General features: G+C 73.4%; 109 protein-coding genes and 4 tRNA genes (1 of these 113 only partly in view). 52 read left to right on the top strand and 61 right to left on the bottom strand.

Features of this window, described 5'->3' with window-relative positions:
• Window positions 1-96: 96 nt before the first annotated feature.
• Together hemG and hemQ are read left to right on the top strand one after the other, a co-directional pair.
• Entirely contained in the window at window positions 97-1530 is a 1434-nt protein-coding gene (gene hemG / locus ACW62_RS03910; protein ID WP_205629123.1) for a protoporphyrinogen oxidase, read from the top strand.
• The gene (gene hemQ, locus ACW62_RS03905) at window positions 1527-2231 is read left to right on the top strand and encodes a hydrogen peroxide-dependent heme synthase (RefSeq protein WP_053202774.1); all 705 of its coding nucleotides are present in this window, start codon (window positions 1527-1529) and stop codon (window positions 2229-2231) included. Before hemG ends, hemQ begins: the two co-directional genes overlap by 4 nt.
• Here hemQ and ACW62_RS03900 read toward each other — a convergent pair.
• The 8 genes from ACW62_RS03900 to ACW62_RS03865 form a co-directional block, all read right to left on the bottom strand.
• Entirely contained in the window at window positions 2228-2938 is a 711-nt protein-coding gene (locus ACW62_RS03900) for a hypothetical protein (RefSeq protein ID WP_053202773.1), read from the bottom strand. The two genes, hemQ and ACW62_RS03900, sit on opposite strands and share 4 nt — an antisense overlap.
• On the bottom strand, window positions 2935-3270 hold the full coding sequence (locus ACW62_RS03895; protein ID WP_053202772.1) for an RNA polymerase sigma factor: 336 nt from the start codon (window positions 3268-3270) through the stop codon (window positions 2935-2937). The genes ACW62_RS03900 and ACW62_RS03895 overlap by 4 nt, the downstream gene beginning before the upstream one ends.
• 270 nt (window positions 3271-3540) lie before the next feature.
• A complete protein-coding gene (locus ACW62_RS03890) occupies window positions 3541-3984 on the bottom strand; it encodes a GNAT family N-acetyltransferase (RefSeq protein ID WP_053202771.1) in 444 nt (147 codons plus the stop codon).
• A 4-nt stretch (window positions 3985-3988) separates the two neighbouring features.
• Window positions 3989-4405, bottom strand: coding sequence for a peptide-methionine (R)-S-oxide reductase MsrB (gene msrB, locus ACW62_RS03885; RefSeq protein ID WP_053202770.1), 417 nt, complete (start codon window positions 4403-4405; stop codon window positions 3989-3991).
• Window positions 4406-4443: 38 nt separating this feature from the next.
• Window positions 4444-5490 carry a non-homologous end-joining DNA ligase gene (gene ligD / locus ACW62_RS03880; protein ID WP_053202769.1) on the bottom strand — a complete coding sequence of 349 codons (1047 nt, stop codon included), beginning with the start codon at window positions 5488-5490 and terminating at the stop codon, window positions 4444-4446.
• A complete protein-coding gene (locus tag ACW62_RS03875) occupies window positions 5487-6092 on the bottom strand; it encodes a hypothetical protein (protein WP_053202768.1) in 606 nt (201 codons plus the stop codon). The genes ligD and ACW62_RS03875 overlap by 4 nt, the downstream gene beginning before the upstream one ends.
• A gap of 79 nt (window positions 6093-6171) precedes the next feature.
• The gene (locus tag ACW62_RS03870; RefSeq protein WP_053202767.1) at window positions 6172-7236 is read right to left on the bottom strand and encodes an ATP-dependent DNA ligase; all 1065 of its coding nucleotides are present in this window, start codon (window positions 7234-7236) and stop codon (window positions 6172-6174) included.
• Between the two features lie 32 nt (window positions 7237-7268).
• Entirely contained in the window at window positions 7269-7955 is a 687-nt protein-coding gene (locus ACW62_RS03865; protein WP_053202766.1) for a pyrimidine reductase family protein, read from the bottom strand.
• A gap of 24 nt (window positions 7956-7979) precedes the next feature.
• Between ACW62_RS03865 and zapE the strand changes: the two genes are divergently transcribed.
• From zapE to ACW62_RS03840, 5 genes are all read left to right on the top strand, one after another.
• A complete protein-coding gene (gene zapE / locus ACW62_RS03860) occupies window positions 7980-9023 on the top strand; it encodes a cell division protein ZapE (protein ID WP_053202765.1) in 1044 nt (347 codons plus the stop codon).
• 61 nt (window positions 9024-9084) lie between these two features.
• Complete coding sequence (locus tag ACW62_RS03855; RefSeq protein WP_053202764.1) at window positions 9085-9645, top strand: DJ-1/PfpI family protein; 561 nt, start codon at window positions 9085-9087, stop codon at window positions 9643-9645.
• A 56-nt stretch (window positions 9646-9701) separates the two neighbouring features.
• Window positions 9702-9989, top strand: coding sequence for a CopG family ribbon-helix-helix protein (locus tag ACW62_RS03850; RefSeq protein WP_083459170.1), 288 nt, complete (start codon window positions 9702-9704; stop codon window positions 9987-9989).
• Window positions 9982-10407 carry a type II toxin-antitoxin system VapC family toxin gene (locus tag ACW62_RS03845; protein ID WP_205629122.1) on the top strand — a complete coding sequence of 142 codons (426 nt, stop codon included), beginning with the start codon at window positions 9982-9984 and terminating at the stop codon, window positions 10405-10407. Before ACW62_RS03850 ends, ACW62_RS03845 begins: the two co-directional genes overlap by 8 nt.
• A 9-nt stretch (window positions 10408-10416) precedes the next feature.
• Window positions 10417-11232: a class I SAM-dependent methyltransferase gene (locus ACW62_RS03840; RefSeq protein ID WP_053202761.1), complete on the top strand. Its 816-nt coding sequence runs from the start codon at window positions 10417-10419 to the stop codon at window positions 11230-11232.
• Here the strand turns inward: ACW62_RS03840 and ACW62_RS03835 are convergent.
• Complete coding sequence (locus ACW62_RS03835) at window positions 11225-13459, bottom strand: HelD family protein (protein WP_053203113.1); 2235 nt, start codon at window positions 13457-13459, stop codon at window positions 11225-11227. The two genes, ACW62_RS03840 and ACW62_RS03835, sit on opposite strands and share 8 nt — an antisense overlap.
• 118 nt (window positions 13460-13577) lie before the next feature.
• On the opposite strand from ACW62_RS03835, the gene ACW62_RS03830 reads away from it, so the two are divergent.
• The 4 genes from ACW62_RS03830 (at window position 13578) to ACW62_RS03815 (ending at window position 17141) form a co-directional block, all read left to right on the top strand.
• The gene (locus ACW62_RS03830; RefSeq protein WP_053202760.1) at window positions 13578-14420 is read left to right on the top strand and encodes a PPK2 family polyphosphate kinase; all 843 of its coding nucleotides are present in this window, start codon (window positions 13578-13580) and stop codon (window positions 14418-14420) included.
• Between the two features lie 150 nt (window positions 14421-14570).
• Window positions 14571-14993, top strand: a complete 423-nt coding sequence (locus tag ACW62_RS03825; protein WP_053202759.1) for a DUF6220 domain-containing protein — start codon at window positions 14571-14573, stop codon at window positions 14991-14993.
• Window positions 14990-16882 carry a multicopper oxidase family protein gene (locus ACW62_RS03820; RefSeq protein ID WP_053202758.1) on the top strand — a complete coding sequence of 631 codons (1893 nt, stop codon included), beginning with the start codon at window positions 14990-14992 and terminating at the stop codon, window positions 16880-16882. Before ACW62_RS03825 ends, ACW62_RS03820 begins: the two co-directional genes overlap by 4 nt.
• Complete coding sequence (locus ACW62_RS03815) at window positions 16869-17141, top strand: hypothetical protein (protein ID WP_053202757.1); 273 nt, start codon at window positions 16869-16871, stop codon at window positions 17139-17141. The genes ACW62_RS03820 and ACW62_RS03815 overlap by 14 nt, the downstream gene beginning before the upstream one ends.
• A gap of 111 nt (window positions 17142-17252) precedes the next feature.
• On the opposite strand, the gene cobA is transcribed toward ACW62_RS03815, so the two are convergent.
• The 4 genes from cobA to ACW62_RS03800 are packed head-to-tail and all read right to left on the bottom strand — an operon-like array spanning window position 17253 to window position 20945.
• Window positions 17253-18431: a uroporphyrinogen-III C-methyltransferase gene (cobA, locus tag ACW62_RS03810; RefSeq protein WP_053202756.1), complete on the bottom strand. Its 1179-nt coding sequence runs from the start codon at window positions 18429-18431 to the stop codon at window positions 17253-17255.
• Window positions 18431-19126 carry a phosphoadenylyl-sulfate reductase gene (locus ACW62_RS03805; RefSeq protein WP_053202755.1) on the bottom strand — a complete coding sequence of 232 codons (696 nt, stop codon included), beginning with the start codon at window positions 19124-19126 and terminating at the stop codon, window positions 18431-18433. The genes cobA and ACW62_RS03805 overlap by 1 nt, the downstream gene beginning before the upstream one ends.
• Window positions 19123-19281, bottom strand: a complete 159-nt coding sequence (locus tag ACW62_RS34650; RefSeq protein ID WP_169791986.1) for a hypothetical protein — start codon at window positions 19279-19281, stop codon at window positions 19123-19125. Before ACW62_RS34650 ends, ACW62_RS03805 begins: the two co-directional genes overlap by 4 nt.
• The gene (locus ACW62_RS03800; protein ID WP_053202754.1) at window positions 19281-20945 is read right to left on the bottom strand and encodes a nitrite/sulfite reductase; all 1665 of its coding nucleotides are present in this window, start codon (window positions 20943-20945) and stop codon (window positions 19281-19283) included. Before ACW62_RS03800 ends, ACW62_RS34650 begins: the two co-directional genes overlap by 1 nt.
• Window positions 20946-21274: 329 nt before the next feature.
• Here ACW62_RS03800 and ACW62_RS03795 point away from each other — a divergent pair, with 329 nt between their 5' ends.
• Window positions 21275-21655 (top strand): LPS-assembly lipoprotein LptE, encoded by a 381-nt coding sequence (locus ACW62_RS03795; RefSeq protein ID WP_053202753.1) that lies wholly within the window; start codon window positions 21275-21277, stop codon window positions 21653-21655.
• Window positions 21656-22545: 890 nt separating this feature from the next.
• Here ACW62_RS03795 and ACW62_RS03790 read toward each other — a convergent pair.
• Window positions 22546-24213 carry an acyl-CoA dehydrogenase family protein gene (locus tag ACW62_RS03790; RefSeq protein ID WP_053202752.1) on the bottom strand — a complete coding sequence of 556 codons (1668 nt, stop codon included), beginning with the start codon at window positions 24211-24213 and terminating at the stop codon, window positions 22546-22548.
• A gap of 205 nt (window positions 24214-24418) precedes the next feature.
• On the opposite strand from ACW62_RS03790, the gene rsgA reads away from it, so the two are divergent.
• Window positions 24419-25474, top strand: coding sequence for a ribosome small subunit-dependent GTPase A (gene rsgA, locus ACW62_RS03785; protein WP_053202751.1), 1056 nt, complete (start codon window positions 24419-24421; stop codon window positions 25472-25474).
• Between the two features lie 5 nt (window positions 25475-25479).
• On the opposite strand, the gene ACW62_RS03780 is transcribed toward rsgA, so the two are convergent.
• A complete protein-coding gene (locus tag ACW62_RS03780) occupies window positions 25480-25854 on the bottom strand; it encodes an SdpI family protein (protein ID WP_053202750.1) in 375 nt (124 codons plus the stop codon).
• Between the two features lie 123 nt (window positions 25855-25977).
• On the opposite strand from ACW62_RS03780, the gene ACW62_RS03775 reads away from it, so the two are divergent.
• On the top strand, window positions 25978-26628 hold the full coding sequence (locus ACW62_RS03775) for a class I SAM-dependent methyltransferase (RefSeq protein WP_053202749.1): 651 nt from the start codon (window positions 25978-25980) through the stop codon (window positions 26626-26628).
• A 65-nt stretch (window positions 26629-26693) separates the two neighbouring features.
• Here the strand turns inward: ACW62_RS03775 and ACW62_RS03770 are convergent, their stop codons facing one another.
• Window positions 26694-27035: a winged helix-turn-helix transcriptional regulator gene (locus tag ACW62_RS03770; RefSeq protein WP_053202748.1), complete on the bottom strand. Its 342-nt coding sequence runs from the start codon at window positions 27033-27035 to the stop codon at window positions 26694-26696.
• Between the two features lie 118 nt (window positions 27036-27153).
• Between ACW62_RS03770 and ACW62_RS03765 the strand changes: the two genes are divergently transcribed.
• The gene (locus tag ACW62_RS03765; RefSeq protein ID WP_053203112.1) at window positions 27154-27729 is read left to right on the top strand and encodes a hypothetical protein; all 576 of its coding nucleotides are present in this window, start codon (window positions 27154-27156) and stop codon (window positions 27727-27729) included.
• A 51-nt stretch (window positions 27730-27780) separates the two neighbouring features.
• On the opposite strand, the gene ACW62_RS03760 is transcribed toward ACW62_RS03765, so the two are convergent.
• From ACW62_RS03760 to ACW62_RS03750, 3 genes are all read right to left on the bottom strand, one after another.
• Window positions 27781-27855 (bottom strand) — tRNA-Val (locus tag ACW62_RS03760).
• Between the two features lie 14 nt (window positions 27856-27869).
• Window positions 27870-27940: transfer RNA gene (locus ACW62_RS03755), tRNA-Cys, on the bottom strand.
• A 27-nt stretch (window positions 27941-27967) separates the two neighbouring features.
• Window positions 27968-28040, bottom strand: a tRNA-Gly gene (locus ACW62_RS03750).
• Window positions 28041-28095: 55 nt separating this feature from the next.
• Here ACW62_RS03750 and ACW62_RS03745 point away from each other — a divergent pair.
• The 3 genes from ACW62_RS03745 (at window position 28096) to ACW62_RS36120 (ending at window position 30193) form a co-directional block, all read left to right on the top strand.
• Entirely contained in the window at window positions 28096-29136 is a 1041-nt protein-coding gene (locus ACW62_RS03745; protein WP_053202747.1) for a chorismate-binding protein, read from the top strand.
• Window positions 29130-29966, top strand: a complete 837-nt coding sequence (locus tag ACW62_RS03740; protein WP_053202746.1) for an aminotransferase class IV — start codon at window positions 29130-29132, stop codon at window positions 29964-29966. The genes ACW62_RS03745 and ACW62_RS03740 overlap by 7 nt, the downstream gene beginning before the upstream one ends.
• Before the next feature lie 95 nt (window positions 29967-30061).
• Window positions 30062-30193: a hypothetical protein gene (locus ACW62_RS36120; RefSeq protein ID WP_276202927.1), complete on the top strand. Its 132-nt coding sequence runs from the start codon at window positions 30062-30064 to the stop codon at window positions 30191-30193.
• Window positions 30194-30310: 117 nt separating this feature from the next.
• Here the strand turns inward: ACW62_RS36120 and ACW62_RS03730 are convergent, their stop codons facing one another.
• Window positions 30311-31348, bottom strand: coding sequence for a DUF4037 domain-containing protein (locus ACW62_RS03730; RefSeq protein WP_053202744.1), 1038 nt, complete (start codon window positions 31346-31348; stop codon window positions 30311-30313).
• Between the two features lie 114 nt (window positions 31349-31462).
• Window positions 31463-31537, bottom strand: a tRNA-Val gene (locus ACW62_RS03725).
• 98 nt (window positions 31538-31635) lie between these two features.
• Here ACW62_RS03725 and ACW62_RS03720 point away from each other — a divergent pair.
• The 3 genes from ACW62_RS03720 (at window position 31636) to ACW62_RS03710 (ending at window position 36231) form a co-directional block, all read left to right on the top strand.
• Window positions 31636-32055 (top strand): SsgA family sporulation/cell division regulator, encoded by a 420-nt coding sequence (locus ACW62_RS03720; protein WP_053202743.1) that lies wholly within the window; start codon window positions 31636-31638, stop codon window positions 32053-32055.
• Window positions 32056-32150: 95 nt separating this feature from the next.
• Window positions 32151-32708, top strand: a complete 558-nt coding sequence (locus tag ACW62_RS03715) for a CGNR zinc finger domain-containing protein (RefSeq protein WP_053202742.1) — start codon at window positions 32151-32153, stop codon at window positions 32706-32708.
• 148 nt (window positions 32709-32856) lie between these two features.
• Window positions 32857-36231 (top strand): pyruvate carboxylase, encoded by a 3375-nt coding sequence (locus ACW62_RS03710; protein WP_053203111.1) that lies wholly within the window; start codon window positions 32857-32859, stop codon window positions 36229-36231.
• 573 nt (window positions 36232-36804) lie between these two features.
• On the opposite strand, the gene ACW62_RS03705 is transcribed toward ACW62_RS03710, so the two are convergent.
• A complete protein-coding gene (locus tag ACW62_RS03705) occupies window positions 36805-37188 on the bottom strand; it encodes a hypothetical protein (RefSeq protein WP_053202741.1) in 384 nt (127 codons plus the stop codon).
• Between the two features lie 90 nt (window positions 37189-37278).
• On the opposite strand from ACW62_RS03705, the gene ACW62_RS03700 reads away from it, so the two are divergent.
• On the top strand, window positions 37279-38277 hold the full coding sequence (locus ACW62_RS03700) for a helix-turn-helix transcriptional regulator (protein ID WP_053202740.1): 999 nt from the start codon (window positions 37279-37281) through the stop codon (window positions 38275-38277).
• On the opposite strand, the gene ACW62_RS03695 is transcribed toward ACW62_RS03700, so the two are convergent.
• Window positions 38235-39068 carry a helix-turn-helix transcriptional regulator gene (locus ACW62_RS03695; protein ID WP_240477225.1) on the bottom strand — a complete coding sequence of 278 codons (834 nt, stop codon included), beginning with the start codon at window positions 39066-39068 and terminating at the stop codon, window positions 38235-38237. The genes ACW62_RS03700 and ACW62_RS03695 overlap by 43 nt on opposite strands.
• A 109-nt stretch (window positions 39069-39177) precedes the next feature.
• On the opposite strand from ACW62_RS03695, the gene ACW62_RS03690 reads away from it, so the two are divergent.
• Entirely contained in the window at window positions 39178-40113 is a 936-nt protein-coding gene (locus ACW62_RS03690) for an SDR family oxidoreductase (RefSeq protein WP_053202739.1), read from the top strand.
• Window positions 40114-40156: 43 nt separating this feature from the next.
• Complete coding sequence (locus tag ACW62_RS03685; protein ID WP_053202738.1) at window positions 40157-40795, top strand: DUF1707 SHOCT-like domain-containing protein; 639 nt, start codon at window positions 40157-40159, stop codon at window positions 40793-40795.
• 7 nt (window positions 40796-40802) lie between these two features.
• On the opposite strand, the gene ACW62_RS03680 is transcribed toward ACW62_RS03685, so the two are convergent.
• The 3 genes from ACW62_RS03680 to ACW62_RS03670 are packed head-to-tail and all read right to left on the bottom strand — an operon-like array spanning window position 40803 to window position 42083.
• Window positions 40803-41264: an SRPBCC family protein gene (locus ACW62_RS03680; RefSeq protein WP_053202737.1), complete on the bottom strand. Its 462-nt coding sequence runs from the start codon at window positions 41262-41264 to the stop codon at window positions 40803-40805.
• A complete protein-coding gene (locus ACW62_RS03675) occupies window positions 41264-41752 on the bottom strand; it encodes an SRPBCC domain-containing protein (RefSeq protein ID WP_053202736.1) in 489 nt (162 codons plus the stop codon). The genes ACW62_RS03680 and ACW62_RS03675 overlap by 1 nt, the downstream gene beginning before the upstream one ends.
• Complete coding sequence (locus tag ACW62_RS03670) at window positions 41736-42083, bottom strand: ArsR/SmtB family transcription factor (RefSeq protein ID WP_053202735.1); 348 nt, start codon at window positions 42081-42083, stop codon at window positions 41736-41738. The genes ACW62_RS03675 and ACW62_RS03670 overlap by 17 nt, the downstream gene beginning before the upstream one ends.
• Before the next feature lie 141 nt (window positions 42084-42224).
• On the opposite strand from ACW62_RS03670, the gene ACW62_RS03665 reads away from it, so the two are divergent.
• Window positions 42225-42875, top strand: a complete 651-nt coding sequence (locus ACW62_RS03665; protein ID WP_053203109.1) for a class I SAM-dependent methyltransferase — start codon at window positions 42225-42227, stop codon at window positions 42873-42875.
• 3 nt (window positions 42876-42878) lie between these two features.
• Here ACW62_RS03665 and ACW62_RS36115 read toward each other — a convergent pair whose 3' ends face one another.
• Both ACW62_RS36115 and ACW62_RS03660 read right to left on the bottom strand, forming a co-directional pair.
• Entirely contained in the window at window positions 42879-43004 is a 126-nt protein-coding gene (locus ACW62_RS36115) for a hypothetical protein (RefSeq protein ID WP_276202926.1), read from the bottom strand.
• On the bottom strand, window positions 43001-44257 hold the full coding sequence (locus tag ACW62_RS03660) for an NAD(P)/FAD-dependent oxidoreductase (RefSeq protein ID WP_053202734.1): 1257 nt from the start codon (window positions 44255-44257) through the stop codon (window positions 43001-43003). The genes ACW62_RS36115 and ACW62_RS03660 overlap by 4 nt, the downstream gene beginning before the upstream one ends.
• A gap of 152 nt (window positions 44258-44409) precedes the next feature.
• Between ACW62_RS03660 and ACW62_RS03655 the strand changes: the two genes are divergently transcribed.
• On the top strand, window positions 44410-45258 hold the full coding sequence (locus ACW62_RS03655; RefSeq protein ID WP_053202733.1) for a helix-turn-helix transcriptional regulator: 849 nt from the start codon (window positions 44410-44412) through the stop codon (window positions 45256-45258).
• Window positions 45259-45323: 65 nt separating this feature from the next.
• Here ACW62_RS03655 and ACW62_RS03650 read toward each other — a convergent pair whose 3' ends face one another.
• From ACW62_RS03650 to ACW62_RS03610, 9 genes are all read right to left on the bottom strand, one after another.
• Entirely contained in the window at window positions 45324-46091 is a 768-nt protein-coding gene (locus ACW62_RS03650) for an alpha/beta fold hydrolase (protein WP_205629118.1), read from the bottom strand.
• Window positions 46092-46122: 31 nt separating this feature from the next.
• Window positions 46123-46662 (bottom strand): dihydrofolate reductase family protein, encoded by a 540-nt coding sequence (locus tag ACW62_RS03645; RefSeq protein ID WP_083459165.1) that lies wholly within the window; start codon window positions 46660-46662, stop codon window positions 46123-46125.
• A 55-nt stretch (window positions 46663-46717) separates the two neighbouring features.
• Window positions 46718-47407: a helix-turn-helix domain-containing protein gene (locus ACW62_RS03640; RefSeq protein WP_053202731.1), complete on the bottom strand. Its 690-nt coding sequence runs from the start codon at window positions 47405-47407 to the stop codon at window positions 46718-46720.
• 91 nt (window positions 47408-47498) lie between these two features.
• A complete protein-coding gene (locus ACW62_RS03635) occupies window positions 47499-48962 on the bottom strand; it encodes a glycoside hydrolase family 3 protein (protein ID WP_053202730.1) in 1464 nt (487 codons plus the stop codon).
• Window positions 48959-49954 (bottom strand): Gfo/Idh/MocA family protein, encoded by a 996-nt coding sequence (locus tag ACW62_RS03630; protein ID WP_083459164.1) that lies wholly within the window; start codon window positions 49952-49954, stop codon window positions 48959-48961. The genes ACW62_RS03635 and ACW62_RS03630 overlap by 4 nt, the downstream gene beginning before the upstream one ends.
• Window positions 49942-51792: a dipeptide ABC transporter ATP-binding protein gene (locus tag ACW62_RS03625; protein ID WP_053202728.1), complete on the bottom strand. Its 1851-nt coding sequence runs from the start codon at window positions 51790-51792 to the stop codon at window positions 49942-49944. Before ACW62_RS03625 ends, ACW62_RS03630 begins: the two co-directional genes overlap by 13 nt.
• Window positions 51785-52657: an ABC transporter permease gene (locus ACW62_RS03620; RefSeq protein ID WP_053202727.1), complete on the bottom strand. Its 873-nt coding sequence runs from the start codon at window positions 52655-52657 to the stop codon at window positions 51785-51787. Before ACW62_RS03620 ends, ACW62_RS03625 begins: the two co-directional genes overlap by 8 nt.
• Window positions 52654-53607, bottom strand: coding sequence for an ABC transporter permease (locus ACW62_RS03615; RefSeq protein ID WP_053202726.1), 954 nt, complete (start codon window positions 53605-53607; stop codon window positions 52654-52656). The genes ACW62_RS03620 and ACW62_RS03615 overlap by 4 nt, the downstream gene beginning before the upstream one ends.
• A gap of 2 nt (window positions 53608-53609) precedes the next feature.
• Window positions 53610-55292, bottom strand: a complete 1683-nt coding sequence (locus tag ACW62_RS03610) for an ABC transporter substrate-binding protein (RefSeq protein WP_053202725.1) — start codon at window positions 55290-55292, stop codon at window positions 53610-53612.
• A 235-nt stretch (window positions 55293-55527) separates the two neighbouring features.
• On the opposite strand from ACW62_RS03610, the gene ACW62_RS03605 reads away from it, so the two are divergent.
• Both ACW62_RS03605 and ACW62_RS03600 read left to right on the top strand, forming a co-directional pair.
• Complete coding sequence (locus tag ACW62_RS03605) at window positions 55528-56532, top strand: zinc-dependent alcohol dehydrogenase (protein ID WP_053202724.1); 1005 nt, start codon at window positions 55528-55530, stop codon at window positions 56530-56532.
• Between the two features lie 92 nt (window positions 56533-56624).
• A complete protein-coding gene (locus tag ACW62_RS03600) occupies window positions 56625-57407 on the top strand; it encodes a GntR family transcriptional regulator (protein WP_053202723.1) in 783 nt (260 codons plus the stop codon).
• Between the two features lie 129 nt (window positions 57408-57536).
• Here the strand turns inward: ACW62_RS03600 and ACW62_RS03595 are convergent, their stop codons facing one another.
• A complete protein-coding gene (locus ACW62_RS03595; protein ID WP_053202722.1) occupies window positions 57537-58211 on the bottom strand; it encodes a DsbA family protein in 675 nt (224 codons plus the stop codon).
• 71 nt (window positions 58212-58282) lie between these two features.
• Here ACW62_RS03595 and ACW62_RS03590 point away from each other — a divergent pair, with 71 nt between their 5' ends.
• From ACW62_RS03590 to ACW62_RS03570, 5 genes are read left to right on the top strand one after another with little or no spacing between them, the layout of a single operon-like run.
• Window positions 58283-58666 carry a BlaI/MecI/CopY family transcriptional regulator gene (locus ACW62_RS03590; protein ID WP_205629117.1) on the top strand — a complete coding sequence of 128 codons (384 nt, stop codon included), beginning with the start codon at window positions 58283-58285 and terminating at the stop codon, window positions 58664-58666.
• On the top strand, window positions 58663-59643 hold the full coding sequence (locus ACW62_RS03585; protein WP_053202721.1) for a M56 family metallopeptidase: 981 nt from the start codon (window positions 58663-58665) through the stop codon (window positions 59641-59643). Before ACW62_RS03590 ends, ACW62_RS03585 begins: the two co-directional genes overlap by 4 nt.
• The gene (gene lnt / locus ACW62_RS03580) at window positions 59637-61127 is read left to right on the top strand and encodes an apolipoprotein N-acyltransferase (protein ID WP_205629116.1); all 1491 of its coding nucleotides are present in this window, start codon (window positions 59637-59639) and stop codon (window positions 61125-61127) included. The genes ACW62_RS03585 and lnt overlap by 7 nt, the downstream gene beginning before the upstream one ends.
• 24 nt (window positions 61128-61151) lie before the next feature.
• Complete coding sequence (locus tag ACW62_RS03575) at window positions 61152-62087, top strand: NAD-dependent epimerase/dehydratase family protein (protein ID WP_053202720.1); 936 nt, start codon at window positions 61152-61154, stop codon at window positions 62085-62087.
• Window positions 62084-63001 (top strand): RNA polymerase sigma-70 factor, encoded by a 918-nt coding sequence (locus ACW62_RS03570; RefSeq protein WP_053202719.1) that lies wholly within the window; start codon window positions 62084-62086, stop codon window positions 62999-63001. The genes ACW62_RS03575 and ACW62_RS03570 overlap by 4 nt, the downstream gene beginning before the upstream one ends.
• Window positions 63002-63288: 287 nt before the next feature.
• Here ACW62_RS03570 and solA read toward each other — a convergent pair whose 3' ends face one another.
• From solA to ACW62_RS03535, 7 genes are all read right to left on the bottom strand, one after another.
• Window positions 63289-64482: an N-methyl-L-tryptophan oxidase gene (gene solA / locus ACW62_RS03565; protein ID WP_053202718.1), complete on the bottom strand. Its 1194-nt coding sequence runs from the start codon at window positions 64480-64482 to the stop codon at window positions 63289-63291.
• Between the two features lie 79 nt (window positions 64483-64561).
• Entirely contained in the window at window positions 64562-65617 is a 1056-nt protein-coding gene (locus tag ACW62_RS03560; protein WP_053202717.1) for a succinylglutamate desuccinylase/aspartoacylase family protein, read from the bottom strand.
• A complete protein-coding gene (locus tag ACW62_RS03555) occupies window positions 65614-66381 on the bottom strand; it encodes an amidohydrolase family protein (RefSeq protein WP_053202716.1) in 768 nt (255 codons plus the stop codon). The genes ACW62_RS03560 and ACW62_RS03555 overlap by 4 nt, the downstream gene beginning before the upstream one ends.
• 15 nt (window positions 66382-66396) lie before the next feature.
• The gene (locus tag ACW62_RS03550; protein WP_053202715.1) at window positions 66397-67482 is read right to left on the bottom strand and encodes an ABC transporter ATP-binding protein; all 1086 of its coding nucleotides are present in this window, start codon (window positions 67480-67482) and stop codon (window positions 66397-66399) included.
• A complete protein-coding gene (locus tag ACW62_RS03545; RefSeq protein WP_053202714.1) occupies window positions 67479-68285 on the bottom strand; it encodes an ABC transporter permease in 807 nt (268 codons plus the stop codon). The genes ACW62_RS03550 and ACW62_RS03545 overlap by 4 nt, the downstream gene beginning before the upstream one ends.
• Before the next feature lie 5 nt (window positions 68286-68290).
• Entirely contained in the window at window positions 68291-69157 is an 867-nt protein-coding gene (locus tag ACW62_RS03540; RefSeq protein ID WP_053202713.1) for an ABC transporter permease, read from the bottom strand.
• Entirely contained in the window at window positions 69154-70227 is a 1074-nt protein-coding gene (locus ACW62_RS03535; RefSeq protein ID WP_157574358.1) for an ABC transporter substrate-binding protein, read from the bottom strand. Before ACW62_RS03535 ends, ACW62_RS03540 begins: the two co-directional genes overlap by 4 nt.
• 332 nt (window positions 70228-70559) lie before the next feature.
• Between ACW62_RS03535 and ACW62_RS03530 the strand changes: the two genes are divergently transcribed.
• From ACW62_RS03530 to ACW62_RS03505, 6 genes are all read left to right on the top strand, one after another.
• A complete protein-coding gene (locus ACW62_RS03530; RefSeq protein WP_053202711.1) occupies window positions 70560-71267 on the top strand; it encodes a GntR family transcriptional regulator in 708 nt (235 codons plus the stop codon).
• Window positions 71268-71308: 41 nt separating this feature from the next.
• Window positions 71309-72817: a gluzincin family metallopeptidase gene (locus ACW62_RS03525; RefSeq protein ID WP_053202710.1), complete on the top strand. Its 1509-nt coding sequence runs from the start codon at window positions 71309-71311 to the stop codon at window positions 72815-72817.
• Entirely contained in the window at window positions 72814-73851 is a 1038-nt protein-coding gene (locus tag ACW62_RS03520) for a succinylglutamate desuccinylase/aspartoacylase family protein (RefSeq protein WP_053202709.1), read from the top strand. The genes ACW62_RS03525 and ACW62_RS03520 overlap by 4 nt, the downstream gene beginning before the upstream one ends.
• Entirely contained in the window at window positions 73848-75284 is a 1437-nt protein-coding gene (locus ACW62_RS03515) for an amidase (RefSeq protein WP_053202708.1), read from the top strand. The genes ACW62_RS03520 and ACW62_RS03515 overlap by 4 nt, the downstream gene beginning before the upstream one ends.
• A gap of 37 nt (window positions 75285-75321) precedes the next feature.
• A complete protein-coding gene (locus ACW62_RS03510; protein WP_053202707.1) occupies window positions 75322-76197 on the top strand; it encodes a siderophore-interacting protein in 876 nt (291 codons plus the stop codon).
• A 485-nt stretch (window positions 76198-76682) separates the two neighbouring features.
• A complete protein-coding gene (locus ACW62_RS03505) occupies window positions 76683-76892 on the top strand; it encodes a hypothetical protein (RefSeq protein ID WP_053202706.1) in 210 nt (69 codons plus the stop codon).
• Here ACW62_RS03505 and ACW62_RS03500 read toward each other — a convergent pair.
• Window positions 76868-77632: a helix-turn-helix transcriptional regulator gene (locus tag ACW62_RS03500; RefSeq protein WP_205629115.1), complete on the bottom strand. Its 765-nt coding sequence runs from the start codon at window positions 77630-77632 to the stop codon at window positions 76868-76870. The genes ACW62_RS03505 and ACW62_RS03500 overlap by 25 nt on opposite strands.
• Window positions 77633-77749: 117 nt before the next feature.
• Here ACW62_RS03500 and ACW62_RS03495 point away from each other — a divergent pair, with 117 nt between their 5' ends.
• Both ACW62_RS03495 and ACW62_RS03490 read left to right on the top strand, forming a co-directional pair.
• On the top strand, window positions 77750-79630 hold the full coding sequence (locus tag ACW62_RS03495) for an ABC transporter ATP-binding protein (protein ID WP_053202705.1): 1881 nt from the start codon (window positions 77750-77752) through the stop codon (window positions 79628-79630).
• Window positions 79623-81305: an ABC transporter ATP-binding protein gene (locus tag ACW62_RS03490; RefSeq protein ID WP_053202704.1), complete on the top strand. Its 1683-nt coding sequence runs from the start codon at window positions 79623-79625 to the stop codon at window positions 81303-81305. Before ACW62_RS03495 ends, ACW62_RS03490 begins: the two co-directional genes overlap by 8 nt.
• On the opposite strand, the gene ACW62_RS03485 is transcribed toward ACW62_RS03490, so the two are convergent.
• Window positions 81298-82032, bottom strand: coding sequence for a hypothetical protein (locus ACW62_RS03485; RefSeq protein ID WP_053202703.1), 735 nt, complete (start codon window positions 82030-82032; stop codon window positions 81298-81300). The genes ACW62_RS03490 and ACW62_RS03485 overlap by 8 nt on opposite strands.
• Before the next feature lie 177 nt (window positions 82033-82209).
• Window positions 82210-82485: a hypothetical protein gene (locus tag ACW62_RS03480; RefSeq protein WP_053202702.1), complete on the bottom strand. Its 276-nt coding sequence runs from the start codon at window positions 82483-82485 to the stop codon at window positions 82210-82212.
• A 398-nt stretch (window positions 82486-82883) separates the two neighbouring features.
• On the opposite strand from ACW62_RS03480, the gene ACW62_RS03475 reads away from it, so the two are divergent.
• Window positions 82884-84017: a glycosyltransferase family 4 protein gene (locus ACW62_RS03475; protein ID WP_053202701.1), complete on the top strand. Its 1134-nt coding sequence runs from the start codon at window positions 82884-82886 to the stop codon at window positions 84015-84017.
• On the opposite strand, the gene ACW62_RS03470 is transcribed toward ACW62_RS03475, so the two are convergent.
• On the bottom strand, window positions 83994-84872 hold the full coding sequence (locus ACW62_RS03470) for a LysR family transcriptional regulator (protein WP_053202700.1): 879 nt from the start codon (window positions 84870-84872) through the stop codon (window positions 83994-83996). The genes ACW62_RS03475 and ACW62_RS03470 overlap by 24 nt on opposite strands.
• Before the next feature lie 70 nt (window positions 84873-84942).
• Here ACW62_RS03470 and ACW62_RS03465 point away from each other — a divergent pair, with 70 nt between their 5' ends.
• Window positions 84943-85497: a class I SAM-dependent methyltransferase gene (locus ACW62_RS03465; RefSeq protein WP_053202699.1), complete on the top strand. Its 555-nt coding sequence runs from the start codon at window positions 84943-84945 to the stop codon at window positions 85495-85497.
• Here the strand turns inward: ACW62_RS03465 and ACW62_RS03460 are convergent.
• From ACW62_RS03460 to ACW62_RS03450, 3 genes are all read right to left on the bottom strand, one after another.
• Window positions 85475-86677, bottom strand: a complete 1203-nt coding sequence (locus ACW62_RS03460) for a cation:proton antiporter (protein WP_053203104.1) — start codon at window positions 86675-86677, stop codon at window positions 85475-85477. The genes ACW62_RS03465 and ACW62_RS03460 overlap by 23 nt on opposite strands.
• A gap of 68 nt (window positions 86678-86745) precedes the next feature.
• Window positions 86746-89619: an AfsR/SARP family transcriptional regulator gene (locus ACW62_RS03455; protein WP_053202698.1), complete on the bottom strand. Its 2874-nt coding sequence runs from the start codon at window positions 89617-89619 to the stop codon at window positions 86746-86748.
• 10 nt (window positions 89620-89629) lie between these two features.
• Window positions 89630-90304 (bottom strand): winged helix-turn-helix transcriptional regulator, encoded by a 675-nt coding sequence (locus ACW62_RS03450; protein ID WP_053202697.1) that lies wholly within the window; start codon window positions 90302-90304, stop codon window positions 89630-89632.
• Window positions 90305-90539: 235 nt separating this feature from the next.
• Here ACW62_RS03450 and chvE point away from each other — a divergent pair, with 235 nt between their 5' ends.
• Genes chvE through mmsB form a run of 3 tightly spaced genes read left to right on the top strand, consistent with a single transcriptional unit; the run spans window position 90540 to window position 94465 of the window.
• Complete coding sequence (gene chvE / locus ACW62_RS03445) at window positions 90540-91676, top strand: multiple monosaccharide ABC transporter substrate-binding protein (protein WP_157574356.1); 1137 nt, start codon at window positions 90540-90542, stop codon at window positions 91674-91676.
• A gap of 9 nt (window positions 91677-91685) precedes the next feature.
• On the top strand, window positions 91686-93218 hold the full coding sequence (gene mmsA / locus ACW62_RS03440) for a multiple monosaccharide ABC transporter ATP-binding protein (protein ID WP_053202695.1): 1533 nt from the start codon (window positions 91686-91688) through the stop codon (window positions 93216-93218).
• Complete coding sequence (mmsB, locus tag ACW62_RS03435; RefSeq protein ID WP_053202694.1) at window positions 93215-94465, top strand: multiple monosaccharide ABC transporter permease; 1251 nt, start codon at window positions 93215-93217, stop codon at window positions 94463-94465. Before mmsA ends, mmsB begins: the two co-directional genes overlap by 4 nt.
• 243 nt (window positions 94466-94708) lie before the next feature.
• Here the strand turns inward: mmsB and ACW62_RS03430 are convergent, their stop codons facing one another.
• Window positions 94709-95161 carry a hypothetical protein gene (locus ACW62_RS03430; RefSeq protein WP_053202693.1) on the bottom strand — a complete coding sequence of 151 codons (453 nt, stop codon included), beginning with the start codon at window positions 95159-95161 and terminating at the stop codon, window positions 94709-94711.
• Between the two features lie 40 nt (window positions 95162-95201).
• Window positions 95202-95555: a sensor histidine kinase gene (locus ACW62_RS35650; protein WP_053202692.1), complete on the bottom strand. Its 354-nt coding sequence runs from the start codon at window positions 95553-95555 to the stop codon at window positions 95202-95204.
• Between ACW62_RS35650 and secD the strand changes: the two genes are divergently transcribed.
• Both secD and ACW62_RS03415 read left to right on the top strand, forming a co-directional pair.
• Window positions 95484-97253, top strand: coding sequence for a protein translocase subunit SecD (secD, locus tag ACW62_RS03420; RefSeq protein WP_240477245.1), 1770 nt, complete (start codon window positions 95484-95486; stop codon window positions 97251-97253). The two genes, ACW62_RS35650 and secD, sit on opposite strands and share 72 nt — an antisense overlap.
• Window positions 97246-97974 carry an SOS response-associated peptidase gene (locus ACW62_RS03415; protein WP_157574354.1) on the top strand — a complete coding sequence of 243 codons (729 nt, stop codon included), beginning with the start codon at window positions 97246-97248 and terminating at the stop codon, window positions 97972-97974. The genes secD and ACW62_RS03415 overlap by 8 nt, the downstream gene beginning before the upstream one ends.
• A 993-nt stretch (window positions 97975-98967) precedes the next feature.
• Here ACW62_RS03415 and ACW62_RS03410 read toward each other — a convergent pair.
• Window positions 98968-100062 (bottom strand): DNA glycosylase AlkZ-like family protein, encoded by a 1095-nt coding sequence (locus tag ACW62_RS03410; protein WP_053203103.1) that lies wholly within the window; start codon window positions 100060-100062, stop codon window positions 98968-98970.
• Between the two features lie 97 nt (window positions 100063-100159).
• Here ACW62_RS03410 and ACW62_RS03405 point away from each other — a divergent pair, with 97 nt between their 5' ends.
• The 3 genes from ACW62_RS03405 to ACW62_RS03395 are packed head-to-tail and all read left to right on the top strand — an operon-like array spanning window position 100160 to window position 104198.
• Window positions 100160-100570 carry a DUF7144 family membrane protein gene (locus ACW62_RS03405; RefSeq protein ID WP_053202689.1) on the top strand — a complete coding sequence of 137 codons (411 nt, stop codon included), beginning with the start codon at window positions 100160-100162 and terminating at the stop codon, window positions 100568-100570.
• On the top strand, window positions 100567-103281 hold the full coding sequence (locus tag ACW62_RS03400) for a cation-translocating P-type ATPase (protein ID WP_053202688.1): 2715 nt from the start codon (window positions 100567-100569) through the stop codon (window positions 103279-103281). Before ACW62_RS03405 ends, ACW62_RS03400 begins: the two co-directional genes overlap by 4 nt.
• A 5-nt stretch (window positions 103282-103286) precedes the next feature.
• On the top strand, window positions 103287-104198 hold the full coding sequence (locus ACW62_RS03395; RefSeq protein ID WP_053202687.1) for a PPK2 family polyphosphate kinase: 912 nt from the start codon (window positions 103287-103289) through the stop codon (window positions 104196-104198).
• Here the strand turns inward: ACW62_RS03395 and ACW62_RS03390 are convergent, their stop codons facing one another.
• Complete coding sequence (locus ACW62_RS03390) at window positions 104199-104948, bottom strand: metallophosphoesterase (protein ID WP_053202686.1); 750 nt, start codon at window positions 104946-104948, stop codon at window positions 104199-104201. It lies immediately after the preceding gene.
• A gap of 12 nt (window positions 104949-104960) precedes the next feature.
• The gene (locus ACW62_RS03385) at window positions 104961-105677 is read right to left on the bottom strand and encodes an ANTAR domain-containing protein (protein WP_053202685.1); all 717 of its coding nucleotides are present in this window, start codon (window positions 105675-105677) and stop codon (window positions 104961-104963) included.
• 276 nt (window positions 105678-105953) lie between these two features.
• Here ACW62_RS03385 and ACW62_RS03380 point away from each other — a divergent pair, with 276 nt between their 5' ends.
• Complete coding sequence (locus tag ACW62_RS03380) at window positions 105954-107555, top strand: helix-turn-helix domain-containing protein (RefSeq protein ID WP_053202684.1); 1602 nt, start codon at window positions 105954-105956, stop codon at window positions 107553-107555.
• A gap of 69 nt (window positions 107556-107624) precedes the next feature.
• Here ACW62_RS03380 and ACW62_RS03375 read toward each other — a convergent pair whose 3' ends face one another.
• From ACW62_RS03375 to ACW62_RS03360, 4 genes are all read right to left on the bottom strand, one after another.
• Entirely contained in the window at window positions 107625-109013 is a 1389-nt protein-coding gene (locus ACW62_RS03375; protein ID WP_169791983.1) for a transglutaminase domain-containing protein, read from the bottom strand.
• 67 nt (window positions 109014-109080) lie between these two features.
• On the bottom strand, window positions 109081-109836 hold the full coding sequence (locus tag ACW62_RS03370) for a creatininase family protein (RefSeq protein WP_053202682.1): 756 nt from the start codon (window positions 109834-109836) through the stop codon (window positions 109081-109083).
• Window positions 109833-110510 carry a GntR family transcriptional regulator gene (locus tag ACW62_RS03365; protein WP_053202681.1) on the bottom strand — a complete coding sequence of 226 codons (678 nt, stop codon included), beginning with the start codon at window positions 110508-110510 and terminating at the stop codon, window positions 109833-109835. The genes ACW62_RS03370 and ACW62_RS03365 overlap by 4 nt, the downstream gene beginning before the upstream one ends.
• Window positions 110504-111356: the 3' portion of a Gfo/Idh/MocA family protein gene (locus ACW62_RS03360; RefSeq protein ID WP_157574352.1), read on the bottom strand. It continues 161 nt past the right edge of the window; only the last 853 of its 1014 coding nucleotides appear in the window; its start codon lies off the right edge, out of view; the stop codon is at window positions 110504-110506. Before ACW62_RS03360 ends, ACW62_RS03365 begins: the two co-directional genes overlap by 7 nt.

Below are 111356 nucleotides of genomic sequence, written 5' to 3'. Positions count from 1 at the left end.
ACGGGGCGGCCGGCGGCCGGGTTGCGGACCGGCTGGTCACGATCGGGGAACGACCTGGTCACGGGCGTGGGATGGGCACGTGCGATGCTGGGGCGCGTGAGCGGTGTGCGGGTGGCGGTCGTCGGTGGCGGGATCAGTGGACTGGCGGCGGCGTGGTTCCTGCGCCAGTCACTCGGGCCTTCGGCGTCCGTCGTGGTGCTGGAGAAGCAGCCGGTCGTGGGCGGGCACCTGCGGGTGTCCGAGGTGGCCGGCCTGCCGGTCGACGAGGGCGCGGAGTCGCTGCTGGCGCGGCGGCCCGAGGCGGTCGGCCTGGCCCGCGACGTCGGGCTCGGCGACGACATCGTGCACCCGGCGGCGGCCGGCGCCGGGCTGTGGAGCCGCGGGTCGATCGTCGCGCTGCCGGCCGGGACGGTCATGGGCGTTCCCGCCGACCCCGCGCAATTGGCCGGTGTGCTGACGGCGGCCGAGATGACCGCGGCGATCATCCGCGACGCCGCGGACCCGCTGAGCGTCGGCGAGGACGTCGCGATCGGGCGGCTGGTGCGGTCGCGGTACGGCGACGCGGTGGCCGACCGGCTGGTCGAGCCGCTGCTCGGCGGCGTCTACGCGGGGCGCGCGGACGAGTTGTCGCTGGACGCGACGGTGCCGGCGCTGGGCGCCGCGGTGCGGACGGCGGGGTCGCTCGGCGAGGCGGTCGCCGGGGCGTCGGCGCAGCAGGCGCCGGCGACCTCTTCGGCTGCGCCGGTGTTCGCCGGGCTGGCCGGCGGCGTCGGCCGGTTGCCGGGCGCGGTAGCGGCCGCGTCGGGCGCCGAGGTGCGGACCGGCGTGACCGTGCGTTCCATCGAGCGGACGGCGGACGGCTGGCGGCTGGTGACCGGACCGGTCCCGGCGCCGTCGGTGCTGGACGTCGACGCGCTCGTGGTGGCGACGCCGGCGGTGGCGGCGGCCCGGCTGCTGGCGTCGGCGGCCCCGGCGGCCGCGGCGGAACTGGGCGGTGTCGAGGCGGCCAGCATGGCGATCGTCACGCTCGCGCTGCCGGCGGACGGGTTCCCGGCGGCGCCGTCGACGTCGGGGTTCCTGGTGCCGCCGGTGGACGGGCGGACGGTCAAGGCAGTGACGTTCTCGTCGGTGAAGTGGCCGTGGCTGGGCGGGCGGGCCGGCGGGATGGTGCTGCTGCGCGCGTCCGTCGGCCGGCACGGTGAGGCCCGTGACCTGCAGCGCGACGACGACGACCTGGTCGCGGCCGCGCTGGCCGACGTCCGGGCGGCGACCGGCTACGCGGGCGGCGTCGTCGACTCGCGGGTGACCCGGTGGGGCGGGGCGCTGCCCCAGTACGCCGTCGGGCACCTGGACCGCGTCGCGCGCATCAGGGCCGCCGTCGAGGCCGTGCCCGGGCTGGCCGTGTGCGGCGCCGTGTACGACGGCGTCGGCGTCGCGGCCTGCGTCGGAGCCGCCCGCGACGCGGTCGCCAGGATCGTGACCGGGGTGGCCGCGGACCTGTCGGAGGGCCGTGCCAGGATCGAATCATGAACGAGGCAGAGCCGAAGCCCAAGGCGCGCGAGCTGAACCAGGTCATCCGGTACACCATGTGGTCGGTGTTCCGGCTGCGCGCGCCGCTCGGCGCCACGTCGCGGGCCGACCTCGCCGACGAGGTCACGTCGCTGTTCGCCGAACTCGCCGCCAAGGACGTCGTCGTCCGCGGCACCTACGACGTCGCCGGTCTACGCGCCGACGCCGACCTCCTCGTCTGGTGGCACGCGCCGGCCATCGAGGACCTCCAGACGGCCTACCACCGGTTCCGCGGCACCGCGTTCGGCCGCCAGCTCGACCCCGTCTGGTCGCAGGCCGCGCTGCACCGTCCGGCCGAGTTCAATAAGAGCCACGTCCCGGCCTTCCTCGCCGACGAGGAGGCGCGCGCATACGTGTCGGTGTACCCGTTCGTGCGGTCCTACGAGTGGTACCTGCTGCCCGACGCCGAGCGCCGCCAGATGCTCGCCGACCACGGCAAGATGGCCCGCGACTATCCCGACGTCCGCGCCAACACCGTCGCGTCGTTCTCCCTCGGCGACTACGAGTGGATCCTCGCCTTCGAGGCCGACGAGCTGCACCGCATCGTCGACCTCATGCGGCACCTGCGGGGGTCGGAGGCGCGGCGGCACGTCCGCGAGGAGGTCCCGTTCTACACCGGCCGCCGGCTGGAGCTGCCCGACCTGGTCGCGGCACTGCCCTAGCCGGTCACCTCGACCTCGACCGGCCCGCTGTAGAGCCAGACGAACGGGTCGTCGAAGTCCGCCACGCGGTTCGAGGTCACCTCGAGACCGACGTAGACCTCGTAGCTCCCCGGCGGGAACACCAGGTCCATCTCCTCGAACGGATCGGCCTGGTCGCAGGGCGCGTGGTGTACCGCGAAGCCGAGGTCGTCGCTCTCGCCGGGATCGACATCAATAGTCATGTTGATACCCGGGATCAGCGCCGGATGGCCGACGACCCGCCCGTTCTGGGTCACGATCAGGATCGGGCCGGCGCCCACGCTGCCCTCGACCCGGGTGTCGCTCACATTGGTGACGGTGACGTCGCCGATCTCGCCATCGAGGTTCGCCACCGGCGACGCCAGTTGAACGTCCATGGTGAGCGGCGCGTCGGGCATCGGCTCTCCTGGGTCGAACGGCACGTCGCACCCCACGAACGGGTAGTCCGGCAGCGGTGAGGTCGGCGTCGCCGACGGTTCGGCGGCCACCGGAGGATCGCTGTCGTCGCGGGGGAGGAGCGCGGCCGTCGCCGTGCCGACGGCAGCCACCGTCAGCACCACCGCGGCGCCGGCGGAGGCGACGCGGGTGCGCCGGCGGCGGGCGATGCGGCCGCGGAGTTGATCGACGTCGAGGGCGGCGGGAGCAGGGGCGTCCGCGGCGAGGTCGTCGAGGCGGGAGCGCAGGGTCATCGCAGTTCCTCCGGCGCGTCGGTGAGCAGGGGTTCGAGACGGGCGCGGGCGTCGCTGAGGTGCCGCTTCACGGCGCCGGGCGCGCAGCCCAGCACGTCGGCCACCTGCGCCACCGAGAGGTCCTCGTAGTAATGCAGCACCACGCAGGCGCGCTGCCGCGGCGACAGCGCCGCCAGCGCGGACCGCAGGTCGGCACCGTCGACGACGGCGTGCTCGGGCCCGTCGGAGGAGTCGCGGCCCACGACGAGGAGGTGCCGGACCCGCAGCCACCGGCCGAACCGGCGCCGCCCGTCGACGTGGATGGTGAGGGTCGGCCGCCTCGGCGGCGTCACCGGTCAGCAGGTACGCGTAGCGCAGCAGCGCCTGGCCGCGGGTCTCCGCCAGATCGGTGAAGACGTGCTCCCAGCTCGCCACCGGCCACCTCCGCCCTCTCACACCTAGGACGAACGACGGGCCGATCCGGTTGGGGGCGGGCCGCCTCCAACCGGATCGGCGGAGTGAGCATGGACGAATACGGAGTGTTGACCTGAGCGCCAACAGTTGGCGGCTGCGTCAACACGCCGGAATCGCACATACCGAGCGAGCGAGCCGATCGACGAGCATCAAACGGTGGCGGGGCGGGCCATGGGCAGGTGCGGGATGCTGCCGTCCAGGAACTCGGGGCCGGTGACGGTGAACCCGTAGCGGGCGTAGAAGCCGCCCAGCTGGATCTGGGCGGCCAGCACGCATCGACGCGCGCCGATGCGTTCGAGCGCGGCGTCCAGCAGCCGTCCGGCCAGGCCGGCGCCGCGGGCGGACGGCGCCACGACGACCCGGCCGATGCGGGCCGCGCCGTCGGGGTCGTCGAGGATGCGCAGGTAGCCGACCGGCTCGTCGCCGCGGGCCAGCCACAGGTGGACGGCGGACGGCTCGAGGTCGCGGCCGTCGAGGTCGAGGTAGGGGTCGCCCTGCTCGACGACGAACACGCCGGAGCGCAGGCGCAGCAGCCGGTACAGCGTCGTCGCGTCGAGCCGGTCGATGGTCGCGGAGTGCAGCGTGAGATCCACCGGCTCAGTGTGCCGGATCGCCCTCCCGCCGCCGCAGCGAGACGCCGTTGATGCAGTAGCGCAGGTCGGTCGGGGTGGCGAAGCCCTCGCCCCGGAAGACGTGGCCCAGGTGCGAGCCGCAGCGGGCGCAGCGGACCTCGGTGCGGACGGTGCCGAAGCCGCGGTCCTCGATGTACTCGACGCGGTCCTCGGCCAGCGGCTCGTAGAACGACGGCCAGCCGCACTGGGCGTCGAATTTGGTGGCGGACTCGAACAGCTCCGCGCCGCAGGCGCGACAGGAGTACACGAACGGCTGGTCGTCGGCGTGCTCGAGCAGGCTGGTGAAGGAGCGCTCGGTGCCGGCCTCGCGCAGGACGTGGTACTCCTCGGGCGTCAGCTCCGCCCGCCACTCGGCGTCGGTCTTCTCGATCTCGTAGCTCATATCCGAAGAACCCCCTGGAAGACGGCCGGATTCCCCGGTCAGTCGAAGGTGGCGCGGCGCGACGGCTGGACGCGCAGCGGCTCGCCGGGCATCTTCGGGTACTCCGGCGGGTACGGCAGGTCGCCGAGGTCGTGGTCCTTCTCGTCGCGGGCGGCGAGCTCGAGCAGCGGCTCCAGCGAGTACGCGACCTCGGCCACGCCGGCGTGGAGGTCGCCGACGGCGGCGAAGCGGGCCGGCATGGTGGTGATGTCGAAGTCCTCGGGCCGGGCATCGTCGACCTCGTCCCAGGTCAGCGGCGCCGACACGGTGGCCCGCGGGCGGGGCCGCACGGAGTAGGCGGAGGCGATGGTGCGGTCGCGGGCCATCTGGTTGAAGTCGATGAAGATGCGCTCGCCCCGCTCCTCCTTCCACCAGTCGACGGTCACCTGGTCGGGCATGCGCCGCGCGAGTTCGCGGCCGAACGCGATGACGGCGCGGCGGGCCTGGACGAAGTCCCACTCGGGCCGCACCGGGACGTAGAGGTGCATGCCGCGGCCGCCGGACGTCTTCGGGAAACCGTCCATGCCGAGCTCCTGCAGCAGCGCCCGGGCCTCGTGCGCGACGGGGACGGCGTCGGAGTAGTCGGTGCCCGGCTGCGGGTCGAGGTCGATGCGCAGCTGGTCGGGGTGCTCGGCGTCGGGACGGCGGACCGGCCACGGGTGGAACGTCAGCGTGCCGAGGTTCGCCGCCCACACGACGACGGCCAGCTCGGTGGGGCAGACCTCGTCGGCGGTGCGGCCGCTGGGGAACGCGACGGTGGCGGTCTCGACGTAGTCGGGGGCGCCCTTGGGGATGCGCTTCTGGTAGAACGCGTCGCCGCGGTTGTCCTGCCGCGTGGACAGCTTCGCGCCCTCGAAGACGCCGCCGGGCCAGCGTTCCAGCGTGGTGGGCCGCTCGCGCAGCGCGCCGAGGATGCCGTCGCCGACGGCGATGAAGTACTGCACGACGTCGAGCTTGGTGAGGCCGCGCTCGGGGAAGTAGACCTTGCTGGGGCTGGACACCCGGACCTGACGGTCGCCGACCTCCAGCTCGATGGCTTCCCTCATGCCGTCCCCGACGCCGTGCCGTTGTCGGCCGGACGCTCGGCGGGCGGATGCTCGGCCGCGCGGCGGTCGCGTTCCGCCGCGTGCTCGGCCTCGACCTCGGACTCCCAGTCGGGCTCGCCCTTGGCCAGCAGGTGCAGCACCGGCACCTTGAGCCGCCGGCGGGCGCGGGCGGTCCAGTCGACGTGGAACAGCTCGGCGACGACGTGCGGGCGGGTGAGGATGATGATCTCGGCCGCGCCGCACTCCTGCGACAGCGCGCAGAGGCGGTCCAGCGGGTCGGTGGCCGTGACCTCGCCGCCGGCCTGCGCGCCGGTCTTGGCGAACGCCTCCAGCGACTGCGCCAGCGACCGCTTGCTGGCCGCCCGGATCTCCTCGTGCACCCGCTCGAGGTCGGCCTCGTCGACGTACATGGCGGCGGTGCCCATGACCTCGCTGGCGGCGAGTGACCCGATGGTCGACTCGACCCGGCTGGCGGCGTCCTCGACCGGGATCAGCACGTGGTAGCGGACCGGTTCCGGTGTGTCGGCGTGTAGCGCCACGATCTGGCGCGCGTCCCAGTCGGCAACGGGCTCTTCGACGAGCACCACGATGTTGTACGACATGGCGACCTCCCAAGGGTCGGCACCGGCAGGGTTGCACACCATACCGGCCTCCGTTCCATTCTCGCTCAGGCGCGGCCGATCAGCCCAGCACGTCCGCGAGGTCGAACTTGACCGGTTCCTCCAGTTGCGCGTACGTGCACGATGCGGGCTCGCGGTCGGGCCGCCAGCGGACGAACTGCGCGGTGTGCCGGAACCGGACGCCCTCCATGTGGTCGTAGCGGACCTCGACGACGCGTTCGGGCCGCAGCGGGACGAACGAGAGGTCCTTGCCGCTGCTCCACCGGCTGTACTCGGCGTTGCGCGGCGTGCGGGTGCCCTCCTCCTGCTTGGCCCACGCCCACGGGTGGTCGTCGAAGGACGTGACCAGCGGCTGCAGCTCCTCGAACAGCTCTTCGCGCCGCTTCATCGGGAACGCCCCGATGACGCCGACGCTGGCCAGCACGCCGTCGCCGTCGTAGAGGCCGAGCAGCAGCGAGCCGATGCGGTCGGGCCCGCTCTTGTGGACGCGGTAGCCGGCGACGACGCAGTCGGCGGTGCGCTCGTGCTTGATCTTGAACATCACCCGCTTGTCGGGCTCGTAGGCGCCGTCCTGCGGCTTGGCGATGACGCCGTCGAGCCCGGCGCCCTCGAACTGGTGGAACCACTGCTCGGCCAGCGTCTTGTCGGTGGTGGCGGCGGTGACGTGGATGGGCGCCTTCGCGGCGGCGAATGCCTCGACGAGGGCGGCCCGGCGTTCGCGGAACGGCCGCTGGGTGTAGTCGTCGTCGCCGAGGGCGAGCAGGTCGAACGCGACGAACTTGGCCGGGACGGTCTCGGACAGCATCTTGACGCGGCTGGCGGCGGGGTGGATGCGCTGCTGCAGCATCTCGAAGTCGAGGCGGTCGCCGGACTCGCCGACCAGCACGATCTCGCCGTCGACCACGGCACGCTCCGGGAACTCCGCCTTCACCGCCTCGACCAGTTCGGGGAAGTACCGGGTCATCGGCTTCTCGTTGCGGCTGCCGATCTCGACGTCGTCGCCGTCGCGGAAGATGATGGACCGGAAGCCGTCCCACTTGGGCTCGAAGCTGAGGTCGCCGTCGGGGATGCCCTTGACGGGCTTGGCCAGCATCGGCGGCACGGGCGGCAGGACCGGGAGTCGCATGGCCCCAGTCTGTACCACGGGGCCGACAACGGTCAGGACCGGCGCGCCACCCAGCGCATCAGCAGCGTGCCCTCGTCCTCGAGGACGTGGCCGAGCGACCAGTCGCTGTGCAGCGACGACGGCGCCTCGAGCAGGCGGTGCGACTGGCCGCCGACCATCGACGGCGTCAGGGTGTAGCAGAGCTCGTCCAGCGCGCCGGCCGCGACGATGGCGGCCAGCAGGTGCGGGCCGCCCTCGCAGAGGATGCGGGTCAGGCCGCGCTCGGCCAGCGCCCGCACGGCGGCGGGGACGTCCAGCGACGTCTCGCCCGCGACGACGACGTCGGCGACCTCGCGGAGTGCCCCGAGCCGGTCGGGCGGTGCGGACGCGCAGGTCAGCACGATGGTCCGGTGCGTGGCGTCGGCGAACAGCGGCGCCGACGGGTCGAGGTCGAGGGAGCGGCTGGCGACCGCGATGGGCCGGTCGACCGGGCCGTAGTGCTCCGCGCGGACGGTGCCGGCGCCGGCCAGGACGACGTCGGCCAGTCGCCGCAGCAGCGCCAGCACAACGCGGTCGGGCGGGCTGGACACCGTCGCCGACCGCCCGTCGGGGCCCTGCACGGCGCCGTCGAGGCTGGTCACCATGTTCGCCCGCAGCCAGGTGGCGCCGCCGGACAGCGGCGGGTAGGCGTAGGCGGCGTCGAGGCCGGCGGTGTCGCCGGGCGGATAGAGCTGCTGCACGGGAAGAACCTTACGATTGCTGCCATGCCGGACCATCTCGCCGAACGTCGTCCGGACGTGCCGGCGGAACGGCTCGTCACGGACATGGTGCCACCGCCGCGGTTCCGCCACGTCGCATTCGACGGCTACCGCGCCGACCCCGCCGTCCCCAGCCAGGCCGAGGCGGTCGCGGCGGCGCGGGCCTTCGCCGCCACCGTGGGCGGCGGCGGGCGGCGGCGCGGCTGGTTCCGCAAGGCCGCCGACGCGGTTCCGGGCGCCGGGCTGTACCTCGACGGCGGCTTCGGCGTCGGCAAGACGCACCTGCTGGCGTCGCTGTGGCACGCCGCGCGGGTGCCGCCGGAGCGCAAGCTGTTCTGCACGTTCGTCGAGCTGACCAACCTCGCCGGGGCGCTCGGCTTCGCCACGGCCGTCGAGGCGCTGTCCGCCCACCAGCTGGTCTGCGTCGACGAGTTCGAGCTGGACGACCCCGGCGACACCGTGCTGGTGTCGACGCTGCTCGGCCGGCTGTCCGAGCGCGGCGTCCGGCTGGCCGCCACCAGCAACACGCTGCCCGGCCAACTCGGCGAGGGCCGGTTCGCGGCGTCCGACTTCCTGCGCGAGATCCAGGCGCTGGCCGCCCGGTTCGCCGTCGTCCGGGTCGACGGCGACGACTACCGGCACCGCGGGCTGCCATCGGCGCCCGAGCCGGTGCCCGACGCCCTGGTCGCCGCCAGCGCGACGGGGGAGGGCGTCACCCTCGACGACTTCGCCGCGCTGGCCGCGCACCTGGCCACCGTCCACCCATCCCGGTACGGACCACTGCTCGACGGCGTCCGGCGGGTGCACCTGCGCGGCGTGCGCACCGTCGACGACCAGTCGACGGCGCTGCGGCTGGTGGTCCTGGCCGACCGGCTCTACGACCGTGACCTGCCCGTCGTCGCCGGCGGCGTGCCGCTGGACCGGCTGTTCACGCCGGAGCTGCTGGCCGGCGGCTACCGGAAGAAGTACTTCCGCGCGGTGTCCCGGCTGACGGCGCTGGGCCGCGACGGCGCCGCCGTGCTCACGTCGCACCGGCCGCCCTGGCGGTGACCGACGGCGCGGCGGAGACTGGCGGTGTGCCCAGTCCGTCGTGTGACGAGGAGGTCCGCTCATGCCCAAGGTGCTCATCCTGACCGGTGACGCGGCCGAGGATCTGGAGTTCTTCTATCCCTACCAGCGGCTGCTCGAAGAGGGCTACGAGGTCGACGTCGCGGCGCCGTCGGTGAAGAAGCTGCAGTTCGTCGTGCACGACTTCGTCGACGGGTTCGACACGTACACCGAGAAGCCCGGCCACAGCTGGCCCGCCGACGTCGCATTCGCCGACGTGAACGTCGACGACTACGTGGCCGTCGTGGTGCCCGGCGGGCGGGCGCCGGAGTACATCCGCAACGACCCCGACGCCCAGCGCATCGTCAGGCACTTCATGGACGGTGGCCTGCCGACGGCGGCCCTGTGTCACGGCCCGCTGCTGCTGGCGGCCGCGAAGACCCTGGACGGACGCCGCTCGTCGGCCTACCCGGCGCTCGCCGTCGACGTCGAGACCGCCGGCGGCACCTTCGTCGACGGCGCCGGCGTGGTCGACGGCAACCTGGTGACCGGCCGCGCCTGGCCGGACCACCCGCAGTGGTTCGGCGCGTTCATGGAGCTGCTGCGCAAGACCGCCCCCGTCTGATCGAGGCCCGGCGATAACGCGGTGACATATTTATGTCGCCGCGTTAGTCTTGTGTCATGCGAACGACGATGCGCCTCGACGAGGACTTGATGCGCCAGGTCAAGGAGTACGCCGCCCGCAGCGACCGGACCATCACATCAGTTCTGGAGGACGCCTTGCGCCAGCTTCTCGAGCGAGAGCGCCGCGACTTCGGCGGCCCTCGCCCCGACATCGTCCAGCTCGCTGTCTTCGACGGCGACGGGCTGCAGGTCGGCATCGATCTGAACGACCGCTCCACCTGGGCCGACCTGGCCGATGCGGAGGACGCCGAGCACTTCCGGGCCATCGATCATGTTGATGCCTGATGTCAACATCCTCGTCTACGCCCACCGCGGTGAGCTGCCGCAGCACGCACAGCATCGCGACTGGCTGCAGGGTCTCGTCGACGGCATGGAGAGCTACGCGGTCAACGACGCGGTGATCAGCGGCTTCCTGCGGCTGGTGACGAACCGGCGCGTCTTCCGGACCCCGACCCCGCTCGACGTCGCGCTCCGGTTCGCAGACCTCGTCCGGCATCGGCCGCAGGCCATCGTCGTCGCACCGGGGCCGCGGCACTGGCCGATCTTCGAGTGGCTGTGCCGCGACGCCGGCGCCACGGGTCGCGACGTCCCCGACGCGCACCTCGCGGCGGTGGCCATCGAGCACGGGTGCGAGTTCGTCACCGCCGATCGCGGGTTCGCTCGCTTCAAGGGCCTGCGCCTGCAGCCGGTTCCGGCGGACTAGCATCCTGGTGTGTCGACTCGCCGAACGCTCGCGGCCGAAGCGTACGCCGACGACAGCGGCCTGGCCGCGCGCATCCCGATCTACGCTCACCAGGAGCCACGGCTCGACCTCGTGGCGTTCGCACTCGAGCGTCTCGGCACGGTCGCGGGTCCCGTCCTCGATCTCGGGTGGGGCACCGGCGCCTACACCCGCCGGCTTCGCGACGAGCGGCCACACCTGCGGGTCATTCCCATGGACCTCACACCGGGAATGCGGCCGGAGGTGGTGGGCGAGGTCGATCACCTCCCGTTCGCCGACGGCTCGGCCGGCGCCATCCTCGCGATGCACATGCTCTACTACGCGACCGATCAGCGGGCCGCGCTGGAGGAGGCACGACGCGTGCTGAGGTCCGGCGGCCGCCTGCTCGTCAGCACGAACGGCCGCGAAGCGGGCAAGGAGCTCCGCGAGCTGTGGACGTCCGCGCTGCACGACCTCGGCGCCGATCCGTCGCCGTACCCGCGCATCGACGAACCGTTCCTGCTCGACCGCGCGGCCGACCTGGTCCGGGACGTGTTCGGCTCCGCCAACACTGCAGAGCACCGCTCCCGCATCGTCGTTCCTCGGCCCGAACCGGTGCTCGCCTACGTCGCCAGCAGCCGACGCGAGCACGTCGGCCAGCTGCCACCCGGTGTCACGTGGGACGCCTACCTGGCGGCCGCCGACCGGCGGGTCCGCGCCGAGATCGCCCGGTCAGGGGCGTTCGTCATCACGGGCCACGTGGGGGTGGTGACCGCGGAGAGAGTGGACGAGCGCGGCCTCCAGCCGAGTCCGTCCCTCGTCAGGTGAGCATGGGTGGCAGCGGCTCGGCGTGCAGCAGGACCAGGCGCAGCGTGGGCCGGGTGACGGCGACGTAGAGGTCGGTGGCGCCGCGGACGGACTCGGCCAGCAGCTCGGCCGGCTCGACCACCACGACGGTGTCGAACTCGAGGCCCTTGGCCTGGACGGCCGTCAGCACCGCCACCGGCGCGTCCAGCGCGTCGGCCGTCGAGGCGCGCGAGACCGGCACCGGCAGCGCCGCGGCCAGCCCGCCGTGCACGTCGTCCAGCCGCGCCACCGGCACCAGCACCGCCAGCCGCCCGGAGCCGACGGCGGCCAGCTCGGCCGTCACCTCGGTGACCAGCGACTCGACGAGGTCCAGCGACGACCACACCGGCACCGTGCGCGGCTGCTCGCCGGTCGAGCGCACCGACGCCGGCGGCTCCAGCGCGGGGTCGATGGAGTGCAGCACCCGGGCCGCGAGGTCCATGACCTCGCTCGGCGTGCGGTAGTTGACGGAGAGCGTCTCCTGTCGCCACCGGCCCGGCACATGCGGCTCGAGCACGTCGGCCCACGACCGCGCGCCCGCCGCGGCCCCCGTCTGCGCGATGTCGCCGACGACGGTCATCGAGCGGCCCGGCACCCGGCGCATGACCATGCGCCACGCCATCGGCGACAACTCCTGGGCCTCGTCGACGATGACGTGCCCGAACGCCCACGTGCGGTCGAGTCCGGCCCGCTCGGCGACGCTGCGCCGGGCGGCGGCGCCGCGATAGCGCTGGGCCACCAGCGAGGGGTCGACCGGGATCTCCAGGTCCAGCTCGTTGAGCACCTCGCGGGCGTACTGGACCTCGGCCTCCTCGCGCTGCCGGGCCAGCCGGGCCGCCTCGTCGGGGTCGTCCAGCTCGCCGAGCAGCTCCGCGGCCTCGTCCAGCAGCGGCACGTCCGACGTCGTCCACGGGGCGTCCGGCGCGCGCGACAGCAGCGACCGCTCGGCCGCCGTCAGGTCGGCGCCGGCCGACGCCAGCAGCGACGGCGACGCGAACAGCTCGCCCAGCAGCCGCTCCGGCGTCAGCGCCGGCCACAGCTCGTCGATGACGGCGGCGACGGCGGGCTCGGCGGCGAGGTCGGCGCGGATCTCGGCGAGGTCATCGTCGTCCAGCGACTCGCCCAGCGCCCGGGCCTGCTCGTCGGCGAGGTGATCGAGCAGCTCGCGGACGAACACCCGGCGGGCGACGTTGTGCGGCTTGCGGGCGCGGCGGGCGCGGGTGCGGGCCGACCGGACGGCCGACGGCGCCAGCGTCAGCTCGACGCGGTCGACCTTCAGCTCCAGCGGGCCGCCGGGCAGCCGCTGCCGGTCGCGGACGGCGACGGCGACGACGGTGGCCATGCGGGGGTCGCCCTTGACGACGGCGACGTCGGCGGGGTCGTCGCCGTCGGCCTCGACGCCGGGCACCAGCTCGCCGACCGTCGCCAGCACGACGCCGGTCTCACCCAGCGACGGCAGCACCTGGTCGATGTAGTGCAGGAACGTGCGGTTCGGCCCGACCACCAGCACACCGCTGGAGCCCAGGCGGTCGCGGTGGGTGTAGAGCAGGTACGCCGCGCGGTGCAGCGCCGCGACCGTCTTGCCGGTGCCCGGGCCGCCCTGCACGACCAGCACGCCGTTCAGCGGCGACCGGATGATGCGGTCCTGCTCGGCCTGGATGGTCGCGACGATGTCGGACATGCGGCCGGTGCGGTGCTCCGTCAGCGCCGCCAGCAGCGCCGCCTCACCGCGCAGCGTGCCCTGGCCGCCGGACGGCATCGCCGCGAGGTCGAACACCTCGTCGTCGACGGCGAGCACCCGGCGCAGCCGGGTCTGGATGTGCCGGCGGCGGACCAGTTCGCCCGGGTCGGCGGCCGTGGCCCGGTAGAACGGCTCGGCCGCGGGCGCCCGCCAGTCGACCAGCAGCTGTTCGTAGTCGTCGTCGGTCAGCCCCATGCGGCCGATGTAACTGGTGTGCTGGTCGCGGAAGTCCAGCCGGCCGAAGCACAGCCCGCGGTCGACCGACCCGAGCCGCTCCAGCCGCTCGACGTCGCGGGCGACGAACGCCTCGCGGTCCCACACCGACGCGTGCGTGCCACCGTGCTCGCGGTACAGCGTCGCCAGCCGCTCCGAGAGCCGCTTCTTCAGCTCGTCGAGGCGGTCGTACAGGTGGGTGATGTACGGCTGCTCCTCGTCGACGGCGTCGTCGTGACCGGCCGCCGGCCGGATGGCCGCGTCGTCATTCTCGGCGTCGATGTTGTTCCCTTTCCGAAGCCGTCCGGTCCAGCCGGACCGAATCGTCAAGTGTACCGGCCCCCGCCCTGACCCCCTCCGTTACGCTGAATCGATGACTCAGCCGACGTGGTCGTCGCTCCTTCGTCTCCCGTCCGGGCCGGTCGACCTCGCGGCGCTCGACACCCGCGCCACGCCGGGCTTCGACGGCAAGAAGGCGGACGGCCAGGCGGCGCTGCAGGAGCTCCGCCCGGTCATCTCCGACCTGCAGGAACGGCTGTTCGCGGCCGGCCGCAGCGGCGGCGAGCAGCGGCTGCTGCTGGTGCTGCAGGGCATGGACACCTCCGGTAAGGGCGGCACCATGCGCCACGCCGTCGGGCTGATGGACCCGCAGGGCGTCAACATCCGGGCGTTCAAGGCGCCGACGCCGGACGAGCGGCGCCGCGGCTTCCTCTGGCGCATCCGCCAGGCGCTGCCCGACGCCGGCCAGATCGGCGTGTTCGACCGCAGCCACTACGAGGACGTGCTCGCCGTGCGGGTGCGCAAGCTGGCCCGGCCGTCCGTCGTCGAGTCCCGGTACGACGCCATCAACGACTTCGAGCGCGAGCTGACCGCGTCCGGCTGCGTCGTCGTCAAGGTCATGCTGCACATCTCCGCCGGCGAGCAGAAGGCCAGGCTGGCCGAGCGGCTGGAGAACCCGGCGAAGTACTGGAAGTACAACCCCAGCGACATCGACGACCGCAAGCTCTGGCCCGACTTCCAGCGCGCCTACGAGATCGCGCTGGAGCGCTGCGGCACCGACGCGGCGCCCTGGCACGTCGTGCCGGCCGACCGCAAGTGGTACCGCAACCTGGCGGTGACGCGGCTGCTCATCGAGCACCTGGCGGCGCTGGGCCTGGGCTGGCCACCGGCCGATTTCGACGTCGACGCCGAGCGGGCGCGGCTCGCGGCGTCCTGACCCGCGTACGCCACCGGGCGTAGCCGGCGGCTACCGGCGTACGCGGATCTGCGTACTCGGTGCCGTTCCGGAGCGGACGACCCGCACCCCCGCACAGGCGAATGATCGCTCCGGAGGTCCGGCGGTGTAGCCGGCCCGGAGGGAGCGATCATGCGGAAGGTCTTCCTCGGCTTCGCGGTGCTGGTGCTCGCGGCGGTCGTGGTGCAGTTCTATCTTGCGGCGGTCGGAGCGTTCGACACCGCGCCCAACGACGAGGCGTTCGACGCCCACGCCATCCTCGGCACGGTGATCCTGCTGCTCGCCGTGCTGGCGACGATCATGGCGGCGGTGGCCAAGCTCGGCGGGCGGCTGATCGGGATGACCGCCGGCATCGCCGGGCTGGTGCTACTGCAGAGCCTGATCCGGGTGCTCGCGGACGCGCTGAGCGACTCCGGCGACACGTCCTCGACGGCCGGCACGCTGGTGTTCGGGTTGCACGCCCTGAACGGGCTGGCGATCCTGGGCCTGAGCGCCCGGGTGCTCGCCGAGGCGCGCCGTCCGGTGGCGACCCAGCAGCCGCCCGTCGCGGCGTGAGCACCGGCCAGCTCGTCGTCCTCGATCACGTCGTCGCGGTCCTGACGGCGGGGCTCTGGCTGGCCGCCGGCGCGGTGGCGGCGGCCGGCCGGACGCGGGTGGCGCTGGGGCTGGCGGCCGGCGGCGTGCTGGCCGTCGCCGGGCGGCTGGCGCTGGTGGCGGTGCTGGCCGATCGGGGCTGGTGGTTCGTCCAGGAGAAGGTGCTGGTGGGCGTGCCGCTGCTGGTCGTGGCCGTGGCGGCTGCGGCGGTGCTGGCGGGACGGCCGCTGCTGCGCGGCGGCGACGTGCCGCCGGCCGGGGTGACCGCGCTGTTCGCGGTGGGCTACGCGGCGCTGGCCGGGTTCGTCGTGACGTACGTCGGCGGCTACCCGCTGACCTGGAGCGTCGCACTACTCGCGGTGGCCGGCGTGGCCGCCGCGGTGCTGGTGACGGCGCAGGCGGTGGCCCCGGGCGGCGGCGCCACGCCGGCCGTGGGGCCGCTGACCCGGCGCCGGTTCCTCGGCATCGCGGCCGCCGGCGCCGGAGCGGCCGGGATCGGGCTGGCGTTCGTCCGCGCGCCGTCCGCCGACGCGGGCGGGGGAGCGGCCGCCGTCCACCCGGCCGAGCACGGCACGCCCGTCACGGACCTGCGCGGCCCGACGACGCCGGCCGCGGGTGGCGCCGTCCAGACCTACAGCGTCACGGCGCAGCGCTCGACCGTCGCGCTGACGTCCGGGCGGGAGGTCGACGCGTGGACGTTCGACGGCAGTCTGCCCGGGCCGCCGCTGACCGCCGTGCAGGGCGACCTCGTCGAGGTGACGCTGCGCAACGAGGACATCGACGACGGCGTCACGATCCACTGGCACGGCTACGACGTCGCGTGCGGTGAGGACGGCGCGCCCGGCGCCACGCAGGACGCCGTCGCGGCCGGCGCCGAGTTCGGCTACCGGTTCCGGGCCGACCAGGCCGGCACGTTCTGGTACCACACGCATCAGGTGTCGCACATCGGCGTGCGCCGCGGGCTGTACGGCACGCTGGTCGTCACCCCGCGCGACGCCGTGCCGGACGACGTCGATCTCGTCCTGCCGGTGCACACCTTCGACGGCGTGCTGGCCATCGGCGACGACGACGGCGTGCTCGCGCCGGACGCGGCGCCGGGCGCGTCGGTGCGGCTGCGGCTGCTGAACACCGACTCCGAGCCGCACCGGTTCGGGCTGGCCGGGACGGCCTTCCGGCTGGCCGCGGTCGACGGGCGGGACGTGCGCGACCCCGGCGAGGTGACCGAGCGGGCGCTGCGGCTGCCCGCGGGCGGCCGGTACGACCTCACCTTCGCGATGCCGGACGGGCCGGTGGCGCTGACGGTGGACGGCGAGGTGCGGCTGCGCCTGGGCGGCGACTCCGACCCGGCGACCGGTGAGTGGCCGGAGCTGGACCCGCTGCACTACGGCGGGCCGGACGACGTCCCGTTCACGCTGGACACCGACTACGACCGGCACTTCACCCTGGTGCTGGACCGCGGCGCCGCGATGGTCGACGGCCGGCCGGCGTTCGCGCAGACGGTGAACGGCCGCGGCCACCCGTCCATCCCGGAACAGCTGGTGGCCGAGGGCGACCTCGTCCGGTTCACCGTCGTCAACCGCAGCCTGGAGACGCACCCGTGGCACCTGCACGGCCACGGCGTCCTCGTGCTCGCCCGCGACGGCCGCGCGGCGACCGGCAGCCCGCTGTGGGTCGACACCTTCGACGTCCGGCCGGGCGAGGTGTGGGACGTCGCGTTCGAGGCGAACAACCCGGGCGTGTGGATGAACCACTGCCACAACCTGCCGCACGCCGAGCAGGGCATGATGCTGCGGCTGCGCTACGACGGCATCACCGCGATGGCGGGCGGGCACGGCCATGGCGCGCACTGACCCGCCGGCGGTGGAGCGGCTGCGCCGCCGCGGCGACGCCATCATCGGGCGCGAGCTGGCCCGGCTGGCCGGGCGGGCCCGCGCCCTCGGCCCGCGCGACCTCGCTGTCGTCGAGGAGGCCCTGAACGACCTGGTGGAGCGGCTCGTGCTGGCCCGCCTGCGCGCCGTCCCGCACCGTGCGGCCGAGGTCGAGCGGCTCTTCGACGACGGTGTCGCCCGCACCGCCGCGGCCGGGCGCGGAGCACGCCCACCTGCCTGAATCGGCCGGTTGCGGGTGTCTCTGCTCAACCCGCAACCGGCCGTGTCGATCGAAGATACAGGATACAATCGCCGAGCGGAAGGGGTGGCGGCCGAGCGGGTGCGGCGGCCGTCAGGCGGTGGCGAGCGCCGCGACGTCGCCGACGACGATGACGGCCGGCGGCTGGGCGCCGGCCTCCCGTGCTGCCGCGGCGATGCCGGACAGCGGCGCGGTGGTGACCCGCTGACGGGGGCCGAAGCCGTCCTCGACGACGGCGGCGGGGGTGTCCGGGTCCATGCCGTGCGCGACGAGCTGGGCGGCGGTGTCCGCGAGCAGGCTCACCCCCATGAGGAACACGAGGGTGCCCTCGGTGCCGGCGAGGTGGGCCCAGTTCAGGCCCTCGTGCCCGGAGACGACGGTGAACTGCTTGGCCAGCCCGCGGTGCGTGACGGGGATGCCGGCGGCCGCGGGCACGGCGATGGCGCTGGTGACGCCCGGAATGACCTCGACGGGGACGCCGGCGGCCCGGCAGGCGGCCGCCTCCTCGCCGCCGCGGCCGAGCACGAACGGGTCGCCGCCCTTGAGCCGGACGACCTGCTTGCCGAGTTGCGCGTGCTCGACCAGCAGCCGGTTGATCTCGTGTTGCGGGACGGGGTGGTGGCCGGGGGTCTTGCCGACGTCGATGACCTCGACGTCGTCGTCCAGCTCGGCCAGCAGCGCGCGCGGCCCCAGCCGGTCGACGACGACGACGTCGGCGGCGGCCAGCAGCTGACGGCCGCGGGTGGTGATCAGGCCGGTGTGTCCCGGCCCGCCGCCCACGAGGGCGACGCTGCCCCGTCCGTCCCGTCGGGTCCGGCGTAGGGGGAGCTCGCCGGTCTCAAGGGCCGTCTGAACGGCGTTGCGCAGCCGGACGGCGCGCCGCGGGTCGCCGCCCGCCGTCACCGCCACCAGCACGTCGCCGACCCGCGCCACGGCCGGCGTCCAGGCGGCCGAGCGGGCGGCGTCGTCGGCGCGGACGCACCAGGTGCGCTGGGCGTCGGCGGCCGCGGCGACGGCGTCGTCGACCCGGGCGTCGCCGGTCGCGGTGTGCACCAGCCAGGCACCGTCGAGGTCGCCGCCGGTGTAGTCACGGGGCGACCACGTGACCCGTCCGGCCGCGACCAGCTCGGCCAGCGGCTCGCACAGGTACGGTGCGATGACCTGCACCTCGGCGCCGGCGTCCACCAGCGGCGTCGCGCGGCGGGCGGCGACCGGGCCGCCGCCGACCACGACCACCCGCCTGCCGGCGACGTCCAGCTGCAGCGGGTACATCAGATGTTGATCCCGCACTCGGTCTTCGACGAGCCGGACCAGCGGCCGGCCCGCGCGTCCTCGCCCGCGGCGACGGGGCGGGTGCACGGCTCGCAGCCGATGGACAGGAAGCCCAGCTCGCGCAGCGGGTTGATGAGGATGCCGTGCTGCTCGACGTACGCGTCGACCTGCTCGTCGGTCCAGGTGGCCAGCGGGTTCACCTTGACCTTGGCGCGCTTGGGGTCCCAGGCGACGACCGGCGTGGCGGCGCGGCTGGGCGACTCGGAGCGGCGCACGCCGCCGGCCCAGGCGTCGTACGGCTTGAGCGCGCGGTCCAGCGGCCACACCTTGCGGATGGCGCAGCACAGGTCGGAGTCGATCTCGTACAGCTTCCCGTACTCGGCCTCGTGCTCCGGGACGCGCAGCGGGTGCGTGATCGTCTCCACCTCGACGTCGTACGTCGCCGCGATGGCGTCGCGGGTGCCGATGGTCTCGGCGAAGTGGTAGCCGGTGTCGAGGAACAGCACCTTGATGCCCGGCACCGCCGTCGACGCCACGTGCGACAGCACGCCGTCGGCCATCGAGGCGGTGATGGCGAACCGGTCGCCGAAGGTCTCGTGCGCCCAGCGGACGATCTCGCCGGCCGGTGCGTCCTCCAGGTTGCGCGCGGCGTCCAGCGCGAGTGCCTCGAGGGAGTTCGTCGGGCAGAGGGTCATCCTGCGCTCCTTCTGGTCGAGAGGCCGAGCAGTTTCACCGCGAACACCCGCAGACAGGACCGGCACTCCCACGCACCGTGCGGCTCCTCCACCGGGTGGAGGTCCTCCTCCGCGCAGAACGGGCAGTGCATGATCGCGGCCCTGGTCTCGCTCATTACTGGAGCGCCTCCTCGTCGGCGCGGGCCACCCACTGGGCGAACCGCTCGCCGTCGGTCCGCTGGTCGGCGAAGCGCCGGACCACGCGCTCCACGTACTCGGGCAGCTCCGCCGTCGTCACCTTCAGGCCGCGCAGCTTCCGGCCGAAGCCGGCGTCCAGGCCGAGGCCGCCGCCCAGGTGCACCTGGAAGCCCTCCTCGCCCTTGACGATCTGGCCCTTGAGGCCGATGTCGGCGACCTGGATGCGGGCGCACGAGTTCGGGCAGCCGTTGAGGTGCAGCGAGATCGGCACGTCCAGCTGGTCGGTGAGGTCGGCCAGCCGCTGCTCCAGCTCGGCGATGGTGTCGACCGCCAGCTGCTTGGTCTCGACGATCGCCAGCTTGCAGTACTCGAGGCCGGTGCAGGCCATCGTGCCGCGGCGGAACACGCTCGGCCGGGCCTGCAGCCCGATCGCGTCGAGCGCCGTCACCAGCGACTCGACCTGGTCGCCCTCGACGTCGAGGATGACGAGCTTCTGGTGCGGCGTCGTGCGCAGCCGGCCCGACCCGTGCGCCTCGACGACGTCGGCCAGCTTGCTGAGCATGGTGCCGGACACCCGGCCGACCAGCGGCGCGACGCCGATGTAGAACCGGCCGTCCTTCTGCTCGTGGACGCCGACGTGGTCGACCGGCTCGACGTGCCCGGGCGGCGGCGGGCCGTCGATGAGGCGTCTTCCGAGGTATTCGTCGCTCTCCAGGACCTCCCGGAATTTCTCCGGGCCCCAGTCGTCGACGAGGAACTTCAGCCGCGCGCGATGCCGCAGCCGGCGGTAGCCGTAGTCGCGGAAGATGCCGACCACGCCCGCCCACACCTCGGGCGCCTCCTCCAGCGGGATCCAGGCGCCCAGCCGGACCGCCAGCTTCGGGTTCGTCGACAGCCCGCCGCCGACCCACAGGTCCAGGCCGGGGCCGTGCTCGGGGTGGTTCACGCCGACGTAGGCGATGTCGTTGGCCTCGTGCACGATGTCGGGCAGCCCGCTGATCGCCGACTTGAACTTGCGCGGCAGGTTCGAGAACTCGGGGGAGCCGATGTAGCGGCGCTGGATCTCCTCGACCGCCCACGTCGGGTCCAGCACCTCGGCGGCGCTGATGCCGGCGACGGGGGAGCCCAGGATGACCCGCGGCACGTCACCGCAGGCCTCCGTCGTGCTGAGCCCGACGGCCTCCAGCTTCTCCCAGATCACCGGCACGTCCTCGACCCGGATCCAGTGCAGCTGGATGTTCTGCCGGTCGGTGACGTCCGCGGTGTCGCGCGCGTACGTCGTCGAGATCTCCGCGACCGTGCGCAGTTGCTCCAGGCTGAGCGCGCCGCCGTCGATGCGCACCCGCAGCATGAAGTACTCGTCGTCCAGCTCGTGCGGCTCCAGGACCGCCGTCTTCCCGCCGGGGATGCCGGGGCGGCGCTGCGTGTACAGGCCCCACCAGCGGAACCGTCCGCGCAGGTCCTGCGGGTCGATGCTGGCGAACCCGCGCTTGCTGTAGATGGTCTCGATCCGCTTGCGGACGTTGAGGCCGTCGTCGTCCTTCTTGACCCGCTCGTTCGGGTTCAGCGGCTCCAGGTGGCCGAGGGCCCACTGCCCCTGGCCCTTGGGGCGCTTGGGGGCCGGCGTCTGCGTAGGAGACATGTGCAGTGCAGTCCTCGAGGGGTCGGGGACGCACGGTGCGTTTCGGCTCGGGACCGGGTGCCCGGGGTGCCTGCCGGCGCGACCGCGCGCCCGGCTGAAGAGTCCGGGGCGGTCAGAACGCCAGACAGAGCATGCTGTCCATGCGGCCGTAGTCGACGTGACGCCGACTCACGAGCAGCAGTGGAATGACGGACAACATGCAGAGCATCGTGCCATGCTCACGTTCCGGCCACGAATGGCATGTCCACCATTCGGGCATTGTTGTCTTGCATGGCGAGATTTCATAGTGATTGAGTAGGTTTTCATCCTGCGCCTGTAGGGTCGGCGCCGTGTCCCGACTCCTGCGCCCCTTCGTCCTGCTCGCCGCCGGTGTCCTGGCGCTGACGGCCTGCTCCGAACAACTCGACCAAGGCCTCAACGACCTCGCCGCCACCGCCCTGGAGGACGCCGTCACGCGGCAGCTGTCCGACGCCGGGGTGACGCTGTCGAGCGGTCCGGACTGCTCCACCGACCTCAACCGCGACGGCACGTCGCTGTCGGGGGACGCGAACTGCACGGGGACGGCGGTGGACGGCCGGTCCGTGCGGGCCGAGTTCGACGGGACGCTGTCCAGCTCCGGCTGCACCGGCTCCCTCGGAGTCTTCGTCGACGACGAGGCGATCGCCCAGCTGGACGAGATCCCCGACTGCTCGGTGAACGTCAGCCTCTGAGGCAGGCCGGGGCCGCGACGGGGAGTCCGGCTCGGCGAGCGCGGCGGGTCCTCGATGGCGGTGGTCGTCCTCGATCGCGGTGGTCGTCTTCGATATCGGGGGTCGTGCTCTGGGTGGGTCGAGGACGGTTTCTGCCATCGAGGACGACGTTCGCTGTTGAGGACGGCGGGGCGGGTCCTGGTCTGGTGTGACGTCCTGGTCTGTGGTTGCGTTCAATGGCGGTTTCGGGGCTGGTGGCGTGACTGGGGACCAGGACGTGACGGCAGACCAGGACGTCGGCGCTCACGAACCTGGGTGTGAGGCGGGTCCTGGGTGTGGGGCGCGCTTTTGGGCTCGATATGGGTGTTCGGCGCGCGTGAGACCCAGGACGCGCCTCACACCCAGGAGGCCCACGGCGCAGGATCCCGCGAACGGTGCATATCGGGCGCGGGCTGTGCCCGGTTGGCCCTCGACGGACTTGCCGAGCAGCGAGAGGTCGCGGCGCAGCGACCCGAGGTTCTTCCCCGTCCCCCTGGTAGCTGCCCGTTCTTAGGCCGCGGGGCCGCGGGGCAAGCGGTCATCGTCGCGCGAAGCGCCCAGCAGTCCGCTTGAGGCGCGGGTGCGCGGCTCAGACATGGGCAGCAGGGGGACGGCCAACAGCACGAAACGCTGCACGTCCGCCCTAGAACAAGGCGACGTCAACGGACGCTCACTCGGAGGCGTGGCCGGTGGCGGGCTCGACGCGCCGGTCGGTCGTCTGGTGCTGGCAGTCGCACCAGGAACGGCCCTTCTCGAGCGCCGGACAGTCCTGGTGTCGCTGCTCGCTGCATGCGGGGCAGATCATGGAGCCTCCGGGGTGGCGCGGTGGACGATCGCGGCGGTGTGGAGGTGGGCGGGGCGGCGAAGGGTGCTCATGGGGCCTCCGGGGTGGCGCGGTAGACGATCGCGGCGGTGTCGAGCCCGGCGGGCAGCGCGCCGTAGACGCCGTGGCGGGCGTCGAGGCGACTGGCGCAGAACGCGTCGGCGACGGCGGGCGGAGCGAACCGGACCAGCAGGCTGGCCTGCAGCAGCACCGCCAGCTGCCCGGCCAGCACACGTGCTTGCCCGACCCCGGCGGCGGCTGTGCTGCCGGCTGTGTGGGAGCCGGCCGTGCGGACGCCGTTCATCAGGGTGGCCGTGACCTCGGCCAGCGCGTCGTCGAGGCGGCGGTCGTGGCCCTTCGCGGCCTCGACCTCCGTGCGCCAGGCGGCGACGGCGTCGGGCTCGCGGGCCAGCACGCGCAGCAGATCGAGCGCCTGGATGTTGCCCGCGCCCTCCCAGATCGAGTTCAGCGGCGCCTCCCGATAGAGCCGCGGCATGCCGCTCTCCTCGACGTACCCGTTGCCGCCCAGACACTCCAACGCCTCGGCGACCGCGGCCGGCGTCCGCTTGCACACCCAGTACTTCGCCAGCGGCAGTCCGATGCGCCGTAGCGCCCGCTCGTGGGGGTCGCTGGCGGCGTCGACCGACGCGGCGAGGCGCATGGCGAGGGCCGTCGCGGCCTCGGACTCCAGGGCGAGGTCGGCGAGGACGGCGCGCATCAGCTCGGAGTCGGCCAGCCGGGAGCCGAACGCGGATCGGTGCGCCGCATGCCACGTGGCCTCGGCGACCGCGCGGCGCAGCAGCGCGGCCGACCCGAGCACGCAGTCGAGCCGGGTGGCGGCGACCATCTCGATGATCGTGGCCACGCCCCGCCCCTCGTCGCCCAGCCGCTGCGCCAGCGCGCCGCCGAGCTCGATCTCGGCCGACGCGTTCGCGCGGTTGCCCAGCTTGTCCTTGAGCCGCTGCAGCCGCACCGCGTTGCGGCCGCCGTCGTCGAGGACGCGGGGGAGGACGAAGCAGGTCAGCCCGCCCGGCGCCTGCGCGAGCACCAGGAACACGTCGTTCATGGGCGCCGAGCAGAACCACTTGTGCCCCGTGAGCCGGTACCACCCGCCGCCGGCCGGCTCGGCGCGCGTGGTGTTGGCGCGGACGTCGGAGCCGCCCTGCTTCTCCGTCATCGCCATGCCGGCCAGCGCGCCGGCCTTCGTCGCGGGCGGACGCAGGCCGGGGTCGTACGCCGACGACGTCAGCAGCGGCTCCCACCCGGCCGCGACGGCGGCGTCGGTGCGCAGCGCCGGGACCGCGGCGTACGTCATGGAGACCGGGCACAGGTGGGCGGCCTCGAGCTGGCTCCACACCAGGAACTTCGCGGCCCGGACGGCGTGCGCGGCCGGCCCGGGCGACGCCCACGGCGCCGCGTGCAGCCCGTGCTCGACGGCGGTGGCCATGAGCCGGTGCCAGGACGGGTGGAAGTCGACCTCGTCGACGCGGTGGCCGAAGCGGTCGTGCGTGCGCAGCACGGGACCCTGGCGGTCGGCCTCGACCGCCCACCGCTGCGCCTCGGCCGACCCGGCCAGCTGCCCGAGCGCGTGCAACTCGGCGCGCCCGGCGGCGGGCGCGTGGCGGCCGACCGCCTCGACGAGCGCGGCGTCGGCGCCGAACACGTCGTGGCCGGTGAGCGGCGGCGGCTGATTGGTGACCTCGTGTGTCGCTTCCACGAAACCCACGGTAGACCGGCCGGGCGGCTATTCGCTGGCTGCGAAGGCCCGCCTGTGGATAACGTGACGATCGTAGTCAGGCTGTGGACAACAGAGGAGGTGAGTGGCCATGCACGTGATCAGATCCGTTCGCTCCACTACTCTCCGGCCAGCACGCCGCGGCTGACACCGTCGCGCGTGAGGCCGCACCCGAAGAAGGTCTCACATGTCTGCTTCCCAGCAACGCCTGCTCGACCTGGGCTGGACGCCCGAGGTCGGCCGGGCCTTCCGTCCCTACCGGGGCGCCCACCGGCTGGCCCGGGTCTGCCGCGTCGACCGCGGCGGCGCCGAACTGGCCGGCGGCATGGGCGCCGTCCGCGCCACGTTCGGGGGCGACGTGCTGCGCTCCGTCGCCGCCGACCGCATGGCGTTGCCCGCGGTCGGCGACTGGACCGCGGTCCGCGACTGGTCGGACGACCGGGTCACGCTGGAGGTGGTGCTGCCGCGGCGGACGGCGATCGTGCGCGACAGCGCCGACCGGACGTCGCACGGCCAGGTCGTCGCGGCGAACGTGGACGTCGTCGTGATCGTCGAGCATCTCGATCCCGACCCCGATCTCGGCCGCATCGAACGGCTGCTGGTGCTGGCGTGGGGGAGCGGTGCGCAGCCGGTCGTCGTCCTCACCAAGCCCGATCTCGTGCCCGACCCGGACGGCATGCGCGCCGAGGTCGCCGAGGTGGCGCCCGGAGTCGAGATCATGCTGGTCAGTGCGGTGTCCGGGGCAGGGCTGGACGAGCTGGGCGGGCTGTTGCGGGGCGGCCGGACGCTGGCGCTGGTCGGGCCGTCCGGCGCGGGCAAGTCGACGCTCACGAACGTGCTCGCCGGCGTGCCGCTGCTGCCGACGGGCGCCGTGCGGGCCAGCGACGGCCGCGGCCGGCACACCACCACCCGTCGCGAGCTGGTCGCGCTGCCCGGGCGCGGCGTCCTGATCGACACGCCAGGGCTGCGCGCCGTCGGTCTGGTCGCCGACGACGCCGCCGTCGCCGGTGCGTTCGCGGACGTCGAGGAGCTGGCGGCGCGCTGCCGGTTCCGCGACTGCGCCCACCTGGCCGAGCCCGGCTGCGCCGTCCTGCTCGCGGTCGCCGACGGGGACCTGGACGAGGAGCGGCTGGCGCGGTGGCGCAAGCTACGTCGCGAGGCCGAGCTGAACGCGGCCCGCCGGACGCCCGGCCACCGGCGCGCCGTCATCGCCGACCTGGAGGCGAAGCGGCACCGGCGCTGACGCCGTCAGTGCGACGGCGGCTCGCTGACCGCGCGGGCGGCCAGGACGCCGCGCCGGGCGCCGATCAGCACGAACACCAGCAGCACGCCCGCCCCGGCCAGCACCGGGACCGCCAGCAGCCCTTCCGGATCGGACGGCACGACGAACACGACGAGGGCGGCGACGATCGCCGCCCAGCCGCCGGTCTCGGTGGCCCGCCGGGCTGCCCGGTGCGCCGCCAGCCAGGCGTCGTCGCTGGCCAGGGTCGCCGAGGTGCGGATGCCGGCCCAGTAGTTGCGCCGCAGCCGCCCGGACGCCGCCGCCCGGGCCATCCAGACGATCGCCGCGCCCGACGCGGCGATGATGACCGCCAGCAGCAGCCGGACCCCCACCAACTCCATACCGTGGATTCTCCCGGACGACGAGTTGGCGGCGCGCGCCCGGTGGCGTGCCGGGCGCGGGTGACGGAGCACTCGGTGCACGGGCATCGACGCGCGGCGCATCGTGCGCTATGAAGTGGTGTCATGAGCTGCTGTGATCCACGCGGCTGCGACCGCATGTTCACGTCCGGGTTCGCCCGCCACGCCGCGCGGCGCTACCGCAAGCGCGGCCTCGACCGCACGGCGGCGCGGATGGTCGCGTTCCTGCAGCAGCGCGGCATCGAGGGCGCGACGGTGCTGGAGATCGGCGGCGGGGTCGGCGAGATCCAGGTCGAGCTGCTGCGCCGCGGCGCAGCGTCCGCCGTCGGCCTCGAGCTGTCGCCGTCCTACCGTGACGAGGCCGCCCGGCTGCTCGCGGACGCGGGGCTGACCGGGCGCGCGCAGTACCGCGTCCACGACATCGCCGCCGACCCCGGCGGCGTGCCCGGCGCCGACGTCGTCGTGCTGCACCGGGTGGTGTGCTGCTACCCGGACTACGAGCGGCTGCTCGCGGCGGTGGCCGACCACGCGGGCCGGCTGGTGGTGTTCAGCCACCCGCCGCGCAACCTGGCCGGACGGGTCTTCGTCGGGGTGACGAACCTGGTGATGCGGCTGCGGCGGGAACAGTACCGCGCGTTCGTCCACCCGCCACGGGCCATGCTCGACGTGCTGAGGGAGCGGGGGCTGCGGCCGTCGTACGCGCATCGCGGGCTCACCTGGCAGATCACCGGCCTGGAGCGGGGCGATCCGGCCTGACCGACGCCCGGAGGACCCAGTCGGCGGCGTAGGCGTGCGGCCCGGGCTGGCCTGCTGGCGCGGGGTTACGCGACCGCGTCGGCGCAGGCCATGGCCGCACCGGGAGCGGTCTCGCCATGGGTGTGTTCCAGGTGGGCCTCGCCCCAGGCCCGGACGTGCTCGACGACTGGCAGAACGGTCTTTCCGTACGGGGTCAGCCGATAGATGACCGGAGCCGGGACGGGCCCCGTCTCGTCCCGCTCGACGAGGCCGTCGGCTTCGAGTTCGCGCAGCTGCTCGGCCAGCACCTTCGGCGTGATGGGCGCGCCCCGGCGGCGCAGGCCGGCGAAGTGGCACTCGCCGTGAGCAAGCCAGTACAACAAGGTCAGCTTCCATTTCCCGCCGATGGCGGCGAACGCCGCGGCCATCGGGCAGCCGGGGATGGGGTTGGGGCGCGACGGCGAGGGGTTACCTGAAGGTGCCTTCTTGTTCATGGACATGCTTCGCTCCGATATTCGCGTCATGAACATTCACACGAAGACGACCATGCCACAGAGGCGAGTCCTGATCGCGTGCCTGTCGCTCCTCGCGTTGACCGCGGGCGCGGCGCCGGGCGAGGCCGCGCCGATTCCGTCAACGGCTGAGGCCGCTGTGGCGGACGGGCAACGGAGCTTCGACTGGGAGATCGGCACCTGGCGCTCGCAGGTACGGGTACTCGCCGAGCCGCTCTCGGAGTCCCCGGACGAGTGGCTCAGCTTCGAGGGCACGAGCGTTGTTCGTCCGCTGATGGACCGGCGGGCGAACGTCGTCGAGTTCGACGTCGAGGGGCCGGCCGGGCGGATCGAGGCCCTCAACCTGCGGCTCTACGAGCCCCAGTCCGATCGCTGGAGCCTGACCTTCGCCAACCTGCGCGACGGGCTGCTCGCGCCGGCCGTGTACGGCGGGTTCCACGATGGAGTGGGCGAGTTCTACGGCGACGATCAGCTCGATGGACGCCCGATCAAGGTGCGTTTCCGCATCGTCCGGCAGGGACCGGACAAGGCGCGGTTCGAGCAGGCGTTCTCCGACGACGGCGGGGCGACCTGGGAGACGAACTGGATCGTCGTGGACCGGCGCAGCTGACACTCGTCCGGACATGCCAAGAGGCCCGCGAGCGGGCCTCTTGCGCTGGTGTGGTGGGCGATACTGGGATTGAACCAGTGACCTCTTCCGTGTCAGGGAAGCGCTCTCCCGCTGAGCTAATCGCCCGGGATTTCCTACCGAGGTGGAGACGGGATTTGAACCCGTGTAGACGGCTTTGCAGGCCGTTGCCTCGCCTCTCGGCCACTCCACCGTGATGAGGGCCATAAGCCCCGCTCCGAGCGGACGACGGGACTCGAACCCGCGACCCTCACCTTGGCAAGGTGATGCGCTACCAACTGCGCTACGTCCGCACTGCATCGGGCCGGTTTCCCGGAACCGCGGTGCGGGTGAAACATTAGCCCATCGATGCCGCCGCCGCCAAACGCGGTAGCGTCGCGTGTTGTGGACGGGCCCTTCAGACCCCTGGCGCACCTCGGCGGGAAGCTGGCCACGGGGCTGGCGGAGGTGTCGTCCGATCTGCGGGTCCTCGACGGGGCCGGGCGGTGGGCCGTGGTCGTCACGTTCGAGGGCGACGTCGTCTGCGCCCGGTTCGACCACTGGGAGGACGCGCCGCTGCCGCCGGCCGGGCGGCGCTGGAACGGGCCCGCGGCAGCCGCCTGGACGTCGTCGCTGGACCGCGACGGCTACCTCGGCGCCGTGCGTGACGTGCGGGAACGCATCGCGGCGGGGACGGTGTACCAGGTCAACGTGTGCCGGGTGCTCGAGGCGCCGCTGCCGGACGGGACGGATGATCTTCTGCCGCTGGCGAACATCCTGAGCGACCGGCACGACGCCCCGTTCGCGGGCACCGTCCTGCTGCCGGACCTGCAGGTCGTGACGGCGTCCCCGGAGCTGTTCCTGCGCCGCCGCGGCGACCACGTGGCGTCCTCGCCGATCAAGGGAACCGGACGGACCGCCGCCGACCTCACCGCCAAGGACGGCGCCGAGAACGTCATGATCGTCGACCTCGTCCGCAACGACCTGTCCCGCGTCTGCGTCACCGGCAGCATCGCCGTCGACGAGCTGCTCAGCGTCGAGAAGCACCCCGGCCTGGTGCACCTGGTGTCGACGGTCAGCGGGCGGCTGCTGCCCGGCGCCGGGTGGGCGGAGTTGTTCGCCGCGACGTTCCCGCCCGGGTCGGTGTCCGGTGCGCCGAAGTCGACGGCGCTGCGGGCGATCGCCGACCTCGAGCCGACGCCGCGCGGCCCGTACTGCGGCGCCGTCGGCTGGGTCGATGCCGGGACGGGGGAGGGCGAGCTGGCGGTCGGCATCCGGACGTTCTGGGCGCAGGACGGCGTGCTGCGGTTCGGGACCGGCGCCGGCATCACGTGGGGCTCCGACCCGGACCGGGAGTGGGCCGAGACGGAGCTGAAGGCGGAGCGCCTCGTAGGCTTGGCCTCGTGCTGACTTGGGTGAACGGTGAGCTGCTGAACGAGTCCGAGGCGACTGTCAGCGTGTTCGATCACGGTCTCACGGTGGGCGACGGCGTCTTCGAGACCGTGAAGGTCGTCGGCGGCGTGTCGTTCGCGCTGGGCCGCCACCTCGCCCGGCTGGGCCGCTCCGCCGCCGGGCTGGGGCTGCCGGCGCCCGACCCCGTCGAGGTCGCCAAGGCGTGCGAGCAGGTCGCGGCGCAGGCCACCGGCGACGCCGTCCACCGGCTGCGCATCACCTACACCGGCGGTTTCGGGCCGCTCGGCTCGCAGCGTGGGGACGCCGGCCCGACGCTCGTCGTCGCGCTGGCGCCGGCCGCGCCGCAGCCCGACGTCGCGACGGTGGCGGTGGTGCCGTGGCCGCGCAACGAGCGCGGCGCGCTGGCCGGGCTGAAGACCACGTCGTACGCCGAGAACGTCATCGCGCTCGACCGCGCGGCAGCGGCCGGGGCCAGCGAGGCGCTGTGCGCCGACACCCGCGGGCGGCTCTGCGAGGGCACCGGCAGCAACGTGTTCGTCGTCGTCGGCGGCCGGTTGCTGACGCCGTCGACCGCGACGGGGTGCCTCGCCGGTGTCACCCGCGACCTCGTCATCGAGTGGTGCGACGCAGCCGAGGCCGACCTCGACCTCGGCGTCCTCGACACCGCCGACGAGATCTTCCTCACGTCGACGACGCGCGACGTGCAGGCCGTGTCGGCCGTCGTCTGGGACGACGGGCGGCGGCGCGAGCTGCCCGCCCCCGGCCCCGTCACGGCTCGGGCGGCGGCGACGTTCGCCTCGCGGGCGGGTGCCGACCCGGAGCCGTGAGCCCGTGACCTGCTCCACTCCCCAACGCTCGGCGAGGTCACAAACCCGGGAGCTGTCTCGTCGAGGGTCTGACCGCCTCGACCAGGGAGTGGACCTTGAACGTCGCGTTGTGGATCTCCGCCGGGGTGCTGGCCGTCGTGTGCGTGGTCAGCAGCGCCAAGATGGTCGTGCCCCGGGAGAAGATGGCCGCGACGGGGACGGCCGCCCGGTGGGTCATGGTGCGGTGACCATGCGGCTGCGCCGGGGCGAAAGGGTAACGATCATCGGGGACCTGGTCTACCTCGCGCTGGCCGCCTTCGTCGCCGTGGGCCGCTTCGGTCCCGAGTCGTTCACCGGCTGAACAGTCAGCAGGTTGCAAGGCATCGCCGGGCGACGGGGTCAGCGAGGATCGCCACGTTGTCCGTCCGCTGCTCGACGCTCCCTCGACCACGCGGCAGCGCGCGGACCGCTGGACTGGCGACACCGTCCAACAACGATGCGGCGACGTTCTCGTTCGGCATCAGGTAGGGACGATCCCAGAACGGGACGGTTGCGGGCCCCGGCGCGGGTAGTCCAGCGGCACGTTGCGCTTCGAGCAGCCGGTCGAGGACCTCGCGCAGGGCACCTTGACGCGCCCGCCAGTCCGATGCCTCCAGCACGGCCGTCAACCGTGGCTGCACGCCGGCCGCACTCTTCAGCTCGCCGAAGAGCGTTCCACGCCACTTCGAGTACGGCGCCCATCGCCGCTCGAGGAGGAACGCGAGGTGGACGAGCACATCGACGAGGCGCGCTGCGATCACCCGCGATCCGAGGTCGTCGCCGCGTTCTCCGGCGCGACTCATCAGCGGCAACTCCTGCTCGACACGGAGCCAGTCGCACGCGACGACGTATCGCCAGAGATCGTCGGGATACCACTCCAGCAGGCGGTGGACGGCGCCGATCTCGCCGGTCGTGTCGGCGAACACCGGTCCGCCGGTCACCTCGAGCACAGCCTGGCCGGTCAGCGACAGCCAGTCGGTGTCGTTCATCCCCTGTCCCGGGTCGAATCCGAGCCGTGCTGTCGTGAAGCCTGAAACGGAGTCGACCTCGATGTGATGTACCTCGCGCGACTGGCCCGTGAACGCGAAACGCGTCGGCAGGCCCAGGAAGGTGTCGGGAAGCGCTCCGTCGAGGAAGGATCGGACCTCGTCGGTCATCGCCGCGTCGACGAAGAGACTCAGCCGCAGGCCCCAGTCATGGTCGCGCGAGGTCTCATCGTCGAGGCCGAGGACGTCTGAACCCTGGCCGAGCCGGCCCGCCGCATGCGGGAAGGCGGGCCACCGTGACGCGAGCAACGGCCACACGAGCTGCTCATAGTAGGCCCGCGCCAGTTCGCGTCCGTCAGGTCCTCGATCGGTCCCCATCACCGCATTCTCCCGCAGCAGCGGTGCGCCCGAGTGCCACGCGCCAGCCCAGCGCCTACTAGCCCGACAACGACGAAAGCCCTCCGAAGAGGGCTCCTGAGCTGCGGCGATACGTGGTGGGCGATACTGGGATCGAACCAGTGACCTCTTCGGTGTGAACGAAGCGCTCTCCCGCTGAGCTAATCGCCCGGGCGCGACCAGAACCATACCGCACCCCCGGGCCGCGACGGAAACGACGCCCGAGTTTCGCGTTGCGCGATGTCCGGAATGGGCTGACACTACTGGCCATGAGCGCGTCGACCATCTCGTACCCCCTGGCCCTGCGCCTGCTCGACGAAGGCGACGGCGAGCGGTACATCCAGGCGGAGTTGCGCTACTGCGCCACCGACCCGCTGGCGGTCACAGCGGTGTTCGACACGACGGCACGCGAGCCGGTGCCGTGGGTGTTCGCCCGCGATCTGCTCAGCGCCGGGCTCGACGAGCCGAGCGGGCGGGGCGACATCAACGTCTGGCCCGCCATGGACCCGCACGGCACGCCGACGGTGCGGCTGCGGCTGCGCTCACCCGACGGCGACGCGGTGCTGGAGGCGCCGGCGACGGCGGTCGAGGACTTCCTGGTCCAGACGTGGGCACTGGTGCCGACGGGGATCGAGGGACGGCTGCTCAGCATCGACGCCGTCCTGGACTCCCTGCTGGACCGTACCTGACCGCTCCACGTGTCGCTCGCCTGTTGTGCCCCGCGCAACGGTGGATTACGGTCGTCACCACTTGAGACCCCGGTATCCGAGGTAAGGGCAGGCACGTGACCTTCAGCCACGACGTCGAACACTCGCTCGAGGTTGTCGTCGATCTGGTGAACTCCGACCCCGCCGCGGGCGGCAGCGAAGGGCTGCCCGACGTCGGCTCGCTGCGGTCGTTCATCGATCTGTACAAGATCAGCGAGCTGCCCACCATCACCGAGACCGACCTGCGCGCCGTCCGCGCGCTGCGGTCACAGCTGCGTTCGATCTTCGAGGCCGACGACACCGCCGAGGCCGCCGAGCTGGTGAACGGGATGCTCGAGGGCTCGCGCGTATGCCCGCGGCTGACGAACCACGACGGCTACGACTGGCACACCCACTACTTCGCCCCCGGCGCGGCGCCGGCCGAGCACCTGCTCATCGACGCGGGCATGGCGCTGTCGTTCGTCGTGGTCGCGGGCGAGCAGGAGCGGCTGCAGGTCTGCTCGGCGCCCGACTGCGGACGCGTCCTGGTCGACCTCTCGCGCAACCGCTCGAAGCGCTACTGCGACAGCCGCACCTGCGGCAACCGCCTGCACGTCGCGGCGTACCGCGAGCGGCAGCGCGCCGCCGCCGTCTGAGCCGCGCCGCACCGGCGCCGCGGGTCTGAGGACCCCACGCGGCCGCCCCTCAGGGAGCCTCGGCGGCATCCGCCTGCGCCGCGGACGCCTCATCCGGCTGCTCGTCCGGCTCGGTACAGTGCGGCCAACCGACCGAGAAGGGGTGGGCATGATCCGGAAGGTACTCGTCGCCAATCGCGGCGAGATCGCGATCCGTGCGTTCCGTGCCGCGTACGAGCTGGGCGTGCGCACCGTCGCGGTGTTCCCGCACGAGGACCGCAACTCGCTGCACCGGCTGAAGGCCGACGAAGCGTACGAGATCGGCGAGCCGGGTCACCCGGTGCGGGCGTACCTGTCGGTGAGCGAGATCGTGCGGGCGGCGACGGAGTCCGGTGCCGACGCGGTGTACCCGGGCTACGGGTTCCTCTCCGAGAACGCCGGCCTGGCGCAGGCGTGCGCCGACGCGGGCATCACGTTCATCGGCCCGCCCGCCGAACTGCTCCGGCTGACGGGGAACAAGGCGCACGCGGTGGCGGCGGCCCGCGAGGCGGGCGTCCCGGTCCTGCGCTCGTCGGCGCCGTCGCCGGACCGCGACGAGCTGCTGGCGGCCGCGCAGGAGATCGGGTTCCCGCTGTTCGTCAAGGCGGTCGCCGGCGGCGGTGGCCGGGGCATGCGCCAGGTGGGCGACGCCGCGCAGCTGCCCGAGGCGCTGGACACCGCGGCCCGCGAGGCCGCGGCGGCGTTCGGCGACCGCACCCTCTTCCTCGAGCAGGCCGTGGTGAGCCCGCGGCACATCGAGGTGCAGATCCTCGCCGACGGGCAGGGCGACGTCATCCACCTGTTCGAGCGCGACTGCTCGGTGCAGCGGCGGCACCAGAAGGTGGTCGAGCTGGCGCCGGCGCCGAACCTCGACCCCGCCGTGCGGGACCAGATCTGCGCCGACGCCGTCCGGTTCGCCCGGCACATCGGCTACCGCAACGCCGGGACGGTGGAGTTCCTGCTCGATCCCGCGGGCCGGCACGTGTTCATCGAGATGAATCCGCGCATCCAGGTCGAGCACACGGTGACCGAGGAGGTCACCGACGTCGACCTGGTGCAGGCCCAGTTCCGTATCGCCGCGGGGGAGCGGCTGGCCGACCTCGGCCTCGCGCAGGACACCATCACCGTGCGGGGCGCGGCGCTGCAGTGCCGCATCACCACCGAGGACCCCTCCGACGGGTTCCAGCCCGACACCGGCACCATCAGCGCGTACCGCTCGCCGGGCGGCTCGGGCATCCGGCTCGACGGCGGCACCACCCACGCCGGCAGCGAGATCAGCCCGCACTTCGACTCGATGCTGGTGAAGCTGACCTGCCGCGGCCGCGACTTCGACGCCGCCGTGGCCCGCGCGCGCCGGGCGCTGGCCGAGTTCCGCATCCGCGGCGTCCGCACCAACATCCCGTTCCTGCAGGCCGTGCTCGACGATCCCGACTTCCGCGCCGGCGGGGTGACGACGTCGTTCATCGACGAGCATCCGCACCTGCTGGCCGGCCGGGTGTCGGCCGACCGCGGCACCCGGCTGCTCAGCTACCTCGCCGACGTCACCGTGAACCGGCCGCACGGCGAGCCGCCGCTCATCGCCGAGCCCGCCGCCAAGCTGCCCGCGGTCCCGAGCGGCCCGCCGCCGGACGGCTCCAAGCAGCGGCTGGACCAGCTGGGCCCGGACGGGTTCGCCGCCTGGCTGCGCTCGTCGCCGTCGCTGCAGGTCACCGACACCACGTTCCGCGACGCGCACCAGTCGCTGCTGGCCACCCGGGTCCGGACGAAGGACCTGGTCGCGGCGGCGCCCGTGGTCGCACACACCGTGCCGAAGCTGCTCTCGCTGGAGTGCTGGGGCGGCGCCACCTACGACGTCGCGCTGCGGTTCCTGGCCGAGGACCCGTGGGAGCGGCTGGCGGCGCTGCGCCGGGCGGTGCCGAACATCTGCCTGCAGATGCTGCTGCGCGGCCGCAACACCGTCGGCTACACGCCGTACCCGGTCGACGTCACGACGGCGTTCGTGCAGGAGGCCGCCGCCACCGGGGTGGACATCTTCCGGATCTTCGACGCGCTGAACAACGTCGAGCCGATGCGCCCGGCCATCGACGCGGTCCGCGAGACCGGGACGGCGGTCGCCGAGGTCGCGATGTGTTACACGGCCGACCTCAGCGACCCCGGCGAGACGCAGTACACGCTCGACTACTACCTGCGCCTGGCCGAGCAGATCGTCGCCGCCGGGGCGCACGTGCTGGCGATCAAGGACATGGCCGGGCTGCTCCGCCCGCCCGCCGCCGCCCGGCTGGTGACGGCCCTGCGCCGCGAGTTCGAGCTGCCGGTCCACCTGCACACCCACGACACCGCCGGCGGGCAGCTGGCCACGTACCTCGCCGCCGCCGAGGCCGGGGTCGACGCCGTCGACGGCGCCGTCGCGTCCATGGCCGGCACGACGTCGCAGCCCTCGCTGTCGGCGATCGTCGCCGCGACCGAGGCCTCCGACCGCCCGACGGAGCTGGACCTGCGCGCCGTCAGCGACCTCGAACCGTACTGGCAGGGCGTCCGCGCGCTGTACGCCCCGTTCGAGTCCGGCCTGGGCGCGCCCACGGGCCGCGTCTACCTCCACGAGATCCCCGGCGGGCAGCTGTCCAACCTGCGCACGCAGGCAGTCGCCCTCGGCCTGGGCGACCGGTTCGAGGCGATCGAGGGCATGTACGCCGCCGCCGACCGCATGCTCGGCCGCCTGGTCAAGGTGACGCCGTCGTCGAAGGTGGTCGGCGACCTCGCGCTGCACCTGGTCGGCGCGGGCGTGTCGCCCGAGGACTTCGCCGCGTCGCCCGACGCGTACGACATCCCCGACTCCGTCATCCGGTTCCTGCACGGCGAGCTCGGCGACCCGCCCGGCGGCTGGCCCGAGCCGTTCCGCACCAAGGCGCTGGCCGGCCGCCCGTACACCCCGGTCTCCGCCGAGCTGTCCGACGACGACCGCGCCGGGCTGGCCGGCGACCGGCGCGACACCCTGAACCGGCTGCTGTTCCCCGTCCCGGCGCGCGAGCACCAGGCGCACCGCGACGCCTACGGCGACACCAGCGTGCTGGCGACCCGCGAGTTCTTCTACGGCCTGCGCGCCAACCAGGAGTACCCCGTCGACCTCGAGCCCGGGGTGCGGCTGCTGATCGAGCTGCAGGCCATCGGCGAGGCCGACGAGCGCGGCGTGCGGACCGTCATGGCCACGCTCAACGGCCAGCTCCGCCCGCTGCAGATCCGGGACCGGTCGATCGTCTCGGACCACACCCCGGCCGAGAAGGCCGACCCGGCGAACCCGCGCCACGTCGCGGCGCCCTTCGCCGGTGTCGTCACCCTCACGGTCGCCGTGGGCGACGTCGTCGAGGCCGGCGGCACCGTCGCCACCATCGAGGCGATGAAGATGGAGGCGGCCATCACCGCGGGCCAGGCGGGCACCGTTCGCCGGCTGGCCGTCAGCGCCGTCCGGCGGGTCGAGGCGGGTGACCTCATCCTGGAGCTCACCTGAGCTGACACACCGACCGGCGCGCCGCTGGCCGGCGTCGATTCGGGTATCCGGCTCTGGGGCCGGCCGGAGATCTCTGGCCGGCCGGGGTCTGAGGACGGGGTGCGGCTCCTGGTCCGCTCGGTCGGGCCGGGCTTCTCGTTGGCTGGCCGGCCGTGCGCCCGGGTCCGCACGTTGGCCGTGGTCCGCACGTTGGTCGTCCCCCTGGCGCCCATTTTCTCAGCCGCGTGACCGCGCCTCAAGTTCGCCCAAGGGGGTCGCTTCGCGACGACAGCGGCGTACTTGACCCGCGGTCCCGCGGCCAAAGAACGGGCAGCTATCAGGGGGACGGCCCACGTGGCCATGACGGCCAACCGCCGCACGACGGCGAACCGTCCACTCACTGTGTGAGATCGCTGCGTCGAGTGGGGCGGATCACTGTTCCCCTGACAACAGCGACGCCACCCGGCAAACACAGTGATCTCACCCAGCGGCGCCCGCCCGAGGGGGCACAGTCGTCGCGCCGGGCCGGCGACGAGGTGCCGCCACCGGCTTCAAACTCGGTTCGAGTGTCGGAGTTTCGGAGACCAAGCGAAGCTAGCCGGCCGAGATCAGGTGCAGGACGCGTTCGGTGAGTTCGACCTCGTACGGAAGGCTCCGCAGCTGGTCGGCGGTGACGATGACGCCGCGGTCCCGAGCCAACTCGGCCAGCCAGTCCCACGGGTGGTCCTCTCCGCTCTCGTCCTCGTCGGGAAGGACGACGTTCAGGACGTCCCGCGTGAGGGATTCCTCCGTGTATGACTCCCGGACCGGGAACGGGGAGCTCCAGCCGGTCGTGAACCCGAGGTCGCCGCGCAGAACGACCCGTCGTGAGCCCTCGACCTCGACGAACTCGGTCACGGTGAAGCTCACGCTGCGGCCGTCGTCCGAGGTCTGGTGCAGGTCGCAGGTGGCGCCGAGGGCGACCGGCCGGTGTGTCATCAGGACTCCAGGGGTGGACGAGAGAGCTCCATTCTGCGGGCCGGGCGCCGAAACACGACAGCCGGTGTCGTGATTTGGTAGAACGTCCTTGTGCGCGCCGACCGGTTGGTGTCGCTGGTGCTGCTGCTGCGCCAGCGCGGCCGGCTGTCCGCGGCCACGCTGGCCCGCGAGCTGGAGGTGTCCACCCGCACCGTCCTGCGCGACATCGAGGCGCTGTCGGCGGCCGGGGTGCCGGTGTACGCCGAACGCGGCCGGCACGGTGGCTTCGCGCTGCTGCCGGGGTTCCGGACCGAGCTCACCGGGCTGAACCACGACGAGGCGCTGGCGCTGCTGGTCGCCGGGCTGGGGCGGGGCGAGCAGGTGTTCGGGCTCGGCTCGGCGCTCGCGTCGGCCATGCGCAAGGTGGTCGACGCGCTGCCGGAGGGGTCTCAGGCGACGGCGAGCGATGCGGCCCGGCGGATGCTGATCGAGCCGGAGACGGACCTGCTGGCGCGCCGGACGGTCGTCGAGGAGGTGCCCGGGGCCGTGGCGGCCGAGGTGCGGCGGGCGGTGTTCGCCGGGCACAAGCTGCGCATCCACTACGCGGCCGCGGGCCGGGCCCCGGAGTGGCGGACGGTGGACCCGATCGGGCTGGTGACCGTCCGCGACCGCGGGTATCTGCTGGCGACGAGGTCGGGCGCGGACCGCACCTACCGGCTGTCGCGGGTGCTGGCGGCCGAGGAGCTGCCCGAACCGGCGGAGCGTCCGGACCAGGTCGACCTCGACCGGATCTGGCGGGACCGCAGCACGCGGTTCCGGGCCGGCGGCGACCAGATCGCCGTCCTGCTGCGAGTGAAACCGTCACGACGGGAGGAACTGGCCGGCACCGCTCTGGCCGTCCGGTCGGAAGCGGCCGACGCGGACGGCTGGCTGCGGATGGACGTGACGTTCCAGGACGCGCGGCACGCCGTTTGGGCGCTGTGGCAGCTCGCGGCGGACGCCGAGGCGCTGGCGCCGCCGTCGCTGCGCACCGCGTTGCGCGACCGCGCCCTGGCGATCGCCGCCCGCTACGACGCGCCGACCACGGAGAGCAGCCGCAGCTTGTCGTAGCTCTCGCTGCCCGGGACGGCGGTGTAGACGAGCAGGCGGTGCGACTGGTCCGGATCGAGCAGCGTCTGGCAGTTCAGCTCCAGCAGGCCGACCTCGGGGTGGACGAAGCGCTTGACCTCGCTCGGGCGGACGCCGATCTCGTGCTCGTCCCAGCGAGCCCGGAACTCGTCGCTCCGCGCGAGCAGGAGATCGGCGAGGTGCGCCGCCCTGGACTCGGGGCCGCGCAGCGTGACGATGCCGCGCAGGCCGGAGGCGAACGCCCGGGAGAGCGGATCGTGGTCGCCGGGCGCGTAGCGGTCGCGGGTGGCGGGGTCGGTGAACCAGCGGTAGCCGAAGCTGCGGGCCGGCCCGGTGTACCGGGTCGCGTCGCCGGTGAGGGCGACGCCGAGCGGGGTCTGGCGCAGCGTCTCGGCCAGCTCGGTGATGATCTCCGCGGGGGTGTCGGCGAGGCGGTCGAGGGTGCGGAGCAGGCCGGGGCTGATGTGGTCGCTGGCCGAGCCCCGGACCGGCGGGTGGTGCCCGGCGAGCCGGAACAGGTGGTCGCGCTCGTCGAGGGAGAGGTGCAGGCCCTGCGCGATGGAGGCCATCATCTGCTCGGACGGGTGCGGGCCGCGCTCGCGCTCGAGCCGGGCGTAGTAGTCGGCCGACATGTGGCAGAGGGCGGCCACCTCCTCACGTCGCAGCCCGCTGGTCCGGCGGCGCCGTCCCCGCGGGAGGCCGACGTCCTCGGGCTGCAGCGCCTCGCGGCGGCTGCGGAGGAACGCCGCCAGTCCGGCCCGGTCGATCAGCATGCGACCTTTCTACCGCCCGCGCGACGCGGTAACCACGGATCGTCAGGCCGTGGATGCGATCGCGGCGGGCCCGCAGCATGAAGGGGACACCGACGAAGGAGACCCGCTCATGGCGCGCACGATCGACCTCGCGATTCCCGACCAGACCGGCCGGCTCGCCGTCGTCACCGGTGCGAGCGACGGCATCGGCCTCGTCATCGCGACCCGGCTGGCCCGGGCCGGTGCGGAGGTGATCATGCCGGTGCGCGACGCGGCGAAGGGCGAGCGGGCCGCCGGGCGCATCCGCGAGCTCGTGCCGGGCGCGAACGTCAGCACGCGGGCGCTCGACCTGTCGTCACTGGACTCGGTGACGGCGCTCGTGGACCGGCTCGTGGGGGAGGGCCGTCCGATCAACCTGTTGATCAACAACGCCGGTGTCATGACGCCGCCCAGCCGGCAGGTCACGGCCGACGGGTTCGAGCTGCAGTTCGGCACCAATCACCTCGGGCACTTCGCGCTCACGCTGGGGCTGCTGCCGCTGCTGCGGCCGGGCCGCGCCCGCGTCACGCACCAGACGAGCATCGCGGCCCGGAGCGGCGCGATCAACTGGGCCGACCTCAACTGGGAGCGCGACTACGACGTCCGCAGGGCCTACGGCCAGTCGAAGATCGCCGTCGGCCTGTTCGCCCGCGAGCTCGACCAGCGCAGTGCCGCCGCCGGGTGGGGCATCAGCAGCAACCTGTCCCATCCCGGGGTCTCGCCGACGAACCTGCTCGCCGCGCAGCCCGGCCTGGGACGGCGGCGCGACACCGGCTCGGTCCGCCTGATCCGGGTGCTGTCGCGGCTGGGCCTGGCCGGCACCGTCGAGAGCGCGGCGCTGCCGGCGCTGCTGGCCGCGACCGGGCCCGGCGCGCGGGGGAGCGAGTTCTACGGCCCCGGCGGGCGAAGCCACCTCAGCGGTGCGCCGGCGCGGCGGGACCTGTGGCCGCCGCTGCGTGACCTGGACGACGCCAGCCGGCTGTGGGACGTGTCCGAGGCCCTGGTCGGCGCGCGGTTCACCGTCTGAGCCGCGCCTCGACGCGCAGTGCCGCCTGCGTAGAGTTCAGGGTATGGGCGACGACGTGGCACGACGTGAGGACGGGGCGGGGTCGCTGGCGCTGGAACGGGTCTCCGACGCCGACCGCGAGCGGGCCGCCGAGTTCGTCCAGGCGGCCCTCGGCGACGGGCGCATCGGCCTCGACGAGATCGACGAGCGGCTCGGCGCGGTCCTGGCCGCACGCACCCGCGGCGACCTCGAGGCGGCGCTGGTGCACCTGCCCGGCGCCGACGCCGTCCTGACCACGGCCGGGTCCGTCGCGCCGGCGCCGAGGCCGGCCGGCGAGCCCGCGACGATCAACGGGACGCACGCCAGGATGCAGCGCACCGGCCGGTGGGAGGTGCCGGCCCACCTCGTCGTCACCCTGGTGCACTCGTCGCTCGTGCTCGACCTGACCGAGGCGGCCCTGCCCGGGCCGGAGCTGCGGGTCGACGCCGACCTCACGCACAGCCGGCTCCGGCTGATCGTCCCGGACGACATCCGGGTCGAGGCCACGGACCTGGAGGAGCACGGGTCGAAGGTCCGCGTCGAACCGGCCCACAGCGCCACCCCGCCCCGCGCCGTCGTCCGCGTGACCGGCCGGCTGCAGTGGAGCCGGGTCGCGGCCGTCGCGCCCGGACGGCGCCGCCGCCGGGAGCTGCGCCGGTCCTGACGCCGGGTCACAGCACGGCGGCGAGCTTGTCCAGCGTCTGCTCCAGTCCGAGCCGCGACAGCCGCACGGTGCCGGCCGTCCCGTAGCCGCGCTCGGTGACGGTGAGCCGCGTCCGGCCGGCCTCCGGGTCGAGCGTCAGCTCGTGCGGCACGCCGCCGGCGGGGATGTCGGCGGGCAGCCCGAGCGACGACGGCGGCACCGGCCGGCCGGCCGCGTCGCAGAAGCGCAGGACGTACTCGAGCCGCCGCGGCCGCTCGACCAGTCCGTACGTCCAGGTGTTGTACAGCTCGACGCCGTCGGGGGAGCGCATGGCCACCAGTGAGGCGCCGCCCGGGCGGACGTCCATGCGCGCGACCGGCGCGGTGAAGCCGTCCGGTCCCCACCAGCGCATGACCAGGCCGGGCTCGGTCAGGGCGGCCCACACCCGGGCGGGTGGCGCGTCGTACGTGCGGATCACGGTGAGGTCCATCAGTGCGGCGCCCCGATCAGCTCGTCGAGCAGGTCGTGCGACTCGCGGATGCCCGTCTCCATGCCGGTCGGGATCCAGCCGTCGCGGTCGGCCACCGACTGGAACAGCGCGACGTTGACGTAGCGGGTGCCGCCGTCGCCGTCCGGCTCGAACGTGTCGGTGACGAGCTGCAGGTGTCCCGGCCCGCCCATCTCGAACTGCAGCGTCGACACGATCAGCGAGCCGGGGACGACGTCGTGATAGACGCCGCGGAACGCATACGGCGTCACGGGGCCCTCGCGGTGCCGGGTGACGAACCGCCAGCTGCCGCCGAGCCGCACGTCCATCTCCTCGACGGTGGTGTCGAACCGGCGCGAGCCCCACCAGCGCGGGATCAGCGCCGGGTCGGTCATCGCCGTGAAGACGGTGTCGGGCGGCGCGGCGAAACCCCTGGTGACGACGATGTCCTGGCGTCCAGGCTCGAAGAGCACCTCAGTCGTGCGTGGCATCGTCCTGCCTCCCTTGGATCCGGTCGATCTCCTGCTCGAGGCGGCCCAGGGAGTCCTCCCAGACCGCGCGGTACTGCTCGATCCAGCCGCTCGCGCGCTCCAGTGGCGCGGCCTCCAGCCGGCAGGGACGCCACTGGCCCTGCCGGGTGCGGCTGATCAGCCCGGCCCGTTCCAGCACCTTGAGGTGCTTGGAGACCGCCTGGGCGCTGATGTCGAACGGCCGGCCGAGCTCGGTCACGGGCGCCGGTCCCTCGGCCAGCCGGGCGAGGATGGCCCGCCGGGTCGGGTCGGCGAGCGCCCCGAAGACCGGGCTCAGGCCGTCGTCGTCCATCCGTCCTCCGATATGCAACCACATGGTTGATAAGCCGATTGGTTGAGTATCGATCCCCGCAGCCGCGGTGTCAACCGGCCGACCTTGTCGGTGGCGGCGGCGATGATGGTCCGACCGACCTCGCGACACCGGGAGCCGCTCATGCAGCACGACACCTCGTCCATCCAGACGTTCTGGAACACGGCCGCCGCCGAGTTCGACGCCGAGGCCGACCACGGGCTCCGCGACCCGGCGACGCGGGCGGCGTGGGCGCGCCGGCTGGCGTCCTGGGCGCCGTCCACGCCGGGCGACGCGCTCGACGCCGGGTGCGGCACGGGGTCGCTGTCGCTGCTGCTGGCGGAGCTGGGGCATCGGGTCACCGGGGTCGACCTCGCGCCGGCCATGGTGCGGCTGGCCGAGGCGAAGCTGTCCGCGGCCGGGCTGCCCGGCCGGTTCCTGGCCGGCGACGCGGGCCGGCCGCCGCTGGGTGACGAGTCGTTCGACGTCGTGCTCGCCCGGCACGTCGTGTGGACGCTGCCCGACCCGGCCGCGGCGCTGCGCGACTGGACCGGGCGGCTGCGCGCGGGCGGCACGCTGATCCTCGTCGAGGGGCGGTGGGCGGCGGGCCCCGTCACCCCGTACGTCGACGGCGCCGGGCGGCTGCCCTGGGACGGCGGCGTGCGCGCGGCCGACCTCGTCGACGCCGTCCGGCCGCTGGTCACGGAGCTGCGGGTCGAGGACCTCTCCGGCGAGCCGGAGCTGTGGGGCCGCGCCGTCGACGACGAGCGGTACGCGCTGGTCGCGACGGTCTGAGGCTCAGCGGTCGACGAACTCGGGGGCGACGAGGTCCATGAGCAGCCCGTCTGGCCAGCTGCCGTCCGGGCCGCGCTCGCGGAGCAGCCGGCGACCGGAGTCCGCCCGCGCGGTGCGGCCGGGTGTCACACCAGCGTCTCCTGGTGGACGGCGGACATCGGCTGGTCACTCAGGGCGTGCCGGAGCGCGTCCGCGGGCCGGTCGGGATCGACCGGGCGGCGCGAGCGGATCAGCTCCTCGACCGGGGCGAGATCGTCGTTCCAGAGGTTGACCTGCATGGCGGCCACCACCCGGCGCCCGGCCAGCCAGTACGCCTGGAACTCCGGCCCGGCGACGTCGCCGTGGAGGACGAGCTGGTCGTAGCCGTCGATGCGGCCGGTGAACTCGACGCCGACGCCGTACTGGTCGGTGAACCGCGACGGCAGCCGGTCGTAGGTCACCGGCCGGCCGAGCATCGCCGCCGCCGCGACCGGCGCGCTGTGCAGCGCGTTGGCCCAGTGCTCGATCCGCAGCGGCGCGCCGTAGAACGGGCTGGCCGGGCGCGCGACGTCGCCGGCGGCGTAGACGTGCGGGTCGGCGGTGCGCAGCGACTCGTCGACGAGGACGCCGTCGCGGCAGCTGAGGCCGGCCCGTTCGGCCAGCTCCACCCGCGGCGAGGCGCCGAGGGCGACGACCACCGCGTCGGCCGGCAGCTCGGCGCCGTCGTCGGTCAGAACGGACGTGACCCGCCCGGCGCCGCGGAACGCGACCGCGGACCGGCCCAGCCGCAGGTCGACGCCGTGGCTGAGGTGCAGCCCGGCGAAGAACGCGCCCAGTTCCGGCCCGACCTCGTCCTGCAGCAGCACCGGCCGGGACTCGAGGACGGTGACGTCGCAGCCGTGCTCGCGGGCCGCGGCCGCCGTCTCCAGCCCGGCCCACCCGCCGCCCACCACGACGATCCGGCCGCCGGCCTGCAGGACCGACGCCAGGCGGCCGGAGTCCTCGACCCAGCGCAGGTGGTGCACGCCGTCGAGGTCGGCGCCCGGCACCGCGAGCCGTCGCGGCGCCGCGCCGGTGGCCAGCAGCAGCTTCGTGTAGTCGACGCGGTCGCCGTCGTCCAGCAGCGCCGAGCGGGCGACCCGGTCCAGCGCCGTCACGCGCCGGCCGAGCAGCAGCTCGACGTCGCCGTCGGCGAACCAGCGCCCGTCGCGGAGCCGAACCGCCGCCCGGCCGTCCATGCCGAGCTGGGCCCCGGCGGCGAGGGCGGGCCGTCCGGACGTGCCGGCGTTGTCGTCGCCGATCAGCACGATCCGCTCGTCGCAGCCCTGGGCGCGCAGCGCCTGCGCCGCCCGTGCGCCGACCAGGCCGGCACCGACGATCACGTGGGCCGGTTCACTGCGCATGCGCACCTCAGCTCCTCTGAGTGACGTCGGTCACGGACGGGTCAGTGCCTCAGAGTCTCGCAGTCACGGGTGACGGCGGCCACACACCGCTTGCCCAAAAGCGGTACTCAGTTAGCCCGCCACGGGCGGGAAAGCGGCGGTACAGTCGGGCCGTGAACCCGCGTCACGAACGTCCCGGACTTCCGTATGGGACCACGTTCAGCACCTTTGTCCTGCACGAAGATTCGTTCAACTTCAGCTGGCACTACCACCAGGCGTACGAGCTGGCGTTGATCACCCACGGACGTGGCACCCGCTATGTGGGTACCACCGTCGAGCCGTTGCGGACGGGCGATCTGCTGGTGCTGGGTCCGGACCTGCCGCACGCGTTCACCTCGGCGCAGGACCCGGACCACCCGGCCGAGGCCGCCTGCGCGCAGTTCCCCGCGGACTTCCTCGGCCAGGACTTCTTCGCGCTGCCGCAGTTCGACCAGATCGCGGCGCTGCTGGAGGCGTCCGTCCACGGCATCATCTACAGTCCGGCGTCGCCGGCGGTGCGGGACATCCTGACGACCTTGATGGACCAGCCGCCGGCGCTGCAGACGGCCCGGCTGCTGGAGGCGCTGCACCTGCTCGCGGTCGCGCCGGGCGGCGTGCCGGTCACCGGGCCCGGCTACATCTCCGCGCCAGACCCGGCGGTCCGCGAGCGGGTCGACAAGGTGTGCCGGCACCTGGAGCAGGTGCACACGCGGCGGGTCGAGCTGACCGAGGTGGCCGGCCTGGTGCACATGGCGCCGACGTCGTTCAGCCGGTTCTTCCGGCGGGCGATGGGCCGGACGCTGACGGAGTACCTGAACCAGCTGCGGGTCGAGACCGCCTGCCGGCTGCTGACCAACACGAACGCGCCGGTCATCGAGGTCGCGGCGAGCAGCGGCTACGTGAACCTGTCGAACTTCAACCGCCGCTTCCGGGAGCTGAAGGGCATGTCGCCGCGGGACTACCGCCAGGCGCAGCGACGATGACGTCCATGATCATCAACCTTGTGCGACGTCATAGCAGCCCAAAAGGTTGATGATCATGGACGGGGTCACTGCCGCAGGAACGCGGTCACCATCGGCAGCACCAGGTCGGGCCGGATGACCTGCAGGTGCTTGGTGTCCGGCAGGATCGCCAGCTGCGCGTTCGGCAGCAGGTGCTTCATCTCGACGGCGTGCTCGAGCCGGACGAAGTCGGTGTCGCCGATGATGATCAGGACCGGCATCGCCACCTTGGCCAACTGGTCATCGGTCCACCCGTCGAAGTCGTGCACCGCCGGCTGGAACTTTCCCACGGACCGGAAGAAGTCCTCCGGGTTCGGCGCCACCTCCTCGTAGGCGCGGATCATGGCCGCGGACTCCTCCTCGGTCGGCATCCGAGGCGAGGACAACTCCAGCGCGGTGATCTCGGTGTAGTACCCCTTGGATCGGGTCGGCCCGAAATGCGCGGCCGCCAGCACGAGCCGGCCGATCCGTTCCGGCGCCGAGACGGCAATCTCGGTGGCAACCAGCCCGCCCAGGCTGTAGCCGAAGAAGTCGGCCCGCTCGATCCCGAGCTGATCGAGCAACGCGATCACGTCGTCGGCACACTGCCGGATGGAGAACGGCCGGTCGCTGTCGGCCGTGTGCCCGTGCCCCTGCAACTCGACACCGATCACCTTCCGCTCGGCGGTCAGCTCCGGCAGCAACGAGTCGAAGCTCAGCCGGAACGTGTAGGCGCCGCCATGCAGCATGATCAGCGGCGGACCGGGCCGGTCGGCGCCGAGGATCTCGTAGTGGAGGTCGATGCCGTTCACCGAGGCGTACGCGCCCTGAGTCATGTCCATCCCTCTCGTCGCTGTCGGTGTCCGGCTAGCTCGGTACGTAGGTCAGCACCACCGTGCCATTGCCGAGCTCGGTGACCTTCGTCAGGTCCATGGCAGTGGTGCGGAGGCCGGACAGCAGCGACTCACCGGACCCGGCGACGAACGGGGAGATGCTCAGATGCAGCTCGTCGAGCAGGCCCGCCTCGACCAGCGCCCGGCTGAACGGGCCGTTGCCGTACTTCACCAAGGTGCCGTCGCCGGCCTCCTTGAGCTGGGCGACCGCGTCGACCGCATCGCCGGTCAGCACCTCGGCGTTCCAGGTCGTCTCGGTCAGCGTGGTGGAGGCGACGTACTTGGGCAGCGAGTTGATCGTGTCGGCGACATCGCCGGTCATGGTCGGCCAGGTCTGGACGAAGCCCTCGTAGGTCACCCGGCCGAGCACGAGGCCGACCGCCGAGGACAGCAACTGGCGCTGATAGGCGAAGTGATTGTCGTTGGGGACGACGTCCTGCTGTCCGGCCCACCAGGCGTCGCCGGACATCCTCCCGTCGATCGAGAGGTGATCGTATTCGATCAGTTTTCGCATGCCCGGAGTGAACCATCCGGCTGATCGGTCCGTCTTGTACGGAGCCGAAGCCGCGTCACAACGCCAGGAAGCCGATGCCGGACCTCAACTCGCTCGGGGTGTGGCCGGTCGCCCACCGCATCGCCCGCGCGAGCTGCGGATGGTCGTAGTAGCCGGAGGCGGTGACCACGTCGGCGATCGAACGCCCCGCCGTGAGGAGCTGCGCGGCGTGCCGTGCCTGCACGATGCTGACGACCTTGCGCTGCGAGATGCCGACGGCCCGGCGGAACCGGAGCTGCGCGATGCGCTCGGACATTCCGCGTGGTCGTTCACCGTGCCGGATCTCGTCGACGAGCGGGTCGAAGAACAACAAGCCCGCACGCACCAGCCGGCTGACGAAGACGTCGACGTTCTGCTCGGTCGGCAGCTCCCACTCCCGGTTGTCCAGCAGGATCCGGTTGCCCGGCAGGACCGGCAACAGCGCGTCGTTGTGATCGGTCAGGCCGTAGGGCGGGTAGAGCGGCAGAAAGGCGCCGAGCCGCAGTTCGACGCCGAAGAACTCCCAACCCTCCTGGCAGGTCAGCGACGTGCCCATCGTCTCGGGGCCGTGCAGATGCACCGTCGTCCGATCGCCGCTGCGCGAGAACGAGATCATGGTCGAGGCCTTGACCGCCGAGGCGAAACCGGTCGCGGCGTGACAACTCGCCGACCACACCCGCTGCACCAGCGGGAGTTCGCCGGCGACAGCGGTGAAGGTCAGCCCCACACCGCGTCATCCTAGACCGGCGATTCCGGCCGGCCCCATCGACAGGTGGCCGCGCCGGTTCCGGCGCGGCCACCCGTCAGATCATGAAGTCCTAGCCGACCAGCAGGTCCGCGGCCGCCGCCAGCAGGCCGCGGCCGATGCCGCGGGTGCGGATCGACGCCGGGGGATAGGCCGGGCTCGGCCAGCCGGTGTCGACGGTGACGACGCGGGTGCGCGCGGCGGCCGCCTGCAGCACCTGCCGCTGCCACGGGTACCACTGCGGCTCCCGGACCACGACGACGGCGAACAGGCCCGACGTGCGCAGCTCGTCGACGGCGGCCGCGGCGGTGGCGTCGTCATGCACCCGGAGCAGCGTCACCTCCGCGCCGCGCGCCCGCAGCGGCTCGGCCAGGGACCAGTCCAGGTCGCCGGTCGGGATGCTGTTCGGGCTGTGGCACTCCACGACCAGCAGCTTGCCCTCGGTCGCGACGTCGCCGTGCCGCTCGAGGCTGCGCGCGGACGCGGACGCGACCAGCGGGTGTTCGGCCGCCACGGACCCGTCCGGGGCGACGACGGCGAGGGCGGCGGTCCGGGCGGCGGCGTCGCGCAGCCGCCCGAGGTCGAGCCGCCCCTCGGCGACCGCGGCGTAGACGGCGCCCGGCAGCGCCGCCAGCACGTCGACGTGCTCGTCGAAGCCGAGCTCGATCGCGTCGGTGCCGGCGATCAGCGCCTGGACCGTCCCCTCGACGATGCCGAGGCCGCCGGCCAGCGGGCCCATCTCCATGGCGTCGCTGACGACCGTGCCGGTGAACCCGAGCCGCTCGCGCAGCAGGGTCCGGGTCAGCGCGGGGCTGATGGTGGCGAACCGGTCCGGGTCGACGGACGGCACGAACAGGTGCCCGGTCATCACCGCGCGGGTCCCGGCGTCGATCGCGGCGCGGAACGGCGGCAGCTCTTCCCGGTCCAGGTGGTCCAGGTCCGAGTCGATCACCGGCAGGGCGTGGTGGGAGTCCGTGCCGGTGTTGCCGTGCCCGGGGAAGTGCTTCACGACGGCGGCGATGCCGGCCCGCTGCAGCCCGCGGACCGCGGCCTCGACGTGCCGCGCGACCAGCTGGCTGTCCGAGCCGAACGAGCGCAGCCCGACCACCGGGTTGTCCGGGTTGGTGTTGACGTCCGCGACCGGGCCGAGGTCGGTCGTCAGCCCACACCGGGCCAGCCGCTCGCCGAGGCTCGCGTACACCTGCTCGGTGGTCTCGACGTCGTCGAGGTGGCCGAGCGCGGCCTGGCCGGGGCCGGAGCCCTCGGTCCAGGGCAGCCGGACGACGTCGCCGCCCTCCTCGTCGGCGGCGATGACGATCGGCCGGCCGGCCGCGGCGCGCAGCCGGTCGGTCAGCGCCCGGGTCGCTGCGTCGTCGCCGGTGATGTTGTTCTCGAACAGCACGACGCCGCCGAGACCGTCGGCGAGCAGTTGCTCGATCCGGGCCGGCGGTACCGGCCCGGTCCAGCTGGCCAGGATGCAGCCCAGCGCCAGCCGGTGGATCTCCGCCTCGTCGAGCCGGGTGTTCGCAGTGGTCACGGGTGTCCCTTCGTCTCAGGTGCGGCAGCCCGGATCGCGTCGACGAGCGCCAGCGTGCCGGCGGCGTCCTCGCCGAGCCGGTTCCGGGCCGCGACGGTGCCGGAGAGGGCCGCGTGGATGTGGGCGAGCTGGTCGGTGAACAGCGGCCGGTCGCTGCCCCAGTGCTCGACCCGGGTGCCCTCGCCGACGAGATCGAGCTCGAGGGTGTCCTCGGGGCCGGTGGCGTAGGGCGCGGCGATCCGCAGCTCGCCCAGGTCGCCGACGATCCGGGCCGCCGGCGCGTACTCGTGGGTGTAGCTGGTCTCGAAGTGCAGCCGCGCGCCGGCCGGGAAGTCGACGACCGCCTCCGTTGCGAGGTCGACGCCCGACGGCGCCAGCCGCTGGTCCGCGCCGACGACGGTGAACTCGTCGCCGAGCAGCAGCCGGGTCAGCCGCAGCGGGTAGACGCCGAGGTCGAACAGCGCGCCGCCGCCGAGCGCGGCGTCGCCGCGGATGCCGCCGGCGGTGTCCAGCTCCAGGTGGTAGGCACCGTGCACCTCCCGGACGGCGCCGATCGCTCCGGTCCGGACGAGCTCCAGCACCCGGCGGGTCTGCGGGTGGAACAGGAACGCGAACGCCTCCCAGGCCGGCCCGGCGGACCGCTGCGCCTCGGCGGCGACGGCGCGCGCCTGCGGCAGGTCGGTGGCGAACGGCTTCTCGCACAGCACCGCCTTGCCGGCCCGCAGCGCCGCCGTCGTCCACTCCGCGTGCAGGGCGTTCGGCAGCGCGACGTAGACCGCGTCGACGCCGGGGTCGTCGATCGCCTGCTGGTAGCCGCCGACGTGCCGGGCGACACCGTGGCGGGCGGCGAACTCCGCGGCCCGCCGCTCGTCCCGGGAGGCGACCACCTCGGCCCGGCCGCCGCCGTCGGCGAGCAGGCTGGGCAGGAACTCGCCGGCGGCGATCTGGGCGGTCCCGAGGACGGCCCACCGCACCGCGGTCACGACAGCCACTCGGCGTCGCCGGTCGGCACGGCGCCGACGAGGCGGGCGGTGTACGGGTGCGACGGCTGGTCCAGCACCGCTTCGGTGCGGCCGGACTCGACGATCTTCCCGCGTTCGAGCACCACCAGGTCGTCGGTCATCTGCCGCACGACCGCGAGGTCGTGGGTGATGAACAACAACTGCGTGCCCGACTCGCTGACCTCACGCAACACCTGCAACACCTGTCCTTGGACGGAGACGTCGAGCGCCGCGACGGGTTCGTCGCAGAGCAGCACCTTCGGCGCGATGGCCAGCGCCCGGGCGATGGCCACCCGCTGCCGCTGGCCGCCGGAGAGCGCGACCGGCTTGCGGCCGGCGTACCGCGCCGCCAGGCCGACCCGGTCCAGCAGCTCCTCGACCGACGGCGCCGGCCCGGCCTCGGGCGAGCGGCGGCTCAGCGCCTCGCGCAGGATGAACCCGACCGAGTGCGAGCGGTTGAGTGAGGAGTACGGGTCCTGGAAGACGCACTGCAGTTGCCCGCGCACCCGGCGCAATTGCTCGCGGTCGAGCGACCGGTACCGGCTGACGTCGGTGCCGAGCAGCTCGATCGAGCCTTCGGTCGGCTCCTCCAGGCCGAGCAGGCAGCGGGCCAGGGTCGTCTTGCCGGACCCGGACTCGCCGACGATGCCGAGGTTGCGGCCGCTGCCGAGGGTGAAGTCGATGCCGTCGACGGCCCACGTCGACCGATCCCGCTGGTAGCTCTTGCGCAGGCCGGCGACCCGCAGCACCGTCTCGCCGGCGGGCGGGTCCGGCACGGTGGCCGGCTCCCAGGCGGCGTGCAGGTCCGCCAGCAGCTCGCCGGCGATCTCCTCACGTCGCCGGCACGCGCTCGCGTGCACGTCGGTGACGGCGAGCAGCGGCGGCCGGGCGGTCGTGCACTCCGGTGTCGCCCAGGAGCAGCGGTCGGCGAACGCGCACTGATGGCTGACGGTCTCCGGCGCGGGCACCTGGCCGGGGATGCCGTCGAGCTGTTCGCGGCGGTAGCCGGTGGGCGGCTCGGCCCGGATCAGGCCGACGGTATACGGGTGGGCGGGGGCGGCCAGGAAGTCCTCCGGCCGGGCCCGCTCCACGACGCCGCCCGCGTACATGACGTAGACGCGGTCGCTGATGGAGAACGCGACCCGCAGGTCGTGGGTGATCATCAGCACGCCCATGCCGCGGGCCTGCTGCACCGAGCGCAGCAGCCGCAGCACGTCGCGCTGCGTGGTGGCGTCCAGCGCGGTGGTCGGCTCGTCGGCGATCAGCAGCGCCGGGTCCTTGGCCAGCGCGCAGGCCAGCGCGACCCGCTGGCGCATGCCGCCGGACAGCTCGAACGGGTACCGGTCGCCGACCGAGGCGTCGGTGATGCCCACCTCGGCCAGCCGCCGGGTGACCTCGTCGGCTGCCTCGGCGCCGCTGAGCCGCCGGCCGGACGAGCGCAGCGTCTCGATCAGGTGGGTGCGGGTGCGGATCAGCGGGTTGAGGATGGTGAACGGATCCTGCAGCAGCATCGCCACCCCGCCGCCGCGGACGGCCCGGACCGCCTCCTCGTCCATGCGGTTGAGGTCCTCGCCCTGGAAGCGCACCTCGCCGGTGACGTGCAGGCCCGCGGGGACGAGCTTGATCGCGGCCCGGGCGGACAGCGACTTGCCCGCGCCGGACTCGCCGACCAGGGCGATCGTCTCGCCCCGCCGCAGCTCCAGATCGAGGCCGGTGACCAGCGGCGGGCCGCCGGGCCAGCGGGTGATGGCGAGGTCGTGGACGGCCAGCAGCGGCGCGCCGGACAGCTGGTCGCCGGGGGCCGGCGCGGTCGTCGTGGGGTCAGTCACGGGTGGTCGACTCCTCGCTGACGCGGTCGTAGATCCAGTCGCCGAGCAGCATCACCGCCGCCGCGGTGGCCATGATCAGCAGGGCGGGCGCGAGCGCCGCGTTCGGGTTCTCCGCCAGCAGCGTCCGGTTGTCGGCCAGCATGCGGCCCCACTCCGGCGAGCCCGCCTCGGCGCCCAGGCCCAGGAAGGAGAGCGAGGACAGCGTGATCAGGCCGTAGACGAACTCCAGCAGCGCGATCGCCACCGCCGTCGGCATGACGTTGGGCAGGATGTGCACCGTCATGATCCGCCAGCGCGACAGCCCGAGCGTCTGGCCCGCCTCGATGTAGGGGAGATGCCGCTCGGACAGCACCGCCGCCCGCACCACCCGGGTGTCGGCCGGGACGGAGAGCAGCACCAGCACCGCGACGGCGAGGTAGTAGCCGCCGCCGAGCACGCCGATCACGACGATCGACACGAGGATGGCCGGCACCGCGTACATGAGGTCGCCGACGCGCAGCACGACCGCCTCGACGACGCCGCCGCGGTAGCCGGCGATGATGCCGAAGACGAGGCTGATCACCGTCGCCGAGATCGCGATGATGGCCGGGCCGATGACGGCGTCGCGGGCCCCGGCCATCACCCGGGAGAGGATGTCGCGGCCGAGGTGGTCGGTGCCGAGCAGGTGGTCGCTCGTCGGGCCGATGACGCCGGTCTGCAGCGACTGCGCGGCGGGGTCGTGCGGCGCCAGCAGCGGCCCGAAGATCGCGAGGCCGACCACCAGCACGGCGAAGATCGCGGCCAGCAGCACGCTGACCGGCATCCGCCGGCGCTTGCGCGCGGTGGTGCCGCCGCCGATGGCGTCCTGTCCGGCGATGGCGCTCATCCGGTGACCTCCTTGCGCAGCCGCGGGTCGATGGCCAGGTTGACGAGGTCGACGCCGAGGTTGACCAGCGTCACGGTGATCGCGGCGAACGCCACCAGCCCCTGCACCACCGGGATGTCCTTGCTCTGCACCGCCTGCAGCATGAGCGAGCCGACCCCCTCGCGGGAGAACGTCACCTCCACCAGCACGGCGCCGCCGAGGGTGTAGGCGAGCAGCAGGCCGGTCGCCGTCACGATCGGCAGGCTGCTGTTCAGCAGCGCGTACCGGCGCCAGATCAGCGACCGGCCGAGCCCGCGCGACCGCGCGAACGTGACGTAGTCCTGCTCGTAGACGCGCAGCGCGGCGGCCCGGGTCTGCCGGGTCACGTAGGCGATCTGGGTGACCGCCAGCGCGATGGCCGGCAGCACCAGGTGGTGCAGCTGGCCGGTGAACCCGGTGCCGTTGCCGAACACCGGGAACCACTCCAGCGAGACGCCGAACACGTACAGCAGCAGGACGCCGACGGCGAACGTCGGCGCACTGCTGCCCAGCAGCGTGAGCATGCTGACCATGCGGTCGCCGCTGGTGTTGCGCTTGGCCGCGGCGTACATGCCGGCCGGCACGGCGATGACGATGGTCAGCACCAGGCCGGCCAGGGCCAGCGCCAGCGTCGGGCCGGCCCGGTCGGTGAGCACGGTCGTCACCGGCTGGTCGGTGACGATCGACTCGCCGAAGTCCAGCCGGAACGCGTCCAGCAGCCACTGGCCGTACTGCACCAGGAACGGGTCGTCGAGGTTGTACTTCGCCCGGATGGTGCCGATGATCTCCGGGGTCGACGGCCGCCCGCCGAGCAGCACCTGCTCGGGGCTGCCAGGACTGATGTAGAGCAGGCAGAACACGAAGAACGACGCGATGACCAGCAGCAGCAGGCCGACGCCGAGCCGTCGCAGGATATACCAGGCGATACTCAAGATCAGGACTCCGCGATCCGGATCCGGGACGCCCAGTTGGCGAACGTCCAGATGCTGAAGTCCCCGTCGATGGTGAACTCGCGGTTCAGCGCGACCGGGAACGGCAGGAAGGCGATCCCGACGTAGGCCGCGTCGTCGGCCGCCATCCGCACCAGTTCGGCGCCCGCCTCGACCCTGGCCTGCAGGTCGGGGTCGGTCTCCTGGACCGCCATCAGCTCCTCGGACGCGTCGCTGTGGAAGTTGGCGAAGTTGAACGCGTTCGGCACGGCCTGGCTCTCGGCCATCATGTAGAAGGTGTACGTGAACGGGTCCGGGTAGGTCGGGCCGAAGTAGAACAGCTGCATGCCCAGGTTCTCGTGCCGGTACAGCTCGGCGAAGTACTGGGTGTCGGGCATGCTCTGGTACGTCAGTTCGATGTTCAGCTCACGCAGGTTCTGCTGCAGCGTGGCGAGGATGTCCTGGTCGACGGTCTGCGACGCCTGGAACGGCAGCTCGATGGTCAGGCCGCCGTCGGGGTAGGCCGACTGCGCCAGCTCCTCCTTGGCCTTCTCCATGTCGAACTCGTAGGCCGGCACCGAGTCGTACCAGTCCGCGAGCTGCTGCTCGTCGAAGAAGATCTCGAAGATCTCCGGCGGAACCACGCCGCGGGCCGGCTCCGCGTGGCCGTTGAACACCGAGTTGGCGATGCCCTCGCGGTCGATCGCGTAGGCGATGGCGCGGCGCAGGTGGACGTCGTCGAACGGCGGGGAGGTGACGTCGAAGCTGAAGATCTTCGTGTTGCCGCCGGGGCCGTAGCCGATGCGCACGTTCGGGATCTGGTCCCACAGCCGGGCCTGCTCCAGCGGGACGTCCCAGGTGGCGTCGATGGCGCCGGACTCCAGCGCCAGCCGGCGCGACTCGGGGTCCGGGACGACGGAGAACTCCAGCGATTCGATGGCCGGCTGCTCACCCCAGTAGTGCTCGTTGCGGACCAGCGTCGCGCCGGTGGCGGGGGAGTACTCGCTGGGCAGGTACGGGCCGGTGCCGATGGGGATCGCACCGGGGGTGCCCAGGTCCTCGGCGTGCTCGACGGCGAACTGCTGCTGGATGACCGTCGTCGCGATGGCGCTGGCGTAGCGCCAGTACGGGTCGGGGCGGCTGAGCGTGACGGTGATCTCGTTCGGGCCGGTCGAGGTGACGTCCTGGAAGGCCGTGTAGTAGACGCCGTACGGGCTGGCCACGGCCGGGTCGACGTTGCGCTTCATGGAGAAGATCACGTCGTCGACGGTGACCGGCGAGCCGTCCCAGAACTTCAGGCCCTCGCGCAGCTGGTAGACGTACGTGGTGTCGGAGGTCTGCTCCCAGGACTCCGCCAGCCCGGGCACCAGTTCGCCCTTGTCGTTCCAGGTGAGCAGGCAGTCGTACGAGTTGACGACGATGACGCTGGTGGTCGCCAGCAGCGGGTCGTAGCGGCCCTGGCCGGCGGCCATGCCGACGGTGAACGACGAGATGTCGCCGTCCGCCGCCGCCGGGAAGTCGGCCGAGAGCTCGTTGCCGCTGCTGGCGCCGTCGGCGTCGCCGCCACCGTCGTCCGACGGGCTCTTCCCGGCGCAGGCGCCGGCGAGCGCGACGGCGAGCAGCGGGACGAGACAGCGGAACAGCCGGGTACGGGTCGAGCGGGTCGAGCGCGTCGCCGTTCGAGTCATGACGCCTCCGTCTGGATATGGGCGCGGTCCACCAGGGACCAGCGTGGCTGTTGAAGGCCGCGGATGGGCGGTAGCCGAGTGGCCCAGTCCACACGTAAGGTGGCCTAGTCCACTCACCAAAATTGCAGAGCGCGGGGGGACTGTCAAGATGTGGGAGAAAAGTGGACTAGGCCACTTTGTGGTACGGTTCCGGTCATCCGATCCGCTCACTCGACCCTCATGAGAGGCAGCGCCGATGTCCCCTCACCACCTTTCGAGCCGCGGCCAGCGCGTCGTCTTCCCCGGCCCGGGCAAGGTCGAGCTGGAGCCGTTCGACGTCCCGGGCGCCGCGGCGGGGCAGGTGCGGCTGCGCACGGAATACTCGCTGATCAGCACCGGTACCGAGACGACCGCGCTGAAGGGCACGTTCGAGCCGGGCTCGCACTGGGACAACTACGTCCAGTACCCGTTCCTGCCCGGCTACACGGCCACCGCCGTGGTCGAGGAGGTCGGCGCGGACGTCTCGGGCCTGGCCCCGGGGGACCGGATCATGGCCCGCATCTCGCACGCCTCGCACGCCGTCGTCGACGCGTCCGAGTGCTTCCTGGTGCCGGACACGATCGCCTCCGATCTCGCGCCTTGGGCCACGCTCGCGCAGGTCGCCTACGTCGGCGCCGAGGCGGCCGAGCACCGGCTGCGTGACGGCGTGCTGGTGATCGGCGCCGGACCGATCGGCCAGATGTCGGTGCGCTGGGCCGTCGCCGCCGGCGCCGAGTCCGTCATCGTCGCCGACATCGCGCCGCAGCGGCTCGACCTCGCGCTGCGCGGCGGCGCCACTGCGGTCGTCGAGGGCGACCCGGGCGAGCGCGCCGACGCGATCCTCGCCGCCGGCTTCGGCGCGGCGCCACGCGTCGTCATCGACACCACCGGGCGGCCGGACATGCTGCCGAAGGCGCTGGGGCTGGTCCGCGACCAGGGGACGGTCGTGCTGCTCGGCGACCCGGGCGCGCCGTCGGAGCAGCACCTCACCAAGGACGTGATCACCCGCGGCCTGCAGATCCGCGGTGCGCACGGCCCGCTGCGGCTGGACATCGAGGCCGAGACCTACCGTTCCTTCTTCGGGCTGATCAGCACCGGCCGGTTCGCCGTCGACGGGCTGAACACGCACCACTTCGCCCCCGAGGACTGCGCGGCGGCCTACCGCCTGGTGACCACCGAGCGGGGCACGACCATGGGTGTGATCTTCGACTGGGTCGGCTGATGCCGGTACTGCACCGGACACCGAGCCGCCGCTAGATTGGGTGCCGCCATGCATCTCCTCGCGGATCGTCAGACGACCGGCGACGGCCGGCGATGAGCCGCGCCCGCTCCGAGCCGGTCGCCGGCCTGCTGCCCGAGAACCTCCCCGGCCGGGCCACGAAGGGCCGCGAGCTGCGCCGGCTGCTGGAGGAACTGGTCGGCACGCTCGAACCGGGCTCGCTGCTGCCGTCGGAGCGGGTGCTGGCCAGCCGCTTCGGCGTCGCTCGGCAGACCGTCCGCGGCGAACTGGAGCGGATGAGCGGCGAGGGCCTGACGTACCGCGTGCAGGGCAGCGGCACGTTCGTCGCCGACCGCCGGGTCAGCGTCAGCCAGTCGGCGTCGGTGACGTCGTTCACCGAGGAGATGCGCCACCGCGGCATGCGGCCGGGGTCGCGGATGCTCACCAGCGCGCAGGGGCGGGCCAGCCGGTCGGTGGCGCAGCAGCTGGAGATCGCCGACGATGCCGCGACGGTGCAGATCGAGCGGGTCCGCACCGGCGACGACATCCCGATGGCGGTCGAGCGGGCACACCTCCCGGCCGCCCGGTTCGCCGGCCTCGAGGACGTCGACCTCACCGACGCGTCGCTGTACGAGGTGCTCGAGCGCGAGTGGGGCGTGCAACTGTGGGCGACGGAGCAGCGCATCGTCGCCGTCCTCCTCGACGAGTTGCACAGCCGGCTGCTGGAACTGGCCACCGGTGAGCCGGCACTACGCGTCCACACCGTCGCCCGCGACGACGCCGGCCGTGTCGTCCACTACACCGAGGCGGTGTACCGCGGCGACCGCTACGAGGCGGTGCTACGCCAGGAGCGCCGGCCCGGCTCCCAGGTCCCATGATCATCGGCGATCGACCACGTCATCGTGTGGTGGATCGCCGATGATCATGGGACGAACAGTCGCGGCACCTCGATTGCCAGGTCCCGCTGCTGGGGCGAAGCCAGCAGGTCACCCACCTGCGCTACGGCGTCACCTACCGCTGATCGCGGCGTCGAGCAACGCCCGCAGCTCATCCAACGAGCCCGGCGAGATGATCTCCCCGTCGAGGAAGAACGTCGGTGTGCCCTCGACGCCGAGCGCGAGGCCGTCGTCGAGGTCGCGGCGGACCCGGTCCAGGGTCGCGGGGTCGGCGACGGCGGCGTCGTAGGCGGCGAGGTCCAGGCCGAGTTCGCCGGCGAAGGTGCGGAACAGGTCCGCCGCCGAGACCTGCTGCTCACCCCAGTCGGCCTGGGTCTCGAACATCCGGTCGTACATCGCCTCGTACTGCCCCTGCGCGGCGGCGGCCTCGACGGCGACGGCTGCGGTCTCGGCGTTGAAGTGGCCGGGCCCGGGCATGTACCGGGCGACGAACGCGACGCGGCCGTCGTACTCCTGGCGCAGCTGCTCGATGCCGGGGTGGACGGCACGGCAGGCTTCGCACTCGAAGTCGAGGAACTCGACGAGCACGGGCGCGCCGTCCGGCGCCGGGCTGAGGACGTGGCTGTCGTCGCGCACCACGGGCCCCTCGGCGCCGCCGCCCCCACCGGTCGGTGCGGCGGCCGCCGGTTCGTCGTCGCCGTCGCTGCGGTTCAATGCCAGCAGCACGACGAGCGCAACGACGAAGCCGGCGACGAGCAGCAGCGAGCGTTTCAGGTCCTTCGGCATGGGGGTGCTCCTCGGGCGTCTACTATCCGGGATAGTAGTATCACCCGGGCCGGACGGAGAGAGGTGAACGGGTGCCGCGGAACAGCCTCGGCTCGCTGGAGGCCGACGTCATGGACGTCCTCTGGGCGGCGCCGGAACCCAGGACGGTCCGCCAGGTGCTCGACACCCTGCTGGCCGGCCGGACGGTCGCCTACACCACGGTCCAGACGGTCATGGACAACCTGTGCCGCAAGGGCATGCTGACCCGCGAGCCGGCCGGCCGCGCGAACGTCTACCGCCCGGCCGCCACCCGCGAGGAGTTCGCGGCCGACCTCGTCGGCGCGGCGCTGTCCGGCGCGCCGGACCCGGCGGCCGTGCTGATCCGCTTCGCCGACCGCATGGACGACGCCGACGTGCGGCGGCTGGCCGAGGCGCTCGAGCGGCGCCGGTCCGGCACCGGCGGGCCGCCGCAGTGAGCGCGCTGGTCGTCGCCGTCACCGGGCTGGTCGCGTCGTGGACGCTGCCGGCGCTGCTCGCGTCGGCCCGCTGGCCGCTGCGCTACCCGCGGGCCGGCCTCCTGGCCTGGACGCTGGTGCTGCCGGCCACCTACGGGACGGTGCTCGCGGCGGCGTTGTCGCTGGTGCTGCACCTGCCGCCGATCGCGGCCGCCCTGCATGCGCGGCTGCCCGGGCACACCGACGCGCTGCTGCGCGGCTACGCGCACCTGGGCGGCCGGCCGCTCGACGCCGTCGTCGGCGGGGTCGCGGCCGCGGTCGCCACCGGCGCGGTGCTGGCGGTCCTGATCAGCGGCCGGCGGGCGGCGGCGGACCGGCGCCGTCACCTCGCCGACCTCGGGCTGGTGGCCCGGCCGGTCGGCCTGCCCGGCGTGCTCGTGGTCGACGTCGCGCAGCCGGCCGCGTACGCGGTGCCCGGCCGCCCCGGCGCCGTCGTGCTGACGTCGGCCGCCCGCGACGTGCTGGACCCGGCCGAGCTGACCGCGGTGCTGGCGCACGAGCGGACCCACCTGCGGGCGCGGCACGCCCGGCTGCTCGGAGCGGCGGCGACGTTCGCGCGGGCCGGCTGGCTGCCCGGCGCCCGCGACAGCCACCGCTCGCTGCGGCTGCTGGCCGAGCTGCACGCCGACGACGCCGCCGCACGCGCCACGTCACCGCTGGTGGTGGCCGGTGCGCTGCTGAAGCTCGGGCGCGGCGCCGCACCCGAGGCGGGCATCGGCATCGGCGCCGTCGGCATGGTCACCCGGGTCGAGCGGCTGCTGGAGCGGACGGTGCCGCGGCGCCGTCCGCTGGCCCCGGTGGCGATGACGGGCGCGGTTACCGGCCTGGTCGCGATGCTGGCGATCCAGCTGGGCGTGCTGGCGGCGCCGGTCGCGACCGCCGCCTACGCCGCCGCCACCTGCGACCTCGACTGCCGGGCCGGGAGCGAGCCGTGGTGACCCGGCGGCGCGCGGTCAGTGCCGGGCTGATGGTGGCCGTCGCGCTGCTGTGGTGGCTCGCGCTGCCGCCGCGCGACTGGTGGCCGCTGTTCCCGCTCGGTGTGGCCGGGTTCGTGCTGGCGCTGGCCGGGCACGGGCTGCGCGACCGGCTCTGGCTGGGCGCGCTGTGCGGCGCCGTGCACTTCATCGTCGCGCTGCGCTGGATGACGGACTTCAGCCCGCCCGGCTACGTCGCCGTCGCGGTGCTCCAAACCGTGCTGCTGACGCTGGTGGCGGCGGTGTCGCCGGGCCGCTCGGCCGGACGGTGGCCCGGCTGGTGGCTGGTCGCGCCGGCCGCGCTGGTGGCGCTGGAGGCCGTGCAGTACCGCTTCCCGTTCGGCGGCTTCCCGCTGCCGGCGTTCGGGCTGAGCCTGGCGGACAGCCCGTTCCTGGCCGTCGCTCCGCTGGGCGGTGCGTTGTTCGTGACGGCGCTCGCGGCGCTCACCGGCGGGGCGCTGGCCGCGCTCGTCGCCGGGCCGAACCGCACCCGCGTCGTGGCCGCTGCGACCGCCGTCGTCGCCGTCGGGCTGCCGATCGCGCTCAGTGGCGCCGCCGCCACGCAGGGCGCGGGCAGCCTGGACGCGGTGATCGTGCAGGGCGGCGGGCCGCGCGGGCTGCGCGCGATCTTCATCGACTCGATGGACGCCACCAACCGGCATCTCGAGGCGCTGCGGCAGGTTCAGGGCGAGCCGGACGTGGTGCTGCTGCCCGAGAACGTCGCCGACGTCGACGGCCCGATCGCCGGCACCGCGCTGGACGAGGCGTTCGCCGAGCAGGCCCGGCGGCTGCGCACCACGCTGGTCGTCGGCCTCACCGAACGCGAGGGCGACGGGTTCCGCAACGCCTCCGTCGTCTGGGGCCCGGACGGCCACATCGTCGACCGGTACGAGAAGCGGCACCGCGTCCCGTTCGGCGAGTACATCCCGCTGCGCGGCCTGTTCGAGCGGCTCAGCGACGACACCCGGTTCGTCCCGCGCGACGCGATCGTCGGCACGACCGACGCCGTCGTCGAGGCCGCGGGCACGCCGCTGGCCATCGTCATCTCCTACGAGGTGTTCTTCGCCGACCGGGTCGCCGACGGCGTCCGCGACGGCGGCGAGCTGGTGCTGGCGCCCACCAACGCGTCGTCGTACGTCGGCGAGGAGGTGCCGGCCATCGAGGTGGCCGCGTCGCGGCTGCGCGCCCGCGAGTTCGGCCGCACCGTCCTGCAGGCCGCGCCGACCGGCTACTCCGCCGTCGTGCTGCCCGACGGTTCGGTGACGCGGCTCAGCGGGCTGGGCACGCAGGAGCTACTGGAACAGCGGGTGCCGCTGCGCACCGGCCTGACCCCGTACGCCCGCACCGGCGACTGGCCGGTGTTGCTGCTGGTCGCGCTGCCGCTGGCGGCCGCCGCCGTCGCCCATGTCACGGCACGCCGCGCTGTCTCGTCTCGGGACCGGGAGTAACGACCGGACAAGGAGCGTGACGAGATGCGGGTGTTCGTGGCGGGTGGGACCGGAGTCATGGGGCGGCGCCTGGTACCGCAGCTGGTGTCCCGTGGCCACCAGGTGACAGCGACGACGACGAGCCCGGGCCGGCTCGGCCTGCTGGAGCGGCTGGGCGCCGAGGGCGTGCTGATGGACGGGCTGGACGCTGCCTCGGTCGGCGAGGCGGTGGCGCACGCCCGGCCCGACGCGATCGTGCACCAGATGACCGCGCTGTCGCCGGACTACATCGGCAAGCCCGACTACCGGCATCCGGAGAAGTTCGGCGCCACCACCAACCGGCTGCGCACCGACGGCACGGACCACCTGCTGGCCGCCGCCGCGGCGACCGGCGGCACGCACGTCGTCGCGCAGAGCCTGGCCACCTGGCCGGCGCAGCGCGACGCCGGTCTGATCACCGAGGACGAGCCGCTGCCGCCGGAGCAACTGCCGGCGAAGCTGCGGGTCATCGCCCGGCCGCTGCGGTACGTCGAGGACGTGGTCGTGAAGGCCGGCGGCGCGGCACTGCGCTACGGCGTCTTCTACGGCCCCGGCGGCGGCATCGAGGACCAGCTCGATGCCATCCGCAAGCGGCGGATGCCGGTCATCGGCGGCGGCGCCGGCTATTTCTCCTTGGTGCACATCGACGACGCGGCGAGCGCTACCGTGCTGGCTGTGGAGCAACGCGCGACCGGCGTGTACAACATCGTCGACGACGAACCGGCCCCCGTACGGGAGTGGCTGCCGTACCTCGCCGCGTGCGTCGGGGCGAAACGGCCGCTGCGGGTCCCGGCGTGGCTGGTCCGGCCGCTCGCCGGCGAGATGGGCGTGGCGGCCATGACTCGGGCGCGGCCGTTCTCCAACGCGAAGGCCAAGCGGGAACTCGGCTGGGAGCTGCGGTATCCCACCTGGCGCGTCGGCTTCAAGGAGGAGGCGGCATGACTCCGGCCGAGGAGTTCGAGGACCTGCGGCCGCTGCTGTTCTCGATCGCGTACCGGCTGCTGGGCAGCGTGAGCGAGGCCGAGGACGCCGTCCAGGAGACGTGGCTGCGCTACCAGACGTCCACCACCCGGCCCAGGTCGGTGAAGGCCTACCTGTCCGCCGTCGTCACCCGGGTGTCGATCGACGTGCTGCGCTCGGCCCGGGTGCGGCGCGAGGAGTACGTCGGGCCGTGGCTGCCGGAGCCGCTGGCCACCGACCCGTACGAGGACCCGGCCCGCTCCGCCGAGCTGGCCGACTCGGTGTCGATGGCGGCGCTGCTGCTGCTCGAGCGGCTCAGCCCGCTGGAGCGGGCGGTGTTCGTGCTGCGCGACGTGTTCGGCTTCGGCTTCCCGGAGATCGCGGCGGCCGTCGACCGGTCCGAGTCGGCCTGCCGCCAGCTCGCCGTCCGGGCCCGGCGGCACATGGACGACGGCCGGCCCCGGTTCGCGGCGGACCAGCAGGAGCGCGACGAGCTGGCGGCCCGGTTCTTCGACGCGGTCCGCGACGGCGACGTCGACCGCCTGCGCGAGCTGCTCGCGGCCGACGTGCAGATGGTCGGCGACGGCGGTGGCAAGGCGCCGGCGCTGGCGAAGGGCGTCTTCGGCGCCGACAACGTGGCCCGGCTGGTCGCGTCGATCATCCCGCTGCTGGAGACGGTGGGCGCGACGCTGCGGCCGCGCACGCTGAACGGCCAGCCGGGCGCCGTCGTCGAGGACCGCGACGGCGCGCTGATCGGCACGATGACGCTGGACGTGCTGGACGGGCGCATCCAGGCGATCCGCTCGGTGGTCAACCCGGACAAGCTCGGCCACCTCGGCCCGCTGTCCGACGCGTGGGCGTTCGCGCACGAACTGCGCCGGGCCCGCCGCGGCTGAGTCAGGGGTGTCTTCTGGGTCTCGGCCGCAGCGAGGCGCCGCCTGGGCGTCGCGCAGTCGGCCATGGACCCGGGAGACCCCCTAGGTGTACCCGGCCAGGATCTCCCACCCCGGAGCGCGACGCCCGAACGGGCCGACCATGATCATCCACCTTTTGGGCTGTCAGAGCAGCTCAAAAGGTGGATGATCATGGTGGACGTCATCGTCGCAACGGCTTGATCCTCGGGTGGCCGAGCGGCACCGGTGCCGGGTCATCACTGGGCCGAGCAGGATCAGCGTCCGCCGGGTCACGACGCGGGCGCCAGCCGGTACGACGGCACGAAGGCGGGGTCGGTGAGCGCCGGCCGGTCGGCCCGGAACGCGTCGATCGGGTGCGCGCTGGCGCCCGTGGTGGCCAGCGACGCCAGGATCTCGCCGAGCAGCGACGCGAACTTGGCGGCGTGCCCGGCGCCGACGGCGGCGACGATGCGGGGGTGGCCGGGCACGTGGTCGAGGATGAACTCGCGGTCCGGCGGCAGGTCGTAGACGCAGGTCTTGCTGACCAGTTCCGGGCCGGCGGCGCCGGGCAGCCGGTCGCGCAGGAACGCCGCGACGCGCTCGGTCTCGGCCGGGTCGGGCACCTCCGAACGGGTCTCCTGCGTGACGAACCGGCCGGTGAGGTCGCGCGCCGCCTTCACCGCGACCTCGCCGTAGACGGGGAAGCCGTAGAAGAACGATTCGCCGTGCCAGATCCACATCGGGAACCGGTCCGGGGCGAAGTCGCGCAGGTTCGGCGTCGCGAAGTAGCTGACCTGTTCCTGGCTGAGCGTGATCGGCCAGTCGACGCCGAGGCTGGTCAGCAGGGTGGGCGTCCACGACGCCGCGCACAGCACGACCGACCCCGCGGTGAACTCGCCCCGGCTGGTCGAGACCGTGACGTGGCGGTCCGATGACACCAGCCCCAGCACCGCGGTGCCGGGGGCGAACTCGACGCCGCGGGCGCGGGCCAGCGCGATGTGCGCGGCGGTGGCCCGGCGGACGTCGAGGATGCCGCCGTCGGCCTGGAACAACCCGACGACGTCGTCGCCGATGCGCCACTGCGGCCACCGCGACCGGATCTCGGCGGCGTCGAGGTCCTCCCAGCTGACGCCGTGCGCGGCGAGCGGCACGAGCGAGGCCCGGTAGGTGTCCAGCTCGCGCGCGCCGGGCGTCCCGGTGACCGCGAGGTCCAGGCCGCCGACCTTGAACACCAGCCGCAGGCCGGTCTCGTCCTCGACCTCGTCCCAGGCGGCGTAGGCGGCCGGGGTGAGCGCCGTGTAGACGGGGGAGTGGTAGGTGTGCCGGATGATCCGCGAGTGGTCCTCCGACGCGCCGCGGGTGTGCCCCAGCTGGTACTGCTCCAGCACGAGCACGTCGGTGTGCCCGGCCGCCGCCAGCCTGTATGCGGCGGCCGAGCCCAGCGCCCCGGCGCCGATGACGATGTGGTCGTAGGCGGTCTTCACGATCGGCCCTCCAGCACGCGTGCGGTGATCGTCCACCGTAGCGGCCGGCGTCGGCCCGGGACGCCCGAGCGGTCCGGCGTCAGGCCGGCGGCGGGAACTTCCAGCTGGTCAGCCGGGGCAGCTCCGTCGCGTGGGTCGCGTCGCCGATGATGTACGCGTAGTCGCCCGGGTTCACCTGGCCGAACGACGGCCGCATCTGGAACAGCGCGGACCGCTCGTACGGCGCCGTGATGGTCTGCAGCACCTCGAACGAGTGCGGGTCGACGACGCGGCCGAGGACGGTGCCGCCCGGCACGGTCGCCGACAGCGCCTCGATGCCGACCGCCGGGTAGAACAGGCCGCCGTCGTGCACCCGCTGCAACGTCCGCCCGCCGCGCATGACCAGCTGCCGGTCCGGCAGCACCGGCTCGCCGTCGATCATGCCCAGCGCCTTGAGGTAGTTGTCGATCCGGGTCAGCGCCAGTTCGTCGAACCCGTTGGGCAGCACGTTGCCGCCCTGCTCGGCGACGACGCACAGCACGCCCTGCTCGGCGGCGTAGCCGGTGATGGTGCCGGAGTACGGGTTGACGTCGTGCACGTAGATGAAGTCGCACCCCATCAGCCGGTTGAAGTCGAACGCCCGCTGCTGCTCCGACGTGGAGTCGCCGCTGACCAGCGTGTAGTTGATCGACGTGTTCGCGCCGCAGTGGTAGTCGATCAGCGCGTCCAGCTGGCCGAGCACGTTCTCCGACAGCGCGGCCGCCAGTTGCTGCGTCACCCAGCCGTCGGCGGCGCCGGGGAAGACCCGGTTGAGGTTGTTCATGTCGGTGTTCCAGCCCTGCCCGGTGGTCCGGGTGCCGGACTCGAACGCGACCGGGTTGGCGACGGGGACGGCGACGACGGTGCCGGCCAGCCCGGCGAGGTCGAGCCGCTCCATCGCCAGCCGGACGATGTGCGAGCCGAAGATCGCGTCGCCGTGGACGGCCGCCACCAGGCCGAGCACCGGCCCGTCGCCGGCCGACCCGCGAGCGACGTGGACGGCGATGCGCAGGTCCTCGCCCGACGCTCGCCGGGCCACCGGGAGATGGAACAGCCGCCGGGTGCCGGGCGCGACGTCCAGCAGCTGGGCCGCCTCGGCCAGCAGCGCCGCGCTCACGACAGCCCCAGCAGCCGGGCGGCGTTGCCGCCGAAGACCAGCTCGAGGTCGGCGGCGGACAGGCCGGACGACGTGAAGACGGCGTCGGTGTCGACGACGCGCTGGTCGCGGTCGAGGGAGAAGTCGCTGCCGTAGAGGATCTTGTCCGGTCCGGCCTCGGTGACCACCTGCTTCACCAGGCCGGGGATCAGCGCGCCCCACCGCGCCCACGAGATCGACGTCTCCAGGTAGACGTTCGGGTGCTTGCGGGCGAGGTAGAGGGCGTCGCTCATCGGGTTGGCGTGCCCGGCGACGAGCACGGTGTCCGGGCACATGATGGCGAGGTCGTCGAGCAGCTCGATACGCCCGTTCTCCAGCCGCCCGGCCCGCCCGTTCGACGGCCCGGTGTGGAAGATGACGGGGATGCCGAGGTCGCCGGCGGCGGAGACCACCGGGACCAGGCCGGGGTCGTTCAGGCTGAACCCCTGGATCAGCGGGTGCAGCTTGAGGCCCTTGAGCCCGAGGACGTTGACGGCGTGCGCCAGCGTCTCGACCGGGTCCTCCCGCGGGATGCCGGTGGTCTCGGCGAACGGGACGACGGAGGCGAACCCGACGATCGCGCCGTCGGCCTTGGTGACGAGGTCGGCCACCGCCTGGTTGGACATGTACGGCGCGATGGGCAGCACCACGGCCTTGTCGATCCCGAGCGCGGTGATGTTCTGGACGAACGTGTCCACCTCGTCGAGCTGGGTGTTCCAGATGTGGGTGTGGAAGTCGATCCGCAACGAACGCTCCTTCGCTCAGTCGGCCAGAGGTACGGCCTTGCTCCATTCGGGGGTCACGAAGACCGGGGTGTCGATCGAGTAGCTGAGCCCGACCGGCGTCAGCGCCTGCAGCCGGGCGCCGCCGGTCAGCTCGACGTCGTGCAGGACGCCGCCGGGCTGGTACTCGACCACCCGGACGACGCCGGGCGTGCCGCCGTCGTCGGTCTGGCTCAGGCGCACGCAGTCCGGCCGCAGCGCGACGGCGACGACGTCGGACCGGCCGGCGATGACGTCGTCGGGGATCCGGGCGCCGGCCGCGGTGCGGTAGCCGCCGCCGTCGGCGCTGACGTCGACGACGTTGGCGAGGCCGAGGAACTCGGCGGTGTAGCGGCGGGTGGGCCGGGCGAACACGTCGACCGGCCGGCCCAGTTCGACGATGCGCCCGGCGTCCATGACGGCGATGCGGTCGCCCAGCGCGAGCGCCTCGGTGTGGTCGTGCGTGACGTAGACGCCGGTCAGGCCGAGGCCGCGTTGCAGGTCCTTGAGCTGGGCCCGCAGCTGCACGCGGATCCGGTGGTCGAGGCTGGACAGCGGCTCGTCCATGAGGATCAGCCGCGGCTCGACGACGATCGCGCGGGCCACCGCGACCCGCTGCTGCTGGCCGCCGGAGAGCTGCCGCGGCAGCCGGTCGGCGAACTCCGTCAGCCCGACCAGCTCCAGCGCCCGGGCCACCCGCTCGTTCCGGTCCTGCTTGCCGACGTGGCGCATCTTCAGCCCGAACGCGACGTTGTCGCGGACGGTCATGGTCGGGAACAGCGCCCACGTCTGGAACACCATCGAGATGTTGCGCCGGAACGTCGGCACCGAGACGAGGTCCTGGCCGTCCAGCTCGATGGCACCGGAGTCGGGTTGCAGCAGCCCGGCCAGCGTGCGCAGCAGCGTCGTCTTGCCGCAGCCGGACGGGCCGAGCAGCACCAGCATGTCGCCCTTGGCGACGGTGAGGTCGACGCCGGCGACGCCGCCGCCGGTGGGGTACTGCTTGGTCACCGCCCGCAGCCGCAGGTAGGGCACGGACGCCTCCGTGGACGCGGGTGCGGTGCCGGACTGATGGGTGAACGTCATGACGATCTCCTGGTGGGCGAGCCGGCGAGGTGGGAGAGGCCACCCAGCCGCGACAGGACCACGGCGACGACCAGTGAGAGGACGATGAGGATCGTCGACATCGCCGAGACGGTCGGATCGGAGTTGTACTCCAGGTACTGGAACATCGTGATCGGCAGCGTCGTCTGGCCCGGTGCGGACAGGAACAGCGAGATGGAGACGTTGTCGAAGGAGAAGATGAACAGGAACACCGCCGCCGACCCGATGGCCGGCAGGATCGCCGGCAGCGTCACCCGGACGAACGCGGTGGCCCGCGAGGCGCCGAGGGTCTGCGCGGCCTGCTCGACGTTCTCGTCGACGCCGCTGAGCGCGGCCACCAGCACCTGCACCGCCAGCGGCATGCCGATGAGCACGTGACCGAGGACCAGCCCGATCAGGCTGCTGGCCATCCCGATCTGCACCAGCATGATCAGCAGGCCGAGCGCCAGCAGCATGTCCGGCGTGATCAGCGGCAGCACGGTCGCGGTGCTGACCCAGGGCCGCAGCCGCCGCCGGCCGCGGGTGATCGCGACCGCCGTCGGGATCGTCAGCGCCAGCCCCACCACCGACGCGATGACGGCGATGCGCAGGCTGAGCAGTAGCGACGACTGGAACCGCGGCGTCTCGACGGCGGTGGTGAACCAGTCGAGCGTGAACCCGTCGGGCGGGAACTTGATGTACGCGCCGGGGTTGACGGCGGTCGCGACGACCACCACCAGCGGCACCAGGAGCAGCAGCGTGAAGCAGATGGCGAAGGCCGGGTAGCGGACGCGCTCGCGTCCCATCGCGCTCACCTCGTTCCCGCCGTCGAGCGCAGGCCGCGCCGCAGGCTGTAGAGGATGGAGACGGCGAGGATGGCGACCAGCACGACGGCGAACGCCGAGGCCGTGGCCCACTGCGACGTCTGGCTGACCGACGTGTAGATCATCTGCGGGATGGTGTTGACGCGGCCGCCGCCCATCATGGCCGGGATGATGAACGTGCCGGCCGCGGCGGCGAACGTCAGCACGCTGCCCGCCACCAGCCCCGGTACCGCCAGCGGCAGGACGACCCGCAGCAGCACCGCCCGCCGCGGCGCGCCCAGCGTCTGCGCGGCCTCGACCAGCGACACGTCCAGCCGCGACAGCCCCGCGTAGATCGCCAGCGCCATGAACGGGAACTGGAACATGACCAGCGCGATGATGATGCCGGCGAAGGAGTACTGCAGCCCGAGCGGGGTGTCGCGCAGCCCCGCGTCGAGCAGCAGCCGGTCCAGCGAGATCATCCCCAGCTGCAGCCCGTAGATCCGCACCACGCCGTTCACCAGCAGCGGCAGCACCAGCAGCAGGAGCAGCACGGTGCGCAGCCCCGGCCGCCGGGTGATCTCGTAGGCGTACAGCAGCCCGAGCACCGCGGTGATCGCCGTCGAGACCACCGCGATGACGAACGTGTTCAGCAGTGCGTCGAGGTACAGCGAGTCGGAGAAGAACGTGACGTAGTGGGTCAGGCTGAACCCGCCGGATTCCAGCCCGTCGCCACTGGCCACGCTGGTGCGCAGCACCAGGTACGCCGGGTAGCCGAACATGGCCACCACGAACACCAGCATCGGGCCGCCCAGCAGCCAGCTGCCGCGCCGTCCCAGCGTGGTGTCGTCCTCGGGGGAGCGTGCTCGAGTCACGACCCGAAGATCCTCTGCCAGCGCGTGGTCCAGTCCGGGATCTGCTGGCCGAACTCGTACCAGTCGATCGGCCAGAGGCTCTCGGCGACGGCCGGCGTCTCCAGCAACTCGGAGGCAAGGTCGTCGGGCAGCGTGACGTCGGTGGTCGACGGCGCCGCCTTGCCGTTGCGGGCCCACTCGACCTGGTTGTCCTGGTCGAGCATGAAGTTGATGAACTCGTAGGCGGCGTCCTTGTTCTTCGACTCCGCCGGCACGGTGAGGCTCTGGATGCTGTAGGTGGTGCCCTCCTCCGGGATCACCGTCTCGATGCCCTGCTCGCGCAGCGGGACGCCCTGGTCGGCGATGGTGACGCAGGCCAGCACGCTGCCGGAGGCGAGCTTGCTGATGCCGTCGCTGCTGGTGTTGAAGAGGAACTGGACGTTCGGCGCCAGCTCCTCGATCGCCTTCCAGCCGGCCTCGTAGTCGTCCGGGCCGGAGCCGAAGACGCGGGCGCCGGTGAAGACGAGGAACAGGCCGCCGATCGACGGCGCGTTCTGGATGCACAGCTGCCCGCGCAGCTCCTCGCGCCAGAGGTCCTCCCAGCTGGTGATCTCGAACCCGAGGCGGTCGCGGTTGTAGATGATGCCGGTGGCGGTGTAGCTGATCGGGACGCCGGACAGCTCGCCGTCCTGCGTGATGCCGTCGGAGAGCCGCGAGTTGATCTGGGCGAACCGCTCGATCCGGCTGGTGTCGATCGGCTCGAGCGTGCCGTCGGTCATGCCGCGGGTGGAGTCGGTGCCGATCAGCCAGGCGACGTCGTGCTCGCCCGGCCGCTGCTCCAGCAGCGTGAGGGTGTCGCTGCCCGGGTCGTTGAGCAGCGAGATCCCGCTCGCGGACTCGAAGCCGGACGCCATCGCGTTGACGGCGCCCTCCCAGACGCCGCTCCAGGTGCGGACGACGAGTTCGCCGCTGCCACCGGATGCCCCGGTGGCCGACGGTTCGTCGTCGCCGCCGCAGCCGGCGAGCAGATATCCGGCGCCAAGTCCGCCGGCGATGGTCAACAACGACCGTCGACTGAGTTCGGGTGCCATGCCTGACCTCCACATCAGGAGAGATTGTCGACACTATGTTGGTCCAATGTGGCCTCTCTTCGGAGCGAAGAGGCTTGTGAACGCGAGGTCTGACCCTCGGTCCGAGGGGGCGGCGTCGCGCTGGGCCGGACGGCGATCGAGTGCGGCCGACGGCCGGTGCGATTGCGGTGAGCTTAGGAAACACCGTGCTGGCTGTCAATGACGTCACGCAGACTTTACGAACCCGATGCACGCGCCGGCCGCTGCCGAGACCGTCGGCCGCGGGTCTTGCATTGCCGGCGACTCGGGTCTTATTGTCGACAATCACATCCCACGCGAGACAGGATCACGAGATGGCCACGACCAACGCCGTGACGGAGTCATCGACGCTGCCCGAATCCGTGGCCGACTGGATCGAGCGGGCCGTCATCGACGGCCGGTTCCCCGAGGGCGCCCGCATCCGCGAGCTGGAGATCGCCAAGGAGCTGGAGGTCAGCCGGGCGCCGGTGCGCGAGGCACTGCGCATCCTGGTCGGCCGCGGGCTGGTCCGGCACGTGCCGAACGTCGGCGCGGTCTCCAGCGGCATGTCGCGGCAGACCGTCCGCGAGGTGTACGGGCTGCGCGCGCTGATCGAAGCCGACATGGCCCGGTCGGCCGTCCCGCGGCTCGGCCCGGCCGAGGTGGCGCGGATGGAGGACCTGCTGGACAAGGTGCTCGCGCTCTCGGCCAGCGGCGAGTGGGAGCTGATGTTCCAGACCGCGTGGCGGTGGCGGGAGATCCTCTACGACGCGTCCGGCAACCGCACTGCGCTGGAGGTCGTCCGCCAGCTGCGCGCCCGCATCTCGTCGGTCCCGCACGGGCTGCGCGACGACCCCGAACACGTCGCGCTGAACAACGTCTTCTACCGCCAGGCCACCACCGCCGTGCGCAACGGCAACGCCGAGGCCGTCGCCGGCCTGGTCAGCGCGTTCCTCTGCCAGACAGGCGACCAGGTCATCGAGTACTTCCGCCAGCGCGTCGCCGGCACCGACGAGCCGGCCGCCGGGCACCGTCCCGCCTAGGGGTCAGGCACCCCCTAACCCCGACCCAGGGAGGACTACACGTGGCACCACCCATCGCCGACCTGCGCGAGTACCTCGCCGAGACCGAGGACTACCGCCGGATCTTCGACCATCTCCGCTACGACCAGCAGACCGTGCTTCCCGACGGCGCGACCGCCGACCGCGCCCGCCAGATCGGGCTGATGGAGCGGCGCATGCGCGACCGGATCGCCGACCCGCGGCTGGACGAGCTGGTCGCCGCCGTCGAGCGGCTCGGCCCGGACCCGGACGACGACTTCGCCACCTGGGCCGTCGCGCGGACGGCGCGGCGCGACCACGAGGCGGCCCGCACTCGGCCGGTCGACGTGCTGGCCGACTTCCAGGTGGTCGCGGCCGAGGCGTTCCCCGCCTGGCGCGACGCCCGCGCGGCCGGCAGGTGGGCCGACTTCGCGCCGTGGCTGCGGCGGCTGGTCGACCTCAACCTGCGGCTGGCCGACGCCGTCGGCTACGCCGACCACCCGATGGACGCGCTGCTGTCCGCGTACGAGCCCGGCCTGTCCTACGCCGCGACCGACGAGCTGCTGGCCGGGCTGCGCGAGCCGGTCCTGCGGCTGAACGCGGTGCGGCAGCGGCGCTACGCCGGCCGGCCGCGGGTGCCCTTCCCCGAACTGGACCGGCAGACGGCGTTCGCGTTCGTCCGCGACCTCACCGAGCGCATCGGCTACGACTGGAACCGTGGCGGCCTCGCGGTGTCGCCGCACCCGTTCACCAGCCCGTCCGGCGCCAACGACGTCCGCTTCACGCTGCGCGACGACGTCCCGTTCGACGAGATCCTCACCAGCGCCGTCCACGAGATCGGGCACGCGCTCTACGAGCAGGGCATCGCGCCGGAGCTGTGGGGGACGTCGGCGGCGCGCGGCGTCATGCCGTGGCTGCACGAGTCGCAGGCGAAGTTCTGGGAGAACATCGTCGGCCGCACGCCGCAGTTCGCCCGGTTCGCCCACGGGGTGCTGGCCCCGTACCTCGGCGACCACCCCGGCGCGGTGACGCCGGAGTCGCTGCACGAGGCGCTGGTGGCCCGGCCGACCAGCGTCATCCGCATCGCCACCGACGAGCTGACCTTCAACCTGCACATCCTGCTGCGCTGGGAGATCGAGACGTCGCTGCTGTCCGGCACGCTCGACGTCGCCGACGTGCCGGAGCTGTGGAACGCGCGCAGCGCCGAGTACTTCGGCGCCGCGCCCGCGTCCGACCGCGACGGCGCGCTGCAGGACCCGCACTGGTGCCACCGGTGGATGGGGCTGTTCACCAGCTACGTCATCGGCAACCTGGTGTCGGCCCAGCTGGCCGCGGCGATGCGCCGCGACGGCGTCGACCTCGAGGCCGGCGCCGGGGCCGGCGACTTCGCGCCGATGCTCGGCTGGCTGCGCCGGCACGTGCACGCGCCCGGCCGCACGTTCACCCTCGCCGAGCTGGTGCCCCGCGCCACCGGGGCCGACCTCGGCACCGATGCCTACCTGACCCATCTCGAGCGGCGCTACGCGCCCGACACCGAAGGGGAGACCCGATGACCACGCTGACCCACTCCGACCAGATCGCCGCCGCCGCACCGGGCTCCCGGTCCCGCTTCCGGCTGCCGGTCGCCCGCCGCAGCTCCGGCGAGGAGCTGGCGATCAGCGGGCAGGTCGTGCGCGGCCGGTCGCCCGGCGCCACGCTGCTGCTGATCGCCAACGTGCACGGCGACGCGATCTTCGGCGCCGAGGCCGTCAACTCGGCGCTGGCCCGGCTGGACCCGGAGCAGCTGGCCGGCACCGTCATCGGGGTGCCGGTGGCCAACCCGGTCGCGTTCGAGAGCGGCACCCGGGCCACCGGCCAGGGCTGGAACACCGACATGAACAACATGAACCGGGTCTTCCCCGGCACCCGGCAGGGCTGGATCACCCAGAAGATGGCGGCCGTCATCAGCGAGGAGATCATCCCGCACATCGACGCGATGCTCGACTACCACTGCGCCGGCGACACCTCGATCAACTACACGCTGGTCAACTCGGACAAGACGCCGGAGCAGAAGCGGATCTTCGACTTCACCCGGCTGATGGGCACCGACTTCGTCTTCGTCCACGACGTCGACCCGTTCGCCGGCACCATCGACCAGTACGTGAAGTCGCTCGGCAAGCTGTCGATCGTCGCCGAGCAGGGCGGCAACGTCATGCCCGAGGGCTTCGCCGCGCTCACCCAGACCCGCATCGACAACTTCCTCAAGGGCCTGGGCATCATCGACGGCGTGCCGGAGCTGCCGGAGAAGCAGCTGCTGATGCGCGAGCGGGTGCTGATCCGGGCCGATCACGGCGGCCTCTGCTACCCGGCGGTCGGCATCGAGGGGCTGTCGGCGGTGGTGGACGGTGGCACGCTGCTGTCGCGGATCGTCGACGCGCACACCGGCGACCTGCTGCAGGAGATCAGGGCGCCGTACGAGAAGTCGGCGATCCTGCAGACCCGGCCGGGCTTCTCGCGGGTGAACCCGGGGGAGTACATGTACATCATCGCCGACGCCGGGTCCGGCGAGTGGGTCGCGGCGCCCGAGCAGTGGCGGCTGGAGGTGTGAGCGCGCCGTCGCATCCGGACGTCCGGTCCGACGTCGCCGCGCTGCGGCGCTACCCGCTGCCGCTGTTCCCCGAGCCGGTCGTGCCGTTCGGGGACGTGATCGGGGCGGCGCCGCCGCCGCTGGTCCCGTCCGGGCCGATCGCGCCGGACCCGGACCCGGTGGGCGCGGTCCGCCGGGTCCTCGACGACCTCGACGGGCGCGGCCGCGAGCTGGGTGCCGTCGAGGTGCTGCTGGCGGACGAGGCGCTGGCCGCGGCCGCGGAGTCGCGGCGGCGGATCGACGCCGGAGCCGCGCGCCCGCTGGAGGGCGTGCCGTTCGGCGTCAAGGACGTCGTGCAGGTCGAGGGGTCGCCGACGACGTTCGGCTCGCGCCGCTACGAGGGCTTCCGGCCCGCGACGACGGCGCAGGTGGTGCGCAACCTGCGGGCCGCCGGCGCCGTCCTGGTGGCCAAGCTGGCGACGTACGAGTTCGCCTCCGGGCCGAACAGCCGCACCCGCAACCCGTGGGACGCCGGCCGCCGCTCCGGCGGGTCGTCGTCCGGCCCGGCCGCGGCGGTCGGCGCGGGACTGCTACCGCTGGCCGTCGGCACCGACACCGGAGGCTCGATCCGGGTGCCGGCCGCCTGGTGCGGCGCCGTCGGGCTGAAGCCGACGCTCGGCCGCGTCCCGCGCGCCGGCATCCCGCCGCTCACCTGGACGATGGACCACACCGGCCCGCTCGCCGGGTCCGTCGCCCTCGCCGGGGCCGCGCTGACGGCGATGACCGGCGTGCCACCGGCGGCGGCCGCGCCGCGCTGGCCCGGGACGCGTGACGCGCCGCTGGCCGGGCTGCGGGTCGGCGTGCTCGGCGGCTGGTTCCGGGTGGCCGAGGACGACGTGCTGGCGCTGGCCGACGCCGCGACGACGGTGCTGGCCGGGCTCGGCGCGACGCTGGTGCCGGTCGAGCTGCCGGTGATCGAGGAGATCGACCCCGACGCGATCAAGCGGATCCTGGTCGCGGCGGAGACGGCGTCCCTGCACGACGCCGGCGACGACCTCGACGGCTACGGCGCGGTGTTCACGAAGCTGCTCACCGGCGGCCGGTCGCTGTCCGCCGTCGACTACCTGCATGCCCTGCGCTGCCGGACCGTCCTCGCCGGCGCCGTCGACGCGCTGTTCGCCGGCGTGGACCTGCTGGCCTGCGCGACGTCCGCGATCGTCGCCCCGCCGGAGGGCGTCGACGCGGTGCCGCTGGGCGGGCGGGACCGCGTGCTGGCCACCGTCGTGGCGCGCAACACGTCGGTGTTCAACGTCTCCGGTCACCCGGCGCTGACGGTGCCGTGCGGCCGCGCGCCCGGCACCGGCCTGCCGGTCGGCCTGCAGCTCGTGGCGCCGTGCTGGCGGGAGGACGTGTGCCTGGGCGCGGGCGTCGCGTACCAATCGATGACAGGTTAGGCTTTCCTCACTTGTTGTCTGGGTTCGAGGAGCGCCGATGCGGTTCTTCCGTGCGGAGGTGATCGACGCGCGGCCGGTCTGCGCCGACATGGTCCGGGTGGTGTTCGGCGGCGCGGACCTCGCCGCGTTCGCCACCACCGGCGTGGGCGACGAGTACCTGCGGATCTTCTTCCCGGAGCCGGGCGCCGAGCCGGTGCTGCCGGTCGTCGACGAGCGGGGACGGTGGGCATACCCGGATGGCGCCGAGCCGTCGCCGATGCGGACGTACACCGTGCGGGAGTTCCGCCGCGCCCGCGGCGAGCTGGTGATCGACTTCGTCGTGCACGACGGCGGGGTGGCGGCCACGTGGGCCCTGGCCGCCGCGCCGGGCGACGTCGTCACCGTCAACACCCCGACCGGCATGTACGACCCGCCCGCCGACCTGCGCTGGCAGCTGCTGCTGGCCGACGCCGCGGGGCTGCCGGCCGCGGCCCGGCTGCTGGAGTCCGTCCCGGCCGGGGTGCGCACGCGCGCCGTGCTCGAGGTGCCGACACCGGCGCACCGCGTCCCGCTGCCCGCCGCCGACGGCGTCGAGGTGGCCTGGCTGTACGGCGGCAACGGGCACGGCGCCAGCCTGCTGTCCGGTGCGCTGCGCGCGGCCGAGCTGCCCGCCGGTCCCGGCTACGTCTGGGTGGCCGGCGAGACCGCCGTGCTGCGCGACGCCCGCCGCTACCTGCGGCACGAGCTGAAGCTGCCGCCGTCGGCGTACAAGGTGGTCGGCTACTGGACCGACAATGGCGACGAGTACAACCGCCGGCTCGCCGCCCTCGACGACGCCACCCAGGCGTGGCTGCTCGCCCCGTGGGAGACCGACGCCGACGAGGAGGAGCAGGAGGACGAGTACATCGCCCGGCTGGAGAAGCTCGGCCTCTAGCTGGGCGAGTCCGATTCTCGGCGGGTGCCTTGGCACTGCTGGCCATCTTGGATAACGGGGCGTACCGGACACCCGGGCGACGATCAGCATGACCAAGGCGATGGTGGGCCGTACCAAGGCACGTGGCGTACCGTGCGCCGTGGTCCGCACGTTGGCCGTCCCCCTGGCGCCCATTCTCTCAGCCGCACCACCTCGATGTCGCGGGAGTCGAGGACGGCCAACGGTGCGCCGGCAGGAACGGGCGAACGGCGCACCGTACGCCCGGCGGGCCTGTGCCCGCACTTCCCCCGTCCCCCTGATAGCTGCGGCTGAGAAATGGGCAGCAGGGGACGGCCCACCGCCGCAAAGGCGAACCGTCACCAAGCGCCAGCGGACGGCCGCCCACCAGACGCCGCCGCGATCTCACCCGCCGCAGAGGAGGCATACCCGGCCCGGAACGGGGAACCTGGGCCCGGGGAGACCGCTTACGGTGAGGGGGAACCGTGATGACGTGGCCGATCGCGGCGAAGCTCCGCTATGTCGACGAGACGCTGCGCTGGCTGGCCGACTACCGCCGGCGCTGCGACGACCCGGGTGAGTTGCTGCGCATCCAGACGGCGATGGACGGCTGGCTGGACGAGCGCCTGGACCTGATGCGCCGGGCCCAGCGGATGGGCCTGGCGCACGAGCGTCACGCGCCGAGCAGTGCCGCGTAGCTGCCCGGCGTCCGGCCGAAGTGGCGGCGGAACGCGTTGATGAACCCGTTCACGCTGCGGTAGCCGACCCGTGCCGCGACGGCCGCGACGGGTAGCCGGTCGGCCAGCAGCGGCAGCGCCGCCCGTAGCCGCACCTGGGTGCGCCAGTCGGTGAACGTCATGCCGGTCTCGGCCACGAACGAGCGGCGTAGCGTCTTCTCGCTGACGTGCAGGGCGACGGCCCACTCGTGCAGGCCGCGCGGGTCGCCGGGGTCGCGGACCAGCGCCTCGGCCAGCTCCCGCGCCCGCCCGCCGGCCGGCATCGGCACGTCCGCCGTGGCGCCGGGGTCGGGCCGCAGCAGGTCGGCCAGCAGCGCGCGGGCCCGCTGGGCGGCGTCGTCGGGGAGGTCCGGCCGGGCGAGGTAGAGCATGACCTGGCGCAGCATCGGGTCGGCGGCGACGACGGTGGTGCCGGTCCACGCGATGGGGCAGTCGGCCGGCCACAGGTAGAGGCAGTACAACTGGGTCGGACGGGTCGCGCGCAGCGCGTGCGGGGTGCCGGCCGGGATCCACACCGCCTGCGACGGCGGCAGCAGCCACGTCCCGCCCGCCTCGACGACGAGCTGGCCGTGCGCCACCCAGGACAACTGGTGCTCGGCGTGCTCGTGGGTGGTGAAACCGCTCAGCCGGGGCAGCTCGAACCGGGTGAGCCAGAACTCCTCGGCGCCGTCGAGCCCGCCACCGAACGCGCGCGCGAACACCGCACCTCCCGACCGTCGACGTCCGCGGCCTGATGTGAGGTGACCGCTGGGTTGGACCACCACCAGGTTAGTCGACCCTAACCTGACGGGTGACGCTCGCCCCCTCGAAAGGACACGATGGCCGACCACGCCCGCGCCCCTGGACGCCGGCTGCTGCGGGAGCTGTTCCGCCGCCGCCGTCGCGTGCTCGTCACCGGCCTGCTCTGCGCCCTGGCCGGGCAGCTCGGCTACCTGGCCACGCCCGCGCTCGTGCAGCGCGCCGTCGACGACGGGCTGGAGGCCGGCGCGCCGGGCCGCACCGCCGGGTGGGCCCTGGCCGTCGCCGGGCTGGCGCTGGTGGTGCTGGCCGGCGGCGCGCTGGGCGAGCGGCTGACCCGGCACGCGGCCAACGCGACGGCGCTGGACCTGCGCGAGCGGCTGCTGGCGCGCGCCGGCGCCGCCGACGGCGCGGTGACCGCCCGGTTCGACCGCGGCGACCTCGCCTCGCGAGCCGAGCGCGACGTGCTCGCCGTCGCCGACTGGGTCGACAAGCTCACCTACTGGACGCTGGCGCTGAGCACGATCGTCGTCGTGGTGCCGGCGGTGGCGACGCTGCACCCGCGGCTGCTCGTCGTCACGGCGATCATGGCGCCCCTGGTGATCGTCACCCAGCTGATCTTCCCGCCGCGGTTCGCGGCCGCGGCCGAGCGGCTGGCCGGGGCACACGCCCGCCGGGCCGGCGCCGTCGAGGAGCTGCTGTCCGCCGCCGGTGCGGTGCGCGGGCTGGGCGGCACCGGCCGGCTGGTCCGGCGGCACGGTTCCGCCAGTGGCGAGGTGACGGTGCACACGCTGGCGCTGGCCCGGGTGGCCGCGTGGTGGGCGGCGGTGCCGCCGTCGGTGCCGCGGCTGGCGATCGCGGCCGGGTTGTTGACGGGCGGGCTGGCCGTGCTGGACGGCGGGCTGAGCATCGGCGGGCTGATCGCCTACACGTCGTGGATGACGATGCTGACCATCGCGCTGAGCTTCCTGGTGCTGCTGGTGTCGAACCGGCGGGAGGCTGAGGTGTCGGGCACCCGGATCGCCGAGGTGCTCGGCACGCCCGGCCCTGCCTGGCTGGGTGCGGGTGTGGACGCGAACGGTTCGCTGGGCGTAGGTATGACCCGCCCCTCTAGGGAGGGTGCCCACCCTACGGGCGGGCACCGACAGAGTCCGCCGACGCCGAACGGTGCCGTTGTGCCGGGCTCGGGCGGGCCGGCCGGCCTGCCCGAGCGGGGCGAGTTGCTGCTGGACGGCCTGTCCGCGCGCACCGGGAGCGGCGGCGAGCTGGCCGGCCTGCCGGAGCGGGGTGAGCTGGTGCTGGACGGCCTGTCCGCGCGCACCGGGAGCGGCGGCGAGCCGACCGCGCCGCTGCGGCTCACCGCGGCGCCGGGGGAGCTGGTGGTGCTGCGGGGTCCGGTCGGCTCCGGCAAGTCGTCGCTGCTGCGGGTGGTCGCCCGGCTGGACGAGCCCGCGTCCGGCGTCGTCCGGTTCGGCGGGGCCGACCTCGCCCGCGTCGACCGCACCGCGTGGTGGGCGCTGATCGGCTACGTGCCGCAGCGGCCGCTGGTGCTCACCGGCACCGTCGCGGACAACGTCAGGCTCGGCCGCGACGCGAGTGACGACGAGGTGGCGTGGGCCGGGCGGATCGCTGGCGCCGAGGGGTTCGTCCGCGCGCTCCCGGCCGGGTACGAGACGGCCGTCGGTGAGCGCGGGACGACGCTGTCCGGCGGGCAGGTGCAGCGGCTGGCGCTGGCCCGCGCGCTGCTCGGCCGGCCGCGCGTGCTGCTGCTGGACGACGTCACGTCCGCGATCGACGTCGGCACCGAGCGGGCGATCCTGGACCGGCTGCGGGCCGAGCTGCCGGACACCGCGGTCCTCGCCGTATCGCACCGGACGCAGCTGCGCGACCGCGCCGACCGCGTCGTCGACCTCCTCACCCCGGCGACCGCACCGGCCACCGTGGGGAGCGTCGATGGCTGAGGCGCCCGTCCTGGAGGAGGCGCCGTCCACCCGCGGCGTGTACCGGCGCTTCGCCGCCGTGGCCCGGCCGTACCGGCGGGAGGCGCTGCTCGCGCTGGCGGTCAGCGTGCTCAGCGCCGGCGCGCTGGTGTCGATGGCGCCGATCATCGGCCGGGCGATCGACGAGCTGGTGCAGCGGTCGCGGTCCGGGCTGTTCACCGCCGTCGCGGTGCTGGCGGTGGTGGTCGTCGCGCGGATCTTCCTGCTGCGCACGTCCGAGGTGCTGCTGACCCGCACCGGCGAGCGGGTGGTGCGCGACCTGCGCGACAGCGCGGTGGCCCGCATCGCGACGGCGCCACTGCGGTTCATCGAGTCGCACCGGGTCGGCGACCTGCTGCAGCGGACCACCGGCGAGGTCGCGACCGTCACCGACTTCGTCCGCCAGCAGCTGCCCGACGTCGTGAACCTGTCGCTGTCGCTGCTGCTCACGCTGGCGGTGCTGGTGTCGTACGCGCCGCTGCTGACGCTGATCACGCTGGCGGTGACGATGCCGGCGACCTGGCTGGCGATCCGCTGGTTCCGGCGCGACGCGACGGACGTGTACGGACGGGTGGCGGCGGGCCGGGCGGGCATCGCCGCGACGTTCACCGAGACGCTGGCCGGGCGCGAGACGCTGCACCTCACCGGCGGCATGCCGGAGCGGCGGCGCCGGTTCGCCGCCCAGAACGCCGACCTGCGCACCGCCGAGGACCACACCGTCGACGTCGAGTTGCGGCTGCGGCTGATCGGCTTCCTGGAGGGCCTCTCGGTGGCCGTGCTGCTGGTGGCCGGCGCCTGGCTGGCGGGGCAGGACCGGGTGACGATCGGCACGGTCGCGGTGTTCGTGCTGGCGACGGCGAACCTGTTCGAGGGCGTCCTGCGGCTGTCGCAGGTCCTCGGCGAGCTGCAGGCGACCGCCGTCAGCCTGGCCCGGCTGCTGGACCTGCTGGACCGGACGGCGGACCGCTCACCGGCCGAAGGCGCCGCCCTGCCCGCGGCCGGCGACCTGACGGTGCGCGGCGTGCGCTACGCCTACCGCGCCGGGACCGACGTGCTGGACGGCGTCGACGTGACGTTCCCGCACGGCGCGCACGTGGTGATCGCCGGGCCGACCGGGTCGGGCAAGAGCACGTTGGTGAAGCTGGCCAGCGGGCTGTACCGGCCGGACGCGGGGACGGTCGCGTTCGGCGGCGTCGACCTCGCGACGGCGACCGAGGCGCAGGTGCGCCGGCGGATCGTGCTGGTCCCGCAGCAGGTGCACCTGGTCAGCGGCACGCTCGCGGACAACCTCGCGCTGGTGCCGCACGAGCCCACCCGCGAGGAGCTGCTGGACGCCGTCGACCGGCTCGGGCTGACGACGTGGCTGGCCGGGCTGCCGGCCGGGCTGGACACCGTCGTCGGGCCGTACGGGTCGGCGCTGTCGGCGGGGGAGCAGCAGCTGGTCGGCATCGTCCGGGCCGCGCTGGTGGACCCGGCGGTGCTGATCCTCGACGAGGCCACGGCCGACCTCGACCCTGGAGTCGCGGCCGGCATCGAGACCGCCGTCGACCGGGTCCGGGCCGGGCGGACGCTGATCCTGGTGGCGCACCGGCCGGAGACGATCGCCCGGCACGCCGACGTCGTCCGGGTGGAGGACGGGGTGGTGTCCGTCAGCTGACGTGCGGGTGGAACAGCACCGGGTGCAGCAGCTCGGCCAGTTCCTCGACGGTGTCCAGCGGCCGGCCGAAGTCCAGCCGCACCCACCGCCGCCGCGGCCGCCCGGTGTCGACGGTGAACCCGTACCGGTCCAGCCGGGCCGCCCGCGGCCGCTCGGCGTCGACACCGGCGGACGCCAGCGCGGCACGGAACCACGGTTCCAGCTCGTCGCGGTGGTGGTCGGCGAGGTCGAGGAGCAGGTCGCGTTCGGCCTCGTGCAGCGGGTCGGGCCCGGCGGCGGCGTACGCGGCGACGTCCAGCGGGCCACCGCCGCCGTCGGTGAGCAGATGGACGCCGGTGACGTCGAGCCGGTAGAGGACGGCGTCGGTGCCGACGCCCAGCAGGCTGGGCAGCGGGTTGGACGCGGCGAACTCCAGCGCCGCCGCGGTGCTCGCGTCGGGGTCGACGGGGTGCAGCCGTCCGCTGGCCCGAGCCTGGCCGAGGCTGGGCGCGTCCGCCGACGGCGGCACGTCGTCGACCCGCAGGACGCCGCCGGGAGCGGCCGGCCCACGCGAGCGCAGCGTCGCACGCAGCCCGCCGGCCGCCGGGACCAGCAGCAACGGCCGACCGGCGCGGTCGGTGCCGTGCCGCACGGGCAACGGCACCGTGACGTCGTCGAGGAACAGCAGGCCGGGCAGCCGCCCGCGCAGCAGCGTCCGGGCCCGCTCGGCCGGCGTCGGGGAGCACATGTCCACCTCCGGTTCGCGATGAGGAAAGGCTAACCTAACCCCATGCGTGCCAGATTGACGATGATCAGGTGACAAGTCCGCCCGCTACGCCGCGTCCACGTCACCTGATCGTTTCGCGTCCACCCGCTGGAGATGATCAGGTGACGAAACGCCCAGCGTTGCGGTCGAGCGCCGCGCTCAGCCCATCGTGGCGAGGAACACGAAGAACACGACGAGGGCGGCGACGAGGCCGAGCACGCCACCGGTGAGCGCGCGGGCGCCGTCGTCGGCCAGTCCTTTCTCAGCGCGGTCCCACCCGATGAACCCGAGCGCCATGGCGACGACGGCGGCGGGGGCGGCGACGAACTCGCCGACGAACGGCACGAACGCGAAGACCAGGGCCAGCACGCCGGTGAACAGCGCCGGCCCGCCGAGGCCACGGGGACGGGGCTTGGTTGCCGGGTCGCCTTCCATGGCGGACAGTTTTTCACGACGTGGGCGGCGGCCGAGCGTTCACGAAACGGTCACCGCCGTGTCGTCGAGCGGATCGGGCTGGAGCCGGGCACCGCCGACGCGTGGATCGTCACCGCGCGCAGCCCGGGCGACCCCGTCTTTCGCCGTTTACGCTGGTCATGGGATCGCACGTGGTATGCTCCGAGCAGCTGTGATCGTTGATCCATCGAACGTTGCGGGATGCGCCGCTGCCCGGTCGTCGGGCGTTCAGCGTTGACGTAGTTGTCCCCTCACGCACGGTCGGCTTCGCACGGGTCCACCGCCTCGACCCGTCGTCGTCCCCGGGCTCGCAGCCGCGGTCGTCGCCGGCCGCGTCCTGTTCGGCCCGGCACAGACCGACTCCTTGGGCGGTACACGCGTTGATCTCCTTCATCTGGTCTCCGGGCAACCCGCTGCCCGCCGGCACCGGCGGCTCCGAGAACTACACCGTCGGCCAGGTCCGCGAGCTGAATCGGCGCGGCGTAGCGGCCCAGGTCGTGACCGTCGGCCTGGGCGCCGCCGACGGCCGCGACGAGTTCACCGACATCCCGTTCCTGGCCCTGGCGACGCTGGCCGAGGTCGGCGACCTCGACGGCACCGTCGTCTTCGTCAACGAGCCGCATCCCGTGGCGACGCGGACGCCGTCGTTCCTGATCCTGCACAACCCGCCGCCCATCCGGGAACGCGAGTGGGCCTTCGCCGTCGACGGCACCCGCGACCGTACCCTCATCGCCACCAGCCGTTACGCCGCCGAGCTCTGGTCGCGCTTCCTCGACGTCGACGTCGCGACCATCAGCGTCGTGTACCCGTTCGCGGAGCCGTGCTTCGCCGCGCAGCCCCGGCCGGCCAACCCCGGCGGGTCCACCCGGGTGCTCTACGCCGGTCGGCTGAGCCCCGAGAAAGGCATCTACACCCTGCTGTCGACCCTGCACGTCGACATCATCGACCAGGACGTCGATCTCGACTTCATGGCGACGACCGCCGGCGCCGACAAGCCGCAGGGCAAGATCATCGAGCGGCTGCTCGACGCGCATCCGCGGATCTCCGTCGTGCCCACCCGCAAGACGCCGGACAGCATGGCGGCGCTGATGGCCGAGCACGACATCGTCGTGATGCCGTCCAACAGCCAGTACTGGCACGAGACCTTCGGCATCGTCTCCATCGAGGCCCAGCACGCCGGCTGCCGGGTCGTCGCCTCCGACGACGGCGGCCTGCCCGAGACCGACTGCGGCGGCGTGACCCTGGTCGAGCCCGACGACGCCGAGGCGCTCGCCTGGGGCATCCGGGCGGCCATCGCGGCCGGCCCACTCTCCGAGGCCGCCCGCCGGGACGCCGGCTCGAGGTTCACCGTCGGGCAGTCGGTGGACACGTTGCTGAGCGTCCTCGCCCGGCCGCGGCCGATCCCGCCCGCGGCCATCGTCCGGCAGCTCGAAGACCTGATCGCCGCACCGTCGGACGCGTCTCGGGACCGAGCCGGTGCTCTCGCGGGCTCAGCGGTAGCCGGCGGCGAGTGACGTCAGCACCGTCAGCATCGCGGCCGCCGCCGGGGTGCGCCGATCGCGGGGCGCGACGGCGGCCAGCAGGCGGCGGCGCGGGAGGGCGGGGGAGGTGGGCCGCAGGACGACGTCCGGACGGACCGCCGCGGCGGCCAGCGTCGAGATGACGGTGACGCCCATGCCCGCCGCGACCAGCGCCTGCTTGCCGGTCCAGTCGTCGCAGACGAAGCCGACGCGCGGCGGCCCGCCGAGGGCGCGGGTCAGCGGCGTGAGCGGGCCGAGGCAGTCCGGGTGGCCGCCCTCGATCCAGGTCTCGGCGCGTAGGTCGCGCAGCGCGACGGTGGGGCGCCCGGCGAGGCGGTGCCCGGCCGGCAGCGCCACCCGGTGCTCCTCGTCCAGCAGCGGCACCAGCTCGACGCCGCCGCCGGGCCGGTCCCAGTCGGTGACCAGCGCGATGTCGACGGCGCCGGAGCGCACGTCGTCGGGGCCGCCGCGGACCAGCCCGACCTCGACGCCGGGGTGCGCCTCGCTGAACCGGCGGATCGCCGCCGGCACGAACGCGGTGTTCGCGCTCGGGAACGCCGACAGCCGGACGTGCCCGCCGCGCACCTGCGCGTACGCGCCCAGCCGGGCCTCCAGCGCGGCCAGCCGGTCGAGGATCTCCCGCGCCTCGCCGATGGCCAGCTCGCCGGCCGCCGTCGGGACGACGCCGCGCGGGCGCCGGTGGAACAGGCGGACGCCGGCCCGGCGCTCGAGGGCGGCGATCTGCCGCGAGACGGCCGGCTGGGTCATCGTCAGCGCGGCGGCGGCGGAGGAGAACGAGCCGCGCTCGGCCACCTCGGCCAGCACGCGCAGCGACCACGTGTCGAGCATGCGCGGAGCGTATACCTGACCTACTGGACCCGCAGTGGTGCTCATGGCTTCGCGGCCGCATCGTGGGGGCATGGACTTCCTCGCCACCCACCTGCCGCCCCCGCCCGCCCGCGTCCTCGACGTGGGCTGCGGCGACGGGCTCCTGGCCGACGTACTGCGCGGGCGTGGCTACGACGTCACCGCCATCGACATCGACCCCGCGCTGGCCCGGCCCGGCGTGCTCACCGCCGACGTCTGCGAGTTCCGCGACGGCCCGTACGACGCCGTGCTGTTCGTGCTGTCACTGCACCACGTGCACGATCTCGGCCGCGCCGTCGACGCGGCCGCCGCGCTGCTGGCGCCGGGCGGCCGGCTGCTGGTCGACGAGTTCGCGCACGAGCGCGCCGGCACGGCCATCGCGGACCGCTTCTACGACGCGCCCGGCTCGCTCCCGCGCTGGCGGGCCGACCACCGCGACCTGCACACCGGCACGGCCATGGTCGACGCGATCGACGCGCGATTCGGCATCGTCCTGCTGGAGAGCGTCCCGTACCTGTACCGCTACCTCGAGGACGAGTCGCTGCGCGACGCGGAGTCCGTCCTCGGCCTGCAGCTCGCCGGCGTCAGAGAGCGTCGTCCGGCGTGACGGCGGGCCCACCGCGCCGCCCGTTCTGCAGACGCAGCGCGACGGTGGGGAAGATCAGCACCGACAGCATCCCGGCGGCGACGAGGGCGCTGGCCGTGCCGGCGCCGAGGACGTCCTCCTCACGCGCGATGTCGGTGATGACGACGATCAGCGGCAGCGCCGTCGCGGCCAGCAGGCCGAGGGCGACGGCCGGACGCGTCCCGAGCGCCGCGCGTTGCAGCGGGACCGTCGGCGCGCCGCGGACCAGCAGGAAGAACAGCAGGAACACCGGCACCAGGAGCAGCGTCGACGGATCGGCCACCAGCGCGTCCACGTCGAACCGGACGCCGCTCATGATGAAGAAGATCGGGATGAGGAACCCGAACCCGATGCCCTCCAGCCGGGACAGCACCTGTTCGGACTCGTGCGGGTCGCCGGCGTCGAGGAAGAGGTGGACGACGACTCCGGCCGCGAACGCACCGAGGACCGGGTCCAGTCCCAGCCCGTCGGCCAGGGCGAACATCGCGACGACGACGAACACGCACAGCCGCACGCCGACCTGGGCGCTGGTGCCGAGCGTGGCGGTGACCAGCCGGGCCAGGCGCGGGTGCCGGGGCTGGCGGGCCATCGCCGCGGCGGCGATCGCCACCAGCGCGAAGATCGCCAGGACCACCGTCGTGTGCGCGGGGCGCTCGCCGCTGAGGGCGAACGCGATGGCGAGGATGGGGAGGAACTCGCCCACCGCCCCGACGGCCAGGAACCTGGTACCGAACGCGGACTCCGCCAGCCCCTGGTCGCGCAGGATCGGCAGCAGCGTGCCCAGCGCCGTCGTCGTCAGCGCGAGCCCGACCACCAGGCCCGCGTCGGTGCCGGCGACGAGGAACCCGAGGCCCACGCCGAGCACGAGCGACGCGGCCCAGCCCCAGGCGGCGGCGCGCAGCGGGCCGCCGCGGATGCGCTGGAACTCGATCTCGTAGCCGGCCAGGAACATGAGGAAGGCCAGGCCGAGGTCGGACAGCGCGGAGACGACGTCGGTGTCGCGGACCCAGTCCAGCACCGCCGGCCCGATGAGGATGCCCAGCCCGATCTCGACCACGACCGGCGGGACGGCGACGAAGCGGGCCAGCCGGTCGGCCGCGAACGGTGCGAGCACCCCGGCCGCGCAGACCACGGTCAGCATCCAGAGCGTCTCACCCGACATCGCCACCTCCGGTACACGACCTGCGAGTCATGATCGCGCACCTCGGGCGGCGGTGTGGTGTGTTGTGGTCACCCGATCCGCTGGCGGAGCGGGCCGAGCAGCGCCTCGGCCCAGGGGGTGCCGCCCAGCCCGCCGACGTCGACGACGCGGGCCGCCTCGGCGACGCAGGCGTCGGCGCTGACGACGTCGCCGCCGGCGCGGTGCGCGTGCGCCAGCTCGGCCAGCGCCTCGCCGGTCGCCTGCACGTCGACCTGGTGCAGGGCGGCGAGCTGCTGCAGCGCCTCGGCAGCGGTGTCCCGGCTGTCGCGGCCGGCCAGCCGCTGGGCGCGCGCGAGCGCGACGGTCGCGCGGGCCACCAGCCGGGGCGAGCGCATCGTCCGGGCGGCCGCGATGGTGCGTTCGGCGGCGTCGACCGCGTCGACCGGCCGGCCCGCGGCGAGGTGCACCTGGATCTCGACGAACAGCAGCTGGTAGGCGGGGTGCGAGCCCGGCTCCGGCGTGTGCAGCCGGCGCGCCTCCGCGAGGGCGGTCTGGGCCGCGGCGGCGTCGCCGTGGCTGGCGAGGCATTCGGCGTAGGTGGCCTGGCAGCGGGCGCGCAGCGAGGCCGGCAGCGCGTCGGCGACCGCCATGCACTGGCGCATGTACTCGAGCGCTGCGACGTCGTCGCCGAACCGGCCGCGCAGGCGGGCGAGGTTGTTCAGCAGGGCGGCCTCGCCGTACCGGTCGCCGGTGCGCCGCCAGAACGCGATGGCCCGCGTCGCGGCCTCGTCGGCCTCCGCCAGCCGGCCGTGGTCGGCCAGACCGGAGGCGAGGTTGTGCCAGGCGCTGCCCACGAAGCGGTCGGCGACCGGTGGCAGCGGGGTGACGGTGACGGCGCGCAGCAGGTCCTCGGTGTCGTCGTATGAGCCGCAGCACTCGTCGAGCAGCAGGTCGAGGCTGGTGGCCAGTGCCGCGGCCTCGACCGCGCCGTCGGCGTGGCCCGACGTCAGGGCGTCGCGGGCCAGGCCGACGAGGAGCGCGCTGCGCGGGTGCACCCAGGCGTGGACGTCGTCGTGCCCGGCGAACACCACGCCGTCGGCCTCGATGGCGGCGACGATCGGGTGCATGGGCCGGTCGCCCGGCCGGAGCCGCTCGTTGGCGTGCGTGACGGACGAGATGGCCTGCTGCAGGACCCGTCGCAGGCCGGCCGGGTCGCGTCGCCCGGGCCGGTCGCGCAGGTAGCTGCCGATGAGGGCGTGCCAGGCGTAGCACTCGGGCGCGGACGGCTCCAGCAGCCGGAGGTCGCAGAGCTGTTCCAGCAGCTCGCGGGCCTCGGCTCGGCCGGCCTCCCACAGGGCGGCGGCGGTCTCGACGTCGACGAGGTCGACCGGCAGCGTGCCCAGCGCGCGGAACCGGGCGGCGGCCGGAGCGTCGAGGGTGCCGGTGGTGGCGTCGAGGGCGGCCTCGACGGAGCGGCCGTCCAGCCGCAGCTCCGCCAGCCGGCCGGGCCCGGCGAGGCGGTCGCGCAGGTGCGCCAGCGGCCAGACCGGCCGGGTGGCGAGCCGTCCGCCGACGATCAGCAGCGCCAGCGGCGAGCCGGCGCACGCCTCGACGATGGCGGCGGCGGCCTCTGGTTCCGCCGCCAGCCGGGCGGTGCCGATCAGCGTCGCCAGCAGGTCGTGGGACTCCGCGGCCGAGATGGCGTCGAGGTCGACCGACACGTTCGCCGGGACGGCCAGCCGCCGGCGCGTGGTGACGAGGACCGCACACTCGCCGGCGCCCGGCAGCAGCGCGGTGACCTGCTCGACCGAGTGCGCGTCGTCGATGACGACGAGCAGCCGGCGGCGCGCGCACATCGACCGGAACAGCGCCGCGCGGCTGGCCTGCGCGGACGGCAGCTCGTCGGCCGCGATGCCGAGGTCGCGCAGGAACGTCCCGAGGATGTCGCGCGCCGGGACCTCGGTGCCGCCGCGGGTGCCCTCGGCGAACAGCTGGCCGTCCGGGAACCGGGCCCGGGCCCGGTGCGCCGCCTCGACCGTCGTGGTCGTCTTGCCGACGCCGGCCGGACCGGACACGACGGCGACGCGGACGCGGTCGGCCGGGCGCTCCAGCAGCCGGGCCAGCGCCGTCAGCTCGCGCGGGCGGCCCACGAACGCCGGTGACCCGGCCGGCAGCTGGGCGGGCGGCTCGGACGCCGCCGTGGCGGGCGCCGCCGGTACGGCGTCGAGCAGCTCCGGGTCGCCGGCCAGCATCCGCTGGTGCAGCTGGGTCGCCTCGGCGCCCGGGTCGATGCCGAGGTCGTCGCGCAGCACCGAGACCAGGCGGGCGAACGTCGCCAGCGCCTCGCCCTGCTGGCCGGTGCGGTACAGCGCCAGCATCAGGTGGCACCAGGACCGCTCGCGCCACGGCTGCTCCGACGTCAGCCGCCGCAGCGACGCCACGAACACGTCGTCGAGGTCGCCGGCCCGCAGCCGCAGCTCGTCGCGCCGCTCGGCGACGCTGAGCACCTCGTCGAGCAGGGCCGGCCCTTCGACGGCGCCCAGCTGGCCGACCGGGAGCCCGGACAGCGGGTCGCCGGTCCACAGCTCCAGCGCCGCGCTCAGCGCCGCCCGATCGGTGGCCGCGGTGTCGGCGGCGGCGACGAGGAGGCGGAAGCGGTGGAGGTCGACCTGGTCGGGGTCGAGGTCCAGGCGCAGCCCGTCGCCGTGCGCGACGATCGCGTCGCGCCCCAGCGCGTCGCGCAGCCGCGACGCGTACGTCTGGATGGCCCGCCGCGGGCTGGCCGGCAGCTCCTCCGGCGACCACAGCAGCTCGGTGATCACGGCGTACGGCACCGGCGTGCTCAGCCGCAGCGCGAGCGCTGCGAGCAGCGCGGCAGGACGACGGGCCAGCGGTACGGGCTGCGTGCCCCGGAGCAGCTCGACCTGGCCCAGCAGTCGGATGAAGACCACCGGCTCGGGCACGGCGACGAGGCTACCGGCCGGAGCCGGCGGGCACGGCCGGCTCCGGCAGCGGGAACAGGGCGAAGAACCGGCGGGCGGCCTCGGTGTCGGGGTCGAGCCGCACGAGACCGGCCTCGACGGCGGCGCCGAGATCGTGGCCGCCCCAGATGACCTCGTTGAGGACGGTGCCGGCGGCGGTGACGGTGAGGTCGGCCGGCCCGGTGCCGCGCACGAGGCGGAACTCGTCCCCGCCCACGGTGGCGGTGAAGGCGTCGTCGTCGACGCGCAGCGCGTACGTGGCGTCGAGGCCGGCGGCCCGGCCGGGGGCGAAGAGGGTGCGCATGGCCAGCACCAGGGCGTCGACGCTGAGCGGGGCGTCGTGGTCGATGCCGGGGGACCGGCTGCCCCAGCGGCCGAGCGCGCGCACCACCGGCTCGAGCTCGCGGCCCCACGCGGTCAGGTCGTAGACCTGTGACGCGACCGGCGGGGGCAGGGTGTGGCGGCGGACCACGCCGGCGGCCTCGAGGTCGCGCAGCCGCTGGACGATGACGTTGGGCGCCGCGCCGGGCAGCCCGCGCCGTAGTCCGGTGAAGCGTTTCGGGCCGAGCAGCAGCTCGCGCACCACGAGCAACGCCCACCGCTCGCCGACGAGGTCGAGGGCGTGCGCGGCCGCGCAGCCGTCGGCGTAGGAGCGCTTGGTCGACACGCGTGGAGCCTAGCAGTCGAGTAGTGAATCGCAATCGAAGGGTTGTGATGTACAACCAGCGTCCGCCGCGCGACGTGACCGGCTGCTCGCGCTCCGGCGGCCGGCCGTGACGACTGGCCCGTTACCGGATCGTGACAGCCTTGTCGCAGAACTGCTGTTAACGTTCACAACCAGCATATTCCGGATGTTATCCAGCGGCGGGTCACATGGCCCGTTGCTGCGAGGGAGGGGCCTTGTGAACCTACGAGTCAAAGCCCTGGTCGGCGGCGCGCTGCTGGCCCTGACGGTGGCGGCGTGCGGCGGCGAGGGCGCGGGCGGCGGCACCGAGGAGTCCGCCCCTCCCGAGGACCGCACGATCGGCGTCTCGATGCCGACACAGACGTCGGAACGATGGATCGCCGACGGCGACTCGGTGCGCGAGCAGCTCGAGGAGCTGGGCTACCAGGTCGACCTGCAGTACGCCGGCGACGACATCCCGACGCAGTCGCAGCAGGTGGACCAGATGATCACGCAGGGCGCGGACGTCCTGATCATCGCCGCCATCGACGGGACGGCGCTGAGCAGCCAGCTGCAGGCGGCCGCCGACGCCGACATCCCCGTCATCGCCTACGACCGGCTGATCCGCGACAGCGAGAACGTCGACTTCTACGTCAGCTTCGACAACTACCGCGTCGGCGTCGCCCAGGCCGAGGCGCTGCTGACCGGGCTCGGGCTGCTGACGGCGGACGGGCAGCCGGGCGAGGCGACCGGCCCGTTCAACGTCGAGCTGTTCGCCGGGTCGCTGGACGACAACAACGCGCACTTCTTCTTCGACGGCGCGATGGACACGCTGCAGCCGTTCATCGACGACGGCTCGCTGGCGGTGAAATCCGGGCAGGCCGAGATCGAGCAGGTCGCGATCCTGCGCTGGCAGCAGGAGACCGCGCAGCGGCGCATGGAGGACCTGCTGACGTCCAGCTACAACGACGGCTCGCGGGTCGACGGTGTGCTGTCGCCGTACGACGGGCTGTCGCGCGGCATCATCACGGCCCTGCAGAACGCCGGCTACGGCGCGGCCGCCAGCCCGATGTCGGTGGTCACCGGGCAGGACGCGGAGATCGCGTCGGTGAAGCTGATCGACGACGGCGTGCAGAACTCCACCATCTTCAAGGACACCCGGCTGCTGGCCGAGCAGGCCGTCGCCGCGGCGGAGGCGTTCCTGGCCGGCGAGGAGCCGGAGGCCAACGACACCGAGACGTACGAGAACGGCGTCAAGGTGGTCCCGTCGTACCTGCTGCCGGTCGAGACCGTGTACGCCGACGACATCGCGCCGCTGCTCGTCGACTCCGGCTACTACACGGCCGAGGAGGTCGCCGCCGGCCAGACCGACTGAGGCCCCGCGATGAGCGACACCATCCTGGAGATGCGCGGCATCACCAAGACCTTCCCCGGCGTCACGGCCCTGCGGGACGTCTCGCTGGTGGTGCGGCGCGGCGAGATCCACGCGATCTGCGGCGAGAACGGCGCCGGCAAGTCGACGCTGATGAAGGTGCTGTCCGGGGTGCATCCGGCCGGCTCGTACGACGGCGACATCGTCCTCGGCGGCGAGCCGGCCCGGTTCCACGGCATCCGCGACAGTGAAGCCGTCGGCGTCGTGATCATCCACCAGGAGCTGGCGCTGGTGCCGCACCTGTCGGTCGCCGAGAACGTGTTCCTCGGCAACGAGCGCCGCGGCCGCGGCGGGCTGATCGACTGGAACCGCGCCAACGCCGAGGCGGCCGCGCTGCTCGCGTCCGTCGGCCTGGACGAGAACCCGGTGACGCCGGTCGCGCAGCTCGGCGTCGGCAAGCAGCAGCTGGTCGAGATCGCGAAGGCGCTGTCGAAGGAGGTCCGGCTGCTGATCCTGGACGAGCCGACCGCCGCGCTCAACGACACCGACTCCGCGCACCTGCTGGACCTGCTGCGCCGGCTGCGCGACCGGGGCATCACCTGCATCCTCATCTCGCACAAGCTGGGCGAGGTGACGTCGATCGCCGACGCCATCACGGTGCTGCGCGACGGCCGGACGGTCGAGACGCTGCGTACGTCGGACGGCGAGGCGACGCAGGAGCGGATCATCCGCGGCATGGTCGGCCGCGACCTGGAGAGCTTCTACCCGGACCGCGTCAGCGCACCCGGTGAGGAGGTGCTGCGGCTGGAGGACTGGACCGTCTGGCACCCCAGCCAGGACCGCAAGGTGGTCGACGGCGTCAGCCTGGCGGTCCGCGCGGGCGAGGTGGTCGGCATCGCCGGGCTGATGGGCGCCGGGCGCACCGAGCTGGCCATGAGCGTGTTCGGCCGGTCCTACGGCCGCGACGTCAGCGGCCGGCTTTACGTGCGCGGCCGCGAGGTGCGGGCGCGGTCGGTGTCGGAGGCGATCGGCAACGGCATCGCCTACGCCACCGAGGACCGCAAGAAGTATGGCCTCAACCTGATCGAGGACGTGCGCCGCAACGTGTCCGCGGCGGCGCTGCGCAAGCTCGCGAGCCGTGGCTGGGTCGACGGCAACGAGGAGATCCGGGTCGCCGAGGAGAGCCGGTCCTACCTCGGCATCCGCGCGCCGAGCGTCATGACGTCCGTCGGCACGCTGTCCGGCGGCAACCAGCAGAAGGTCGTGCTGGCCAAGTGGCTGTTCGCCGACCCCGACGTGCTGATCCTGGACGAGCCGACCCGCGGCATCGACGTCGGCGCGAAGTACGAGATCTACACCATCATCAACCGGCTGGTCGCGGCCGGCAAGGGCGTCCTCGTCATCTCGTCCGAGCTGCCCGAGCTGCTCGGCGTCTGCGACCGCATCTACACGCTGGCCGCGGGCCGGCTCACCGGCGAGCTGCCGGTCGGCGCGGCCACTCAGGAGAACCTCATGGCACTGATGACGAAGGAGGGCGCCGCATGACCAGCACGCAGCGGCCGCCGGCCGACGACCGCGCCGAGGCGGAGAGCGCCCAGGCCGCCGCCCTGCACACCGGCACCAGCAACCTGCGCACGCTGGTGACCCGCAACGTGCGGCAGAGCGGCATCTACGTGGCCTTCGTGGTGATCGTGGCGCTGTTCGCGATCCTGACCGACGGCGTGCTGCTGAGCCCCGGCAACATCACCAACATCGTCCTGCAGTACTCCTACATCCTGGTGCTGGCGATCGGGATGGTGATCGTCATCATCGCCGGGCACATCGACCTGTCCGTCGGGTCGGTGGTGGCGCTGACCGGCGCGGTGTCGGCGGTGCTGGTGATCCAGCAGGGCTACGCCTGGTGGATCGGCATCGTGGCGGCGCTGCTGGTCGGCGTCGCGGTCGGCGCCTGGCAGGGATTCTGGGTCGCCTACGTCGGCATCCCGGCGTTCATCGTGACGCTGGCCGGCATGCTGCTGTTCCGCGGGCTGACGCTGCAGGTGCTGGACAACATCTCGCTGTCGCCGTTCCCGTCCGAGTACCAGCGGGTCGCCAGCGGCTTCCTCAACGGCCTGTTCGGCGGGCAGGGCTACGACGCGTTCACGCTGTTCATCGGCGCGTTCGCGGTGGCCGGATACGCCGTCAGCGGGTTCCGGACCCGGGTCGCGCGGATCCGCTACCGCCAGCCGGTGGAGTCGTTCCCGCTGTTCGTGGCCCGGGTGCTGGCCGTCGGCGCCGTCATCATGTACTTCGCCTGGCAGCTGGCGCACGCGCGCGGGCTGCCGATCGTGCTGATCATCCTCGGCGTCCTGGTCATCACCTACGCCGTCGTGACCAAGCGGACGGTGTTCGGCCGCCAGGTGTACGCGATCGGCGGCAACCTGTCCGCGGCGCTGCTGTCCGGCGTGCGGGTGCGGACGGTGAACTTCTGGATCTTCGTCAACATGGGCTTCCTGTCCGCCGTCGCCGGCGTCATCTACTCGTCCCGGTCCAACGGCGCCCAGCCGGCGGCGGGGACGATGTTCGAGCTGGACGCCATCGCGGCGGCGTTCATCGGGGGAGCGGCGGTGACCGGCGGCGTCGGCACCGTCGTCGGCGCGATGGTCGGCGGCCTGATCATGGCGGTGATGAGCAACGGCATGCAGCTCATGGGCGTCGACCAGTCGGTGCAGTCGGTGGTGAAGGGCCTGGTGCTGATGCTCGCCGTCGCCTTCGACATCTGGAACAAGCGCCGCGGCGGCGCCGCCCGCTGACGGGTTCTGACGCCGCAACTGTCCGGGGTCTACCCGTGCGTGAAGGGTGCGTCAGGTCGACGCCGTCGATACTGAAGCCGTGCATCTCCTCGAAGGGTGAGAACTCTCCAGCGACTCCCTCGATGATCGCCATCGGCGATCGGGAGAATGTCCACCTCGACCGACATCGCCGCTTCGGCGGGCAGTTCGTCCTCGCGGAAGGTGATGCGGTCCGGATGGCGTGTTCCAGTTGGTCTCGGCGCATCAGCTCACCGTGCGAAGGACTTCAGACCGCTCGTCCTGCGAGAGCAGCCCTCCTAGCGGCGACACCTCTCGCATCTCGATCGAGTCGCGATCCAGCCCGGTCAGCACGCGATGCAGGCCCGGGACATCGGTACGCCGGACGAGCGACTCCCAACGATCGAGGTTGCGTAGGTGCGGCTGACCTCGGACGCTTGTTCTCAGACGCTCCAGGTTCCGCTCGATGGTCGGTTGCCATTCCTGCAGGCCCGACCTGGACAGGTGAGTGGACAGCCGGCGGTGGAGCTGCCAGGACCTGCGCTCGGAGCGAGTGAGCTGCGGGCGAACGGGTCGGTGACTGACCTCGAGCCGGTATCCCATGCACGACAGCAGCCGATCCAATTGCTCGTCGCTGAACTCGATCCTGCCGGACAGGAACTGGCTGATGCTCGGCTGACGCACGCCGCCCATGATCATCGGCGATCGACCACACCATCACGTGGTCGATCGCCGATGATCATGGGAGCCCGAGCGCGGCGGAGGAGGACCGGACGACGGGGAGGTCGACGACGAAGCGGGCGCCGCCGCCGGGGCGGTCCAGGACGGTGACGGTGCCGCCGTGCCAGCGCACGTGCTGGGCCACGATCGCCAGCCCGAGGCCGACGCCGCGGCCACCGCGGCCGCCGCTGACCCCGTCGCGGGCGAAGCGGTCGAAGATCCGCGTCCGCCGGTCCTCCGGCACGCCCGGCCCGGAGTCGTCCACCTCGAACCGCACCCGGCCGTCGTCGAGGGCACCGACCTGTCCGCCGCCCAGGCGGGGGTCCCGGCCGGGGGAGCGGGCGGCTGGCAGGTGGACCTGAAGTTCGACCACACCGGACAGCAGCAGTTCGCCGACGCCACGAAGGCGGTCGTGGACCAGCCGGCGCTGAAGAACGAGATCGCCATCGTGCTGGACGGGCTGGTGGTGTCGTCGCCGCGCATCGTCGACGTCATCAGCGGCGGGCGGGCGCAGATCACCGGCACGTTCACCAAGCAGGAGGCGACCGACCTCGCACACGTGCTCAGCTACGGCTCGCTGCCGCTGGCGTTCGAGAAGAGCCAGGTCAGCACGATCTCGCCGACGCTGGGCGCCACACAGTTGCACGCCGGGCTGGTGGCCGGGGCGATCGGGCTCGGGCTGGTCGCGCTGTACTGCCTGGCCTACTACCGGCGGCTCGGCGTCATCGCCGTCGCCAGCCTGCTGCTCGCGGCCGGCTGCTCCTACGCGGCGGTGTCGCTGCTCGGCGCGCAGGTCAACTACCGGCTGTCGCTGGCCGGGATCGCCGGCCTGATCGTCGCGGTCGGCATCACGGCCGACTCGTTCGTGGTGTTCTTCGATCGTGTCCGCGACGAGGGCCGCGACGGCCGCACCACCCGGTCGGCGGTCGAGTACGGCTGGCGGCGGGCGCGGCGCACCATCCTCGTCGCCGACACCGTGTCGTTCCTGTCCGCGGCCGTGCTGTACCTGCTGTCGGCGGACCAGGTGCGCGGCTTCGCCTTCGCGCTCGGCCTGGCGACGCTGATCGACCTGACGGCGGTCTTCCTGTTCACCCGGCCGGTGGTCGCGTACGCGGTGCGTGGCTGGTGGCTGCGCGGCCGCTGGTCCGGCCTGGACGCGAGCCAGGCCTCGCTGGGCGCCCGGCTGCACCGCGGCGAGGCGAGCATCGACGTCGTGCGGCGGTCCCGCCGCTGGTTCGCCCTCAGCGGCGTGGTGCTCGTCCTCGCCGTGGCCGGCCTGTCCGTCCGTGGCCTGCAGCTCGGCGTCGAGTTCGAGGGCGGCGCGATCATCCAGACGCACGGCGGCTCGGCCACCGTCGGCCAGGTGGAGGACGCGTTGGCCGCCGACGGCGTCGACAGCGCCCAGGTGCGCCAGCTCGGCGACGGCAGCATCGTCGTCGAGGTCGGGACGTCCGACGCGGACCGCGCCGCCGAGCTGCAGGACACCGTCGCGCAGGCCGCCGGGGTGTCCGCGGACGACGTCACCACCGACGTCATCGGGCCGAGCTGGGGCCACGACGTCACCCGGAAGGCGGTCGTGGCGCTGGCCGCGTTCGCCGCGCTGCTGCACGACCTCGCCATCACCGTCGGCGTGTACGCGCTGGCCGGGCTGACCGTCACCCCGGCCACCGTGGTCGGCGTGCTGACCATCCTCGGCTACTCGCTGTACGACACCGTCGTCGTGTTCGACAAGGTGCGCGAGAACACCGGGCACCGCGCCCGCGGCGTCACGTACGCGCAGGCGGCGAGCCGGGCGGTCGACCAGACGCTGCTCCGCTCGGTGTCGACGTCGCTGATCGCGCTGCTCCCGGTGGCCGGGATGCTGATCGCCGGCGCCGTCACCGTCGGGGCGCAGACGCTGGAGGATCTCGCGCTGGCGCTGTTCGTCGGCATCCTGGCCGGCACCTACTCGTCCATCTTCATCGCGGTGCCGCTGCTGGTCCGCTGGGAGCGGCGCCGGCCCGGCGGGTCCGTGGCCGTCGCCGGTCGCGGTGAGGGACAATCGGGGCGTGTGCGGACGGTACGTGGCTGACGCGTCGATGGACGACCTCGCGGCGGAGTTCGACGCCATCGCGTCAGGCGCGGTGCTCGAGCTGATGGCCTCGTACAACGTGGCGCCCACTGACCGCGTCCCCGTCGTGCTGGAACGCACCGACGAGCCGCCGGAGCGGACCCGGCAGCTGCACGCCGCGCGCTGGGGGCTGATCCCATCGTGGGCGAAGGACGCCCGCGGCGGCGCCCCGATGATCAACGCCCGCATCGAGACCGTCGCGGACAAGCCGGCCTTCCGCGGCCCGATCGCGCGGCGCCGCTGCGTCCTCCCGGCCCGCGGCTACTACGAATGGCAGCGGGGCCCCGGCCGCGCGAAACAGCCCTACTTCATCCACGGCGACGCCGGCCTGCTCGCGATGGCCGGCGTGTTCGAATGGTGGCCCGACCCGTCCGTCCCCGCCGACCACCCGGACCGCTGGGTGCTGTCGGCCAGCGTCCTCACCACGACGCCGGTGCCGGAACTGGCGCACATCCACGACCGCATGCCGGTGCTGCTGACGGCGGCGGAGATCCCGGACTGGCTGGACCGCCGCAACGAGGAAGCGGCGGCCCTGCTCGACCTCGCCCGCTCGGCAGCGGCCCGGGCCGGTGCGGCGCTGACCGCCCGGCCGGTCGGGCCCGAGGTCGGGAACGTCCGCAACAACCACGCCGGCCTGGTGGCCGAGGCGGTCCCGGCGCAGCCCGGCCTCCTCGACCTCTAACTTCGCTTTCGGCGACGCGACGTGACATGGATGTAGCCCGGTGGCGGCGCCTTGCCGGCCGGCGCAACGGTGTGGGGTCGCTGCGTGACGAGGTGAAACACTGTCGTGTCCGCGACAGTGATGCCGCGTCGTTTCCGCAGCGATCTCACGTCGATCTCGGCATCGTTGAGCGGCGGCGACTGTGCGCCCCCTGGTGCGCCATTGGGTGGGATCACTGTGCGTGGCGGGTGGCGTTGCTGTTGTCAGGGGAACAGTGATCCGCCCCACCTGGCGCAGCGAATCCACACGGTGGGGTGGGGATCGTGTAACGGTTCGCCGTCGTGCGGCGGTTGGCCGTCATGGCCACGTGGGCCGTCCCCCTGCTGCCCATTTTCTTAGCCGCGCGCGTGCGCCTCAAGTCCGCGCCGCTGTGGTCGGCGTTCGCTGGGCTTGGGGGCTTGGACTTGACCCGCACGCGCGCGGTCTAAGTGCGGGCAGTTATCAGGGGGACGGGGGAAGTGCGGGCAGAGCCCGCGCCGCGCACCGTTCGCCTGGCTGGCGTTCGCTGTTCCTGCCGGTGCACCGTTCGGTCGTCCTCGACTCCCGGAGCCGTCTTCGATGGCGGGAGTCGTGTTCCGGGCGCCGTTGGACGATTCTGGCTATCGAAGACGGCCCAGATCGTCGACGTCACTCGCGTGGGGAGCGCCTCACCCGCCGTAGCACCGGATGACGGTCGTCATCGGCGGCCATGCGGTGCTGGCGCGGGTGAGGTGCTCCCGGCGCGGGTGAAGTGAGGTGTGCCCAGTCTTTCCCCGTCCCCCTGATAGGTGCCCGTTCTTGGCCGCGGGACCGCGGGTCAAGTACGCCCCGTCGTCGCGAAGCGACCCCCCCTTGGGCGGACTTGAGGCGCGGTCACGCGGCTGAGAGAATGGGCGGCAGGGGGACGGCCAACGTGCGGACCACGGCGAACGGCACGGAACCGCCAGGCTGCGTAGATCACGAGGACTCGTTCAGCTAGCGCCGGTCCCGGCGGACGGGGACCAGCCGGAGCCAGCGGGCGAGGTCGTCGATCTCGTGGTCGACGGCGGCGGCCGTCGCGAGGGTGAAGGGAACGTCCTCGTGGACGGCGTCCACCCGCAGCGCGCCGGCCCGGCGGTCCGCCGTCGCGTCCACCTTGCCGACCAGCCGGTCGCCGTGCAGCACGGGCAGCGCGAAGTAGCCCCACCGCCGCTGGCCGACGGGCTTGAACATCTCCAGCTGGTAGTCGAACTCGAACAGGTCGGCCATGCGCTTGCGGTCGTAGACGAGGCGGTCGAACGGCGACAGCAGCGCCGTCCGCCCGGCGAACGGCCGGCCGAGCTGGGCGGGATCGACCCGCCAGGCGCCCCGGACGCCGTCGACGACCGCGGGCTCGCCGGCCGGTTCGCCCGGTGACTCCAACGCCGCCGGACGGACCAGCCCGAGCGAGCGCAGCCGCCGCTCGTCGCGGCGGCACAGCGCCTGCGCCGCCGGGACGACGTCGTCGGGGTAGACGCGTTCGGCGAGGTCCCAGAGCGGGTCGCCGTTCTCGCGGCCGTGCAGGGCGACCTCGCCGCGTTGCACCAGGAACGCCAGCAGTTGCCGCACGTTGCGGCTGTTCGTCCAGCCGGACGACCGCCACGGCCGCACGGACGTGTCCGGGAGGTCGCGCGAGCGCAGCGGCCCGTCGGCGCGCAGCCGCTCGAGGAGGTCGAGGCGGAACCCCTCGTTGTCGTGCACCCAGGCGCGCTGCCGCTCCCGCCAGGCCGGCTCACCGGGCTCGGGCCGGTCCCAGGCGGCCATCTCGGCGCGATAGAGCGCGACGTCCTCGATCGGGCGGATGACGCCGCGCAGCTCGACCAGCCGCTGCTCCGCCAGCGCCGTGGCCAGCTCCGACGGGTCGTACTCCGGCCCGAGGCGGCTCCACACGACGAGGTCGGCGGCGGGCGCCACGGCCGACGCCGGGTCGTGGACGAGCGCCGTCAGCCCCCGCACGACATCGTCCAGATCGTCCGGCCGGTCGGCGTCGAGGAGCTGTGCGCGGACGGCGATGCGCCGGGCCTCGGCCCGGGTCAGCTCGTGCACCGTCACGGCGCCCACGCTAGACGGTGGGGCTCACCCCGCGCGGGTGAGGCCCCGCACCCGCCGCGGGTGGACCATGAGCCCGACGAACCTGGGGGGAGGCGTCATGACCAGCACATTCGAGCCGCAGAGGTCGCGCACGGACTCGTGGGCCGAGACCGGAGTGATGTTCGCCGCGACGATGATGATCCTGCTCGGCGTGTTCCAGTCGCTGGAAGGGCTGACCGCGCTCATCGACGAGAACTTCTACGCCGACGTGCCCGCGTACGCGTACGACATCAGCGTCGGGGCGTGGGCCTGGATCCACCTGGTGCTCGCGCTCCTGCTGATGATCGCGGGGTTCGCGCTGTACGGCGGCAGCCGGGTCGCGGCCGGTGCGGCGATGGCGCTGGCCGGGCTGTCGGCGATCTCGAACTTCCTCTTCCTGCCGCACTATCCGGTCTGGTCGATGATCGTCATCGCGCTGTGCGTGTTCTCGATGTGGGCGATCGTCCGCTCCGGCATCTTCGCGCCATGAGCGCCACCGTCACCGCCACGACCCCGGCCGAGGACCGCACCGAGTGGTACCGGCTCTCCGCGATGGACGCCTGCCGCCGGCTGGGCGTGGACTCCGGCGCCGGGCTGACGACGGCGGACGTCACCGAACGGCGGGCGAGGTACGGCCCGAACCGGCTGGCGCAGGTGGCGAAGGAGCCCGGCTGGAAGGCGTTCCTCCGTCAGTACCGCGACCTCATGCAGCTGGTGCTGGTCGGCGCCGCGGTCGTCAGCATCGCCGCCCTGCAGGACGTCTCGACCGGGCTGGTGGTGCTGGCGCTCACCGTGATCAACGCGGTGATGGGGCTGCACCAGGAGGGCAAGGCCGCGGAGAGCGTCGCCGCGCTGAGCAAGATGCTGATCATGACGGCGCACGTGCGCCGCGACGGGCAGGTCGTGGAGGTGCCGGCGGAGGAGCTGGTGCCGGGTGACGTCGTCAGCTTCGAGGCCGGCGACAAGGTGCCCGCCGACGGGCGGATCCTGCTGACGGCGACGCTGGAGATCGAGGAGGCCGGGCTGACGGGGGAGAGCTTGCCCGTCGCGAAGGTCGTCGCACCCGTCGCCGGCGACGACGTCCCGCTGGGCGACCGCATCGACATGGCGTACATGAACTCCCAGGTCACCCGCGGCCGCGGCGAGATGGTCGTCACCGCCACCGGCATGGCGACCGAGGTCGGGCACATCTCCGGCATGCTCAGCGGCGTCGAGCAGGAGAAGACGCCGCTCACCAAGCAACTGGACCAGCTGACCGTCCTCATCACGATCATGGCGGCCGGCGCGCTGGTCGCGATCATCCTGCTCGGGCTGGCCCGCGGCGAGGACTTCGACTCGCTGTTCCTGGTCGGCATCAGCCTGGCCATCGCCGCGATCCCGACCGGGCTGCCCGCCGTCGTCACGATGCTGCTGTCGATGGGCACGCAGCAACTGGCGGACAAGGGCGCCATCGTGAAGCGGTTGCGGTCGGTCGAGACGCTCGGGTCGACGTCGGCGATCTGCTCGGACAAGACCGGCACGCTGACGCTGAACCAGATGACGGCGCGGGCGCTGGTCGTGGCCGGCCGGCGGTTCGACGTCGACGGCGAGGGGTACTCCACGCAGGGCCGGATCATGCGCGTCGCCGGGTCCGGCGACGGGTCGCTGGAGCCGTTCCTGCTGCCGATGGCGCTGGCCAACGACGCGGTGATCCGCGACGGCGCGTGCATCGGCGACCCGACGGAGGGCGCGCTGGTCGTGCTGGCCGAGAAGGGCGGGCTGGACGTCGACGAGACCCGGCGCACGATCCCGCGGCTGGCCGAGGTGCCGTTCGACACCGAGTACAAGCTGATGGCGACCTTCCACGAACTGCACGAGAACGGCCGCCGGGTGGTCCGGTGCCTGGTGAAGGGCGCGCCGGACGTGCTGCTGGCGCGGTCGTCGCGGTACCTGGCCGCCGACGGGACGTCGCAGCCGCTGGGCGAGGGCGCGGGCGGGACGGCCAAGGTGCTGGCCGAGAACGACCGGCTGGCCGGCGAGGGCATGCGGGTGCTGGCCGTGGCGCGGCGCGACCTGGAGCGGATCGACTTCGACGCGACGTCGGACCTGCTCGGCGTCGTGGCCGACCTGGAGTTCCTCGCGCTCATCGGCATCGTCGACCCGCCGCGCAAGGAGGCCAGGGACGCGATCGCCGAGTGCCGGCGGGCCGGCATCCGGGTCCGGATGATCACCGGCGACCACGCCACCACCGCGTCGGCCATCGCCGGCCAGCTGGGCATCGAGGGCCGGGCGCTCACCGGGACCGAGTTCGCCGCGCTCACCGACGACGAGCTGCATCGCGAGGTCGACGGCATCGGCGTCGTCGCGCGGGTCGCGCCGGAGGACAAGGTGCGGCTGGTCGGCGTGCTGAAGGACCAGGGGAACGTCGTCGCGATGACCGGCGACGGCGTCAACGACGCGCCCGCGCTCACCCGGGCCGACATCGGCGTCGCGATGGGCATCACCGGGACGGAGGTCACCAAGGACGCCGCGGAGATGATCCTCACCGACGACAACTTCGCGACGATCGTCACCGCCGTCGAGGGCGGGCGCGGGCTCTACGACAACCTGATGAAGTACGTGCGCGTCCAGATGATCATGCTGGCCGGGTTCATCCTGACCTTCCTCGGCGCCGGGATCTTCACCATCGCGAACGGCACTCCGCTGCTGCCGCTGCAGATCCTGTGGATCAACTTCGCCATCGACGTGCTGCTGGCGATCGGGCTCGGGTTCGACCAGCCGACGCCGGGCCTGATGCAGCGCCGGCCGCGGTCGCCGGACGAGCCGGTGATCCGCCCGGCGCTGGGCGTCCGGCTGGCGCTGGACGGCCTGCTGATCGCGATCGGCGTCCTCGTGGTCGTCGCGGTGGGGGAGAACCAGTACGACCTGGCGGTCGCGACGACCATGGGCCTGGTCGCGACGTCGCTGCTGCACATCGTGGCGGCGCTGGAGTGGCGCAACCCGCTGCGGACGATCTTCACCCGCGACACGCTCGCCAACGGGCGATTCGTCCGGCTGATGCTCGTCGCCGGCGCCCTGACGTTCGTCGTCACCGCGATCGGGGCCCTGCAGCGGATCTTCGACACCGTGGAGCTGACCTCGACGCAGTGGGGCATCTGCCTGCTGGCCGCGCTGGCCTACCTGGTGCTGGCGGAGATCGAGAAGCTCGTCGCGAAGAGGTGAGGACGATGGACAGACGCAGCCGGATCGTCGACGGGTTACGCGTGCGGCCGGGCACGCCGGCGCACCTGGCCGGACGCGACACCTGCTGGTCGGCCGGCGGCGAGCTGGGCGCGCTGACGGCGCCGGAGCTCGACACGACCGCGCGCGAGTTGCTGAGGGAGGGCGTGTCCGCGCTGTCCGACGCGCAGGAGCTGCTCTGGGCCAGCGACCGGTACGCGCTGCTGGTGGTCTTCCAGGCGATGGACGCCGCCGGCAAGGACTCGGCGATCGAGCACGTCATGTCCGGCGTCAACCCGCAGGGCGTGGACGTCGTCGGGTTCCGCAAGCCGTCGGCCGAGGAGCTGGACCACACCTACCTGTGGCGCATCGCGAAGGCGGCGCCCGAGCGCGGCCGGATCGGGATCTTCAACCGGTCGCACTACGAGGAGGTCATCGCGCTGCGGGTGCACCCGGAGTGGCTGGACGCGCAGAAGCTGCCGGCGGGCGGCCGCGGGCCGGCCTTCTGGGCCGCGCGCCACGAGGACATCAACGCCTTCGAGCGGCACCTGGACCGCAACGGCACCAAGATCGTCAAGTTCTTCCTGCAGGTCTCCAAGGACGAGCAGCACCGGCGGTTCATGGCCCGCCTCGACAACCCGGACAAGCAGTGGAAGTTCAACGCCGCCGACGTCGCCGAACGGGCGCTGTGGGACGACTACCAGGCCGCCTACGAGGCGGCGCTGTCCGCGACGTCGACGGCGTGGGCGCCCTGGTACGTGGTGCCGGCCGACCAGAAGAGCGTCACCCAGGCCCTGGTCGCGGCCGTCATCCTGGAGGCCATCCAGGGGCTCGACCTGCAGTGGCCGGTCGTCTCCGCCGCAGACCACGAGGCCAACCTCCGCGCTCGCCGGCTCCTCGAGGCCGAGATGGTCGGCTGATCAGCCGCTCAGGGCGAGGTGGTGGGTGCGCAACCCGAGCTCGTCGACGACGTGGACGAGGAGGGCGGCGGGCTCGGCGGACGGGGTCAGCGGGACGTCCGGGCGCAGGTCCAGGTGCGGCCGCCATGACAGCGCCGGCGCCGACACCATCGGCACGGCGCCGTCGAGCCGCGTCGCGATGTGCCGGTGGTCGTGCCCGCACAGGACGGCGGCGACGGACGGGTGCCGGGCCACGACGGCGCGCAGGGCGGCCGCGTCGGTGAGCGGCCACTCGGTGTCGAGCTGGGCCAGCCCGGTGCGGAACGGCGGGTGGTGCAGCACGACCAGCGCCGGCCCGGTGGACGCCGCCAGCACGCCGTCCAGCCAGGCCAGCTGCGCCTCGCCGAGCGTGCCGGACGAGCTGTCCAGGCCGATCAGCAGGACGCCGCCGGCGGTCTCGGTCCAGGCGGCCGGTGACCCGGCGGCGTCGGCGGGGACGCCCAGCAGCTGCGGCAGCTCGGCGCGCAGCACCGCGGGATCGTCGTGGTTGCCGGCGACCACCAGGCAGCGCACCCCGAGTGGCTCGAGCAGCGCGCCCAGCCGCCGGTACTCGACGGCGGTGCCGTGGTCGGTGAGGTCGCCGGTGAGCAGCAGCAGGTCGGGCGCGGGCAGGACGGAGCCGAGCGCGGCGGGCAGCGCCGCGAACACCGCGGCGAGCGCGGCGTCGTGCACGCTGCCGACGTGGGGGTCACTGGCGTGGGCAAGGATCATCGCCCGCCGATCCTACGGCGGGAGGGCCCCCGGCGGGAGCGGCGCCTCGCCCGTCGTGGACACGATGATCTCGGCGGCGATCTTGCGCAGCTTGACGTTGTCGCGCTGCGAGCGGCGGCGCAGCACCTCGAACGCCGTACGGGCGTTGCAGCTGTGCTTGCTCATCAGCACCCCGAGCGCCTGGTCGATGACGTAGCGCGAGGTCAGCGCGACGCGCAGGTGTTCGGCGTGGGCCGCGTACTCGAACATCCGCAGCGCGATGTGCAACGCGTCGGCGTGCCGACCGGCCAGCTCCGCCGTCCGGGCCCGGGCCGCGGCGTCCAGCGCCTCCGCCCGCCGCGCGTAGACGGTGACGGCGCCGAGCGGCGCGAGGTCGCCATCGACCGGCGCCGCGAACACCGTCGCCACGCCGTCGGCGGCGCCGCGCAGCGTCAGCTCCGGCCAGCGCACGTCGACCGGCAGGTACTCCACGGTCACCGGTTCGCCGGTCTGGACCGCCTGCAGTGTCGGCCCCTCCTGGGTGATGTACTGCGTCTCCTCCAGGGCCGCGGCGACGGCGTCGCTGCTGCCCGACGTCACCGGCAGTCGCGGCCCGCGCCGCACCGTCACCGAGCAGGACACCCCGCCGCCCAGTTCGTGCGCGATGCTGCCGGCCAGGCCGGTCAGGAAGTCGTGCAACGTGCCGCTGCTGGTCAGCAGGGCACAGGCCGTCTTGGGCCCCGTGGTCATCGCTTGGTCCGTGGTCATCGGCTCCGCCCCCGTCGCCTCGTACCTGAAAATCGGCTGGTCCTGCTGTCGACGATGTCACCGACCAGCGGAAACGGCTTCGGCCTGACGGGACGAGAGGGGCCCGCGCGGACCGTCCTGGCAGGTCGAGAGGGGTGGACGGACCAGTCTGCCGGGCGTGTCCCGGCCGAATGGCCTGACATGTGACCCGTGACGGGGCAGACTGGGACGATGTCGCACAGCGGCAGCGCTCGGGGTGGGGCGCCGCAGCCGCCTGTCGTGGGAACCTCGGCGGCCCGGCGCGGCCCAGCGCGGCTGCGTGAGCTGCTGGCCCTGTCGTTGCTGATGGCCGACGGGCGGCCGGCGGCGCAGATCGTCGAGCTGGCCCGCGGCGCCGTCCGCTCCTGGACCGCGTGCGAGGTGGTGGCCGTCCCACGCAAGGCGGGCGACGCGTCCGCCGCCGGGATCAGCGGCCTGCGCGCCGCCGGCGGCCGGGTCGGCGCCAAGGGGCACGGCTGGGCGTGGGCGTACGCCATGCACGCCGCGAACGGCCCGCAGGGCCACCTCGTGGTCGGCGGTGACCGGCCGCCCAGCACCGACGACCGGTTCCTGCTCGCCAGCCTGGCCCGCTACACCGCCGTCGCGCTCGGCCAGGACGCGCTGCGCCGCCGGCTGCGCCGGACCACCGGCGACCTCCACCGGGCCGAGGCGCAGCTGCGCCAGCAGGTCGCCGTTCAGGAGACGCTGGCCCGTGCCGCCGTCGACGCCACCGAGGACCGCATCCGCGCCATCGCCGAGGCGCTGCACGCGATCACCGGCCTGCCGGTGGTCATCGAGGATGCGTCCGGGCAGGCCCGCGCGTGGTCCGGCCTGGCCGAGCCGCCCGAGGCGCCCGCGGCGCAGGCCGGCGCGCCGGACCTGCGCGGCCCGCTGCCGGTCCGCGACGGCGACCGCCTGGTCGCGGCCGCGCAGCCGCGGCAGGAGGTGCTCGGCACGATCGCGCTGGTCGACCCGGGCCGGATGGCGGGCGAGCGCGACCGGTTCGCGCTGACGCACGCCGCGCTGGTGCTGTCCGGCGAGCTGGCGCACGTCCAGGCGGTGGCCGAAGTGGAGGGGAAGCAGCGGCGCGACCTCGTCGAGGACCTGCTCGACGGCGTCGACGAGACCGGCGTGCTGGCCCGGGCCGAGGCCGTGGGCTACGACCTCGGCCCGCCGCACCGCGCCGTCGTCATCGGCTCCCCGGCGGCGCCGGCCGGCGACGCGCTGACGGCGGCCGTCGAGCGGGCCGTCGCCGGGCTCGGGCTGCCGGCCCTGCTCGGACGCCGCGCCGACCACGTCGTGCTGCTGACGCCGGACCCGCCGCGCGTGGCCGCCGCGGCGACGTGGGAGCGGCTGCACGCGTCGATCTCGCAGCGCCTCGGCGCCGCCGAGGTGGCCGTCGGGGTGGGGCGCCCGGCGGACGGGCCGGCCGGGCTCGCGCAGTCGTGGCGCGACGCGCAGCGGGCCTACGCCGTGCGGGCCGGTGGCCGCCAGCGCGACGGCGTCACCGTCGACGACGAACTGGGCCTGTACCGCATCCTCGGGACCGGCGCCGGCAGCGGCGACCTCGAACGCTACGTCGACGAGTGGCTGGGCGCGCTGCTGCGCTACGACGCCGAGAGCCACAGCGAGCTGACCCGGACGCTGCGCACGTACCTGGACCACGGCGGCAGCTACGACGAGACCGCGGCCGCGCTGATCATCCACCGCAGCACGCTGCGCTACCGGCTGCAGCGCATCCGCGACCTCACCGGCCTCGACCTCGGCGACCCCGACATCCGCCTCAACCTGCACGTCGCCGTCCGCGGCTGGTCCGTCCTCGGCGGCGACGACGACGGCTAGCCCATCCCTTTCATGATCATCAACCGGTGGCGACGCCATGATGTCGCCACCGGTTGATGATCATGAGGGTCAGGCCGGCGGCGCGTAGAGCTCCAGCTGGGTGAGCCAGAGCCGGTCCGGGAAGTCCGCCGAGCCGCCGCCGGCCGGCTGCACCACCCGGACGTGGGTCGCGCGGCGGGTGGGGGCGTCGTGCACCGAGTGGGGCGCCTCGGCGCCGTCGGTGACGTCGATCCAGGGCTCCCAGGCGCCGTCGTCGCCGTCGCGGGTCTCCAGCCGGTAGACCGCGCTGCTGTGGTAGCTCAGCCGGTACTCCGGCCAGTGCAGGACGGCGCGCCCGAGCAGCCGCGGCCCGGCCAGCGCGACCTCGACGGCGTGCGGGCCGGCGGCATCGGCCGACGCCCAGCCGGTGCGCCGGTTGCCGTCCGTGAGCACCGGTGTGACCTCGGTGTACGGCTGCGCGACGACGACCGGGCCCATGAGGTGCGGCTGCAGCCGGTTGTCCGAGCCGCGGTGCCACAGGATCGGCGTCGCGGTGCCGTCGACGGGGTGCGCCATGGTGACCGGGCCGTCGGTGTCGCTGAGGAAGTCGTTGCGCATCAGCACGGTGATGTGCGCGTAGTAGGCCGGCAGCTTCGCGGCGAAGAACTCGTCCTCGTCGGGCAGCCGCTCGCCGTAGGCGTTGAACGACAGCGAGTGCGGGCCGCGCCGGGGCTCGATCTTGGCCAGCTCGTCGTCGGCGAACGCCCGGTGGATGTCCCACGCCGACAGCGCCTGGCCGTCGCGCTCGTAGTGGACGTCGAAGTCGGTGTCCATCATCACCCAGCCGCCCTGCTCGGACGACCAGATCTCGGCGACGACGTGCTCGTCGACCGGCGGGTCGGCGACCGCCTCGTCGCCGATGCGGTAGCTGTCGGAGATGCCGCGGTGCAGGTTGATCATCCGGGCCGGGATGCCCAGCGCGAGGCAGCTCTGCACCAGCGCCACCGAGTAGTGGACGCAGATGAAGTGCTCGACGCCGCGGGAGCCGCGGTCGAGGATGAGCAGCGCGTTCCATTCCGGCATCCGGTACGGGATGTGGTGCGGGAACAGCGACTTGATCCAGTCGCGCAGCCGCACCGCCTTCTCGACGTCGGTGCCGTCGCCGGCGACGTCGGCCAGCGGGAAGCGGCGGCGCAGCTCGGCCAGCACCGGGTGGTCCGGGTCCTCCGACGCGAACGGGACGGCGCCGGCCGGCGCGGGCGCGGTGACGTCGTAGTAGACGGCGCCGGCGTCGGCGGGATTGGCGGAGCCGAGGTAGCTGTCGACGCGCACCGTGGTGCCGGCCTCGCGGGCCAGGTTCACCCGCGGGTAGGACGGCAGCACGGACAGCTCGTCCGCGCGGTCCATGCGGGTGAGGATCTCGGTGCGCCACTCGGCGAGCCGTTCCTCCAGCGTGCGGTAGTCGGGGTGCTCCTGCACGGCATCCTCCATCGAGCGGTGTCCGGTCGAGATCGAGGCTACGGAACGGGGTACGGCCGCGACAGGCTCAGACTTGTCCTGCGAACTCACGCAGCGCCGCGGCGACGGCGCCCGCGGCGGCGTCGAGGTAGCGGCGGCCGTCGTCGGCGGTGCCGGCCGACGGGTCGTCGGAGCAGCCGTCGCCCTGGGCCATCGCGTCGGGCCGTTCCACGTGGTAGCGGCCCCAGTAGCCGGCCGGGTTGCGCGCGAACGGGGCGCCCGGCCGGTGCGGCGGGTCGTCGACGAGGTCCGGGCGCAGCGCCAGCACCAGCGACGTCTCGAACGCGCCGGCGTGGCCGGGCAGCCGGCCGTGGTCCTGCGCGCCGGCCGCGACCAGATCGTCCCACGCCATCACCCAGTACGACCCGGCGCCGACCGGCACCCGCAGCGCCTGCCCGGCCTCCCTGGCGGCGACGACGATCAGCTCGGCGTTGCCGCCGTGCCCGTTGAGCAGGAAGATCCGGCCGAACCCGGCCGCCGCCAGCCCGGCGCAGGTGTCGCGCAGCTGGGCCAGCAGCGTGCCCACCCCCGCGGTCAGCGTCGCGCCGATCGGCACGTGGTGCGGCGAGTACCCGACGGCGACGCCCGGCGCCACGACGACGTCCACCGACCCCGCCAGCCGATCCGCCGCGTCGCGGGCCAGGTGCTCGGCCACCATGAGGTCGGTGCTCAGCGGCAGGTGCGGCCCGTGCTGCTCGCACGCCCCGACCGGCACGACGGCGACGGCGTCCGGCGCCCGCCGTGCGACCGCGGTCCGGGTCAGCTCGGCCAGCAGCGCCGTCACGACCCGATCCTGGCGTGCAGCGTGTGGTCGCCGGAGCGCAGCACGTGGCTGCGCATCAGCGCCTCGGCGCGGTCCGGGTCGCCGTCGAGGATCGCGTCGCCGACGTCGATGTGCTCGGCGTTGCCGCGCTGCAGCTCGTCCGGGTCCTGCAGCGCGCGCTCGCGCACGGCGGCGTCGACCCCGAGCAGGGTGCCGAGGAACTGGACGATGACGCGGTTGCCGGACAGGTCCCGGATCGCGTCGTGGAACGCGGCGTTGATCTCGATGATCTCCGGGACCGGGCGCAGGATCGGGTCCTTCATCAGCTCCAGCGGCTCGGCCAGCGCGGCGACGCCGGTCAGGTCGCCGTCGGCCACCCGCACCGCGCACAGCCGGGCGGCCAGCCCTTCCAGCCACCCGCGCACCGTGATGACCTGCTCGAACGAGGTCAGCGCGTTCTCGCCGACGACGATGCCGCGGCGTGGCATGGTGCGCACGAACCCCTCGTTCTCGAGCCGGCGCAGCGCCTCCTTCACCGGCGTCGTGCTGATGCCCAGCTCCTGCGCCGTGACCCGCTCGGTGATCTTGTCGCCGGGTGTCAGCTCGCCGTTGATCAGCTTGGTCAGCAGCACCTGGTACACCTGGTCGCGGATCAGCGGAACCTCGCGGATCACGGGCCGGTCCTCGGTCACCATGCCACCACCGTCCCCTCTCGCAGCGACTCCGTCACGGCCGCCCCGATGCGCAGCGACGCGAGCCCGGCCGCCGTCGACGTCTCCGGCTCGGCCCGGGTGCGCACGCACTCGACGAAATGGGCCAGCTGCCGGTCGAAGCACTCGTCGTTCCACGGCCGCTCGAACCGCACCTCCTCGGTGCGCAGCGTGCCGTCCTCGCGGGTGGTCAGCGTGGCCACCTGCTCGGGCCGGTCGATCAGCGCGACGCCGCGCGGCCCGAGGATGCGGAAGTCGCCCTTCGGCGAGGTGGGGAAGAACCAGCCCACCTCCATGCGGGCGACGTCGCCGTTGTCATAGTCGACCAGCGTGGACGCGAAGTTCTCGCCCCGGAACGACGGCCGCGACCGCAGCCCGGCGGCGCGCACCCGCACCGGCGACGCGCCGGTCAGGTACGCGACGTAGTCGGCCAGGTGCGCGCCCTCGTGCAGGTAGGACGGCCCGTGGGCGAGGAACTCCTGGATGCGCCCGGTGTGGACGGTGTCGGCGGCGTCGTAGCGCTCGTCGAAGCCGGCCAGCGTGTACACGACCGGCGACCCGATCAGGCCGTCGTCCAGCCACCGCCGCGCGGCCCGGACCAGCGGCGAGAACCGGTTCTTGAAGCCGATCTGGACGATCCGCCCGGCCGCTCGCCCGGCGTCGTGCACCCGCTGCGCCGACGCGAGGTCGACGGCCATCGGCTTCTCGCACAGCACGTCCAGCCCGGCGTCGACGGCGGCCAGCGTCAGCTCCGGCGCGACGTGCGGCGGGACGGCGACGACGGCGGCCCGTGCGCCCGCCGCGACGGCCGGGCCGAGGTCCGTCCAGGCG

The organism is Jiangella muralis, assembly GCF_001270745.1.
Lineage (GTDB): Bacteria > Actinomycetota > Actinomycetes > Jiangellales > Jiangellaceae > Jiangella > Jiangella muralis.
This window is presented reverse-complemented; position numbering and strand designations above follow the sequence as displayed.

Excerpts from the sequence above, each read along its gene's own strand:
- ACW62_RS03430 (WP_053202693.1), bottom strand. The coding sequence starts at position 95,161 with ATGATCATGGGCGGCGTGCGTCAGCCGAGCATCAGCCAGTTCCTGTCC.
- ACW62_RS03610 (WP_053202725.1), bottom strand. The coding sequence starts at position 55,292 with ATGACTCGAACGGCGACGCGCTCGACCCGCTCGACCCGTACCCGGCTG.
- ACW62_RS03385 (WP_053202685.1), bottom strand. The coding sequence starts at position 105,677 with ATGACCACGGGGCCCAAGACGGCCTGTGCCCTGCTGACCAGCAGCGGC.
- ACW62_RS03800 (WP_053202754.1), bottom strand. The coding sequence starts at position 20,945 with ATGTCTCCTACGCAGACGCCGGCCCCCAAGCGCCCCAAGGGCCAGGGG.
- ACW62_RS03680 (WP_053202737.1), bottom strand. The coding sequence starts at position 41,264 with ATGGACCTCACCGTGATCCGCACGTACGACGCGCCACCCGCCCGGGTG.
- ACW62_RS03710 (WP_053203111.1), top strand. The coding sequence starts at position 32,857 with ATGATCCGGAAGGTACTCGTCGCCAATCGCGGCGAGATCGCGATCCGT.
- ACW62_RS03520 (WP_053202709.1), top strand. The coding sequence starts at position 72,814 with ATGACCACGCTGACCCACTCCGACCAGATCGCCGCCGCCGCACCGGGC.
- ACW62_RS03470 (WP_053202700.1), bottom strand. The coding sequence starts at position 84,872 with ATGCTCGACACGTGGTCGCTGCGCGTGCTGGCCGAGGTGGCCGAGCGC.
- ACW62_RS03815 (WP_053202757.1), top strand. The coding sequence starts at position 16,869 with ATGGCGCGCACTGACCCGCCGGCGGTGGAGCGGCTGCGCCGCCGCGGC.
- ACW62_RS03730 (WP_053202744.1), bottom strand. The coding sequence starts at position 31,348 with ATGGGGACCGATCGAGGACCTGACGGACGCGAACTGGCGCGGGCCTAC.
- ACW62_RS03395 (WP_053202687.1), top strand. The coding sequence starts at position 103,287 with ATGGACAGACGCAGCCGGATCGTCGACGGGTTACGCGTGCGGCCGGGC.
- ACW62_RS03775 (WP_053202749.1), top strand. The coding sequence starts at position 25,978 with ATGAGCTGCTGTGATCCACGCGGCTGCGACCGCATGTTCACGTCCGGG.
- ACW62_RS03660 (WP_053202734.1), bottom strand. The coding sequence starts at position 44,257 with ATGCGCAGTGAACCGGCCCACGTGATCGTCGGTGCCGGCCTGGTCGGC.
- ACW62_RS03480 (WP_053202702.1), bottom strand. The coding sequence starts at position 82,485 with ATGGAAGGCGACCCGGCAACCAAGCCCCGTCCCCGTGGCCTCGGCGGG.
- ACW62_RS03510 (WP_053202707.1), top strand. The coding sequence starts at position 75,322 with ATGCGGTTCTTCCGTGCGGAGGTGATCGACGCGCGGCCGGTCTGCGCC.
- ACW62_RS03845 (WP_205629122.1), top strand. The coding sequence starts at position 9,982 with ATGCCTGATGTCAACATCCTCGTCTACGCCCACCGCGGTGAGCTGCCG.
- ACW62_RS34650 (WP_169791986.1), bottom strand. The coding sequence starts at position 19,281 with ATGAGCGAGACCAGGGCCGCGATCATGCACTGCCCGTTCTGCGCGGAG.
- ACW62_RS03600 (WP_053202723.1), top strand. The coding sequence starts at position 56,625 with ATGAGCCGCGCCCGCTCCGAGCCGGTCGCCGGCCTGCTGCCCGAGAAC.
- ACW62_RS03405 (WP_053202689.1), top strand. The coding sequence starts at position 100,160 with ATGACCAGCACATTCGAGCCGCAGAGGTCGCGCACGGACTCGTGGGCC.
- ACW62_RS03690 (WP_053202739.1), top strand. The coding sequence starts at position 39,178 with ATGGCGCGCACGATCGACCTCGCGATTCCCGACCAGACCGGCCGGCTC.
- ACW62_RS03745 (WP_053202747.1), top strand. The coding sequence starts at position 28,096 with ATGCCGCCGCCGCCAAACGCGGTAGCGTCGCGTGTTGTGGACGGGCCC.
- mmsA (WP_053202695.1), top strand. The coding sequence starts at position 91,686 with ATGAGCGACACCATCCTGGAGATGCGCGGCATCACCAAGACCTTCCCC.
- msrB (WP_053202770.1), bottom strand. The coding sequence starts at position 4,405 with ATGAGCTACGAGATCGAGAAGACCGACGCCGAGTGGCGGGCGGAGCTG.
- ACW62_RS03550 (WP_053202715.1), bottom strand. The coding sequence starts at position 67,482 with ATGACGTTCACCCATCAGTCCGGCACCGCACCCGCGTCCACGGAGGCG.
- ACW62_RS03365 (WP_053202681.1), bottom strand. The coding sequence starts at position 110,510 with ATGGTGACCGAGGACCGGCCCGTGATCCGCGAGGTTCCGCTGATCCGC.
- ACW62_RS03595 (WP_053202722.1), bottom strand. The coding sequence starts at position 58,211 with ATGCCGAAGGACCTGAAACGCTCGCTGCTGCTCGTCGCCGGCTTCGTC.
- ACW62_RS03605 (WP_053202724.1), top strand. The coding sequence starts at position 55,528 with ATGTCCCCTCACCACCTTTCGAGCCGCGGCCAGCGCGTCGTCTTCCCC.
- ligD (WP_053202769.1), bottom strand. The coding sequence starts at position 5,490 with ATGAGGGAAGCCATCGAGCTGGAGGTCGGCGACCGTCAGGTCCGGGTG.
- ACW62_RS03825 (WP_053202759.1), top strand. The coding sequence starts at position 14,571 with ATGCGGAAGGTCTTCCTCGGCTTCGCGGTGCTGGTGCTCGCGGCGGTC.
- hemQ (WP_053202774.1), top strand. The coding sequence starts at position 1,527 with ATGAACGAGGCAGAGCCGAAGCCCAAGGCGCGCGAGCTGAACCAGGTC.
- ACW62_RS03460 (WP_053203104.1), bottom strand. The coding sequence starts at position 86,677 with ATGTCGGGTGAGACGCTCTGGATGCTGACCGTGGTCTGCGCGGCCGGG.
- ACW62_RS03390 (WP_053202686.1), bottom strand. The coding sequence starts at position 104,948 with ATGATCCTTGCCCACGCCAGTGACCCCCACGTCGGCAGCGTGCACGAC.
- ACW62_RS03645 (WP_083459165.1), bottom strand. The coding sequence starts at position 46,662 with ATGCGAAAACTGATCGAATACGATCACCTCTCGATCGACGGGAGGATG.
- ACW62_RS03870 (WP_053202767.1), bottom strand. The coding sequence starts at position 7,236 with ATGCGACTCCCGGTCCTGCCGCCCGTGCCGCCGATGCTGGCCAAGCCC.
- ACW62_RS03505 (WP_053202706.1), top strand. The coding sequence starts at position 76,683 with ATGACGTGGCCGATCGCGGCGAAGCTCCGCTATGTCGACGAGACGCTG.
- ACW62_RS03545 (WP_053202714.1), bottom strand. The coding sequence starts at position 68,285 with ATGGGACGCGAGCGCGTCCGCTACCCGGCCTTCGCCATCTGCTTCACG.
- ACW62_RS03900 (WP_053202773.1), bottom strand. The coding sequence starts at position 2,938 with ATGACCCTGCGCTCCCGCCTCGACGACCTCGCCGCGGACGCCCCTGCT.
- zapE (WP_053202765.1), top strand. The coding sequence starts at position 7,980 with ATGCCGGACCATCTCGCCGAACGTCGTCCGGACGTGCCGGCGGAACGG.
- ACW62_RS03805 (WP_053202755.1), bottom strand. The coding sequence starts at position 19,126 with ATGACCCTCTGCCCGACGAACTCCCTCGAGGCACTCGCGCTGGACGCC.
- ACW62_RS03695 (WP_240477225.1), bottom strand. The coding sequence starts at position 39,068 with ATGCTGATCGACCGGGCCGGACTGGCGGCGTTCCTCCGCAGCCGCCGC.
- ACW62_RS03535 (WP_157574358.1), bottom strand. The coding sequence starts at position 70,227 with ATGGCACCCGAACTCAGTCGACGGTCGTTGTTGACCATCGCCGGCGGA.
- ACW62_RS03650 (WP_205629118.1), bottom strand. The coding sequence starts at position 46,091 with ATGACTCAGGGCGCGTACGCCTCGGTGAACGGCATCGACCTCCACTAC.
- ACW62_RS03780 (WP_053202750.1), bottom strand. The coding sequence starts at position 25,854 with ATGGAGTTGGTGGGGGTCCGGCTGCTGCTGGCGGTCATCATCGCCGCG.
- ACW62_RS03570 (WP_053202719.1), top strand. The coding sequence starts at position 62,084 with ATGACTCCGGCCGAGGAGTTCGAGGACCTGCGGCCGCTGCTGTTCTCG.
- ACW62_RS03670 (WP_053202735.1), bottom strand. The coding sequence starts at position 42,083 with ATGGACGACGACGGCCTGAGCCCGGTCTTCGGGGCGCTCGCCGACCCG.
- ACW62_RS03765 (WP_053203112.1), top strand. The coding sequence starts at position 27,154 with ATGCCACAGAGGCGAGTCCTGATCGCGTGCCTGTCGCTCCTCGCGTTG.
- ACW62_RS03575 (WP_053202720.1), top strand. The coding sequence starts at position 61,152 with ATGCGGGTGTTCGTGGCGGGTGGGACCGGAGTCATGGGGCGGCGCCTG.
- ACW62_RS03530 (WP_053202711.1), top strand. The coding sequence starts at position 70,560 with ATGGCCACGACCAACGCCGTGACGGAGTCATCGACGCTGCCCGAATCC.
- ACW62_RS03495 (WP_053202705.1), top strand. The coding sequence starts at position 77,750 with ATGGCCGACCACGCCCGCGCCCCTGGACGCCGGCTGCTGCGGGAGCTG.
- ACW62_RS03720 (WP_053202743.1), top strand. The coding sequence starts at position 31,636 with ATGAGCGCGTCGACCATCTCGTACCCCCTGGCCCTGCGCCTGCTCGAC.
- mmsB (WP_053202694.1), top strand. The coding sequence starts at position 93,215 with ATGACCAGCACGCAGCGGCCGCCGGCCGACGACCGCGCCGAGGCGGAG.
- ACW62_RS03675 (WP_053202736.1), bottom strand. The coding sequence starts at position 41,752 with ATGCCACGCACGACTGAGGTGCTCTTCGAGCCTGGACGCCAGGACATC.
- ACW62_RS03485 (WP_053202703.1), bottom strand. The coding sequence starts at position 82,032 with ATGTGCTCCCCGACGCCGGCCGAGCGGGCCCGGACGCTGCTGCGCGGG.
- ACW62_RS03875 (WP_053202768.1), bottom strand. The coding sequence starts at position 6,092 with ATGTCGTACAACATCGTGGTGCTCGTCGAAGAGCCCGTTGCCGACTGG.
- ACW62_RS03705 (WP_053202741.1), bottom strand. The coding sequence starts at position 37,188 with ATGACACACCGGCCGGTCGCCCTCGGCGCCACCTGCGACCTGCACCAG.
- cobA (WP_053202756.1), bottom strand. The coding sequence starts at position 18,431 with ATGTACCCGCTGCAGCTGGACGTCGCCGGCAGGCGGGTGGTCGTGGTC.
- ACW62_RS03770 (WP_053202748.1), bottom strand. The coding sequence starts at position 27,035 with ATGGCCGCGGCGTTCGCCGCCATCGGCGGGAAATGGAAGCTGACCTTG.
- ACW62_RS03830 (WP_053202760.1), top strand. The coding sequence starts at position 13,578 with ATGACTCAGCCGACGTGGTCGTCGCTCCTTCGTCTCCCGTCCGGGCCG.
- ACW62_RS03400 (WP_053202688.1), top strand. The coding sequence starts at position 100,567 with ATGAGCGCCACCGTCACCGCCACGACCCCGGCCGAGGACCGCACCGAG.
- ACW62_RS03465 (WP_053202699.1), top strand. The coding sequence starts at position 84,943 with ATGGACTTCCTCGCCACCCACCTGCCGCCCCCGCCCGCCCGCGTCCTC.
- ACW62_RS03620 (WP_053202727.1), bottom strand. The coding sequence starts at position 52,657 with ATGAGCGCCATCGCCGGACAGGACGCCATCGGCGGCGGCACCACCGCG.
- ACW62_RS03490 (WP_053202704.1), top strand. The coding sequence starts at position 79,623 with ATGGCTGAGGCGCCCGTCCTGGAGGAGGCGCCGTCCACCCGCGGCGTG.
- rsgA (WP_053202751.1), top strand. The coding sequence starts at position 24,419 with ATGTCTGCTTCCCAGCAACGCCTGCTCGACCTGGGCTGGACGCCCGAG.
- ACW62_RS03850 (WP_083459170.1), top strand. The coding sequence starts at position 9,702 with ATGCGAACGACGATGCGCCTCGACGAGGACTTGATGCGCCAGGTCAAG.
- ACW62_RS03685 (WP_053202738.1), top strand. The coding sequence starts at position 40,157 with ATGGGCGACGACGTGGCACGACGTGAGGACGGGGCGGGGTCGCTGGCG.
- ACW62_RS03855 (WP_053202764.1), top strand. The coding sequence starts at position 9,085 with ATGCCCAAGGTGCTCATCCTGACCGGTGACGCGGCCGAGGATCTGGAG.
- ACW62_RS03665 (WP_053203109.1), top strand. The coding sequence starts at position 42,225 with ATGCAGCACGACACCTCGTCCATCCAGACGTTCTGGAACACGGCCGCC.